Genomic DNA, 93,103 nt, shown 5'->3' with positions numbered 1-93,103 from the left:
TTATCGAATGTTGAATCTAGTACGTTTAAAAGCAAGTCAATTCGTTTCAAAGTAATCTCCCCCTAAATAGTTAAAGTTTCAAAAAAATCCTTATAACTCTATCGAGATTCTATATTTTTAAGTAAACTTCCTGCTTTTTAACTACCCTGCGAATCTTATTCCACAAACTGGCCCAATTCAAAAAGATACGTCTTTTTATATGCACGCCTCGATTTTGATTAAAGATTAATTTCAGTAGCTTTCAAAAATATTTACTATAAAAATCGCGTCTCAACTTTCCGCTCAGCTGAGCATATATTCTCGTGGTTTCACTCTTCTCATGACCAAGTAAGCTTTGTATTACTTCAAGTGGCGCACCGTTGTTAATCATATGTGTAGCATAGCTATGACATAATTGATGAGGATGAATACTTTTTTTAATCCCGGCACGATTCGATATACGTTTGATAATAAATCTTAGGTTATCAATACTCATACGTCTTTTTGGCCTTCTTTCCGTAATAAACAAACAAGGCTCCCCATCATCTCTTTCATCTAGATACCTTTTTAACCAAATGATACAACGAGTATTAAAGTATACTTCCCTTTCTTCATCACCTTTCCCATGTACAATGACAGAATTCGTTGAGAAGTTAATATCGTCACGACTCAGTTTTACGACTTCCCCAATACGGCAGCCAATAGAATACAAAAATTCAAATAATACATTCTCCATTGAGTTATGACATGCTTCCCTAAGGTGTTCAATCTCTAGTTCCGAAAGGAATTTGGGGATTCTTTTGCCTAACTTCGGTTCTTTTAATTTAGCAGCAGGGTTTTTAAGAATAAAGCCTTCATCATGTGTCCATCTAAAAAGTGATTTGATGCAACGAACTCGGTGTCCTAAGCTAGATGGCTTTAAGTGTTCTCCTGCTTCAATTAAGTAACCCTTTACTTTTTCTGTAGTAAATTCACTCATGTTAATGTCACCGAAATAACGTAATAAGAGATTATATTGAAAACAATATGTTTTTAAAGTCAGAGGTGAATATCCCTCAATTTTTTTATCTAATTGATACTGTTCCCAGGCCTCAGATAATAACATTATTCTTCACGCTCCCATTCTATAAATCAATTAATCTAGATTCTATTATGTTCAAGGAGAGTCTCTTTTATACGCTAGTTATTCAACTATCGTATAAAACAAAAAAATTACTTAACCATGAGAACACTTGAAATACAAGAAAAAGACGCTTTCTCTATAAAGGAATAGCGCCCGTTAACGGAATAACGAAAATGCTGAATATGTAAAATAACTTAATAATCTATCAAAAGAATTGATCTCGGCATATGGTTTTATTTCGGTATCATTCTTGATCATATAAGGATTGAACCATATGCCCTTTATATTTGCATTTTGACAACCACCAATATCCTTTTCTATGTCATCTCCAACGAATAATGCTGCTTCCGGTTGAACATTAAGCTTATTCAATGCTAATTCAAATATACGTTTGTCAGGTTTACTAAATCCCACTTCTTCAGAAATAATTATTATATCAAAGCAACTATTTAAATTGGTGTTAATTATTTTAGCCTTTTGTCTCTGAGTTGAGCCATTTGTTATAATTGCAACTTTAACATGCATCTTTATAGTATTTATGATATTTATAGTATTTTGGTTTATAGAAAAACAATGAGGAAAATTATTATTCCAAAAATCTTGAATGTAATTGCGTGGTAATCTATATTTTGGTGGAAATTCATCAAAAAATGATTCCAAAACTTTTACTTTATCACTGTAGCCATAGCTTCTTTTATCATATTCCTTGAATTTCTGCAACATTTCGTTTTTTACTGAATGTTGTTTAACATCCCCATAACACTTCTCTAAAATAATTGAAAACAATTTATCTACTGCCTTATCCCTATCAAGTAAGGTATCATCTAAATCAAATATCATTGCTTTATAACCCCTCAAACAACTTCACAGCCTTTCTCACATTATATAAATAATCCCTAGTTCATTCTTGCCCAGTTACGGAATGTACGTATGGTGGTATTAGACATCACCCTATAAGGTGTCACACTGCGTCCCCCACGGTTATAAAAAAAACATGATTCTTCTGCTTGGCGTAGAAAAATCAGGGGTTTAACTTCCCAAAAACGTCTTAGTTTATAATCGCGTTTTGTCGGCAGTACCCCTATATAACTTATCTACTTAATAGTCTAAATTCCCTATGATTACCAAAAACTCCTCCCTGTTCTTTTGCCACGTTAGCTTAATACATTTTTTCATATTCTTCACGATCAATTAAATATGGTATTCAACAATATGGCCCTTTAATGGAATACCTGTTGGATTAGAATAAAGTTTGATTATTTTTCTATTCCTCTGGTTGAACAAACGCGCCGTTAGAGCGAAAAAGGTCGCTTAATTACAAGCTCCTTTAGACGAATTTACTAACTCAATCAATTCCTTTAAAAGAATAATCTCTTACCACCTTACAAATCTGCACGTTATATTGGCTGTACCACGTTTCTTTTCCATTTTGTTGTGCTACTTGATGAGTCGTATTAGCTTTCCATTTTGAATTGCTTCTAAGGATTCCCAATAAGAAATTGTAATACTATACTCTTCGTATCTCTTACGCTCTCAATCCTAATAAATCCAGGTTGTGTTTTTACTAGTTCTACCAAGTTGTCTGACATACTTTCATATCTTTCTGAATTGTGCTCTGTTCTTTGAGAAGTAAATATAGCTGCATAATAGGTATTCATTGTGTTACCACCTTAAAAGAATTGTGTCTTTATTAAGAATTGAAAACCATGAGTGATTTCAATAGCAGCTGTCTCCATGGGAGGAAAGACTTCAATAACGATGTGGGAAACTAAGACACCAATGTTGTAGTCATTATTTTTAGGAAAAAACAGTCTAGAGTTCCCTTTTTTGTAGGAAGCTCGAGCATTCAACCCACTGATAAAGGGAAACCCAAAGGGCATACTAAGATTATATTTAAATTGGGAGGATATAAATTTGAGTACAATAGAAAATGCATTATCTATCTTCGCCTTAGGCGGCTTGAATGAAATCGGGAAAAATATGTATGCAATCGAATATTCAAACGATATCGTGATTATCGACTGTGGCAATAAGTTTCCAGATGAAAGTTTATTAGGAATTGATTTGATTATCCCTGATATAGCTTACTTAGTAGAAAATAAAGATAAAGTCAGGGCTTTAATTGTCACACATGGACATGAAGATCATATCGGGGGGATCCCGTTCTTCTTAAAAAAATTGAATGTACCCGTTTATGCCACACGCTTCACACTAGGATTAATTGAAATCAAATTAAAAGAACATAAACTTCTAGGAGAAAGTGAACTTATTGAAATCAACTCAAACTCAAACTTGACAATCGGAGAAATAAGTGTAAGTTTTTTCAAAGTGACCCATAGTATTCCTGATTGCTTGGGAATAGTCTTTCACACACCAGAGGGTAAGATTGTACATACGGGGGACTTCAAGTTCGATTTAACCCCTGCGAATAATGAGAATTCGGATATTCATAAAATGGCTGCAATCGGCAAAGAAGGGGTCTTGCTTCTATTATCTGAGAGTACCAATGCAGAGCGTCCTGGTTTGACCCCATCGGAACAAATGGTAGGTGAACATGTGGAAGCAGCTTTCATGAAAGCCGAACGCAAAGTTATTCTTTCTACCTTTGCTTCAAATATTAGTCGCGTTCAGCAAGTCGTGAATGCAGCGCAAAAAACAAATCGAAAACTTGCGTTGCTTGGACGAAGTATGGTTAATGTTATAGCGGTTGCTATGGAACGTGGTTATTTAACAGTTCCAGATGGAATGTTAATTGCCCCACATGAAATCAATGAAATGGCTCCTGAAAGGGTGGCCATTTTATGCACGGGGAGTCAAGGAGAACCATTGGCTGCTCTTGCTCGCCTGTCCACTGGAAACTTTCGTGGTGTCGACATTTTACCTGAAGATACGGTTATCTTTGCAGCAGGTCCAATACCCGGGAATGAACGAAATATCACGAGTATCGTAGACAACTTATTTGCACTTGGAGCCAAAGTGATTTATGGATCAGGAAGTACATCCGGAATGCATGTTTCTGGTCATGGTTATCAAGAAGATTTAAAACTAATGCTTACATTAATGAAACCAAAATATTTTATTCCCATTCACGGTGAATTTAGAATGCTACACCATCACCGTTTGTTAGGTGAATCTGTTGGAGTAGAGCAAGGAAACACGTTTATCATCAATAATGGCGATGTCGTCGATATTGAACATACCATTGCCCGTCAGACCCGGAAAATACCGGTGGGGAATACCTACGTAGACGGGGGGGATGTCGATAATATTGGGGAAATTGTGTTACGAGACCGCAAACAACTTTCGGAGGATGGGATGCTCATGATTGTTTTAACTATGAGCAAAGCGGAAGGAAAACTGATTTCTGAACCCGATACCCTTTCTCGTGGATTTGTTGATAGAGATTTCTCAGAACTCCGAAGAGACGTTAATCGCCTTACTATAAAAACTGTTAACGAGCTACAAGAAGCAAATAGAAACCAATGGAATGTAATGAAAAAACAAATAAAAAAATCAATACGACAATATGTATATACACATACTAAGAAAAAGCCAATGATTGTTCCTATACTTATTGAAATTTAATAGGGGAGAAGTTTTTAAAAAAATGAATTAATTGATCTTCAACAATTGGGCGCTTTAATTGAGCAAGGATAACAAAAATAATCAAACTTTTTTATAAAAGGATGATTCAATAAAATATATTAAGAGCGTGTTTTGATCAATCTTTTTTCAAAACACGCTCTTTCTTTTTGCTTGTTTATCAAGGTTATTAGTATTAATTTGATCAATCCTTATTCTAAAGCTACACATAAAGCCAAATTTTCAAATAGGGTGTTTTTGCACATCCCGCGAAATAGGGGAATAACACTCTAACATGTTTCCCTAAAGCGGTCGCCATCTCTTTCACTGTATATACTTTCATCTAAACCCTCATATTAGACTGAAAATTCAAAAAACAATATATATTCTTATTATAACTAAAGTAATTGTTGCTATGCACTTTTCATGAGGATGTGTTGTTGTTGTAAATGAGGTCATGCAGAGGTCTGTAAAATTAAAAAAGCACACCACTTTCATTAAGTGATGTACCAATACTTATATAATGTGTAACATTATATAAGTTCTTTACTTTTAGTAAGGAAAGAAAACTATTAATCATTCTTTATTTTACAGAGTAGTTTAGGATGTTTTTGTTTTCAGTTTTCTTCTGTCCATTTTTTCAATCGGTGTATTTCTTCGCTGGAACTTATTTTCCGCCCATAACGTACCTGCTCGTAAATAGATATAATTTCATCGCCTCTCTTTATACGAGATAACCATCGTTGAATCGTTTCAAACGGACGCCTCTTCTCATATTGCGGCAACGTCTTCTCCCACTCAATTAAGAAGACTCGTATTTCCTCTTCTGGAAGAATTGTAAATTTTTCTACATTGTCACAACTTTCCTTTTCATTTTCTATACACTTTATATCCTTTTTCATCAAAAGGCTTAAAGTTTTCCTTTTTTTCGTTTTACGACGTACAAAATAGGTAACAACAATACTGCCTAAAGCAAGTCCACCGATTGTACTATACCCGACTGGGCTCTTCTCAAATACCCCTTTCAGACCTCTTATTTTCCCAAAATTCCAATCCGTAGTTATTCCTTTCACTTCTTTTTCGTCCATCTCTTCAATCTCTCTTCCTGGTTCTTTCGTAAAATAAATCGAACTTCTTTCCTCTTCATCATCCATTTTTTTCTTTGGATGAATGAACTTTTCTTGCATAATCACAGCCCCTTGTGATAATACAGCTGCTATGACGAAAAAACTAAGACAAATCATGATACGAACCATATAAATACGATTCTTTTGTAAAAACGACATATGACCTCCTCCCTCACTTCACCACTTGCAGCCATCCAGCTTGTTTTTCAGGTGGATTCCCAATAATAATCGGAATAGCTCCAACTTCTTGCTGACGGAAACCTGTCTGATAGAAATAGGAAGAAGATAGCGGAACATCTCGATCTGTTAAAGATGATAATAATTGTAATGTCTTGTGTAGTTGTTTGCGGTATTTACCAGCCGTTATATGGATAATCCCGTTTTCACACATACTATTCACCCATAGCTCAAATGAACAATCTTGCGCTAATAGTTGCCGACAAACACCCGCTGTTACTTCAATTAAATACTCTATATCTGGACGCAATGTATAACCTGTCGAACCTAATACGTTTAAATATACTGCGTATCGATCACCTTGCGTATATTCGTATTTTTTTGCACTTAATACACCTGTTTTCGCAGTCGCTCCCCAATGTATCGAACGAAACGACTCTTGTTCATATGCTTTGACTCCAATAATTTTCGTTTCATCATAAAGAGGAGATACAGCCGCAGTTCGAAATCCATGCTTCCAGCTGTTTGTTTCTGGAATATTTACTTTGGCAATGCGAGGATATATACGGAAACACGGAATATGTTGTTTACTTATCGGTATGTGAATTGTAATAAACCGAAATGGATCAGACAAAATAATTTCTGCTTCTTGCCAGCTCTGTAATCCTCTTTGCTGTGCTGATACATGCAAATCTATTTCTAACGTTTCCTGTTTTTTCAGATGCAAAGGAATGCGATAAGAATGAACCGATTGTTCTAATTCTCCTTCTGACAATACCCATTTCATATGTTCATCTGAGCGAAAACGAAATGTAACTTCAAAAATTGGCAGTTTTGTTGGATTTATAATACGTACACGACAATGCCCAGTCTCATCAATAAAGAGACGTTCATGTTGTTGTGTTATTTCACAATATATTTGTGAAGCCTTACGAACATACCAATGAGCAAAACTTACCATCAGCAAATAAAAAAAAGCAAGTACAAACAGAAAAAAATTTTGTATAAATAGCCACATTAGTATTGTAATAAGGGTGACTATCCCTGCAATATATGTTTCCACAAGCGGATGTTTAATCGTCAATTTCTCTTTCATACATTCTCCACCGGAACAGCTACTTGTTCCAAAATTTCTTTCATCACATTCGCTTTCGTTGTTTTCATATCTCCTTCAATGCTCAGTGTTAAGCGATGGGCACATACAGGCTCCGCTAATGTATAAAAATCATCAGGTGTACAAAATCCTCTCCCTTTTAATAATGCACGAGCTTGTGCTGCTCTCATGAAAGCTAATGAGCCGCGCGGACTCACCCCAATTTCAACGAGTTCATGTTGACGTGTTTTTTCCACAATATCAAGTAAGTAATCTTCCACTTCTTCATGAATTTCAACCTGTTTCGCTTTTTCTTGCAGAGAAAGAATGTCTACGAGAGAAACTACACTTTGTAAGCTGCGGAGCGGGTCTTGCTGACGGAAACGGCGTAACATCTCCTTTTCATGCCCTCTATTTGGATACCCTTGCCGAATCGTTAATAAAAAGCGATCTAACTGAGCATCTGGAAGCGGAAAGTACCGGCAGACTCCAGTGGATTTTGCGTAGCAAGCACAATAAACGGCTGCGGCAACACATGCGTCTCTCCTGCAATTGTGACAGTACGCTCTTCCATTACTTCTAATAAAGCAGACTGTGTACGCGGAACGGCACGATTAATTTCATCGACCAGCACAATATTAGCGAAAATCGGCCCCATTCTCGTTTTAAAATCGGATTCTTTCATATCAAAATACTCTAAGCCTACTACATCACCCGGTAATGTATCTGATGTAAATTGTACACGTTGAAACTTCCCATCTATACTTTTTGCAAGACTTTTCGCTAATGACGTCTTCCCTGTTCCTGGAACATCTTCTAGTAAGACATGTCCGTTTGCTACCAATGCAATCATAGCTAAATCAATAACCTCTTCTTTTCCTACAATCACTTGCGAGACATTTTCTCGAATTCTTTCTAGAATTGACATACCTTTTTATCCTCCCCTACACTAATTATTTTCTGTTTTTTCTGACATTTATTTGTAGTATATCAGAATTCAAATATTTACCGGTTATTTTTGGAGTTTTTTGTAAAATAAGTTTCCTTTTTACATATGATATATATAAAATACATGTTGCAAACCCCCTAGTCATCTACAGCAATAGTACAAACAAAGAAAAATTCCAAAAAAGGTCACAATTTATATAAAAACAGATTTGCAAAAACAATTTAAATATTGTATATTATGAATCAACATACAAATGTTATAAAAAAGCTACGAAAAGGACACGAGATATTCTTTACGGTTTTACAGAGAAGGAAGAATTGCTGAGATCTTCCTAACGCTGGAGAATGACTTACCACCTTGGAGCTGTATTGGGGAATTATAGTATCCAATGCCGTAGACGCTACGTTACAGCGCATGGAGCCATCGCTACTTTTTATGAAGTACGATGGGAATCTGGGTGGAACCACGGGTATTAACGCACTCGTCCCTGTTTTAGGGATGAGTGCGTTTTTTATTTACTCAATTTCATATAACAATTGGCAATGAAAAGGACATGAGGTATTCTTTACGGTTTTACAGAGAAGGAAGAATTGCTGAGATCTTCCTAACGCTGGAGAATAACTTACCACCTTGGAGCTGTATTGGGGAATTATAGTATCCAATACCGTAGACGCTACGTTACAGCGCATGGAGCCATCGGTGCTTTTTATGAAGTACGATGGGAATCTGGGTGGAACCACGGGTATTAACGCACTCGTCCCTGTTTTAGGGATGAGTGCGTTTTTTTATATTCATAAAATGGAGTGATAATGATGAGTGAAAAAATGATTAAAATTCGTTTTCCAAATGGTCGTGAACAGGAATACGTTAAAGGAATTACGCTAGAAGCAATTGCAGAATCTATTAGCCCTAACTTAAGAAAAAAAGCTATTGTAGGAAAAGTGAATCATCAACTATTTGATTTACGTAGAAACGTACAGGAAGATGCAGAAATTGAAATTTTAACTTTAGAATCAAAAGAAGGATTAGACGTATTACGACACACAGCAGCCCATATATTAGCACAAGCTGTTAAAAGAATGTATGGTCAAATCAATTTAGGAGTTGGTCCTGTTATTGAAAATGGTTTTTATTATGATATGGATCTCCCGAATAGTATTGCAGTTGAAGAGTTAGTTCATATTGAACAAGAAATGCAAAAAATTATTGCTGAAAATTTAGAAATTCAACGAATAGAAGTGAGTCGCGATGAAGCAAAGCAAATATTTGAAGAGCTCGGTGACCATTTAAAACTAGAGCTATTACAAGATATTCCTGCCGATCAAAACATAACTCTTTACAAACAAGGTGAATTTCTCGACTTATGCCGCGGACCACATTTACCGTCTACTGGCTTTATGAAAGCTTTTAAATTAACAAACGTTTCAGGAGCATATTGGCGCGGTGACAGTAATAACCAAGTCCTTCAAAGAATATATGGGGTTGCCTTCCCTTCTAAAAAGGAACTAGATGAGTATGTAATCTTTTTAGAAGAAGCTGCAAAACGTAATCATCGTAAATTGGGCAATGAATTAGAATTGTTTATGTTCTCTGAAGAAGCTCCAGGAATGCCATTTTATTTACCAAAGGGGCAAATCATACGAAATGAAATGGAAGCTTTTTTAAGAGGGATTCAGCAAAAGCGTAATTATCAAGAAGTCCGCACTCCTTTTATCATGAACCAAAAGCTATGGGAAAACTCTGGTCACTGGGACCATTATAAAGAGAATATGTATTTCACAGAAGTTGATCATGGAAAATTTGCCTTAAAGCCGATGAACTGCCCTGGCCATATGCTGATGTTTAGAAATAAACTGCACTCTTATCGTGATTTACCAGTTCGAATAGCTGAATTCGGCCAAGTCCATCGCCATGAATTTAGCGGTGCTCTAAATGGACTTCTCAGAGTTCGTACATTCTGTCAGGATGATGCACATATTTTTGTAACACCTGAACAAATTGAAAATGAAATAAAAGAAGTAATTGATTTAATCGATTACGTATATCGTACATTCGGTTTTGAATATGACGTTGAGCTCTCTACAAGACCTGAAAATTCAATGGGAGATGACGAGCTATGGAACAAGGCGGAAGGCGCTCTGCAAAATGTACTAGAACAACTAAATTTCCGCTATAGAATCAACGAAGGTGACGGCGCATTTTACGGTCCGAAGATTGACTTCCACATTAAAGATGCTTTAAACAGAAGTCACCAATGCGCAACTGTACAGCTTGACTTCCAAATGCCAGAAAAATTTAATTTAAGCTACATTAACGAAAAAAATGAAAAACAACGTCCTGTTGTGATTCACCGTGCTGTCTTCGGTTCACTTGATCGATTCTTCGGAATCTTAATTGAACATTTTGCCGGAGCATTTCCAACATGGCTAGCTCCCGTGCAAGCAAAGATTATTCCTGTATCAGTTGAAGCACATGAACAATACGCAAAAGAAATAGAAGAAAAGCTAAAACATGCTGGCATACGAGTTGAACTCGATCTTCGCAATGAGAAACTCGGTTATAAAATGCGAGAAGCGCAAGTTCAAAAAATCCCATACGTCCTTGTTGTTGGCGATCAAGAAGCTGAGCGCAACGAAGTAAACATTCGAAAATATGGAGAACAACAATCTGCAGCTGCACCATTTGACGAATTCTCTGCAAATATTCAGCACGAAATTCAAAGTAGAAGCTTATAATACAAAAGAAATTACAAGTTAGCCAAAACATGTTTTATCCTACACCATGATGTTGTTGTATCAATGTTTCTACTACAACGCAAAACGAAGAAAAGGATAGATAAAGCAGATGATCCAAATTCAAAAAAACTTAAAATATAAAGGTCCTAACATATTATATATGACTAATATGTTAGGACCTTTTATTTTTGGTAATGAGTTTTGAAACTGAATTTGTTGGCGATCCCCCTCCTATTAAACTAACAAGACAGGCCCTAAGATATTCAACGAAAAAGAATGTTCCTTACTATACAGACGTAGAAGGATATACTATTACTCATTCTTTTGTTAACAAAGTATTGGCACTTACAAAAAAGGAATCGAGTGATTTTACAAGATACCATACTTTATAAATGTATGGTATCTTTTTTGTAGTTACTTAAATTATCCAATTTTTATAGAGATAAATTAGGCAGGTGAAACCATGGGAAAATATTTCGGAGTAATTTCAATAGTAGTATCTTTAATTGTATGTTGTCTTTTGACGAGCATTGATTGGAAACTTGGGATTTTAGGAATTGTAGTTGGGGTTATTCTGACAATGAAAGCACCAATGGGGATATTAAAGTTTGTTTCTTATGTAATTGTAGCGCTTTGTATACTGGTGTTTTTGTATTTATGTGTTATGGGTTTTTTAATGGGGGGCTTAGTTGATTTAGAAGATACTAGGAATTTGTCGTAGTCAATACATATAAATTTTTTCTTTCCTTCCAATAGACATACTTCAAATTAATGTTTAATAGTTTGAATGTCCTCCAGAAAGTATACAAAATGAATACGTTGAAAAGGCGCTATCGTATGAGGTAGCAAAAATTAATTCATTTCGTGCCATCCAATACGATATATATTGTTGAGAACAAAATGCTAAATATATTTCAATCCACTCTATAGGATATGTTACGGAGAATCTAAATTTTTAATCCACATACCATAACTATAATTTTGATAGGTCTATAATGTTTTTAGTCATTATTCAATGTCTTCTTTTTGCCCATGCTCTATCCAAATACCATGTGCAATACTGAAAGACAATAAATAAGGTGCTAATTCATCTAAGAAACTCTTTGCTTCTGGAACTCCTAATTCAGTAAATAAAACCTAACTAATGGAAAAATTACAACTTCTTTTACGTTTCCTAGGTGAGCGTAAAGAATTTAATCTTCCTCAAAACTTATTGATCATCTCTGATACAGGAATGGGCGAATGGTACTGCCTAGATTTTAACCAATGTAATATCGAGGGCGAGCCACTTGTAATTGTATATAACTCTAGTTTTGAACCAGATGAGCAAGAGTGTGAAGTTGTCGCTAATGACTTTGGCGGCTTTCTGTTATCACTAGTCAAAGAAGAATTGGATTATTAAACTACCATGTAAGAACGTAATTCCCTTACTTATTCTGTGGTGAAGCTATGCTTCATAGTTGGCTAACGGGCAGGTTAGATTAATAAACTCTTGGGACGGTGTTTTTTTACTGAATGTATTTATAATTGGTAAATCGCCTGTTGAGTTGACCAGGTAGCACTGCTGAATGCCTGATAATTTGTAACTGCTGCTTGAAAGTCCTTATCACTTATAGTAGCAGTGGCATCATAAACAACAGCTGTTTGGAATCCATTTTCGATTAAGTCTCTCATATGTGATTCCACACAAACGTTTGATAGGACACCTGCCAAAATGACCTTTTCTTTCCTTTGCTGACGCAATTGGTAAACTAAATCATTTGTCTGTGGGCTGGCAATTTTATGGGCGGTCGCAATGATTGTTCGATTATCTAAAATGTAAGGCGTAAGTGATGGAACCCAGTCAGCTCCTACAGTAGGAGAAGTATAAGCATTTTGTTTTTGATATACCTGAAGCTTTAATAGCATTTTTTGTTCAGCTCCAGTAAATTGCCAACTATAATCATGCGGATAAATATAATGGGGGGAAATAAAAAGTTGATATCCTTTACTCATGGCTGTACTCATTAGAAGTTCAAGGTTACCTAGTGTGTTGTACTGCTCAATAATATTTTTTGTTAAATGGTACCCTTTACCTCCAGGGGACAGAAAGTCATTTTGTGGGTCCGTTATGACAATTGCTGTATTAGCAGGATTAGGTTTAAACATTCTTTTTCCTCCAATTTACATAATTATATATCCTGTCTTTCATATTCAACTATTGTTCTTTCATGAATATATATTAATGGAGGCTTGGACACATGCTGTTTTTTTATCGGGAAATCGGCAAGAAAACCCCATCTTCAAAACGCGCAGGGTATAACCTAGTTTAAGGTGGGGATGAATTGCCGTCGCATTCGTAAAAATATGCTTGCATCAATGCGAATATATGTTCTTTTTTAGCGTTTTGTAGTATCATGAAGGAAAGAAGGAGGTGGAAATTATGACGAAAGAAAAAGAGTATGCAACCTATCAAATTTGGATCAAGAAAGGTCATAAGTTATACTCTTACTTCCTAGAAATGTGTCAAAACGCAAAAAATCTCTACAATACAACAAACTTCTATATTCGCCAAGTGTATACGGCCTTACGTGCTGGTAAATCATTACATCCACTTCAACAAGAAGTTCTCCATACATTACAAACACATATTGAAGTCATGAATGAAAATCAATTCCATGCGTACCAAAAACGCGTGCAAAAACAGAAAGAAAAACCTGTTAAAGAGCAAAACGAAATGAAATGTAACTTGTTTACATTCCCGACACAAGAGAAATCGTTCCTATCGTATCATTTCTTAGATTGCTTGTTTAAAACAATGAAACAACAAGATTATATGAATTTGCCAGCGCAAACGAATCAAGCAGTTATGAAGAAGTTGTATCAAAACTGGAAATCATTCTTCGCTTCCATCAAGGCATACAAGAAACATCCTTCCACCTTTACGGGCAGACCTCGCATTCCCAAATATATCAAATCATCTATGAAAGAAATTGTATTCACCAATCAAGTATGCAAGCTCCAAGATAAGTACATTCGCTTTCCAAAAACAAGCATGAAATTAAATATTGGTAAATTGTTTGGGCGTATCGAAAATCTCAAAGAGGTACGTGTTTCTCCTGCTTATGGGAAATTTAAGGTGGAAATTGTGGCAGAACAACCCGAGTCAGCACCTGAACATGTGGACAACAACCGCTATATGAGTATTGATTTAGGAATCGATAACATTGTAACTATCACAACGAATACAGGAGCTATTCCTGTGTTAGTAAAGGGCAATGTGATCAAAAGTATCAATCAATACTACAACAAGCAAAAGGCTTATTTACTAGGGATTCTTCGTCGTGGAAAAGAACCAAAAGAAGGACCACATACATCCAAGCGTTTAGGGAGGCTTCATGAAAAACGATTTCTCAAAATAAAAGACCTCTTCCATAAAATGAGTTACCACATTGTTCAGCTAGCGATTTAACAGGAGATTTCTATGATTGTGATTGGGAAAAATACATCATGGAAACAAAACAGTGATATGGGAAAACAACAGAATCAATCTTTCTACCATATCCCACACAATCTACTCATTGAAATGATCACCTATAAAGCAAAACGAAAAGGTATTATTGTACAAGTCGTGGAAGAATCGTATACAAGCAAGGCATCTTTTCTAGATAATGATGTGATCCCCACTTACGGTGAGGAAAATATTCCTATATTCAGTGGAAAACGTATCAAACGTGGCTTGTATCGCACGAAAGAGAATCTTCTACTAAACGCAGATGTGAATGGTTCCTATAACATCTTAAAAAAAGCAGTTCCAAAGGCGTTTGCCAATGGAATAGAGGGGTTGTGCCATCAGGCAGCTGTGTCAACTCCACTCGTGTTAAGCATCTTTTGAAGATGATACACGAGAAACCCCCACTTCAAGATCCGAAGGAGATAAGTGGCGGGAGTTTTCATGGAGCTTTGGTATTAATACAGTTACCTTCCAAGATCGTTACAGAGTAATAATAAAACAGTAAATCAAAAAAGATGTAATATTCATGAAACAAACTCCTTTTCAAGTTTCTCTCATTGAATTATTACATCGATTGTTTAAGTCGCTATAGTACAAAATTGCACATCTATCTTATTTGATTTTTCAACCCTGTTAAAAGCTATACTACATATTTTTATAAATGATTAAAGAATTATGCCTGAGAAACTTCCTTTTAATACTTCTTTTTCAAGTTGATTCATACATGTAAACGCCGCAGTAATTTTTGTGCGATTTTTTTCATCCAGTTCAAATTGTTCAATAATTACATCACAACGGATCGTATCACCACTAAAAACTGGGCGTAAGAATTCAAAATCCATCTTACGAGCCAATACATTATAATCACCGCCAACTTTCGTAGGGAGTGTTGATGTTAAAAGTCCTTGTACAACAAATCGCCCTTGTTCATCTGGTGTCACATGATGAACACCTTCATCCTTTGATACCTTCGTAAATAATACAACATCTTCTTTTGTAAATGTTCGCTCAAAGGTGATTTTTTCGCCTACTTGTAATCCCATCAATATCCCTCCTCAAAAACATTTCATGATTCACTTAATTTCACTGTTCGAATACACAGTTAACTAATATCAGATTATTCTTACATTTATTATACAGAGACATGATAAAAGAAGATACGAAATGTTAAATTCAAACCACCTTATTCAATATTTGTAGGTCTGAAATAAAGTTTAATCAAAAATATTTTGAGAATTCTTATTTAGCGAGAAACAAAAAGACACTATTTAAAAAATAAGGTATCCGCAAAAAAACTAGAGTGTAGCTTGAATTAGATATTTAAATACTTAAAAGAGGTTTTCCAAGTGAAATTATTCGGAAAACCTCTTTTTTGATTCAACAATTCAATACTTCTTTTAACATTTTAAAATTTTGTTGATAAATCTCTGGCGAACCCCATGTTATTTCACTAAAGCTACTGATTGCGAAGACAAATCATATCCATACTCATTCATAAATTTTTTTCAGTTCCTTTAAAATAAGGTTTTCTCGGTATATCCATCTATTCTGCTCGCATTGATGAACAATTTTTTGATTTTGATTAATTGCATTACTAAGCTTCACCCATGTGTCAGTAATTTAATTTATTCTAATAAAATACAGTTTACTATTCCTTAATATAAAAATACTTTGTTTTTACAAATAATACTCAAACATTTTTGCAACCTTTTCTTTCATTTTTTCTTTTATAGATAATTGATTGACGTCAGAGGATGTTACTCGCTTTGAATTTTGTAAGTCTGCATTAATGACTGGCTTTATTTTCGAAATATAGACAGGGTCATGGATATAACAGTTCATTTCTTCATTTAAATGAAACGAGCGCGAATCAAAATTCACGGTCCCAACCATCAATACTTTTTCATCAATCAAAAATACTTTACCGTGTAACACTCCCTTTTTATAACCATATACTTCTATTCCCTGTTTTAATGCGTTTCGGATATATGGATACGCTGCTTCTTTAACTAACAGTGCATCCGAATGAGGTGAGAACAGAATTTTGACACGGACTCCCCTCTTTCTTGCATCTACTAATGCGTTCCAAATAGTTCTGTCTTTTGGTATAAAATAAGGTGTTAATATAATGATGGACTCTTTTGCTTGTTGAAACAGCATTGCATAATCTTGCCCAAGTTTTTCTCCGCTATAATATGCAGTAAATCGATGCGAGGTTGCTCCCTTTTCCTTTATCGCACTGTGTATCGGAATCGGTTTCTCTGAGTTTTTCTTCCAGTCTAACACAAATTGGTGTTCTAGATCTTGAACTCCTTCTCCTCGTATGTGAAGGTGATAATCTCTCCAGTAACCAAGTTTTTCGTTTTCTCCTAAATACTTCTTGCCAATGTTAAATCCGCCAATGTACCCAATCTTTCCATCAATAACTGAAATACGACGATGATTCCGATGATTCAAAGAAGAAGAAAGATAAGGGAAAGCAGGCTTATTGTAATACGTAAAATGCACTCCTTTTTTAACTAATAATTCTCTTTCCTTTTTCTTTAGTAAAATTCCACCTAGCCTGTCCACTGCATAGTATACTTCTACACCTTCCTGACTTTTTTGCCTCAATAACTCTAGAAACTGATGACTTACTTTATCATCAGCAATAGAGAAAAAGTTAATATGCACGTAATGTTTTGCTTTCTTTATATCTGAGAATAATTGATTGTTGAACTGTTTCCCGTCTGTATACATAGTAATATCACTTTGACGAATAGGGTATTGGCTAGGCTGTTGGCCAAATCTCCCACTTTTTTCGGCTGCTGTTCTGTCAATTTCATCCCAAACAAGCAAAACAAAACATACGCCGATAAATACAAAGAGGAGTACCAGGAAAGTTTTCCCTATCTTTTTCAACATATTTAATCTCCTTTATATATTATCGTTTTCTTTCTGTTAGTTTTTGTTATCGGGACAAAACTATTCCATATCCATCCATGAATCTAATCTTTACCGTAGAATATATAAATAAATTACATTGTTGCATGGTAGATTTTTCTTATGAATATTCTATTCACGTCAAGTTAACATAACACCACTTAACGGTATTCCATGTAGCTATTAGCTAAAAAAATCCTCCTTCGAATAATTAACTGTAAAATTTCTCATTCACATAACCCTAAAATTGGAAATCGTACTATGATAACAAAATAGGCATTCTATATTTTGAAGTACATTTACAAGGAGGAAATACTACATGACAGTAAGCACTAAACTTAAACAAACTATCGCTGGATTAAAGAGTGTTCAAGCATGCCTAGAAGGATTTGTTCTTGATACTGATAACCAGCAAGCAAAACAATTATATAAAGGTGCAGCACAACAAACTCAAGAAATTATTGAATCTTTAAATCCTCGTCTTCAGCAAATTGAACAAGAAGAGCCTCAGTACAAGTAATAACGTAATACCAATACTTTTCACATAGAATATCGTCCACATGGAAGAGTGCTCAGCTTAGATAACGATTATCAAAATGATGATTACAATTAAAGGGTCTCACCACATCACTATCAAAATAAGAAAAGCAAGTATCCCAAAACAAAGAAACGTACATTTTCATCTGGAGATGTACATTTTTTCGTTTTGGGTGTGTTATAAAATTCTTAAGTTGATGGATGTGGATTTAAAAGTAAACGTAAAGTAACTCTAAAACATACAATAAAAGTTGATTTTGGAGTTATTTTTCGTTTACTTCACTTTTTTTCGGTACTCTGCATCTAGACGGTAAATCCGTTGACCACGGCAAGACTTTATCAATGTCCTCTTTATTATTTAAATCGATATTGGGGAGCGTTTCAAACAAATAACGAAGATAATGATAGGAACTTAAATTGTTCTCTTTTGCGGTTTCAACCACACTATATTTTTTCAGCCAGTAATATAGCCGATAAACTGGTAGGTTCTGTTTTTGATACCAGGCAACTTTTGATAATTCACTGTTTTTATAGTCTTGAATATAAGTTTCCCATTCTTTCTTTAATAGGTGTCTTTTCATAAAAAAACCTCCACATGTAGTATATAAGGAGATTATCTCATGGGTTATTTACAAATAGTAGGTAGGGAATATTTGACGCTTACTTTCCTAGTGTATCAAGTTTTGTTTCGATCCTTGTTAGCCCAACTAATAGCTCTTTAAAATCGTCATGTTTAACTTGTTCAGCCATTTGTTCCCCCCCCTTTTTTTATAAAAAGAGAAGTAGTACCCCTTCTTTTAAGATAAATACTGTATTTTTTAAATGGAATTATATAAATTGTATATTTTAATGTATTTTTCCTTTTGCAAACATGGGATCTTTCAATTTCTTATCATAAGTAGTTGTTATGTAAATATACAATAAATGCATTAAAGTAAGATTTTTTCTGTATATCCTACTTGTTCAGATTCATTGATACTCTTGAATCAAGATTATGTTTAAACCGTTTTTTCGAAATATTCGTTTTTTAAGATATAATAATAGAATAAAATACTTTATTTATGGGCCTAAGGGGGAAATCTAGTGAAAAGGTCATTATTAACGACTGGATTATTAATTATGATGTTGGCAGCATGTAGTGAAAAAAATATTGTTCAAAAGGAAACGAATCAAAAAGAGTCGGTGACATCAAAGGGAGAAGAAATAGGTAAAGTTGTAGAAGGGAGAGAATATACGGTTACAGCCATTAAAGAAGACGTATTGTATCTCGAAGATTCTAATCAAAATAAAAAAGAAAACGCTGCAGAAATCAATTATTCTGAAATTAGTGGTACTACATGGAGGAACAATAAAAGAAACGGCATAATTGATGTTAGTGATCACGTATGCTTCGAGAAAACCAGCGATGGAAAGTATAAAGCAATAATCGTTAAGGATGTTGTAGGAAAAATAAAATACGACGGCACAATTCAATATAAAATTATTGAGGTAACTGACAAATCAATAAAATGGTTACCGTTACATGGTGAAAATAATGGGGGATATGTACCACCAGAAATGATAAAAATCACCAACGGCGACAAGATAAAGGTTGGGAATATCGTAACGATTAAGGATGTTCAGCCTCCTGAATCAAACTCGTTTGATGGAATCTATGAATTAACAATTGTAGAATAACCAATACTGTGTATTTTTCGAAAGTTTGTTATTTTAAGTGTTCCTTAATTCATTTTAAATTCCGTTAAATTAGTTATTGTGTAGCAATATATGCCGTATTTCTGTGACATCTGATACAACTGCAATTGGAGTATGTGCAGTAGTTTTGGAAAGGGCCTTTGGATTAACCCAAATGGCGTCCATACCTGTTTCTATGGGCCCGACTATGTCATGGGCCCAAGAATCACCAATAAAAAGAGTCTCCTCCGGCTTTTTACCAAAGTGTTCCAATGCCACCGTATAAATTTCTGGATCTGGTTTTCTATAGCCTAATTGCTCAGCATGGAATATTGTGTCGTTGCTAAATACTTTCGACAATCCTATTTGGAGAATTTTTAATCGCGGATCATATAATCCATTGCTGACTATTCCAAGATCATAATGTGTTTTTAATTCATGTAATAAGCTTATAATTGAATTATTTATACCAATGCAAGCCATACCTGTTTTAATAAAAAGTGTATCAAGCTCATCAATAAGTTCTACATCAGGTAACACGTTAAAATGAGCAAAAGCATGCTTCCACCTAGCCCTTCTAAATTCCGCTGGAGTTAGTTCCCGATTTTTAAAACGCTTCAATAAGGATTTTGGGATATGTAATTTTTTCTCAAGGAATACCGATGCGTCAAGGTTTCTTGTTATAGGATGCATTTCAAGAGTCTTAATTAGTCCGACATTAAACCAAGTGGAATCAAGAAGTGTGTCGTCCAAATCGAATAAGAGTAAACTATATTTATTCAATTCGCTCCCCCCTTATTTCTGTTAATAGAAATATATTTTTCTTGAAAATTAGAAGCAAAGCCTCCTACTTGAACATCTGTAATATTACCAAGGTTAGTAGATACATTTACAACAACCTCTGAAGGTTTATTCATTACATACCCTTGCTCAAAGGTAAAGGTACTATATTTTTCAAATTTTTTATTTTGTTTTATTAAATAACATGCTAGTGCTGCATTTGATGTACCAGTAGCACTTTCTTCTGGAATATCAAATAGAGGTGCAAAGTTTCTGCAATGAGCTGTAGAATTATGTAGTGTTTCCAGTGTAAATACATGATAGCCAGTTACATTATATTTTTTACTTATTTCAGCAATTCTTTTCATATCAGGAGTAATCTCTAGCAGGTCTGAAAGTCCTCTTACAGGTATAATAATATCGCGTAAGCCTGTAGATACAATTTGAATGGGCATATCAGGTATTAGTTTTTCTTCATCTAAATTTAAAGACTTAGTAATCTCTTCACGGGGAATTGTTTTAAGAAAATCAGGAGGATTTTGTTGTAAAGATATCATTTTATTGTTATGCATCTGTACACTTAATATCCCTGCTTTCGTCTTTATTGTGTATATCTTTTTTCTTATTGCTCTAATCTGAGCTAATAGGGAGAAAGCAGCAATTGTAGCATGTCCACATATAGCAACTTCTTCATTGGGGGTAAAGTATCTAATCTCGTAATCTGAAGTTACAGAAGGAAACACAAAGGCGGTTTCAGAGAAATTTAGTTTGTTTGCAATAGCCTGCATAGCTTCTGTTGTAAGACCTTTTGTATCTAAAACAACCCCAGCTGGATTCCCACCTTTTTCACCTTTAGTGAAGGCATTTAACAAATATGTTTTAATCTTCAATCCAGTCCCTCTCTCCCCCATTTTATTATGCTATAAATGTAGAAAATATCTATGACCTAATCTTATTCATTTTTTAAAGGAACAAATAGGGTGCTAATAATCTATTACTCTATATGCGCTTCATACAACTGAACAATCTCAAGAGAGTTATCGAACTCCTGCAGTCTTTTCACTAAACTTTCCAAACCAAATATTTCAGTAAATGTATGACTACCTGCGATAAGATTAATATTTTTAAACTTCGCATATTGCACTGTATATAACGTCTTTTCTCCTGTTATGTATGTATCACAGCCACTGTCCAGTGCTGCTTGAATATGGTCAGTCGAATGCCCTGCTCCTGTTATAATACCAATTCGTTTTACTTCCTTATCATTATTTTTCCAAGCCTTCACCTTTTCACCAAGCTTACTCTCAACTCTTTCGACTAACTGCGAAAATGAAATTGGATTTGTATATTCACCAACGCCAGGTAATTCTTCGTTATCACAAGATGAATACGTTATCATTTCATCAATTTCAATTGCATGAAACAACGACGTACACGTTCCAAATTCAACGAAATCTAACGGTGAGTGTACCCAAAAGTGATTAATATTATATTCTTTCAGTTTACATATACAAGCTTCTTCCATTCCGTATAAAAACTCCCATGCAGCATGATGCGTAATCATCATATCGACATTTTCTTTCCTTGCTTCTTCAATTGTTTCTAATGTTAAGTTTGTTGTGTAACCTATTTTATGAAAATTTTCATTACTTACGTTTGTTATACCAAACTGATCCCCATACTTATGTAAATGTTCTCCAAATATTTCTTCAATGTGTTGGTTAAATTGTTGTATATGCATATTTCCCTCACCCTTATACATTTAATGTATTTTAACCATATAAAGATTCTTCACTATTCTAGAAAACCCTTCCTTTAAATCTTATGTTCTACGCATTTTACTAGAATATTCGAAAAATATTGAAAATAAAATTCCAAAAATGTAGAATAAAATAAAAAAGGAGGTAACAACAGTTTAAAAATAATTCACGTTTTTTAATGAAATCTATATAAATCCGAAACTTGGAATTGCACTATTGTTTTAGCTCTTCACCATAAGTTTTTAGGATATTATATGCAGAGTGTGCTCCATCATTAAAAACAACATTTTTTTATCTTAGAATGATAAAAGTACTATTTCTTTTTGAAGACAAATTTGTCATGTTATAGTTAATTTAAAATTACAGTGATAAACCAAAAATGAACAACAAGAATTGGCTGAGGGCTGAATTGTAATTACAACATCTTTTTCAAATTGAATCTATGGGAAACGCAGAAGAAAGAAATGGAATGAAGAGAATCTAAAAAAATGAATGAAGGTGTCTTGTATGAAGATAACTCGAATTTGTACATTACAAGATGAAAATGATTCTGAATTAGAAAAACTTCATCAGTTAGTGAAAATATTCTGTACTTCTATACGTTATTCATTCAATCGTCTCTTAGAAGGTGAAAAAGCTGGAGAACTCATTAAAAAAGTGAACGTGCTTTTTAACTTAAATAAACGGTATGCAGAAGATGCAGCCATGCAAGCGCAGGCTATTATTTCCAGTCAGAAAGAATTATTACCTATTCGTATTGAGGGTGTAAAAGGTAAAATTCAAAAAACAACACAAAAAATAGAAGACTATCAAACAGGTAAAAAGAAACCTAAAAAGGTTCCATTGCAACTTTGTTTAGAAGGGTTACATGCACGTTTGGTTAAACTACAGGAAAAAGAAACGGTTCTTTTGAAACATCAAGAAAATCAGACAATTCCTACTGTCATTTTCGGAGGAAAAAAACAATTTTATCAACGATTAAAACAGAAGATTTCTAAAGAAGAATGGAGAGATCTTCGTTCGAATACATTGTATTCTCGCGGAGATAAAACGAAAAAAGGGAATTTAAATATTCGTATTGTATTCGACGAGCAAGAACAACAATTTTACTTAGAAGTAGCAAATCCAGTTCTATCTACTGGGAAAAACAGTCCTCGATTACGATTCAAACTTCATATTCCCAATAAATATTTTAATGAAATTGTAGATGTTGTCATGCCTACCATTGTTGGTTTTAATTCTAAAGGAAAACCGATTGAAGAATATAAAGTATATTCCATTGAGTTAAAAAGAAGAAATGGTACTTATTATGTTCATATCACCTATGATAGGGAGACTTATGGTTCTGAATTAGGATGGAATGATAAGATTGACTCTGATATCATTGCAGGAATTGATGTAAATATTGATAAGATAGCTGTTTCTATTTTGACAAAGCAAGGAAATTTACTTAAAAGCAAAACATTTTATTGTCATGAAATGGAATATGTAAAAAGTAATCGTAGAAGCAATGTGGCAGGAGAAGTAGCCAAAGAAATGATTGAATATCTATTGGATTGGAACGTGGGCGCTATTGTATTAGAGAATATCACACTCAAACAAACGCACGATACAAATAGAAAGTTTAATCGACTCACGCATTCTTTCGCGAAAAACAAGCTTCAAAAAGCCATTATTTCAAGAGGATTGAAGTTTGGATTTAAAATTAAGAAAGTAAATCCAGCCTATACTTCTGTCATTGGGCGATTCAAATACAGTAAAATGTATGGTTTATCTGTACATGAAGCAGCCTCTTTGGTGATTGGTAGAAGAGGATTAGATTTAGAGGAAAAACTTCCGAAGAAATTATTAAATCAACTCCGTTCTTTGGTTAAACCACATTTGATTCGTATTCTTGGGTCAATGGAAGAATCCGAGAAACAATCAAATCATGGAAAACAAAGACGAAAATATATAGGTATGATGCTCAAAAATATTGATCATTTTAAAGAAAACCATAGTTGGAAACTGTGGAATGTTATTCATAAAACTTTAATCATAAAGAACCAGAAATTACAATTAAAGGAGGTGTAATCCTGGTACTAAAATCTTTGTGATAAACTGACCGTTGGAAGAAATGGTTTATCGCAATAAGCCGGCTTTAACAGAGCGCCGCAGGTTATCTTGAACAATAGGTTCATGACAAAGGTTAGAATCCTTTCCTGACGGAGTGACGTGAGAATCGTCACGGTATATCCCCTTTTTCTTGGTTCGGGGGCGAATGTTAGAAATAATTAGATTTTAGTAACCAGGATGAACAATGAAAGTAATAAACTTAAATGCGACAAGAGAAACTTATTCTGTTCAGATTAAACATTCGATTTTATTCGAAATGGGACTAGGTATTGCGGCTTGTACGTATTACGATTTTCATCATACTTTTGAAAAACCTATAGAGTATTGGAAGGATATCGAGAAAAAATTACCTAATGTCGTTCGAAAAGAACTACAATACACACACAAACACAATACATGGTTCGCTTTACTACAATTACTTCACTCCCGTTCTTTTGATTCTCTTGAAAGTTTTTTTCATTTTCTTGACGAACTAACTGAAGAGGAATTACGTTGGCGTTGTTTGCCTTATATCGGATTGCAGCATGAAGACAATCGGAGAAAAGCATCCCATAAAGAAAAAACAGCTATAGCTTCCTTCATAAAAGCTTGTCAACATCACAAATTTTTCCCGACATATATTAAACATATTTCATCTATCGATACTTCCGTACTTAAACGACACCTGAAAATCATCTCTGAAGGTTGGTATGAAACAGTGATACAACCTAACTACATAGAGTTTACTAGCATGCTTGAGCGCGATGCCCAGCAAAAACGTGCACTTCAATCAACTTATCACCCAGAAGAACTTGTCAAATATATAACGGGTAGTACATATCAACCTGAACCTTCTATTCATCAAGTCATACTTATTCCGCAATATGTGTACCGGCCCTGGAACGTAGAAACGACTTTACCAGGGATTAAAGTATTTTATTATCCCATTTCAGACGATAATGTGAGTTTAGTAGAGGATCCTTATTCTCCTCCGTCTACATTAGTTCATAGTTATAAAGCACTTGGAGATGAAACACGATTAAAAATTATAAAATTGCTAACAGAAAGAGATCACTCACTTCAAGAGCTAGCCGAGCAGCTCAAAATTCCAAAAACAACGCTTCATCATCATTTGTCTTTACTTCGAGCAGCACGCATCATTAATGGCAAAGGTTCTCGGTATTTTATACAGCTTGATTACTTAACTTCTCTCCAGGAAAAGTTACAGCGTTTTCTAGAAAAGGGGTGAAAAAATGAAGGAAAATCAACATTTGTTTACCAACCGTTCTTTTTTATGTTTATGGATCGGGGAAACCATTTCTGAACTTGGAGGAGCGGTAGGAGCTCTATGTAATTCGTTATTATTGTACGAACTGACTGGTTCAAAATTGGCTATGGGGACGCTATGGTTAACGTATTTTATCCCGTCTTTAATTCTTCAGCTCTTTATCGGCCCTTTCATTGACAAGATAAGTCGTAAATACATTATGTTGTGGTCCCAAGTTTTAAGAGGAATGGTGTTCTTCTTACCCATTCTTCTTATGCTCTTAGGGCAGATTGAGATATGGAGTTTGTTTGTCATTCAAGTGGTACTTGGGATTCTACAGCCTCTTTATGTTCCAGCTGCATCGGCCCTACTTCCTACGATTGTACAACAGGACAGATTAACACAAGCCAACGCCTGGATTGATGGAACAATGCGTACCATGAGTTTCTTAGCTCCTACGTTAGGGGGACTCATAATAGCTTACATCGGAACTGTGTCTACTTACATAGTGGTAGGAATTTTATTTCTTATAAGTGCCGGTAGCCTTTCTTATCTCCATGAGCCTTCGGTTATACACGATAGTAAAAAGGCTACTTGGTTAAAACAAATCATTTCCGGATATCAATACTTTTTCAAACAACGTCCGCTCATATGGCTTGGTTTCTTTACTTCTTTAGTTCAATTTAGCGTCGGGGTAACGATGGTAATCAATGTTCCTTATATAATAGAAGAATTCAAAGGAACATCTTTTTCATACGGCCTTTTTATGGGAAGCTTTCCTTTAGGGTATGTGGTTGGTTCTTTCTTAGTAGGTAAATGGCGAAATAAGTGGTCGCTAAGATATATCATGCTTTCAGGTCTATTCATGGGCGGACTATCCTTTTTCTTACTTGGCTTTGTAACATCCTTTCCTCTTGCTGTTTTATGCGAAATTCTTGGAGGTATTTGTTTTCCGTTTTTCAATATTCACCAAACGAGTCTTCTTCAAAAAATCGTTCCTTCTCATCTAATGGGACAAATATTTTCTGTTCGACTCTTCTTGATCCGAGCTACTATGCCTTTAGGTATTTTATTTGCAGGGCAAATTGTCGAAATATCCGGCATCCGTTTTTTATATATCATGATCGGTAGCTTTATTATTATTCCTGCTTTATTTGGTATGTTACTTCCCTTCTTTTCCTTTTTAGATGAGACGAAAGACGTTGCTTTGAAATAAAGTTTGATTAAAAACATTTAAAGGTAACTTACTTACCTAATTAACATAAGTACCATAAAAAAGAGCCTAATCAAACAGGCTCTTCATTATATATTTTTATTCATATACCATAACCCAATATCTTTCTCCTGGTTCTCCTTCTTCAACAACTTTCTTCCAACCTTTATTTTCATAGAACTTCATTGCTTTTTTATTCTCAGATACGCACTTCAGTCTTAATGGTTTATTCATTTTTTCGATGGAGGCATTAAGCAACTCTCCACCAACACCCTTACCAGAAAAGTCAGGATGAACAAATAAATTATGTATAAAGTTTTCTGGCAAGTATAAAGAAGCAAATCCGAGGATACGATTATTTTCTTCTGCTAAAATAATATACTCTCCTACAGTATGTTTATCAAAATCCTCTAGTGCCATTTCTTTTACATCCACCCAATGGAAACTTTTACGACGTGATTCCAAATATATCATCCTTAAATCCTGGTAATCTAATTCGTTTGCTACTTTAATATTCAAATTTTCACTCCCACTTTCTTTTACATAATGAATTCAACTTTTAATTTTATTCAGTTCTTTTAAAACAAAATTTTCTCGATGTATCCACCAATTGTGTTCACATTGATTAATGACTTTTTCATTTTGATTAATCGCATTGCCAAGCTTCACCCATTGTGGTGTAAACTCTTGTTCAAGCTCGTAGTCATCTAATTTTTGATCCGTCTTCTCGCCACTCACTTCACAAAAATAATAATGTGAAGTCATTTGAAATATAGCATTTTCATCATATTCATCTATATACCTTTCAACAACCACACCCATTTTATTTCTAATTGTACAGTTAAGATAACCTGTCTCTTCGGCCACCTCTCTCATTAATCCCTCTGCATAACTTTCATTCTTTTCAACCCCACCTCCAGGAAATTTATAATCTCCCAAGTTCGAATGAACGAGAAGAATCTTATTGTCTTGAATAATAATAGCTCTGACAGCTTCTCTGTAGTTTATCTTAACTTTGTTTTCATCAATTTCTGAAATTCCTAATAATGCATTCAAAATTAGAATCCCTCCATTCTTTTAAATTAAATACTATCTGTTATACAGATTCTCATAGTAATGAATACTATATCTATATAAAACGCTCGAATATAATAGATTCATTTTTATAAAGTAACTTCAAACCCGTCCACATACACCGCACTTCCCGAAATCTCAACTTCTAAAATATCATTCCATTCTTTTCTCACCATTACTCTTACTCGTCCATCTTTCCCCATTTCGTGCCCCTGCTCTATTAAAAGTTCCTTTTTCTCTTTAAATTCCTTATCAATAAACGTAACGTAATATGCCCCCATAACTCCAGACGCTGTGCCAGTTACTGGGTCTTCTATTGTACCAGCATATGCTGATGAAAAATGACGTGCATGCATGTGAGCATTTGAGTCGTATGTTTCTAAACAGAAAGGGTGAATGGAAGCTCGAGGCATTTCTTTTAAGATAGATGGAAATAACTTGTTGTTGGGCTTCATCTTTTTAAACGACGCAAGCTTTTTCACTGGAACTAATAAAGTCCAATTCCCTGTGCTTCCATTATATATAAACAACGATTGAACATTTCCCTTTATTGTTATTCATCTTTATAATATATATAAACCCTCTCGTTACAGGAATGATATAAACCACAATAGAATAGTTACATGAGACTGTATTCATAAAAAAACATATTTGCAACACGTGACACCATTTTAATGTATAAGCAAAAAATATAAATTATTAATCCATTAATTTTTGAAAGAACACTTTGAGGAGAAATTTACATATGACATATAAACGTAATCGATTCCTATACGCAATGATAACCATCATTGTAATTGTATTAGGACTATACTCAAGAAAAATTGCTCATGTGCTACCACATATTTTGAATACATACTTAGGCGATGCACTGTGGGCTTTAATGATTTTTGTTGGTTTTGGATTTATTTTTAAAAGAGCTCATACAAAAACCGTTGCGTTACTCGCTATATCATTTTGTTATATTATTGAATTTAGCCAACTATACCATGCTAGTTGGATCGATCATATTCGAGAAACAACTTTAGGCGGATTGATATTAGGTTATGGCTTTTTATGGAGCGACTTATTAGCTTATGCGATAGGCATTGGAGTAGGTGTTGTAAGTGAACTGTTATTTGTAATGATTCGCAAACCTAGTAATCTTACATAAACTAGCCTCTTATTGTTCTACCTTAATTTTCGGTTTTATCTTTTTATCATCAGCAGTCCTTCTTCATTAATCAACCATGCAGGAAGTTGCCAATTCATAACGAAATAAATGATTAAAGGAGGCAGTATATATGTACATTTACCATAACGGACTCATTATTCGCGAAGGAACGAAAGGAATACCAGCTTCCGCTGTGAAGTGTTTGTTTCAGGATGCTGGTTGGATTGGAAATCATACTCCTACATGGCAAGATGAACGCTTCACTTTAATATTCGAAAACTCTACTTGGGCTTTTACAGTATGGGATCATGAGGAAATGATTGCGATGATACGAGTTATATCAGACCAAATTATGGCTGCTATGATTATGGACGTAGTCGTAAAAAGTGACTATAGAGGACAAGGAATCGGTAAAAAGCTTGTAGAGTTATGTTTACAAAAACTCCCCCATGGTGATTGGTTTACGAATACCTCAGCAAATAACTTTGATTTTTATAAAAAATGCGGATTTGAAGTAAAAGATCTTTCTCAAAATGGTGCTTGTGCATACTATGGATTTACAGAAGCAAGAAGACAAGGACACAGATGAAATGAGAGGAATCAAAATGTTACATACCGTACACTTTTGATTCCTCTCATTCTCTACTTATCTCTTACTTACAATTCCCAAAATAACTTTAAATTCATTACGGTTCTTTTTCATTTTCTTAAACCCTTCTTTTGTATCTATAATGAAACAAATTTTCCCTACCCAGCACCTCATATACGCTGATTCAAAATGAATTGGTTTCACAATGCCACGCTGCTCCGTTTCAGTTCCATCCTCATATTCTATTTCCGTCCTTACAAGCCACTTATTTCCGATCCCAAACTCAATATACTTCAATTGCACTTCTCCCTGTTAAAATGTTTATAAATTTATAGATTAACATAATTATATTATGTTAACTTTTAGTTTCTTATATTCTCTCTTAAACATACTACTTGTTCTATGGATGAAATGTGGAATCCTTCTTTTATTACTCATTCACAAACCATAACAGTTCTATTTAGAAAACAAACTAGCTCTGCTTCTATGTAAAGTATAAATTACAATTTCAATTAAAGAAGCCTATACACCCCATCACAATTAGTACCTGACCAAGTTATAGCATAAATACAAGTGTTAGTTAATGTCTTTCCATCTGCCGATAAATCTTCATTCTTTAGTATTCCTTCTAACTCAAATCCTAATTTTTCAGGGATAGAGCGACTTTTAAGGTTTGTGGATTCACACCTAATTTCAATTCTTTTAAATTGAATTTGGTTTAACCCAAAGTTGGTTAATTCTTTTACTGCTTCTACCATATATCCATTTCCACTAAACGGTGTGTTAATCCAGTATCCAATTTCACATTTAGGAATGTCCCAGTCTATTCCTTGAATGCTTGCTGTTCCAATAAAATCATTAGTATCTTTATGAAAAATAAGAAAACGAAAACTCTCCCTTTTTAAAAACTTAATATGCGCTTCTCTCAAGTTGATTTCTGTTTCTTCAACAGCAGGAATGTTCTGTGCAAAAGGTAACCAAGCTTTTAATTCATTAAAGGAATTTTTTATTGCTGCATTTACAATACTTCCGTCCCCAGATTGTAAGGGCGCTCGTAGTATTAGTCTTGCTGTTTCTATTTGAGATGGAACGTCTAATAATATTGGATTCATTACAATACCCTCTCCTTTTATAAACTGACTCCCTAATTTTGATTAAAATTTAAACAATAAAAAACTCCCACCCCCAAGATTATGAATCTTGAGGACGAGAGTTGTGCTCATCGTGGTACCACCTCAGTTTATCGATATGTCACCATATCAACCTCTTCGGGTACGGCAAATTGCGTATACCCTATCTCTATAACGGAAGAACCCGTCGCATTATCCCTAATCATCTTAGTTCCGTACGAAGCTCCAAGTCTTTTTTCATTAAGAACGCTATCTCTCCTTCTCAGCTACTGGAGTTCTCTGTCACATAGCATTTCTTAATTACTCTTCTCTTCATCGCTATTACTATTTCCTATTATTAATTGCATTAATGATAATCAGAAAATTGATTATTGTCAAATATTTATGGTTGTTAGTAGTAACAAGTTTCATCAAATGTTACTTTAACAATTAAAGAAAATAAAACTACACGTGTAGAAACCTTAATCAAAGTTAAATAGTAAGATATATACATCAATTAAAAAACCGACATAAAACCCCTCTTTTTAGGTGGGAGAGAGCATCTGGCCATGCATAGAAGCGATTAGGGGCCTTTTTATGCCACATGTGAAGTAAAAACAGAAAGAGCAAACGAGTGTAGGTTACTTTTTATTCTGCATAGCAGGGATTTAGATGTCGAAAAATTAAAATGGATTTATATAGGTACAACAATGTACGAAATCCTCCTCTTATACTAGAGGAGGATTTCATCAAAAATATAAAGTGAAACTTTAATCAGTGGGGGTTCTTCATCCCCCACTAATTATTAGTTGAACCAATCGGGCTTTTACGGGCAGGTTATCTCCCGCCTAACTTCTCTGCTTTCGCCGAATTTTGAGGTGGGAGTATTACTGCCCGTTAATGCGGGATAAAGGTGACATTACTCCGAACAAGTATGTAATGTTTTCATAATCTTATCTGCCGTATTCTTTCCATTCCCTATGCAAGCTCCAATGCCTACACCATAATATGAAGCACCAGCTAAGTAAACATTTGGAAAAGCAGCTGACAATTTCTCATTCAAAGATTGAACTGCCTGATTATGTTCTAAATGATAATTTGGCATTAAGTCTTTCCAGTTTGTAACTTCAACAATCTGCGGCTCACCCTGAATTCCAAGACTTTTTTTAATATCAGATAAAGCAACTTGAATGAATTCTTCTTTACTATTATTTTTAATCTTTTCATACGCTGGATTTGAACTTTTATAAAACATTCTTACTAATAAGTTTTGTTTATTTGATGTATGCTTCCATTTCCTACTTGTCCATGTACAAGCATCACAATATAAATTACCATTTTCTGAAACAATAAAGCCTGTCCCATCTGCCGGTAATTGATTATCAGGTATTTCAAATCCTAAATAAATACTAATAAGAGATGAATTTTTGAATTTATTGAAATCACTGTTTAATTCGGCAGAATTTAGTACTGCTTGTGCAATATCGTGAGGAGCAGCTAAAACAATGTAATCCGCCTTTAGTTTCTCTTGATTCGAAAAAGAAACTTCATACCCATTACCGTATCTACTTACATTTGTCGTTGTTACTCCTTTTCGTATTTCCGTCTCAGTCAACACCTCTTCTAACCGATTAACAATCGTAGAGAGTCCTCCTTTGAACGATAAAAACTTTTTATTTCCAGCTGCCTGGAATTGTTTTTTGTTCACTTCAAACCCTTTAATAATACTGCCGTATTTATTTTTATAGTCAAGTAAATATGGTAATGTAGATGCCATTGTAAGTTCATTTAATTTACCGGAATATACCCCTGAAAGGACAGGAGAAATTTGCTTCTCAACTAATTCTTTTCCTAAAAAGCTTTCTAAAAATAAAGCAAGCGATGTATCTTTCGTAAAGCCTTTGTTTTTAGTAATAAAATCTTTCAGTGCAATAATTTTCCCTTTCGTTGAGACTAACGTACTGCTAAACAACGACTCTACACTTGTAGGGATTCCAAATACTGTATCAGCGGGAATAGGATGTAACGTATTCTCTGAATAAATGTAAGAAATACCAGTTTCGTTATATACCATATCATCTTCTAGATTCAGTTCTTTTACAAGGGGCATCACATTTTCATTTCGAGCAACAATTGAATCTGCTCCTGTTTCCATAATAAAATCATTTTCTTTTACACTGTGAATTTTCCCGCCTAAATATTCCTCTTTTTCTACAAGGATCAATTTTAAATCTATATTGTAATCCTTTTTTAATCTTTCTAAGTAAAAAATAGTAGAGAGTCCCGTAATACCTCCACCTACGACAACAACTGTTTTCATACCTACTGAGCTCCTAACCGATACTATAAATTGATAAATTTCTTTATTATTATACCCAAAAGTTAGCTTTCTCGACTAGCAGCTTACACAGTCTGTAAAAAATTAGACAATATATACGAACACATTTCAGGTTGATTATGATGTACTGGGTGATTAGGCAAAAGGAATAACCGCAATATGACAACTCTTAACTTATAAAACTTCTAAAGCATCTCTTATATTACTCACACAATTATTGAGTGAATATTCTTTATCATCTTATACAAAATTTAGTAAATCATTAAAACAAGTGATAAGTCCAGTTATGTATAAAACATAACCGGACTTATCACTTAAAATAGGTAACTCCTTTAATCATTTTTTACTAGGGCAGCACTCCTCAACTCTCTTTTTAATACCTTTCCTAAAGCATTTTTTGGTAATTCCTCAACGAATATTACTTCTGGTATTTTATAGCTCGCTAATTTTAACTTACAGTGCTGAATAATATTTTCTTCTGTTAGTGATGTGTGGATGTCTTTCACGATATAAGCTCTTGGAATTTCTCCCCAAAAATCATCTGGAATTCCAACTACTGCAACTTCTAACACACCACTTATTTCATGAATTACTTCTTCTACTTGATCTGGATATACATTATCGCCACCATGTACAATGACATCTTTGTATCTTCCCATTATATATAAGCATCCGTCTTCATCCAGCATCCCGGCATCACCCATGTAAAACCAATTATTCTTTACTACTTTTCTTGTTGCCTGTTCGTTATTCCAATAACCTTTAAACATATATGGACTTTTTACAATAATCTCTCCCACTTCATTCGCAGGTAATTCCTCTCCTGTCTCTGGATGAATAATCTTTACCCCTACATGTTTAATAGGTTTTCCTACAGAAGAAATTTTTTCTTTCGCCATATCTGGTCTCCATGAACTTACGATCCAACCTTCTGTACTTCCATATCCTTGTACCATAAAGATTCCTTTCTCCGCATACTTTTGTATAAGAGTTTCAGGTACTTTTGTTCCACCACTTTGTGCTACTTTGAAAGAAGGAATATTACGTTCTTTTTTATTTAATTCATCAAGCATATAACTGTACACAGCTGGAAACGCAAGCATAGTTGTAATCTTCTCTTTTTCAATCGTATCCCAAATGAGACTAGGATTTGAATCAGATAGAAAAATCATCGTGATACCGTAATAAATACAATTTAATATAGAAAGTACACCACTCATATGAAAAAGTGGATGTACAGAAAGAAAACGTCCGCCTACTGGAACCTCCCTTTGGCCTGCAATTTCCGTAAAATAATAATATAAATTTTTATGGCCAATGACACATGCTTTCGCATTTCCGGTTGTTCCAGAAGTAAATAAGAAAATCGCATCGTCATCTTCATGAACTTCTACCATTGGTTCCGTCTTCGGCTGGTCTTGTAATCGTAATTCAAATGAATTTGATACTTCCATATTTTTTTCAGTTTCTAGTACATGTTGAATTTCTTTTACTGCTTCAACTTTAGATAAAACTTCGTTAAATTCAGCATCATAAAATAATACCTTTAGCTTCGCTTCTTTTACAATCGTTTCTAATTCATAAACAGTAAGTTGATGATTAAAAGGTATGAGTACGGCACCGATTTTTAAGCTTGCCATCATAATCGTTGGAAACGGATGATTATTTTTACATAAAACACCGATACGATCTCCTTTTTGCACACCGCTGTTTAACAAGTAATGCGCAAGCTGATTTACTCGTTCGTTATATTCTTTAAATGAATATCTTGCCCCTCCACCAACAAGTGCTTCAATACTTGGTGATTGTGTTGCTCGTTTTTGTAATAATTGTTGCATTGTACGCAAGAAAAAACACCCCTTTTTATTTTCAGGACTTTATTTTACTATATTAATTATTAATTTACTAAAGATTAAATTTAGTGAATTTAATTTAATCAAAAAAATATCCCTTTACCTAGTAGATATATTGACAACGTTATATCATAATGCCCCTTCGTTTTTAGGAACAATAATTTCTTAAGTTGATGGATGCAGGGTCCCGCCCTATCCCCATCAAGCTGACAAATAAAAATACCCCAAAACAAAAAGAACTCACTATGTAAATATATACATAGTGAGTTCTTTTTTATTATTCTTCCATTTTTTCGGCAATCGCCAAATTACGTAAATAATCCAATAAAGGTTGCACTTCCTGCGGAGCTGTTACATCGGTAAATGAAAAGGATTTTGGCTCTTTTCCATCTTCTATCCTTAGCTGATAAGAAAAAGCATCCGCTCCATTGATTGTAACAACCTCTAATTCACTTGGTTTAAGATTTAAAATATTAGCTTGCTTGATTAAATCAAGTAATTCCTTAGCTATTTCCTTTGGTAACTCGACCGTATTTGTCTGAAAGGTTAAATGGAGATTAGCGATTCCCCCGATACAGCTAAATTGGATATGCATATGAATATTAAGCCTCCAACTTCATGATAAAGAATATGTCTAAGAAGGTATTCCCACCGTTTTAAAAGCAGATTCTACTGTTTTTGCAGCCGTTTTAGGAACTTCTCTACTATCAACAAGTTTTTGCGCTGCTTTAATTACGATTTGTGCAAATTGATTGAAGTTTGTAGTTGTAAATAAATTTTGTATTGCATTATACCATATCAAAGCTGCCTTATCTGTTCCAATCTCCATAGATACAAGATAAAACACCTTGTTTGGTATGCCACTATTGATATGAACACCATGGTGATCAAGATCTCCTTGATAATAGTTTTTCATATGATCAGGTTGCATATCCTTACCCATTAGTTGGTTATCAAATGCAGTACCAGGTGCTTTCATTGAACGAAGGGCTTGTCCTTTTAGTGTTGGTCCCATTATATCAGCACCAATTAGCCAATCCGCATCTCGCGCTGTTTCCTTTAAATAAGATTGCTTAATTGCTATTCCGAACACGTCCGAAATATGTTCATTCAAAGCTCCGGGTTGTCCTTCATACTCTAATCCGTTAGTAAATTGAGTAATACCATGTGTAAGTTCGTGCCCAATAACATCGAGTGAATTTGAAAAACTTGTGAAAATAATTCCATCTCCATCACCAAACACCATTTCATCACCGTCCCAATAGGCATTTTGAAAGTTGTGCCCATAGTGAACATTCAGAATGATATCTAGTCCATTGTCATCAATAGAATTACGGTGAAACACATTCTTAAAATAGTCACGCACAATTCCAGCATAATCGTACGCATGGTTAACCACAGTATCCCCACTTGACCTGTCTCCTTCTTTTCTAACCTCATTCACTCTAAGTTTTGTCCTCCCTTTGCAATCGTATACATGGCGAGATGACTCACCTCGCGTTCCTGTTCCAACATCAGTTAAGGCGACAACACCATCAATATCATATTCTTTCAAAATTCTACGCTTTCGAACTTTTAGACTTTTCTCTAAAGTAATTCGTGCTGCTTCTACTTCATTTTGTGCTAAATTCTCCAAAATATAGTTAGGTACAATAAAACATTTGCAATTATTATGCGTACACCGTTTTGTATGCAAGTTTTACACCCCTTCCTAATAGTAGTAAAAACAACTCGATTAGCTTTCTCTTATTACATTAAGTTGAAACACTTTTTAGTAGAGCTTTTCTAATATCCTAATCTTGCTCGTATATAATTCTTCTACTATTTATATAGTGATTCCTTGTTTCTTTCCTACTTTATATAAACATCGTGACTTTATTTCAAACCCATAAAACCGAAATCTGTATTCCCACGAGCAACTATGGAGAGATGAAATTTTCATTTTGGGAAACAGGAAATTTCTTAACTTGATAGCGATAGGGTCCCGCCCACATTTTAATGAAAATATATGCTAAGTAAATTTCGATATGAAAACTCCCGCCACGTACCTCTTTGAGATTTTCGATAGATCCGAACAATTTACCGACATTTAATCTTATGCTTGTTTTTGGAAAACGAATGTACTTATCTTGGAGTTTACACACTTGATTCGTGAATACAATTTCTTTCATAGATGATTTGATATATCTTGGAATGCGAGGTCTACCCGTAAAAGTGGAAGGATGTTTCATATATGCCTTGATGGATGCAAAAAATGATTTCCAGTTTTGATATAACTTCTTCATAACCGCTTGATTCGTTTGCGCTGGCAAGTTCATATAATCTTGTTGTTTCATTGTTTTAAACAAACAATCTAGATAGTTATACGATAGGAATGATCTCTCTTTTGTAGGGAATGCAAACAAATTACACTTGATTTCGTTCCGTTCTTCTACAGGTTTTTCTTTCTGTTTTTGCACACGTTTTTGGTACGCACGAAGTTGATTTTCATTCATGGTTTCGATGTACATTTGTAATGTATGGAGGACTTCTTGTTGAAGTGGCTGTAATGGTTTACCAGCATGTAAGGCCGTATATACTTGGCGAATATAGAAATTCGTTGTATTGTAGAGATTTTTTGCATTTTGACACATTTCCATGAAGTAGGCGTACAATTTGTGACCTTGCTTAATCCAAATTTGATAGGTTGCATATTCTTTTTCTTTCGTCATGATTTTCACCTCCCTCTCCTCTTTCCTTCATGATACTACAAAACGCCAAAAAAGAACATACATTCGTATCAATACCAAAAATTTTTTATGAATGTAATGGCAATTCATCCCCACCTTAAACCGGGCTATGCCCTGCGCGTTTTGAAGGTGGGGTTTTCTTGCTCATTTTCCGATAAAACGAGCTGATTTTTTACTCTAAGAAAGTTTATAGGCTCCCATCCCAGTAGTGAAATATGTTTTAGCAATTCCTCATTGAAATCATACTTACTCAAATAAACGATATTCCATAAAGGCTTGATGGCAATGGAGCGGGACCCAAATTAAAGTTTTTTAAACCTAATTGGACTTACCATTAAGAGAGCAAGGATTAAGGTAATCCATGCATTACTATATGAAAACAAACTCATACCGGCCAATGGTAATCCAGCAGCTGGGATAGGTAATCCCTTAAAATATCCAATGGTTGGTTTAACACTAAATTTAGCTAATCTTAAAGCACCCATCATTGGAAAAAGGATAAATGCCAAAGAAGTTAAAATAGATGGTGCTGCTATCGAATGAAATAGAAGTGCAGGAGCAACCCCAAAACTAACAATATCAGCTAAGGAATCCAATTCTACGCCAAGTTCACTATTCACTTTTAATTTTCTCGCAATCCTTCCATCAAGAAAATCTAAAACAGCCGAAAAGAAAATAAAAATGGAGGCTACTTCCAAAAAGCCACTCATATTCAAGGTAATTGAAAAAACACCGCACAATAAATTTCCAAGCGTAAATAAATTAGGTACAGCTTTTACTATCCGATTGAACAAGGTTGTCCCCCCTAAGTTGATCAAACTTCCTATTTATGTAGCATTTTCTATATATTCTTCCGTTATTCTTAATAAATACATGACCACTTTACGCTAAGCAAATTTCGACAAGAAAAAAGCCGATTTTCCTGTACGTTAAGGAAAATCGGCTTTTCATTATTCTAAAGGAAGATCGTACTTATTTCATTTTTTATCGTATTTTCATCATTAATAAAAATCATCTTACCCTACTCACTGCTTTCCTTACAAACATATATTTAATTTTGTTTATAAACATCTGCCGCCAACTCTTCCAGTAAAGGCTCGTCTATTACTTCAAAATAACTTCCCTTCTTTTCTAACGCTCCTTTATCACAAAGAGTATTTAATGTTCGCAGTAAATGTCGATAACTCGTCCCTAATAGCTCCGATACTTCAGTTAAATTCCCTTGAAATATCATTGTTTTTTCTCTATCCTCAACCTTTTCACTTGTCGCAAGAATGTAACTCGCTAATCGGCTCTCAAGTGGATAAAGTAAATTAATAGAGCTATTTTGAGCAAGTCTAGCTAGTTTATGGGCTAAAGAATCACAAATAAAGCTTAAAAAAGTTGCGTCATGAAGTAAACGTACTCTAATTTTTTCTAGTGGGATTCCAATGCAATATGAGTCCTCTATCAGTTGAACATTTGAAAAAGTTTTTTGAGAACGGACCAATTCTACATCTCCGATTACTTCAAATCGATTATAAAAAGTTAATAATAAAGATTTACCGTTACTTAAAGTCGTATATACCTTCGCTTTTCCTTCTACAAAGAAGTAAAGGTAAGAAAGCGTTTCATTTTCTCTACATATGTATTCATTCTTTTTAAATAACAACAATTCCATAACAGATTTTATATCGCTACTGAAAAATCCCTCAATATTATTCTTTTGAATATACTCATCTAACTTATGCGGATCATATATTTTTTTCATAAATCCTCCAAATCCCCTCTTTACTATGACATATGTCATAATACCCCTTAATCCAATCATGATAAATTATGATTAAAATTGCAAGGAGGAAACGCTATGTACAAATTACTTTCCGCACTTATTGGTGCTTTTATCGCACTTATGCTTCCATTAAACGGCATCTTAGCAGAAGTTATAGGAAACTATAACGCCAGCGTTCTTATTCATATTGTTGGATTAATTGCGGTTATTATCATTTTACTAGTTGGTAAATTTAAAATTAAGATTCACAAAGGAATCCCGCTCTACTTATATAGCGCAGGAGCTATTGGAGTGTTCACCGTACTATTTAACAATATTAGCTTTTCGGAGCTTGGTGTATCCTTAACAATCGCTTTAGGCTTACTCGGTCAATCGATTACTTCTATTATCATCGATCATTTCGGATTATTAGGAATGAAAGTTGTGAAGTTTGAAAAAAAGAAAATGGTCGGCCTACTACTTATTGCTTCTGGAATTTTTGTCATGAATATTTTTTAACGGAGGGTAAATGATGTTATATATATGTATTGCCATTTTAGCTGGATGTTCCATTGTAATCGCAAGAGTAATTAATGCAAACTTAGCAACTCAAATTGGAATTTTCCAAGGTACTTTTTTCAACTATATCACTGGTCTAGCTTTTTCTTTTCTATTTTTAGTTTTTAGTAATGAATCTTTTAATATGTCCTACACGACATTGCAATCCATACCGTTTTTCGCTTATTTAGGAGGATTAGTAGGTGTTATCGTAATTGGATTATCAAACTATATTATCCCTAAAATATCTTCCTTCTATTTGACATTACTCATTTTTATTGGTCAATTAAGTATGGGAATTATCATTGATTTTTTCAATTCACATGAACTATCGGTTGGTAAGATCGTTGGAGGTTTATTAGTATTAATGGGACTCACATATAATTTAATCATTGATCGAACAGATATATCTGTTCAAAATAAGAAACAAGCCTACTGAGGCTTGTTTTTTATTTTCATATTTACTCTGTCTTATTTAATAACTTCTTTTCCACCCATGTATGAGCGCAATACTTCCGGAATCATAACTGACCCATCTTCTTGTTGGTAATTCTCTAAAATCGTTGCTACTGTGTGCCCTACCGTAATCCAGAACCATTTCATGTATGCGCAAATTCTGGTTTTGCTCCTTGTGTACGACCAAAACGAATACCTGCACGGCAAGCTTGGAAATCTTCACAGTTTGAACAAGAAGAAATTTCTCGATATGTTCCATAGCTCAGTAACCATACTTCAATATCATATGTTTTTGCAGATGGGAATGCCATATTGGCTGTACATAATGTAATTACTCGATAAGGTAATTGCAGCAATTGTAATACTTTTTCCGCATTAGCTGTTAATTTTTCTAATTCGTCGTATGATTCTTTTGGTTTTGTATATTTGACCATTTCAACTTTTCTTCAATTAAAGCGCCCGATTGTTGAAGATCATTGCTTATTCAATATGAGCACCCGTTAATTCTACAAGGGGTTTTGGCAGAAAATCGCAGTTTTTCTGCCAAGGCCCCTACAATAAATTAATTTAAATTTATCGATTTATATTCTTTGTCATACCAATGGTAAATTTCTTAAATCCAAAAGTTTCATAATATGTTTCCAAACTTTCTACACACATAAGTTGAGGAATTACTCGATTTTGCTCACAATGTTGAATAATTCGATTCACCATTTCTTTTCCGATTCCCTCAGACTGATAGCTTGGTAGCACACACACTCCACATACAATTCCAGTAATTACACCATCCGAAATAACACGTCCCATACCTACTAATTGTTGCTTATCAAAAGCATATATTGCATACCAACTTTGATTACACATTTGTTCCAATTCATTAACTGTTAATTTAAGTGAATTCCATCCTAAAGATTCATATAGGGTCAGTAATTGCTCAAAGTTATCAGGGGGCTCAATCGTATAATGTATAGATTTTTCCATATAATCACCTCCTGGATTTTGTATATTACATTTTAACATCAACACATGAATTTATATTTTCACATAGCTTCTTCCATTAACTTGTCCCCGTTACTTGAAGAAGAAACCGCATTATCATTGTTCCAGTAACGCATCCGATTGTTAAACCATCCAACATTGTTTGCGAACTACGAAGTAAAGGCTAAGTTTATTTGCTTTTATTTTTACCAAATTTCTCATTACCACGTTTAAAGTTACCCGTAATTTTAGCTAACAATAACTGTACTTCAGTTATATTATCTTCAACTTCTTTGATTCTTGCTATAAGACGCTCTGCCTCTCTATCCTTTACAATTTTAATTTGTTTACCTCCGTAATAGATTACTACCGTTCCTTTTTTCGTTATTTGATAAGCAAAAGGTTCTTTACTTAATCTGTTTCGTTTATCTATTTCGCTCACTGCACCGTCTCCCTACTTATTTTAGTTTCGAACATTACATTCAAAAAAATCAGTTTGTTCACTTGTTTTCTTTTAATATTTTATTCACAGTTTGTGTTAACTACGACATAAAGAGAGATGGATTTTCATTTCTCTTCTTACATTAAATGGCCCTTTAATGGAATAACATAACTTGCGGTTTTAGAGATTGTTTTATCAATCACATTAGTAGGTGAAGATTGTTTCCACGATGTAATAGTTTTATAAGTACTAACCATTAAACATTAATTTTCAAATACCTAGAATTAAAAGGCATAGTATGCATAGCAGCATAAGAAATAAAAGGGGTAAAGAAAACTTTAGTATGGAGGGAATACCCCATGCCCATCAAGTTAAGAAAATAGATTACCCCAAAACGATAAAAATGATGTGTAGAGATAATAAAGTTATTTAATTTACAAAAAAATCGTTTAAAAAATATGTTAAGTGACAATAAAGTTGTTTAAAAAATACCAATCATTGTATTCAACAATCGAGCGTTTTTTCTTGATGTATCGGGTCAGATTGTTGAGTAACTTATTTTCAAAATAAATTGATTATTTATGTTTAAATTTATAGAGGAGATTGTGAATAAATGTACTTAAACTAAAGGGGCAGGATAGTTCAATAAAGCCCGTCCTGTTTCGCTTCCCTGGCCTATAACTTGAATTGGTACTCATTTATATTAACCAAAATGAATATCTATTGTTGAAACTATATTAACTAGGGAGGAATCTTCATGGGATACTTTGTTACCGTAGAGTCAGGTGTGAATTTATATGTAGAAGATATTAACCCCGGGGGAAATAAGACCATCGTATTTTTACATGGCTGGCCGTTAAGCCATAAACAGTTTGAATATCAGTTTAATGTTCTTCCTGCTATGGGCTATCGCTGTATTGGTATAGACTGGAGGGGATTTGGCAATTCGGATAAACCAATGAGCGGCTATACTTTTAACAGACTTGCAGATGATATCCGCACAGTAGTTGGTACACTTCAAATAAACAATTTTACTCTTGTGGGTCACTCTACCGGTGGGTCTATCGCAATTCGATATATGTCTCGTCACAATGGTTTTAGGGTATCAAAGCTTGTTCTTATTGATGCGGCCGCTCCAATTGGATTTACCGCAGAAACTGCTAATAACTACCTTAAAGAAACCTTAAATGATCGGCCTAAAATGATGCAGGACGTAACAGATGGCTTTTTCTTTCAGTATATAACTAAACCATTTTCGGACTGGTTTTTGCAAATGGGGCTACAAGCAGCAAGTTGGTCGACAGCTGCTATTATAACTACATTAAGAGATGAGAAGCTACATGCGGATCTTCCAAAAATTAATGTTCCTACTTTAATCGTTCACGGCATTCATGACAAAGTTATTCCATTTGCACAAGCTCAGGAACTAAATGAAAAGATAAGAAATTCACAGCTTGTTCCGTTTCAATATAGTGGTCATGGCCTTTTCTGGGAAGAACGCGAGAAATTTAACCAACTATTGGCACAATTTATTTAGTTAAAAATTTGACCTAAATTCAAATAAACAGAGGACGATAGCGTAATAATCGAGTACGCTTTACGGACAGTAAAATATTTGCTGTAATTATTAGACTCAATACAGTGTTGAACAAAAAGATATGTTAGTTCAACCAGCTAATGGGCTGCAATTATAATCATTATCTTAATCTTCCGCAAAAGAGTGCGATTGTTAATTAAAACTTAGATTTCAAACGACTTTATTGTTATATTTTTTAGTGTAGTGAAGTATCTCGCATCGAGATTAAACAACTATATTTTTAACCCCGTCCCAAATTTAGAACGGGGTTATGCTTGTTTGAGCTTTTAAAATTAAATAACTTTATTGTCATTTTACAAATGAACTTCTTTGCTATAAAAGACAACAAATTTTCGTTTTGGGGGCATTATAAAATTTTAACTTGATGGCGATGGGGAATACCCCTATATTAATAGAAATAAGTATGGTTATAATTCCCAAATCATTTAACATTTAAAAGGAGGTAAAAACATGAGTGAACAGATACTGAAAGTAAATAAAGTAGATATATGTACAGAAAGTTTTGGAAATCCTAAGGATCCTGCTATGCTTTTAATCATGGGAGCGATGTCTTCATTAGACTGGTGGGATGAGGACTTCTGCCTCCGCCTTGCAGATCAGGGGAGATTTGTCATTCGGTACGATCATCGTGATTTGGGACGATCCGTCACTTATGAACCTGGGACTTCTAACTATACAATAACGGACATGGCTGACGATGCGGTTGGAGTCCTGGATGCTTATTCCATAGAGCGGGCCCATATCGTTGGAATGTCCCTGGGCGGTTTGATTGGTCAGATTCTTGCCCTGAGATATCCAGAACGCATATTTACGCTTACCCTAATTGCATCAAGTGTATTCGGAACTGAGATGGAAAAACTGCCTCCAATGGATAAAAGCATACTGGATTACCATGCGAAAAGTTCTTCCATAGATTGGTCAAATCGTGAGGCGGTCATTTCCTATCTGGCGGGTGGATGGAAAACTTTATGTGGTTCCAAACCGTACGAGGAGGTAAGAATATATAAACTGGCGGAAAGAGAGGCTGCCCGAGCTAAACAGCTGCCGAGCAGATTCAATCATGCCATGCTGCAAGGCGGAGGCGAGTATTACGATAGAATGGGTGAGATCGGCGTACCTGTCCTCATTATTCATGGCACAGCAGATCCAGCTCTCCCATACGAGCATGGACTTGCTCTTGCGAAAGCTATTCCCCATGCTGAATTAGTAACTCTTGATGGATCAGGTCATGAGATTCATAGTGAAGACTGGGACCAAATTATAGACTCAGTTGTAAGTCTTAGTTCGCGATAAAAAATTAGTGATTTCACTTTTTATATTAAAAGATACCTTATTAAATTTTATACCTGTTGTATACTAGCCAATCTATATGAAGTGCGCAAAAACACCAATCCCTTATGGTTCAAGGGATTGGTGTTTATTCATATTTTATCGTTTATACAGTTTTATACATTGTAGATGAATCGAAGTTTTTGGTTTTTTCAGAATCCTGTTAGCATGAAAAAATCAAGTTTCATGTAATCTCTTATTCAATATTATGGCCCTTTAATGGAACAACTCTATTATCACTCAACAGTTTCTTAATTAACCATGAAAACGGTTTAACTTTTATAAACAGTTCATCTTTTTCAAAACGGTTCAACTTTATTTCAAGGATACAATAGCAGCATGATTATTCCGATTTTAAAGTACGTAATGGTAGTTTAATAAACTAATATATTAACGAATTCTAGCCTTACGGAAGCCATCAAATACACTGATTGCTGTAAATAAAATAAAGATGAAAATTCCACCGCCAACTATCCATGTTTCAAATTGATTAGCTGTTATGGTAAATAAATTAGTCATATACGTAATAAAATCTTGGGTTATCACGTTCGGATTTGTTACTATAACAATGAATACAATGGTTGCGATAAGCTGGAGTGCAGCATTACAAATTGCAATTCCTTTTGTCCATTGCCCCTTTAATAATTTATAAAGAGCTAATGCTATTTCGAGACCAATTACAACAAGAACGATTGGCCAATATCCAAGTAAAACTTCCTGATTAAAAGTTGGGGTCACGAATTCAAGTACGTCTCTACTGCGTTCATATACACCTACAAGATGATTTGCATAAAAATAAAAAGTTGACCAAATCGCAGTCCACATTAAACTTACAAATACTTCGCCCTTTGAAATCGCTTTTTTCTTAGGAATATTATGGATATTTTTCAAATCATCAGGTGTCCATTTTTTAAAGCTTGCTGTTAATGGCTCCTCATCTCTTCCTTTATCTGCTCTTTCCAAAATAGCAAACACAAGTGTTAGCCAAAAGAATACGTGGATCCCTACTTCAATGATGCTCCCTATTCCTTTGCCTATAAGACTAAAAACAATACTTATAACCGCTTGTTCTCCACTATATCCAATAAAATGTTCGGCAATCACCGAGATTAACGAAATGACAGCGGCAATCGGTAAAATCATTTTTAGTAGCGTCACATATCCATCAAAATAGCGGGGACCAATTAAGTGCGTTGGCCAGTCTCGATAACCATTAGCCATTGTGACTGGGCTCCCTAATTTTTCAAGAACCGCCTTTACATCTTCTTCACTGTAATCATCAGGCAGCATATCCTCTATGGTTGACCGTAACTCTAGAGCAATATCCTCACGATTTTTTTCAGGTAGCCTCCGAGTAACTTCTTTTATATAAATCTCAATCAGATTCATCGTCTTCCTCCTTTTTTAATAAGCTATAGAGCTCTTTCGAATTCTTAAGCCATTCCTTTTTTAACTGTAAAAAGATCTCCAATCCATATTCACTTAAAACATAAAACTTACGGGGTCTACTCTCAGATGTATCCCAACTACTCGTCACTAATTCCTGTTTTTCTAATCGGCGAAGCAATGGATATAAGGTACTTTGTTCAATGGTAATGCCTGATTCCTCCAATAATTGAACAAGTGAATATCCATACTGGGGTGTTCGTAATTGACTTAAAACGGCTAATGTCAACGTTCCTCTCCTAAGCTCTGTCATCAATGAATTCAATAACGTACTCATTCACCCACCTCATTTTTTATATACTATATGTCATACAGTGTATACTTTATGCTATGCATCATACAGTATTGTTGTTACAACATTATTTGAAATTAAATGCCCTTTTAAGAAATAACAAGAAAAATTGTAAGAAAGGTACATAAAAAAACAACATTTGCATTCAAACGCTGTTTTCTCTATCATTTCATTATTTTGGTTTACTTTATCGAAAAATTGGCAAGAAAACTCCATCTTCAAAACGTGCAGGGCATAGCCCAGTTTAAGGTGGAGATGAATTGCCATCGCATTTGTAAAAATATTTTCGCTGTATTACGAATATATGTTCTTTTCGGCTGTTTTGTAGTATCATGAAGAAAAGTAGGAGGTGAACATGATGACAAAAAAAGAATATGCAACCTATCAAATTTGAATCAAGAAAGGTCATAAATTGTACGCCTACTTCATGGAAATGTGTCAAAATGCAAAAAACCTCTACAACACAACAAACTTCTACATTCGCCAAGTGTATACGGCTTTACGTACAGAGAAAACGTTACAGCCCCTTCAACAAGAAGTTCTCCATACATTACAAACACATATTGAAACCATGAATGAAAATCAACTTCATGCATACCAAAAACGCCTGCAAAAACAAAAAGAAAAACCTGTTAGCGAACAGAAAGAAATGAAATGTAATCTGTTCACATTACCAACAAAAGAGAAATCATTTCTATCCTATAACTTTCTAGATTGTTTGTTTAAAACAATGAAGCAACAAGACTATATAAACCTACCATCACAAGTGAATCAAGCCGTTATGAGAAAGCTTTACCAAAACTGGGATTCATTTTTTGATTCCATGAAAAAATACAAAAAACATCCTTTCACTTTTACTGGCAGACCTCGCATTCCCAACTATATCAAATCATCTATGAGAGAAGTTGTATTCACGAATCAAGTATGTAAACTCCAAGATAAGTATATTCAGTTTCCAAAAACAAGCATAAAATTAAATATCGGTAAATTGTTCGGACATATCGAAAATCTGAAAGAGGTACGTGTTTCTCCTGCTTATGGAAAGTTTAAAGTGGAAATTGTAACAGAACAATCCGATTCAGTACTTAAGTATGTAGACAATAATCGCTATATGAGTATTGATTTAGGAATCAATAACATTGCAACTATCATAACGAATACAGGGGCTACTCCTGTGTTAGTAAAGGGCAATGTCATCAAAAGCATGAATCAATACTACAACAAGCAAAAGGCTTATTTAACGGGTATTCTTCGTCATGGAAAAGAACCAAAAGAAGGGCCACACACATCCAAGCGTTTAGAGAGGTTGCATGAGAAACGGTTTCTCAAAATAAAAGATTTCTTTCACAAAATCAGTTACCACATTGTTCATTTTGCAGTTCAACATGAGATTTCTATGATTGTGATCGGGAAAAATACATCATGGAAACAAAACAGTGATATGGGAAACCGACAGAATCAATCCTTTTGCCATATCCCGCATAATCTACTCATTGAAATGATCACCTATAAAGCAAAACGAAAAGGTATTACTGTACAAATAGTGGAAGAATCGTATACAAGCAAGGCATCCTTTCTAGATAATGATGCGATCCCTACTTACGGTGAGGAAGACATTCCTGTATTCAGTGGGAAACGGATTAAACGCGGCTTGTATCGTACAAAGGAGAACAAACTACTGAACGCAGATGTGAATGGTTCCTATAATATCTTAAAAAAAGCAGTTCCAAAGGCATTTGCCGATGGGATAGAGGGGTTGTGCCATCAGGCAGCTGTGTCAACTCCACTCGTGTTAAGCATCTCTTGAAGGTGATACACGAGAAACCCCCACTTCAAGATCCGAAGGAGATAAGTGGCGGGAGTTTTCATCAGAAGGCTATATTACTTTTTTCTTTGTTCCATTTAAACAAAGAAGTCACCTCATTCATTCGCTTTTAGATAAATGAAAAAAGCATAAACAAATAAATCCTCATCATATTTTCAAAAAGTATGATGAGGATTTGAATGTAGTCTATACCTTTTTCTTGTTTAGTCTATGACTTTATTGTAATTACACAATAATCACGCTTGCATAACCAGACCATTTGGACGAAGGCGACTCATCATAATTTCATCAATAAATTTACCGTTTGCTTTTAAACTCCCCTTCTTTGTTCCTTCTTCTATAAAACCAAATTTTTCATACAACGCTTGTGCACCAGGATTTGTTTCGAGAACGCCAAGTTCTATCCTTTCAAGCATTAGCCAATTGTCCGTAAGATCGAGAATTTTTGTGAGTAATGCTTTCCCAATTCCTTTTTTATGATATTCACTATCTACACCGATAAATATATCTCCCGAATGCGATCTTCGTCCTTGTCCTTGCGTTAAACCTACAAATCCAACAACATTACCATCAAACTCCGCAACAAATTCAAATTGATTATGTCCTAAGTTACAAATTCTATTTTCCATAGCATCTACTCTCATACTCGGCATGAAAACCATATATGGCAAAACTGCATCTTGTATACAAATACGATGAATTGCGCTAGCATCCTGTATCTGAACGGGACGAATAGTTACTTCCATTACAACATCTCCTTCAACTAAAAAATAAGATTGTTTTGGGATATTCTATACACAATGTAAAGATTCCTATCTAGGGCTATGGAAAAGATTCATGAATCACTATTATTGAATTTCTTTCACAGACTTTTAAAATGCATAAAAAACTATTAGTGTAGCTTTGAAATAAAGTCATGATGTTTATAAAAAAGTTACGATGTTTAAAACAAAGTCGCGACGTTTATAAAAAAGTTGCGATGCAATACGTTATCACACACTTTTTATCAAACTTAATTCAAAAGCTACAGAGGGCATTAAAAAAGTCTATTTCACAATAAAAAGAAGCTGATTACCTACTATATGTAGATGATCAGCTTCTTTTTATTTTCTATATATTTACGCATTTTTGATCAAACTTTTTTATAAAACGAAAAGTTCATCCAAAAAGAAAAGAATCCATTTTGATTAATCTTTTTTCAAAATGGATTCTTTTCGGTTCTCACTAAATAAGGGTTTGCAAAACATTTCTGATCAAACTTTATTCCAAACCAACATCCGGATCAATGGAAGCAAGTTGATTTGCCCATTTAGCAATATTTGCTGCAGGATTGCTTCCGTCGGCAGGATAGTCCGTAATATGATACCAGCTAATCGTACGTTTTTCGCCAGCTTTCATGCTAGCATCAAATGATGCTCCGAAGATATATCCAAAAGCACTTAATCCGGAGGGCTGATCCTTCGTCCAAGCAATTCCATGAGCAGGGGTGGAGATGGCAGTTTTCGGTCCGTCATAAATATAGTTTCCAGTCCATCCTGAAGTCATGAAGCCGGGATTTGTTTTCGTAATCCCTGGAACAAACGCTGTGTCATCTGCACTGTCTGGATCAAGCAGGTATTGGAAATAACCATTGAAATCCTTCTCACCCGTATTCTCCAATTCGAGCGTAAACTTTACCACCGGTGCATTTGGAAGTGCCCGATACGTAACAGAAGCTTTAATAGAAGGATCTATTTGTGCCTGTCCGGATGCCTGGATGGTATCGCCAACCGTTTCGATATTCGATAATGACAGCCACTCTCCATCACGGTTCCAAGGACGCTTTGGATCGTTCATTGTCGGTGAAAGGATCCATTCACTCCAATCGAGCGTTTCCAGTGCGTTGTCATCAAGCAAGGCAATGTCCCCAAGCCAGCCTGGCTGAAATGTACCTGCCAGGTTATTAGCGCCAATTTGTGAGGAAATCGTCGCTTGGATGCGATTATTCATGATATAGTGATAGGTTTGTCCCGTCATGGCATCGAGCCGCGGGCTTCCAGCATTAAAATCCGGCGCTTCCAGGGACATTCCTGCCACAGGTGCTGTGATTTCACTTATTTTAAATGCAACTGTTTTCACTTCCCCGCTGGCAACTTCTACGGAAACTGGCGCACCGCTTTGATAGCCCCTACGTTTAGCTGTAAGAGAATATTTGCCAGGCTGCAGTCCGATAAGGTATTGTCCGTCAGCATTTGTTGTAGAAACCTGGCTGTTTCCTTGGCTGTCTGTCGCAACAATCGTTGCCCCTCCAATCGGTTCTCCTGTTACACTGTCCGTTACCTGTCCAGATAGTCTCGGCCAGCGTTGTGCAGCCTTTCCTCCTGGAGTAAAGGCGTACAGGTTCCCGTCTAATGCTCCCACAACTAACGTATTTCCGGAAATAGCCGGGGAAGAAGCTACCCATGCTCCTATTTCGTGCTCCCATAAAGGTTGTCCGGTTAATTTGTCAAATGCATGAAGTTTTCCATCGTTCGAGCCGATAAATACAGTTTCACCACTAACCGCCGCAGAAGAAATAATCCCACCCTTCGTGCGATAGCTCCACTTCTTTGTACCAGTGGCTGCATCGAACGCAGCTACGTTTCCATCCGGGAATCCCATATACACCACTCCATCCGCTACTGCAGGAGAGGATCCAGTTGTATCGCCAGCAATATAGGATGAATCCGGGCTCTTGTAACGCCATAGCTCTTTGCCCGTAGCTGCATCAAGAGTAACCAGCAAACCGCCGCCGTACCCCATATATATCCGTCCATCCGAGATAGAAGGCATAGAGTGCATCCAGCCGCCAGCAGGTTTTTTCCTCCATAATTCTTTACCGGTTGAAGCGTCAAGTGAGATCAGCCAGCCGCCATCTCCTCCAACATAAATTTTCCCGTCCTGAACGACAGGAGTGGATTCTACAATCCAGCCGCCAGCTAAAGGAACATTCCATATTTCTGCACCTGTGCGGGCATCAAGAGCCATCATTTTACCGCCGCTGCCTGTGCTGTATGCCTGGTAGACTACTCCATCTACTACCGTTGGAGAATAGTACATCCAAGCGCGCTGTACTTCATCCTTCCCAACAGTCTTTTCCCAAATTACCTCTCCGGTTTCTGCATTCATGGCATAAAGTGTACCGCGAATCGACGAAGCATATACAATTCCGTCTGCAACAGCAGGCGAAGCTTGTACCTGTGCGTCTGCTTTTACTTCCCACCGCTTTTTTCCTGTCTCAAGGTCAACTGCATGGATAGCGTGATGCTCATTACCGCTTTCATCACGTGTACCAATATAAACCACACCATTTGAAATGGCAGGTGACGAAGTAAGGATTGTTCCAGGTGTACGGTATGTCCAATCAAGGCTCAGACCAGCTGCAAGTGTATCTTTTGCCTCCCCGGTATGCTGGGCATTGCCGTGGAACATCGACCAGTCTGTTCCCTTCTTCGGTTTAATCCGAGTTTCATTATCAACAATGCTAAACGTATTATTTTTAACCCAAGTCTTGCCCCCATCATCTGTTACTCTAACTTCAATGGCATGCTGACCTTTGTCTGCTTTTCCAGCATCCCATTGATCATACCAGGCCATACCGCTGCTTTGCTTTAGCTTTCTCCACGAACCGCCATCAATACGGTATTCAACCTTAGTGACGTTACTTGTTGTGTTATAGGCATTTACCAAAATGTCCATTTTTCCTTGTGGAACTTCGCTGCCTGCTGCAGGATGAACAATCGCCGCGCTTTGCTTCACGTCATACATTTTATATTGCTCTTCCTGCTTGTCTCCCTGGAAGGTAACCATGCGGAATCCGTTCGGCATCTGGTCAATCGTATAGGCACTAGAAACGGTTGTCACATGGTTAGCGCCTGGAATTGTGTCCTGGGCTACATCATTGACGTGAGTATGTCCTACCATCACCAAGCGCGTATGATATTGGCTAAGAAGATCAATAAATTGCTTCGTATTTTCTGGCGTCGGGGTTTCTGGAGTATTCATCGGTTTGTGAACAAATACAACAACTTCTTTGTCTTTTGCATTCAGTTCAAGATCCTGTTTTAACCACTCGAATTGATCAGTTTCTTTGAAACCCAATACATTTTCTAATGTTACAAAGTGTCTATTGCCATAATCGAATGAATACCACTCCGGTCCAAGATAAGTACGGTAACGGTTAATTCTCGTTTGATAATCCGTTCCCGGCCCAAAATCATGGTTCCCAACTGCCGGATAAACCGGGAGAGAAGATGTTGCCGTACTCGCAGTATAATCCTGGAATTCTGTTGGGTCTGCCCGGTTGGTCAAATCCCCGCTTACGGCGATGAATGCCGGATTTCCGGTTGATTCATTGATTTGTGCTAACTGATCTGTGAAGCGTTCACGATTATTTGCAGTACCTGCCTGGACGTGAACATCGGCAATGTTGACAAAGCTGAAATTAGGATTGCTGCTTTCCGGCGTATGTAGGAGACCAAAGTTTTGCTCCTTTGTTTCCCCAGGCTGCACATTGCCAAGCTGTCTGTAAAACTGAGGTGTCTTGTTTTTGTCAGTCGGTACGCTGTATCCACTTGGGGTTGTTACAAAAACAATATCGTCCTGACGTCTATCTGTATCAATCGTTAACGTATAGTTTCCTTGATCATCTGTAACCGTTATATTTTTACCGTCAGATACGGAAACATGCGGAATGCCCTCCTCGTTCCCATCACGGCTCCCATTTCCGTTTTTGTCAGCGAAGACTGTACCCTTTATAGTTGCTGTAGGATTTTCCGCTACAACTGGTTTAACTACAGCAGCAAAAGCGAGGCCGCACATTACAACTGCAGCAACAGGTTTAAGTTTTTGTTTTATATTTTTCCCTTTGGCTTCTATTGGCTTCATGATTTCTCCTCCTGATTTTTATATAAATTCCCCCGATAATTTGAACCTCAATAAGTAATGTTCGTACCACCACCTTAAAAGCTTAGTTATTTTATCAAGCGAAGAAACGCTCGAAATACCAAATCAGCCCGATTCCAAAAATACCAGCCGTCGCTGCTACCTGTACGACAGTGGACCATTGAAACCTGCGGATATACACAAGTAAAGGAAATAAAATCAGAATAATTAAGGCTTGTCCTGCTTCTACACCAACGTTGAATGACAAAATCGATAACAGTGATCTCCAGGTCACGTCGTTAGCAAGCTGTAAAGCACTAGCAAAGCCAATCCCGTGGATAAGTCCAAACCCAAATACAACTGCAAATCGATATTTTGATGAAAAGCCAAAATAATTTTCTACTGCTACAAATGCAATACTTAGAGCAATGAGCGGTTCGACAATGGCTGCAGGGAAGTGAATCAATTTTAACGCTGTTAAGCCAAGAGTAATACTGTGGGCTAAGGTAAATACAGAAATTACTTTTAGAACGTCCGTTATTCGGCGGGCTCCAAATACGAGTGCTATAACAAAAAGGATATGATCATAGCCGATCATGATATGGTGGAAACCGAGTTGAACAAAGCGAAAAAACTGTCCTGCTGCGCTATCCTTTCCGACGTTGAGTTCCCTGTCTTCTGTATTGAAAATAAATTGGCCTTTTTTATTTTCTAAGTCGTATGAAGCGATATTTCGATGCATCGTATCATTGTCATCGAAGAAAACACTATAATGTATTTGAATGGAAGATTTGGCTGAAGGAGCTGGAAATTCAAGCCCAATTTTGGCATACTCCCGTCCCACCCTGCGTTCAATCTTTGTTGAATTAACGGAGCCTTTTGCTTTCGCTCCATCGGTGAATACCTCAACATGGGAATCAAGGTATTCAGCTACAGCATCACGATGTTTTTCTAATGCTGTATTCAGCATCTCTTCCCGATCCCCTGGACTAACACCAAAATCAATCAGCCTCCCCAGTTCGAAAAAATCAAGCTGCAATTCTACATGAAGCTTATCCCTATCCATCGTAATTTTCGAATACCCTTCACTGTTATCAGTGTGGGCAGATGCATTAATAGGCAAAAACATTAATGTGATAAAGGAAAATAACGCAGCGAACCCAACTACTATTTTTTTCAAAGTCTCTCACACCTTTAATCTAGAAATTTAACAATCAAAAAGTATTTGTTAATTAAAAGCGTAAGATATTTTTGTAAAGTAAATATAAAGTAAATGTTTAAATATTATTAATATTTCGTATCTTAAAAAGGATAAATAGACTAGAGATTCGAATCCTGTAATCTCTAGTCATTAATATTGCACCAAATAGGGGGTGAGGTAGCATCTAACGATTCCACCGCCATCTGTCCAATAAATGGAAATCACATTCGGGATATTGTGGCTTTAAAATAAAGTTACGACGTTTATAAAAAAGACGCGATGTTTTGAATAAAGTCACGATTTTTGTAAAAAATTTGCTATACTTTTCCTCTTCCAATTAAAGAATTCTAAGTGATTTTCAATCAAACTTTTTTATAAAAACTTATATCCAACTGAAATAAAAAACGCTCATTTTGATCAATCTTTTTTCAAAATGAGCGTTTTTTTGTTATTAAATCAACGTTTGTAGCTACGTTTTAATCAAACTTTATTTCAAAGCAACAATTAGTACCTAAAAGTAGATTGAGTTTATTTCATTTTTTATCATTCTTAAAGGATTTTAATCAATCTTAATAGATACTTAAACAATAAAGAAGCTGAATCAAATATTGTTGAAAAACGACTTCTCGAGTCAGCTTTTCTTTTTAAATTGTTCATCAAAATTCTAGAAAACTTGAGAAATAAATTATTTGAATTTTCAGTATTCTAATAATAGAAACTTAATGCTACCATTAAGCTACTCTCTTTTTAAAAATTTTTGTTAGGGGGAAAAAATGATGAAGAAAAAGAGTCTAGCACTTGTGTTAGCAGCTGGAATGGCAGTGGCAACATTTGGAGGGACAAGCTCTGCGTTTGCAGATTCAAAGAACGTACTTTCCACAAAGAAATATAATGAGACGGTACAGTCTCCAGAGTTTGTATCGGGCAATCTAACAAGTGCATCAGGAAAGAAGGCAGAATCTGTTGTATTTGATTATTTAAACACTGCTAAAAAAGATTATAAACTAGGCGAAAAAAGTGCAGAAGAATCCTTTAAAGTACAAAAGATTATAAAAGACCCTGTTGGAGAAGCAACAGTTATCCGTTTACAGCAAATATATGAAGGTGTACCAGTATGGGGATCTACTCAAGTAGCTCATGTTGGGAAAGATGGTGTATTAAAGGTTGTATCAGGAACAGTTGCACCTGATTTAGATAAGAAAGAGAAATTGAAGAACAAAAATAAAATTGAAGGAAAAAAAGCGATTGCAATCGCACAAAAAGATTTAGGATTTACCCCAAAATATGAAGTAGAGCCGTCTGCGGACTTATATGTATATCAAAATGGTGAGGAAACAACATATGCATATGTTGTAAAATTGAATTTCTTAGATCCAGAGCCAGGAAACTATTATTATTTCATTGAAGCTGATAGCGGTAAAGTTTTAAACAAATATAATACAATCCACAATGCAACAAATGACAATACGGCTCCAAGTAAACCTGTAACAGGTACAAGTACAGTAGGAACCGGTAAAGGGGTATTAGGCGATACAAAGTCTATTAATACAACACTCTCTGGATCTAGTTATTATTTACAAGATAATACACACGGTGCAACAATTTACACATACAATGGGAACAACCGGACAAGATTGCCGGGAACGTTATGGGCAGATACAGATAACGTCTTTAATGCTAAATCCGATGCAGCGGCAGTGGATGCACATTATTATGCAGGTGTAACATATAATTATTACAAAAACACCTTTAACCGCAATTCTTATAACGATGCTGGTGCACCGTTAAAATCTACGGTTCACTATGGCAAAAATTATAACAATGCCTTCTGGAATGGATCGCAAATGGTCTATGGTGATGGAGATGGATCTACATTTATTGCATTTTCCGGTGGTATCGATGTTGTCGGACATGAGTTAACACATGCCGTGACAGAATATAGTTCAAACCTCATTTATCAAAATGAGTCTGGTGCGTTAAATGAAGCATTCTCTGACATCTTTGGAACATTAATAGAATACTATGATAACCGTAATCCAGATTGGGAAGTTGGTGAAGATATTTATACGCCTGGTCAAGCTGGGGATGCGCTTCGTTCTATGAGCGATCCAACAAAATATGGTGACCCAGATCATTACTCTAAACGTTATACTGGAACGAGCGATAATGGCGGCGTTCATACAAATAGCGGTATTATCAATAAAGCTGCTTACTTATTAGCAAATGGCGGTACACATTATGGTGTAACAGTGAATGGCGTTGGTAAAGATAAAGTAGGTGCAATTTACTATCGTGCAAATACAGTATACTTAACTGAATCTGCAACTTTTAGTCAAGCGCGTGCTGCCTTAGTACAAGCAGCAGCTGATTTATACGGCGCAAACTCTGCAGAAGTGGCAGCTGTGAAGCAATCATATGATGCAGTTGGTGTAAAATAGGTTCCACTCCCCTTTATATAATGAAAGAGGCTNNAGCCTCTTTCATTATATAAATAAAAAAGAAGTGCTTTTTTCTGATATAATCAAGTCACCACAACCAAACCAATCAAAAGGAACGATTCTCTTATGTTTATAACAAAATCCCTATGTATGCTACTCTTTTATCAATAATAGAATTCAACGAAACCTTTTCTCGATTTTATTTGATACCTTCAAATGCATAGAAAGCTAATGTTTTGTTGATATCGGAATTTATTTTTAACCTCTCATATAAGGATGGCATTAATTCATTTACCCTTTCACTATTTGCCCACCTTACTTCAACAATATCATTATCAGGGTCATTGATGTTTATTTCACCATCAATGATTTTTGCATGAAAAGTAATGATTAAAGCATGATGACCTCTTTCTTCGAAGAACATTTCTCTAACGGAACTCAACCCGGTAACAACAACTTTAAATCCCGTTTCTTCTTTTACTTCACGGATTATAGCCTGTTCTAAAGTTTCTTCTCCTTCAACTGCTCCGCCCGGAAGACTCCAATAAAAAGAATCACCCTTTATGTTTTTTACTATTAATATATTCTCATTATCATCATAAATTAAAGCTGAAACCACGTTAACTCTTTCCAAAACCAACTCCCCCTTTTGAAATTATTTCCTACTGATAACTATATCAATTATACTAAAATCAAAGTAAAGAATACATTAATAGACTCGATTAATTCTTTAAAAAGGAGGACTTAAAAGGAGCAAGCGCATGTTACAAGATATAAAACTAGTACTCTTTGACTTGGATAATACCCTATTTTCGTTTGTCATCTATTATACGCAAGCCACCAAATATTCATTTAATGCTCATAAAGGATACCAAAACGAATAAAAAATTGTGAGTTTCAAATAAATAGCAATAATCAAAATGCAAATCCCAATAAGAATAGCCATATAATCAAGAGGCTGCATTTTCGTCCTATAGTACCATGTTCGCTTCTCCTTTTTTCCAAAACCGCGTAAATCCATAGCATTCGAAACCGTATCAATTCGATCCAATGAATGTATCACAAGCGGCCAAAAAATCGTCATTCGATTTTTAATGCGTTGAAAAAGAGTTGCTTCTCCTTTATGAAATGGAATTCCCCTTGCTTCCTGTGCATGTTTAATGAGTTCGTATTCCGTTTGTATATTCGGAATGTAGCGCAGTGCAATATTAACTGCATAAGCAATTTTATAAGGCAGTCCAATTTTGTTTAAGCTGCTTGCAAATTGACTCGGGTGTGTTGTGTAAATAAAAATAAGTGTAAACGGTAATAAAGTAAAATATTTTAATGATAGTGTCATTGCATAAAAAAGAGTTTCTAGTGTAATAGTTGCATAGCCAATATGGAGAAGTGGCGTATATGTACCAGTTACCTCCGATCCATGTGTTGGGGTAATGAGTAAAATCATGATGGAATTCAAAATACTAAATGTGAAAATAACACTAAAAATAATGAACATGCTGCGCGTTGGAATTTTGGCGATGCCTAGTAGTATGCATCCGATTAGAAATAAGCATAATAAAATACGAAAATCAAAGAATAGGAATGTGAGAATCATCCATATAATAAATAGGATTAGTTTTACAGCACCATCCATACGATGGAAATATGATTTTTCTTCTATATATAGTGTCCCCATCTTACTCATGAATGATCCCCCCTCCTTGCTTCCATATAAGATTGAACAAATAGCTGCGGAATTGGCATATTCCCATGTTTCGCTAAGCCAGTAAGTGAGCTCTCACGGAGGTTTGCCTGCTTTAAAATACGCTCGTTTGCCAACACGGTAGTTACTGCATCATCTGCAATGATTTCTCCGTTATGTAGTACAATCGCCCGATTTGCGTATTCTAGCGCTAAATTCATGTCATGTGTAATGAATAAAAAAGCTATTCCACGTTTCGCTAATTTTTGTATAAACATCATAAACTCTTTGTAGTGAAAATAATCTTGTCCTGCAGTTGGTTCGTCTAAAATAATAAGTTTGGGATTTGTAACAAGAATCGAGGCTATCGTTAAACGCTTTTTTTGTCCATAACTTAATGCTTGTACCGGCCAATTTCGAAATGGATATAAACCACAAATTTGTAATACATTTTCTACTATTTTCTGCATTTCTTCTGAAGCATTCTTCAGTTTTAAAGCAAATGCAGCTTCTTCCCAAACAGTTGCTTGTGTAATCATGTGATTAGGATTTTGCATCACATAAGCGATGGCCTCTCCCCGCTTCCGGATTGACCATGTTGTAATATCAGTTCCTTCTAAAAGAATTTTACCTTGATGTTTTTTTTTCATTCCCGTCATAATATGAGCAAATGTTGATTTTCCAGCACCGTTGTTTCCTAAAAGAGCGAGTACTTCACCTTTGTATATAGACATAGATACATCCTTCAATGCAAAATTACTGTTTGGATATGTAAACGCTACATTTTCTATTTTACATATACATTCTTTTTCGGACATTGCTGTATGTATTGGGTTTTGTAACATCCATTTTGATAACGTTTCATGTAATATATGAGAATTAATATTTTCTATTGGATAAACTTCTTCATTCAAGAATGGATATTCCAATGTTTTTAATGCTTCTATGTATACAGGCTCCCTTAGCCCTACTTTTTGTAAAACATTTGTCTGTAATATATCAGTCGGTGCTTCGATTGCTACGATGCGGCCATTTTCCAAAAGAATGATTTTATCTAAGTCGAGATCGAGCATTTCTTCAATGCGATGCTCAATAATGATGATTGTTTTATTCGTTTGTCTATGAATCTTTTTCATAAGCTGGATTGCTTTTTGACTGCTTACAGAATCTAAATTCGCTAAAGGTTCATCAAATAGCAAAATCTCAGCGTTTGTAGCTAGTATGCCCGCTAGAGAAACTGACTGTTTTTGTCCCCCTGATAAATCGTGAGGACTATGTGAATGAAACTTAATCATGTCTACTTCTTTAAGCGAACGTTCTACAACTTGTTTTATTTCCCCTTGCTCCGCACAATCATTTTCCATTGCAAACGCAACGTCTTCTTCAACTGTTAATCCGATAAATTGGGAATCTTGGTCTTGTAGAATCGTTCCTACGCGTTGACTTAACTCGAATATACTCGTATGTCTAGGGTCAATACCACATACAGAAAGATTTCCTGTACTTGTCCCTTCATAAGAAAAAGGAATGAGCCCATTGATACAATGAGCTAATGTAGATTTTCCTGATCCGCTTCGCCCAGCGATTAATACTTTTTCGCCAGGATAAATATGAAAGGTAATATCCTGTATCGTCGGCTCAACTACGTTTTTATATTGGAATGTGAAATCTTCAAAAGAAATAATCGGTTTCATATGTATATTCCTACTTCTCAATCTTTAATTGAGTATTCTTTTTATTGGCTTTCGCAAGTCCTAACACAATTGGTAAACCGAGGATGAAAAACACGAGAACATCTGCGATAATCGCACCGCCTACTTGGATAGCAATCTTATCGAACGGCTCGCCCATAATGAGAATGTCAAATACACCTGCAAAGATGATTCCTAAAAGAATACCAATTACACCTGTAATAGAAAGGTGGATAATATCCCCTTTACTGTACCTTCCATTTTTCACACTAAATGTAGAGCGCTTTTGAACAAATCCCATAAATAAACCAATGATTCCTGAGCTTAACACCCAGCCCCACCAAATGCCCCAGCCAGCAATGGCATCTGTGATTGTATGACCGATTAGTCCAATTAATAAAGCTGCAATTGGTCCAAAAATAGCACCGAAAATCGTTAATAAAGCAAGCGCTGGTTTAATGAAAGTATTCGGTGCAATCGAAAATCCCCATAATCCTAATACACCGTATATTGCTGAACCGATTCCAATTGCAACAACTAATTTTGTAGAAAGCGTTTTATTCATTTATACTCCCCCTCTCGTTATATAAATTTACTTGGAATAACTTCTATGATTTTCATAGACGCTATCAAATTTATATGATGCAGCAGCGTAAATTATACTCACCATATGTACCGTTTGAAAAAATGAGAATCAATTCAAAATTCATATGTTCCATTTTGAAAAAAAGATTTATATTAAGATTAAATAAGTAAAACTGTTGATAATAAAAGGACCACACATATTAGACATATCTAAAATGTGTGGTCTTTTTTAATGTCTTATTGAACTAACGCACCCGTTACTTTAAGTACATTTTTTCACAATATCATTATTCACCTTCAAAAAATAATAAAAGGTAGCAACTCGCTACCTTAAAAAATCAGTGTAGAGAAGCGAAGCTTCAAGTCTCTTAGGCCTCCCTGAAAGGCACTTTTGTTTCATAATTAAAAAGTATAACAGACATTAATATCGCCCTTCAGTTACTGCCCCCTTATATGTCCTAGTGACAGGGTTTTTACAATATACCGCAAAGCACCATAATGTCAATGATTCTCCTAATTCGCATTCTCTTCTTTTATGATTTAAATGTAAAGAATTATAGTATTTCTATATACCCTTCTGTTCCATTCACCCTGATCATTTGTCCATCCTTGATCATCTTCGTAGCATTTTCCACACCGACAACTGCTGGTAATCCATATTCACGTGCGATAACTGCTCCATGGGTCATCAGTCCACCAACTTCGGTGACTAGACCTTTTATGGATACAAACAATGGTGTCCAGCTAGGGTCAGTAAAGGAAGTGACTAATATATCTTCATCTTCTAAATCAGCATCTTCCATGTTTAAGATGACACGAGCGCGTCCCTCTATAACTCCGGAAGAAACAGGTAGCCCTACAATAGCTTCGGCTGGGAGATTTTCTCGTTTGTATTCACCTACAATGATTTCACCATCAGACGTGATAACACGTGGGGGAGTTAGTTTTTCATATCGTTTGTACTCGTCTTTTCGTTTGCTAATGATCTGGTAATCCAGTTTATTTGTGCGTACGACTTCGCAAAGTTCTTCAAAAGTGAGATAGTATATATCTTCTTTTTCAAGAATAACGCCCGCTTGTACGAGTTGTTCGGCTTCTTTCAGTAAAGCCAGCTTATAAACGAAGTAGCGATTAATCATGCCGTATTTTGGATATTCACGATATCCGATGAAATTCCGGATTAAATCGATCATTTGTTTTGTCTCTTTGGCCTTTTGTTCACCATCCGGTAATTGCTTCAATCGATCTAATAACTCTTGTTCTTTTTTTAAAGCTTCCTGTCGCCCTCGCTCAAATTTCTGATTGCCGGCATTCGGCTCAAAGTTTTTGATGTTACTGAGAATCAAGGGGATAAGTGTAGTTGGTTTTTCGCTCCAACGAGTTTTCGTAATATCGATTTCTCCGGCACATCGCATTCCATATTTGTTGAGATAAGCATAGATAGCGTCTTGGGCTTCCTGTCCACCATCAAACTTAACCAGCTCATCCAAATAGTTATCATCTTTTACATGTTGTAAATACTCAATTACTTCAGGATAGGGACGAATTACATCTGCGACATCCAATAGCGCCAGACCCATTTCCGAAGTAATATTGTTTGGTACAGATTGAGAAAGTGTGTCTGCAGCGTTTTTTTCACCTAACCACTTATTCATTTTTTCATTGATCCATGATGAAGCATCCATAGCAGCCATAAATACACCTGAACTTCGTGGGTCAAATAAAATCTTCTTTAATTGCTGGATATCTTCTAGAATAAAATCACATAAATCTGATCCTGATTTCGTTTGGATGTTTTGTTTTAACTCTTCTATCGATGCTTGACTGCGCTTGATCAAATCAGTAACGATCGTCGGGTCGTTTTCGATTTGTGCTTGAGAATCCGCAAACGGAGCACCATTATTACTTTTACCGGGACTCAGTTCTTTTTTATCATTAGGCAGCGATTTTATGAAATCTCCCCGCTCTATGATGGTTATGAGTGCGTCTTTCATGAGCGGATCGTGTTGTCCCATGGTATCTAATAACATTTTTCTGCTGTCAGGTGAAGCCAGACGACGTGTGCAATCAACAAATAACCTTCCACCAGCTTTAAACCTGGGTCCAAAAGATATTAACTGGAATAAAGATAATCCCAATGGTTTCATGGGGTCGGTCATCATTTGTTGGTGACCGACAGATACATAAACGTGATTTTCCTGATCATTTGCTTCAGGGATGGGGTATAAAGTAGTGATTGGACGACTCTGGACAATATAAAATGTATCATCAACCAGACACCATTCGATATCTTGCGGACAGCCAAAATGCGCTTCCAGCTTTCTACCGATTCTTTCAAGCTCTAACACTTGCTCATCTGAAAGTGTAGATAGATTCTGCTGACCCGGCTCAATTTCCTGTTTCTCCGTTCCACCTTCTTTTCGTACATATATAGCCAACTTTTTGGTAGAAATCGTCTTCTCCACAATACTACCTTCCCGCACTTTATAATTGTCCGCAGACACTAAGCCAGAGACAAGCGCCTCACCCAGTCCAAAGCTAGCATCGATCGACAGCATCTTTCGGTTTGAGGTAACTGGATCAGCTGTAAATAGTATTCCGGAAGCTTGTGAGAAAATCATCCTTTGAATAACAACAGACAGATAAACCTTTCGATGGTCAAATCCGTTTTGCATGCGATAAATCACTGCACGATCAGTAAATAGTGAAGCCCAGCACTTACTAATATGTTGTAAAATTGCATCTTTTCCTTTGATGTTTAGATAGGTATCCTGTTGACCAGCAAAGGAGGCGTGTGGTAAATCTTCAGCAGTTGCACTGGAACGAACTGCATAAGCATGTTCATTGCCAAACTGGGAGAGATAATGAGCAACATCCTTCACAACATCGGAAGAAATTTCTACTTCCAAAATGATTTTCCGAATCTCCCTGCTGATTTCACCAATTTGATCTCGATCCTCTACTTTTAGCAGTGTTAGTTGGTCCACCAATGCGTGGAAGGCTTCATTTTTTTCGAGGGATTTTCTATAAGCTTTTGTCGTAACACAAAATCCTTCTGGCACTTGTATTCCATGAATCTTCGATAGTTCCCCTAAATGAGCCCCTTTTCCTCCGACCACCATTTGTCTCGTTTTATCAATCTCCCGAAACTCTAGAACATATGATTTCATTTTTTCCCCTCCCATTTTTCGCTCAATACCAAGACGAATCGTCTGACAAAAATTGTTCATCTGATCAACAAATTACATTTAAATGTATCGTCGAAAAAGAAACTTAGCTTGATTAATACTAACAATTTAATAAATAAAAAACAGACTAAAAATGGTTAGTTAATAATGGTATAATTAAATTAGGGAAAAGGACAGAGAGTGCTTTTCGTTAAGAAACGTAACTAATCTTATCAACTTTGTACTTTGTGGTCCAAATAAGCTGGACAACCTATGTTCTTCGCTGAAAAAATTATGATAGAAAACAAAATTCCTTCCAAAGTGTCCCCTGTTTTCAATTTCTCCAACTCTTATCTTTTTATCAATAAACTCTCTATGTATAGCTATGGTTTGTTACGTGTTCAATCTTTAAATGCGATGAACTTCACTTTCTGGTATACACCGTCTTCCGATACACTTATAACTTTCACTTCTTAAATAATTTTAATAGCTATTTTTAATTCACTAAAAATCAACAAATACAAAAAGAATGAAAAAACCAATTCGCATCAATTTTTTCATTCAAAATAAAGCATAATAATTTACCCGATACTAGTAACGGGTACTTTTGTCCCTTTCCAAATCCTCTCCCCTACAACCCAGCCGACCTCTGTAACCTTCTCACAATTTCAAAGAAATCTTCCTGTGATATCCCTGGGGCAAATTCTTCTGGCAATTCATCTAAGTCTGGAATTGGCGCACCTTGCGGGGGGCCATCGATAACTTGAAGCGGCTGCCCATCTTCCGGGTGCTTTCCTTTCCAAATTTTATTTAAGTCTGTGTAATCATTATCACTAAAACGGTACAGTTTTAAGTGGGCACCTTGATCTTCAAAGCGTCTTGCCACATCGAATACTTTGTTAGATAAGTTTGGAATTGGGAGCATTTTTGTCACATCAACACCTGTTGCTACTTCTAACGCTTTGGCGTATGCCAAAACATGAACGCCACCGCGGACAAGTAAATATCCAATTGCTTCTTTCGCTGTTGGATGATCTGTCATTTCATAAACACGCATTTTGTTTGTCCGTGCTCCGCATTCTAGGAAAAAGTTATGCAATAAGTCTAGTATTAAATTTCCGCTATTAAATACATAATCTCCGCTCCATGCTTTTCCCATTGAATCACCGACAAGAGTAGTTTGTGCGGTTGAAATAAAGTGCTGCGTATTACGTTTATCTTTCGCAGCTTTCATTGTTCCAATATCAGGATCTCCTGCATGCGTTGTTCCAGTTAAGCAAAGATTAATTGCATTTGAAATCAATTCAACATGTGCAAATTCTTCTGCTGTTATATTGGCAATTAAATCATAAAATGGTTTTAATTTTTTCTTACCGCGAAAGTTAAAAGATTGAAACATATAGGTATTTAGTGTCGACATCTCACCAAAACGGCCACCTAACAATTCTTGCACCGCAGCCGCTGCGTTTGCATCAGCATATTTCGGGTCGGGGAGTGGGATAATCAACTTGTCAATTCGTTTAATCATCAGTATGAAGCCCCCTTATCTTCATCGTTACCATCATTACTGATGTATGAAAGATAAAGGTTGTTTCATGTGTATTATCATTCCGGCATTACCCAAACAATTTGCTGCATGCGAATAAAGAAAGGTGTATTCTTTTCTTCAATTACAATATGATCTGGTTTGACAGCTTTTAATACGCCATGCACGCTACCACGCATTGTATCCACGACAACATTTTTCCCAACAATCATTTGTAACGTTTGCACAACATACGGATCAACACTAGAAACCACTTCTCCGCTCAACTGATAACCATTTCGAAAGTCTCCATGCACATCTTCGTGTGAATAATCCATGATTATTACCTCCTCTTTCTACAATTCGCTTGTATTGTATGAGAGGGATTAGATAAATGTGCCTATCTAACAAAAAACGAGATGCCATAATTGCAGCATCTCGTTTTGTATCATAAGCTAGAAAATTTACTTTTTCTAGCTTATGATTCCCATTTATACGTCCAAAATTGTTCACCTTGTAACCATTTTAATGTCGCTGGGTCTTGTTTTTTTAGCTTTGCTTCCATCTCTTCTAACATCGCTTCTGTTTGCGAACGATGTGCACGAAGCGCTGCTAGCTTTTGCTCTAATACGTCACTTATATTGTTAATTACATCTGGCTTTCCTAATACTTCCTCACGATTTTTCGTAATCGCCACTGCATGAATAACTGGACGTTCTTCTTTTGGCATACGTTCTACCGCACGAACAACTGCGCGTCCAAATGCGTTATGATCTGGATGTACACCGTGCTCTGGATAGAATGTGATGATTAAGGAAGGATTCACATCACGAATCACTTCTTCAATTTTATCTGCTACAAAGTCAACATCTTCAAATTCTAATGTTTTATCATGGAAGCCAAGTAAACGTAAGTCTTCAATGCCCATTGCCTGGCAAGCTTCTTCTAATTCCTGCTTTCGAATGCTTGGAATCGTTTCGCGATTTGCAAATACATTTTTCCCCATATTACGTCCCATTTGCCCAAGTGTTCCGCAAGCATACGTAACAGGTATTCCATTATTTCGATATTGACGAATTGTTCCTCCCGCTGCAAATGATTCATCATCTGGATGCGGAAATACTACAAGTACGTGTCTTTCCATAATCTCACTCCTTATGCAAATGGCGTTAAACTTAATTGCAGTGCAACTGCTAGACGCCCTTTTTCATCATGACCTGCTAATAACAGACGATTTTTCTCATCTATTTCCCAATGTGTCACACCTTCTGCATATACCCAGCCGTGCTCCATTTTTAAACCAATACGGTATGGATTCGTTCCCGTAATTTTACCGCGTTCAAAGCGAATTACTGCATTACGCACAAATGCCCCAACTGTCATCGTTTTTTCATTTACATGCGAAGCATATGCACCGTTCGTTGTTTCTAAATGAAGGTATACATCATTATTTAGAAAACGTTCAATTTCGTTTTGTACGACAGAAGTATCTGTAATTATTTCCATCGGATTTCACCTCTTTTAATCAGTTTACGAAAAAATAATGTAAATTGCTATCTCTTATAATAGAGGACAATGATTACTTTGCCTATTTTTTTGCTTTTTATTTTTTATATTTAATACGGTATGTGAAATTACATATCTTTTTTTGTGTGTTCTGTATTTTCATTTCTTTCTGTATGCGAATTTGCTACAATGAAATTTATGCAGAGGAATGTATTTCGACAATTTTATACACAACTATGTATAGGATATTAAAAAAGAAGGTGAACACATTGGAACATTCAGCACATGAAGTTGCAAACTGGCAATATTGCTTTGCCATTGCTGTATTTTTAGTAACATACGGCTTTATTATCTCAGAAAAAATTAACCGTGCTGTCATTGCTTTGCTTGGGGCTGCAATTATGGTTATTATGGGAATTGTAGATTTACATACTGCCTTTACTACACATATTCAATGGGAAACCATTACTCTATTAATTGGGATGATGATTCTCGTACATATTACAAGTCAATCTGGTGTCTTTGAATATGTGGCTATTAAAGCTGCAAAAGCAGCCGGCGGAAAACCAATTCGAATTTTACTGCTCCTATCCCTTTTAACCGCAGTTGGTTCTGCCTTTTTAGATAATGTAACAACCGTTTTATTAGTCGTACCAGTTACATTATCGATTACACGTATTTTAAAGGTAGCTCCTATTCCATATTTAATTTCAGAAGTATTATTCTCTAACATTGGCGGAACAGCGACACTTATTGGTGATCCGCCAAACATTATGATTGGATCTGCTAATAAGCATCTTGATTTTAATGCGTTTTTACTGAATTTAGCACCGATTGTTGCCATTATTGCTGCCGTTACATTACTTATTTTATATGTTATGTATCGCAACAAATTAAAAACAACCGACGAACAAATTCAGAAACTGATGTCTTTAAATGAAAAAGACTACATTCGTGATCGCAGCTTACTCGTTAAGTCCTTATCGATTTTAGGATTAACAATACTTGGATTCATTCTTCATTCTATTATTCATGTTGATGCTGCTGTAATTGCGATGACTGGTGCTGTCCTTTTAATGCTAATCGGTGTAAAAGAACACGAGATAGAAAATGTATTTGCTCATATTGAATGGGTAACAATTTTCTTCTTTGCAGGTTTATTCGTTCTTGTCGGTGCACTTGTTGATATTGGACTTATTTCCTCACTTGCACAGAAAGTATTGGATGTAACAAACGGAGATATTGGCTATGCATCCATCTTAATTTTATGGGTATCTGGTGCTGCTTCTGCCACAATTGATAACATTCCGTTTGTAGCAACAATGATTCCGCTTATTCAAAACTTAGCAAGCGGACTTGGACTTTCACCGGATTCTCCGCAAATTGAAGTACTATGGTGGGCATTATCTCTTGGAGCTTGCTTAGGAGGAAACGGTACGCTAATTGGTGCCTCTGCCAATGTCGTTGTAGCAGGAATTGCAAAACGGGAAGGATACGGTTTCTCTTACATGGAATTCTTAAAAATCGGGTTACCATTAACCATTGTTGCCCTACTTTTATCACACGTGTATATTTATTTACGTTATTTAATGTAGAAAAGGTTTGCAGCATGAGCTGCAAACCTTTCTTCTTCACCAAAAGATACCTATAACTGCAAGAGCACCTAAAATTAAACCTCCAACTTGCCCAATCATTGCTGGCGTCCATTCAATTCCCTTTTTCATTTGTACAACTGGTCTTTCATGCCGCAGTTGCTGCACTTCTGCTTGCAGTTGATGGATGGAACCGTGCAATTCTTTCACAAGCTCTTTCAGTTCTGCTATTTCTTCTTCACCTGACTTCTTTTTTTCTAAATTCATTTTCAATACCCCTTTTAGATCAATAAATTGAATAATGTTGGATTGTGATTGATTTCCATATAACGTACGCCCTGTTCTTCCATTCGTCTAATAAGAGGCTCATAATCTTCTTTTTGCTGAAGTTCAATTCCAACTAAAGCCGGACCATTATCTTTATTGTTCTTCTTCGTGTACTCAAAACGGGTGATATCATCATTAGGCCCAAGAACGTTATCTAAAAACTCACGCAAAGCACGGGGACGCTGCGGAAAATTAATAATAAAATAATGCTTCAGTCCCTCATAAATTAACGATCTCTCTTTCGTTTCCTGCATCCGATCAATATCGTTATTGCCGCCGCTGACGATACAAACAACCGTCTTTCCACGAATTTCATCTTTATATAAATCAAGCGCTGCAATTGGCAGGGCACCAGACGGCTCTGCAACAATTGCATTTTTATTATAAAGTTCAAGTAATGTCGTACACACTTTCCCCTCTGGTACAGCGACAATGTCATCTAGTACACGTTTACAAACTTCATATGTAAGATAACCAACTTGTTTGACCGCCGTTCCGTCCACAAACGAATCAATATGCGGAAGCTTAACAACCTCTCCTTGCGCAAACGCCTCTTTCATAGAAGCAGCACCTTCTGGTTCAACTCCAACAATTTTTGTTAAAGGACTAATTCCTTTTACGTATGTTCCAACTCCAGCTGCTAAGCCTCCTCCGCCAATTCCCATAAACATGTAATCAATCGTACAATCCGTATCATGTAGAATTTCTACACCAATCGTCCCTTGTCCTGCAATCACATGTGGATCATCAAACGGATGAATAAATGTTAATCCCTGCTCTTCACAATATTTTACTGCTTCCCCATAAGAACTATCAAATGTATCTCCTTGCAGCATCACCTCTACGTAATCTCCTCCAAAAAAGCGCACTTGTAATACTTTTTGACTTGGTGTTGTATTTGGCATAAAAATCTTTGCTGGAATTTGTAATTTATGACATGTATAAGCTACACCTTGTGCATGGTTACCCGCACTAGCACATACAACTCCTTTTTTCAACTCTTCCATCGGTAAATTGCTAATACAGTTATAGGCACCGCGTATTTTAAAGGAACGAACAACTTGTAAGTCCTCTCGTTTTAAATATACGTTACATTGATATTTCTCTGATAGAATAGGATCTCGCTCTAAAGATGTATTTCGAATCACATCTTTTAACGTATTATACGCAACGAGAATATCTTCAATTTTGATCATTTCTTTCACATTCTTCATATCTTTGACCGCCTCACTGTAGGATTTAAAAAGTTTTGTTTTACATTATACAGAATAATCTAAAAATTTCAAATGAAGTTTAAATAAAAAATGAACCAACACAGTGCATGTGTTGATTCATCCTTTCATGATGGCGTTTCCACTTTAAATATTTGGCCTTTGACGTGTACCAAATTTATTATTTTAATTTTATAAAAAAACATTAATCAACCTCTTGTCCAGAAACAGCTTTCCATCCGGTAGCTGTAACGCCTGCTTCTAAACTAAGACCATTCACTACTTTTTCAATAAAAGCTGTTTTCTTAGCATCACAATGTAAAACTGCTCGAATCATTATTTTTTTACCTTCTTCAACCTCTTCACTATATAGTTCTCTTAACTGAATTCCTTCTGTATTTAGCATTTGCATTAGCAACAATCTAATATGCACTTCATCTTTATTAGAGCACGTTACAGATAACACATAATTCATTTTCTCTGGCATTTTATCAGTTGATTTTTTATTCATAAATAATGCAACTGGACGAAGGAAAATATTAGCTAATAAAACTCCAAACGCCCCTAGTATAGCTACTGTTAGAAAACCTGCTCCGACAAGAGTCCCAACAGCTGCAGAACACCATAATGTTGCAGCAGTATTCAAACCACGAATACTAAAGCCGTCTCGAATAATGACGCCCCCGCCTAAAAAACCAATTCCACTAACAACTTGAGCTGCAATCCGGGTTGGACTAGATTCCCCTGTCACAATAACTGACAATAAAACAAACAAGCATGCTCCTAATGAAACCAAAGCATTCGTTCTTAATCCTGCCATACGATGAAGCCACTGGCGTTCTGTTCCAATAAGTGCTCCTGCCAATATAGCTACAAATATACGAAGTGCCATCTCTTGCAGCATCATCTTTTTTCACCTCTATCTATGTTTGAACTACCCCCACTCAACACCCTTACGGGTTGCTTGAAGTGGGAGATTCCTATGAACACCAAAGTATCCTTTGGTTATTTTAGTAGGCTAGCCCCGTAGTTCCTACGGTTAGAAGTCTTATGGCTTCGTTTTTAAGATTTTGTCCTGCGTTAATATCTCTATTGTGATGTATACCACAAGAAGGGCACTCCCACTCACGAAGGTTCAGATTTTTAACGTCTTTGTTTTTATAGCCACAACACGAACACAGTTGAGAACTAGCAAATGTTTTAGATACAGTAACTACTTCTTTTCCATACCANNCATTGTTCTGAATTGTGACCAAGATACTTCACTAATTGCTTTTGCTAACTTGTGATTTTTTAGCATGTTCGATACTTGCAAATCTTCAATACCAATGATGTCGTGGTTTTTGACAATTTCAGTAGAGATTTTTTGCAAGTAGTCTGTTCTTGCGCTAGTAATTCGTTCGTGAATACGAGCGACTTTGATACGTTGCTTATTCCAATTCGAAGAACCATTCACACGATTGGAAAGGATACGCTGTGCTTTCGCTAATTTTTCTTCAAGCTTACGAAACCATTTTGGGTTAGAGAATACTTCTCCTGTACTCAAAATAGCAAAGTCTTTTAATCCAACATCAACACCAACAGACGAACCTGTTTTTTCTAATGGTTGCACCTCTGTTTCAACAAGAATTGAAACAAAGTATTTCCCACTTGGATTACGTCTAACGGTAGCATTTAAAATACGCCCTTCTACTTCTCTTGATTTTGCAAAACGAACAAAGCCAAGTTTCGGTAATTTTATTTTGTTTCCTGCAATTGCAATATTTCCGTTTGTGTGTTTTGTTGTATAGGATTGAACCTTATTCTTTTTAGACTTAAAGCGAGGTGCATCAGTTTGTTTTTTGAAAAAACGAGTGAACGCATCAGCAAGGTTCTTAAGTGTAGATTGCAAGGAAATGCTATCTACTTCTTTTAGCCATACGAATTCCTTTTTTATTTGTGTTAGTTCCGCTGAACAAGAATTGTATGTCAATCCTTTTCCAGTTTCTTGGTATGTGCCATTCCAACGCGCCAAAAAGCGATTGAATACGAAGCGAGAACAACCAATAGTCTTAGCGATTAAGATTTCTTGTTCTTTGTTTGGGTATATTCGGAATTTGTATGCCTTATTTATTATCATCTGATTTCACCCCCCTTTTTTTGATATACCAAGTATATTATTCTGGGAGAGGGAATTTCAATGGAAAAGGTATCTGTTGTGCTACTCGTTCCAAAAGGATTATTGGAACGAGTAGACAAATGTAAAGAAGAAAAGGGTTTGGGTACTCGTACCCAAACTATTTTTCATTTATTACAAGTAGCACCCGAAAAGTCAGATAGTTAACGAGGCTTATGCCACGCCCTACCTGAAGCCAATTCATCTCCCACCTACTATGCTTCACGTTCCTTGAGGTGGGAGATGAATTGGCTAAAACGATAAAATCCTTCTTCTTCTTATATTTTACCTTAATTCTCATTAAAATAAATTTCATAAAACTAGCTACTTCTATAAGTTTCCTGCACATTTGGTCTTACACGTACAACCAAACTAAAAAGTTCCCAATGTTGTGTATGAAATTTTTAATGATTGTTTCTTCTCGTTAAAATGATAAAGCTAAGCATTGCACCGATATGACAACAAACAATTGTAATTCCCATCGGTACAGCTGTCTGTTCTCCTTGAATACCAACTAAAGGTGCTACTACAGCGCCAGATATAAAAGGTAAAAGTCCTAATAAAGCTGCGGCGCTTCCTGCTGCTTTCTGCTGATTCTGCATCGCTAACGTAAATCCAGTCGTCCCAACAATCCCTACGCTAGAAACAATAATAAAGAAGCAGATTAACACTCCTATTAAAGAAGGTGCCAGCAAAATAATAAGAAGAAGAGTGATGCCTCCTAGCAATGCAAAGAGAAGTCCAGCTACTAATAAAGTACGTTCTTTAATCCGCCCTGCCAAGCGCCCTGTAACTTGAGACGCAATAATAATACCAAAACCATTAATCGCAAAAAATAAGCTATATAATTGCGGCGAAGCACCAAAAATATTCTGAATAACAAATGGTGATCCTGAAATATAAGCAAACATGGCTGCTGTGATAAACCCTTGAGAAAGTGCATATCCCATAAATACGCGATCTTGTAATAAACGTTTATAATGAGATAAACTCTCTCCCCATCCACCTGCTGTTCTTTTCTCTTCATGTAACGTTTCTGGCAAAATAAAAATAACACTTAATAACATAAGTCCACTTAATACACCTAACACAATAAACACCCAGTGCCAAGAAGCAAAGTTTAAAATTTGTCCTCCCATAATAGGCGCAAAAATCGGAGCTGCTCCATTTACTAGCATTAAAGCAGAAAAGAATTTTGTAAGCTCAGATCCCGTGTACAAATCCCTCACAATAGCACGAGAAAGTACAATTCCTGCTGAACCGGCTGCACCTTGAATAAAGCGTAATACAATGAGCAACCATACAGACGGTGTCAACGCACATAAGAAGGAAGCAGCTGCATAAATAACAAGACCAATTACAATCGGTTTTTTCCTCCCTTGACGGTCACTCCATGCACCAACCCACAATTGACCTAACGCAATTCCTAACAAACATGCAGTTAAACTTAACTGCGTAAGTGCGCTTGTCGCATGCAAATCGTTTGTTAAAGCTGGAAAAGCCGGAAGGTACATATCAATAGAAAGCGGACCAATCGCAGATAAGCTTCCAAGAATAATCGCTAGGATGATTCGCTTATCTTTTGCGACTTGTACTTTCATTTGTAATTCTGTTTGCAATCATATAACCCCCTTTTTTATCTTCCCACTAACACGCGGGATAAAGTGAAACTTCCATCAGTGGAGGTTTTTTCATCCCCCACTGATAGTTAGTTGAACCAATCGGGCTTTTACGGGCAGTAGTGATCCCCCACCTATCTTCCTCACTTCTCTCTCAACCTTGAGGTGGGGTCTTACTGCCCGTTAATGCAGGATAAAGAAAAAACCCTATTATATAGAAGTTTCACTTTATGTTTCAAATTCCTTATACCTTGTTCAATTACTTCAATAAATAAGAGTATAGAATAACAGACAAGATGTAACTATATTAGTTACACAATTAGTTTTTGTCAACACATTTATCCGATATTTTTCCAATTCAACAATATCAAAAAGGATATCAACAAATGTCGATATCCTTTTATTTTCTAGAATTCCATTCAATTTCCCTCTACATTTGTCAGCGGCTTCTCATACGTATCACTATGACAAGTATACATTGTTGTCTTATCTTCTATTACAATGCGCTCTTTGTTAACAATAAAATTCTGCTTCACTGAAAACAACATGACCTACTTAGACAAAACACTCCTGACAATTCCTAATTCGTACTGATGCCCCGCGCTGTCCAAATACGATCAATTTCCGCGCCGTGCTGTCCTCCGTAAAGAAGAGCATCCGCTTGTTTAATCGCTCTCGCACCGTCACGGAACGTAGCGTTAGGAGTAAGGGACCAATGCGATTGCAAAATGATTTTTGTCGCAATATCGCGGCCAAAAGCTTGCGCCATATCATACTCACCTTGCGACCAAATTTCGCCGTCCGCATGAACTTCATTTACAATGTCTTTTGGATACACTTTATTATCGTCCAATCTGCGAAGACAAGTTGGGTTCGTATTTGAATAAGAAGTCGAATCCCATTCTCCGATACACGCTTTTCCATAATTTGTACTTGATACGGCATCTTCATAAGTAGCTCCCAAGAAATCCCCAAAGCCTTCTCCCATGGCTCCGCCTTCTGAAGAATTCCCAAACCCAGGAACTTGATTATCTTGAATGGAATGACCATATTCATGAGCAATAACCCCTGCATCTTCCGCATCATCAACTCCGCCGGAACCGAATGTCAGCGCCTTAGTCGAAGGGGAATAAAAAGAATTATCGGCTTTATATGTATTCACATTCGCTTTAATAGAACGATTGTTAATATTATTAAAGCCTAGCTGTTGTATATACCGTTGCAAAGTATCAATGTGATAATATGCCATAACATCTTCAAATCTATCATTTGAACGTGTGTAATTATATTGAAGAGAGGCAGAATACGTTTTTACTTTCGACGTAATCGTCACATAGTCTCCAATCAAATATCCTGATCCATTAAGTCCTTTTAAAGTGACCGTTTTTAGTTGATTATTCAATGCAGTAGAGTCTGCATCATTATTGTCAGTCAGCCCAACCAAACTTCCACTCGTTGCTACAGGATTTGGCAGGAACACTTTCCCTTGCCCTTCTGCTTTTCGGTTTAAGTCTTTTTTCTTAAGCAGCTTTCCGTTTTCCGCATCAATAAATGTTTCCCACGCACCAAACGGCTTATGAGAGTGGATAACAATCCGGTACACCGGAATTGCTACACCTTCTTCGACCATATATCCGAATTCACGCGTAGTCGGAGCCCATAGACTTGGATCGTCAGCTTCAATATACTGACTAGATTTGCCTTCTGCTTCCTTTTCACTCAATTTCTGCTTAATTTGCTTGACGCTCTGTACAGGAAGATAATCTGAAACTGCTAGTATACCTTGTCCTCCTTTATTGAGCGTAACGGTTACTTGCCTAGAAAACACAGGAGATTCATTTACTGTTTGTTGAAATCTAACATAAGATGCCACCTGTGTATCTGTCGTAGAAACATATTGCAAATCTGATAAATCCGCCTTTAAAGAATACTGAGCAGCGTTCGCTTTTAAATATTCAGTTGCCTGTACTTGAGGCGAAACTGCCTGTACCTTTACTTGTGTTTCCTCTATTGCAGAAGCAGTGGACATAATACCAAAAACCAACGGAATTGCCGTTGCAACCGCGACAACTTTTTTCAACAAAACGATCACTCTCCTCTTCTAGAGTTATTTCGAATGTACGAATAATTCTAGAAGAGATAATATTTTACCTTTCTAATTTCTATAAATCTAATGAAAGTAAGATTTTCTCAATAATTTTATATAAAACAGGGAATATTTTAAAATCTGCTATTCATAATAATAAATTGAAACAATAGTACCTATAATCATTTTTTGATAACGTTAATAATGAGCAATAAGGCATTACTTACAATGCTTGCTATACCTATCCAAAATAGCCAATTTGTTGCGGTTAGCCAAGAAGCAGCGATGATGAGTAGCGCAATAGCAATTGATACACAATTGCCAACCCAGTTTAGTTTCTTATTGCGGTGAAATTTATGCTTGGCCTGAGAAATAGATTGCCGGACTGTATTCTTAACATAATAGGTTTTTTCTTTAATCTTATTCTCAGTATCTTTTGCTTTCTGATGAAGCATATTACTAATATAGGATTCACTCACAATTCGCACCCCCATATCGACGTTTTGAAAACTCCGCCAAAACTTTTTCCTGATAACTATCTGAGTTTAACTGTGCCTGCTCTTCAACTTCAAGATTTGCATTTTCTTCAAAACCGTCTTGTTCTTCGCCGTCGAAGCGATAGAGCTTTTGTAATAATCTCCAAAATGTTTTAATTTCGTCAGTTGTGAAATCGTGAAACATATCCGCTAAAAAATAGGTAGACTTTTCCGAACAAGCAATTAACGCTTTTTTTCCTTCAGGGGTAATCTCGATATTGATAGAACGTTTATCCATTTTACTCGGCATAGTTTTAACATAACCTTTTTTCACAAGGCTTGTAGTCAACTTGTTAGCGGTTTGCTTTGTTGTACCTAGCTTTTTAGCGATATTAATAAGTGTAGTGCTTTCACTTGGTAAATGTGCAATAGCAATCAGAGCCATGTGTTGTCGGGCAGTTAATATCTCCATGTATTCGTCCCCTCGAGTTTGAACCTTATTGACAACCGAAAACAAAGTTGCGTAACTTTGCTGCATAAAATGTAGTTCTTTCATTAAAAAGTTGATATCCATATTTAGCTCCCCTCTACATTAGTCACCATGTTGACAAATGTAGAATACCATGTTTTCTAAAAACATGTCAACATGGTGACTAATAAGGGCTACTTTAAATAATAATTTTCATTAATTGGGTAAAGGTTTTAATAAATAGCAGGAGGTAATTTTTTATATTTAAATTGTGAAGAATTTCACTTGAACTAACAGATGCTTTTCTTGAATAAGCAACGATTTTTTATTCATTTTCCTAAGTCCATTAAAATGCCAAAAATCCCCACTGTTTGTTTCGAAAGTAGGGATTTCTTTTGTTTAAAGACTTTTCTTTTTTCTCAAGGTAATACACTATTTTTTGAATTTTTTATCAAAAATTGCACTAAAAACTTAACGAATGTAGTGTAGTGTTATCCTAAGGGGGAAGTAAAAAACCCTCTTGATAATAGTACTATTTTTATACCGTAAACAGTTGTTTTTTATCTCTTAAAACACTTACAGAAAATTAGTTTTTTAAGTCTTAATGCAGCATTGAAATAAAGTTGAACCGTTTATAACAAAGTTAAACCGTTTTGAAAAAATTGAAGTCTTAATATTTAAAATTTAATTAAGACCATAGCTGTATTGGAAAATACTCCCTGAGGCTATGTTAGCAACTGAAGTTTTTATATAAACTTAAATTAATAACCGAGAAGTAAGGGATTGAAAATGTCCTTAGTGATCTGCCTTCATTGTTGATTATCGTAAAGGAATTATAGTAAAAGCAAAAAGGTTGGTAACAATCTTGAAAAATAAAATGAGGTGATTCATTAATGATTAATTTCAATGGAGAAGAAGTTACCAAGGTGGACAGTAAAACCAAGGTTGTTCAATCGAATATTAAAGCGTGGTTTGCAATTGGAGCAAGTTCTATCACACTATTCGCAATTATATTGAAATCTTTTTTACCTGAAGCACCGGATTACACAATGGGATTTGCTCCAGTAGGAATTACGGTATTTGCTTCAATCTTAGGAATGATTGCACTAGCACTATCTATTAACTGGCAGCGTGAAAGTTTAACGCCACGTTTTCTTTTGCTAATTAGCACATGGGGAGCTTGTTTTATGTTAGTCTGGTCATCAGGCGGTATTGTGTTTGACATATTACGAACAGCTGCTGTACTTGGAATCCCCGGTTTGCCCCCTGTTGTGGATTGGCCAGGATTTGCAACCAGAACCATTAGCCTCATAGCTGCCATACTGCTTGCTGCAGCAACTCTCTCTTTTCAACGTATATCCCGAGGGGCATGCACTGTATGTGGTCAAGGGCCTTCAGTGAAAACCCAACCTGACCGTATTTGGTTCGGCTATGCTGCGTTTGTACTATCTTTTCCATATCCATTATTGAAACTTTATTGGTCCTTCGGTGGCACCCTAGGAGGTGGCCAAAATTTCAGTCAACATTCTGCTTATGGAGAAATGCTAGTATTTGGCGCTTGTGCATTGCTTTGTCTTGCTCTTGTACAAAAATGGGGGCGTATTTTTCCTAAGTGGGTACCGTTTGTTGCTGGGAAAAAAGTTCCTCGATTCATTCTAATCACCGGAGGTTGGGTTGCTGCATCTATGACAGTTTCAATGGGATTTTTGGCAATATTGGGATCTCTTTTGGAGGTATTAGGTCTTTCGAATGGACCAATGTCTTTCGATGACGAAGGTTTGTTGGTATCTATAGTATATGGAGGATGGTTGTTGCTGGGTATCGCGATCACTGGAGCTACCTGGAATTATCAGAAGCAAACCAGAGGTAAATGTGTAAAATGTGGGAAATTTTAAATAATGATTTATAGATATTATAAAGGGATCTTCAAATGAAGATCCTTTTTCATTGCTAATAACATCGCTTATGTTGACTACATACCCATTTGAGGCCTTCTTTAACTAAACCAGCTAATAGCAACAAGTCGTTATTTAATTAAAGGGCGATTTAATGGAGGAAAGATCATAGAAATGATCAAACTTTTTTATAAAAGAATCATTTAATTGAAAATATAAAGAGCGTGCTTTAATCAATCTTTTTTCAAAAACACGCTCTTTCTTTTTGTTCGTTTATCAAGGCTATTAATTTCAATTTGATCAAACTTTATTCCAAGGCTACACCTCGATGCTTCACATCTGCGGATACGCCTCCCGCTATGGGCTATGTCCTCCTCCAAAACCAATTAACCCCTTATATAATTCCTCGGTTTTATACCCTTTCGCGTATAGTATGTAGTCTTTTCTTTTTAACTAATTTATTCTGAAAAGACTACGGAAATATAAAAAGGTCCTAAATACATTTATAATAAAAAACCGTTGTATGTAATTCTCCGTTTGCCGATTCAGCATAGCGAGGAATCTTCCCCGCTTCAACAAAGCCTAATGATGTATATAGTTTATTAGAAGGGTCTCCTTCTCTTGTATCTAATACTAACAAAGATCTATTTTCTTGATTCGCTCTTTCTTCTGCTTTTTGCATCAGTGCACGTCCAATTCCATTACGCCTAAACTTAGGATGAGTCATTAATTTTCCAATTTCAGCCCGATGACTTCCGTTTTGCTTCGTACTTAAATGCAATTGTACGCTGCCTGCTACCTCCTTGTTTATCCTTGCAACAAATAGTATAACTTCAGGGCTTAACACGGTTTCCCAGTACTTTATCGCCTCTTCTTGTTTCATTGGCGGTAAAAAACCTATTGATGCCCCGTCATCTACTACTACTCTCAAAAGCTCTGAAAGCCCCTCAATATCTTCGTCAATTCTTTTCACTTCTTCTATTTCCATCTGATGAACCAATTCATAATTCCCCTTTTCATATATAACGTAACTTATTTGTTTTAACCAAAAATATTTTTAGCTACCCAGCCGACTACACCATCTTTTTTTATCAAGTTATATCCTGTACAGCTATCATCGACTACAGACACAATATCCCCTTTACTTACGCTTATTTGCGCGCAAGACACATCTGTTTTTGCAGTAAAATGCCCCGTTTCATTTTGATGAAGATATTCATTTTTAACGTAAAGCAGCTGTTTTGTTTCTAGTTGTTTACACAAAGTGAAGTGTTCACCTTTTTCAACTGGAACAACATCATATCGTGGATAAGTAATAGAACCAACCATCATAGGCTCTGCACGAAAGTCTTCTAACACTTTGCATTTTGGAAAATGATCTATATATGTATACGAAAATATATCTTTACTAGATGATTTGTGAATAATAAATGCATTTAATTGACCAGTTTCTTTGATGGCATTTCCACCGTCGATTGCAATTATTTTTTTGGTTTGATCTATAATCGGATTATCAACTGGCATATCTGAAGAATAATTAACTACTGGCCAATGTCCCACTATTACATATTTGTTCGCACGATGTGACTTATGTAAAAATGCTGGCAGTGTAATAGCAACATCTCGATCTGTATCTTTCCAATTCTCTATGTCCTCTAGTCCTGCGTGAACAAAAATATAGTTTTCTATTTCAATAGCAGTTGGTAATTCTGTAAGCCACTTCATTTCTTTTGAAAAATGACTTGTTAATATTTCCTTTACCTCTCGGATGTTTGTATCTTCGCTCACAGAATATCCTAAGTACTCAAACCATTCATTCAATATAGAATGTCGCTTCGTACATAAATAGTTTATTAACTGGGGATTTTCATTTAAAAGCTCCTCAACTAAAGTATCACAATTTCCTTCTATAACATGAACCTTTGGATTATTAGCTGAAAGTTCCATTACATAGCTTACAACACCTTTACTGTTACTGCCTTTCTCACAAAGATCACCATTTATGATCAAGTAATCCTCTATGCTAAATTTAACTTTTTCTAATAACGCTTTGAAAAGTTCTAATTCTCCATGAATATCTGAAATAACAATGACTCTTACGTTATTTGGAATTGATAATTTTTTTATTTTGTCCAATGTAAATACTCCTTTTTTAGCTACAATGTCTACTGTAATACGTATTAACTTTTTTCAATTCATTATTTTACGAAAACTCATTCGACAAAATACCTTATTATTCCTCTTTTTGTAACTAATCTGCTCTTTAACACATAAAGTGAAACTTCCATCAGTGGGGGGTTTTTTATCCCCCACCTACCCTCCTCGTTTCTCTCTGAATCTTAAGGTGGGGGGCTTACTGCCCGTTAATACGGGATAAAAAAGACGCTACTTCTCTAGGAATTCGCGCCTTACTAAATTTCTTTTATATCACGTTAATCAAATACAAAAGATTACCACATATAGAATTAACCGGACAGATATAAAGATGAATCTTTATACTTAAAATAAAAAAGATAAGGTAGAAACCTTATCTCATAGTATATTTACTATTTTTTAGGATTATGAGAGTCCATATAATAGGAGCTTTTTTGTAATGATCTGACCCTTTACATATTCCCTTTCCAACCGTGTCCTTTTATTTAGAATCTGGAAGAGAATAGCCTTAATTCCCAATCACTTACTTGCCTAATATATTTATCCCATTCTGATCTTTTAATTTTAATAAATTCCTCCCAAATTGATCTTCCAATAGTTTCAGCCAAGATCGTGTCTTCTGCTAAATGGCCTACTGCTTGATTTAAGTTTCTCGGTCCCCAGGAAATTCCTCTTTCTTTTAATTCAAGATCATCTAACTTACTTATATCCACATCCATCGGTTCACCTGGATCCATTCTGTTTTGAATCCCATGTAGGCCTGAAGCTACTAAACAGGCTGCAAGTAAATATGGATTGCACGTTCCATCAGCACCTCGAAATTCAAATCTTCTTGCCCTTGCTTTGTCAGGGATTCTTACTAATACCGAGCGATTTCTGGCTCCATAACAGATGTGGGCTGGTGCCCAAGATCCTGACTGCATCCGTTTATACGAATTAATACTAGGGGCTCCGATTGCAATTAAAGATGCTCCATGTTTTAGAAGCCCCCCTATAAAATGGTACGCTTTTTCAGACATATCTAACCCTCTTGAATCTGTGGCATCCTGAAAGATGTTCTCACCAATTTTATCAAATATACTAATATGAACATGCAGTCCATTGCCCGGTAAGTGTTGAAACGGTTTAGGCATTAATGTGCCGACCATCCCCTTGTCCCTAGCAATCTGTTTAAATAAATGCATAAATGTTACTTGATCATCTGCCGCTTTCAAAGCAGGAGCGTATTTCAAATTTATCTCTAATTGCCCAGGGCCATACTCACTAGAAATTTGTTCTGTTTGAACACCCATCTTTTCCAAGGAACAAACAACATCTTGAACAAAGTCTTCTTGAATATCTATGCCTTCTGTAGAAAAGCAATGGCTCTTATCTGCCGGCTCAAGCTTCCCATCTATTTCTTTCAGTAAATAAGCTTCCTGTTCAAATGCCATATACATGTTTCCGCCCAAGAGTGTTTCCGCTTCCGAAAGCAGACGCTTCAATGCGCTTCTTGGACATCCCTCCCATGGCTCTCCGTTTTCGTCAACTAAATCACAAAGCATTCTTGCTGTATTTTTCCGATAAGGAAGGATAGCGAAGGTACTTGGATCAGGTACCGCAAAGAAATCTCCATCGTTTGCTCCATACGTAGGGTTGGGAATATATTCATCAAAACAATCGAAACTCATAATTGCTGTACTAAAGTTAATTCCTTTTTCCATTGCGCTGTTAAGTTGAGAGGTACGGATCGTTCTTCCTCTCGTCATACCGGCATAGTCTAAAAATTCCACTCGAATAAATTCAATATTTTCTTGTTCGACGATTTTTAAAACGTTTTCTTTTGTTAACATGTTGATTGTCCCCCTTTTAGTAATCTTCTTAGTACACTATAAGTAAAGACCTTAACGCCAACTGCAATAATCTGATCATCAAATTGAAACTCAGGATGATGTAAATCATAACAAGGCTGATCCGTTTGTCTAATACCTAATCGGAAATAGGTACTCGGAACCTTTACAGCAAATGCGCCAAAGTCATCTGCACCCATTGAGGGATCTTTCAGTACATAAACTGCATTCGCACCTAATAATTCCTTTATTCCTTCTTCAATACTATGAGTTAATGATTCGTCATTTATCACCGGCGGATGGCTATATGTATATGTAACATTGGCTTTGGCTCCATACGAATTCACTATACCTTCAACCAGTTGAATAATTTGTGATTTTATCTTCTGTCTCGTTTCCATAGTTATGGTTCTTGTTGTGCCTTCTAGTACTACCTGATCAGCAACTACATTACTTGCCGTCCCGCCTTGAATTTTCCCGACATGAACCACTACCGGCTCAATAGGATTATGACTTTTCGTGACAAGAAGAGAAAGGGCCTGAAGAACATTAGCGCTAATGGCTATAGCGTCAATACCTTGGTGCGGACGTGCACTATGTCCCCCTTTTCCCACTATTTCAATCATGAAATTATCACAAGAGGCCGTAATTGCACCGTATTTGATACCAACTGTTCCGAATGGTAAATGAGGCCATAAATGAAGGGCAATCATTTCATCGATCAAAGGATTTTCCATCACTCCTTTTTGTATCATTTCTTCTGCGGCGCCATCCGCTTCTTCACCCGGTTGAAAAATACAACGGACTCGTCCACTAAATCTATGTTTGAATTGAAATAACTGATAGACTGTTCCTAATAAAATAGCGGTGTGACCATCATGCCCGCAAGCATGCATGACTCCATGATTTTGAGAAGAAAAAGAAAGACCCGTTTTTTCTTCAATCGGCAACGCATCGATGTCTGCCCGCACCCCAATATGCAATCCCTCTCCCATTTCTCCGATAATATCAACGACAATTCCTGTTTCTCCGACTTTTTCGTACGGAATCTTCCATTCTTGTAAGCACGAAATGATATACTCGCACGTAGCGTATTCCTGAAAAGAAAGTTCTGGATATTGGTGAATATGCCTTCGAATACGAGTCAACTGTTCTGTCATTTCCTTACTCAATTCTATGTCTTGTTTTTCAATGGTTTTCAATGTGTTCAGCCCCCCCTTTTTCAATTTCTATCTTCCCTGCTTTCACTTTTTGAAGCACAAACATATATATAGCCCCTATAAGAAGCCAAACAGATCCGATTTCAATCGCAAGCCGATCCATTCCATACACTACATAACTGATAATAATTAACCCAAAAAGAGGAAATACAAGGTGTTGAATAAATTTTTTTGATTTTTGACGAATGATATAATGATTAATTACTGAAATATGCAATATAAGAAAACCAATCAACGCTCCAAAATTAACAATATTCGTTAACATCCCAATGTTATTTTCAAACGCCATTCCTACAGAAAAAGAAACAATAGCCACTAGGAAAGTACTAATATATGGTGTTTGAAATCTCGGATGAACTTTTGCGAATATAGAAGGCAATTTACGATCCCGCCCCATGGAATAAAGAAGTCGGGAGATGGCTGCCTGAGATGCAAGTGCACTGGCGATTCCCCAAGAAAATACTGTCGCAATGAGTGTCAAATTCTTTAACCAAATACCCCCAGCCAATTCAGCAGCTTGATAGAAAGCTGTATCTAAATTTTCAACTTTCAATCCACGGATAAGATCACTTGCGACCCAAGTTTGAGATATAAACAATACGCCTGCAATCAACAAAGTAAGAACTGTAGCTCTACCTACAATTTTGTTACCCCCTTTTACTTCTTCGGAAAGTGTAGAAATGGCATCAAAACCTAAAAAAGATAACACCGCTATTGAAACTGCTCCCATAACCATGTGTAGATTAAATTTGCTAGAATCATATATAGGTTTAATTGTAAAGCTAGTACCGCCTACTCCTTTATATAAAGCAACCAGCCCGAATATAAGAAAAATAGCTAAAACCATAAATTGTAAAACCAAAATAATTTTATTTGCTTTTGCGGTAAATTCTACCCCGCGAATATTAATGAAGGTATTAAAGGAAATAAAGAGAACCAACCAAAACCAAACCGGCACTTCTGGTACCATTCCCGCTAATGAAACTGCGCTGACAACGTAAGTTAAAGCAGGTACAAGAATGTAATCTAGCAAGATTCCCCAACCGGCAAGAAAACCAACATACTCATTAATCCCTCTTTGTGCATAAGTGTAAACGGAACCTGCCATCGGAAAAGCTTGGGACATTTTAGCGTAGCTCAGGGCCGTAAAAATCATTCCGATCATACCAATGATATAAGTTAGGGCGACCATACCCTTCGAAGTGTCAGAGATATAGCCAAACACACCAAATGGAGCGATAGGAACCAAAAAAATCAGCCCATAAAATACAAGATCCCAAAATGTTAATGTCCTTTTTAATTCCTGTTTATAACCGAATTGTTCGATTGACATCTCTAGCTCCTCCTTCTATCAAAGATTAAATTGCAGGTTCTTTTTGTAAACCTTTTCAAAATTCCTAAACAAAACCATTTCGCCAATCCATTGGGCTGTTTCCACATTCATATAATCAGAGTCAACCCAATTATTTAAAACTTTCTCAAAACATTCCTTAAATAAATGCACTCCTAACCAATTCATTTCAGGCACAGTAAAAGCATCTGACCCATACATAACTTTATCGAAAGGAGCAAATTCAAACACTTGAGAAAGAATTCGTTGAACTCCATGACCCGCGAAAGGATTTTGCAACGAAATATCCATATAAACATTTGGGAGAATACTTACAATAAAAGCCGCTTCCTCAACCCAAGGATATCCCCCATGAACAAGGTGAACCTTAGTATCGATGTATTTTTTATCCCTAAGCATGTTTATTAAAAAACTCGGACTCGCTTTCGGCAAAACAACTTCCCCATCTCCAATACCAGTATGGATATGCATAACTTTATCTGCAGCTGTACATTCTTCCATCGCAATATGAAGGCAATAGTCACGAAAAGCTTTCACCTCTGCTCGGTCGTTCGTTTGAAATTCTCCATATTGATCCTGAGCCATTTGTTCACTCATCTCTGAGATTTCCAGTCCACTTCTATAAGCAATAATCGATTTTAAACCGATAACATCAGACTTCTGTAAAGCTTGTCTTAAATCTATACGATATCTTTCAATAAATTCCTCAAAACGGTCACATTCTTTGCATAAATGAACCATAACAGGTTCAATTCTATGAATTTCCCATATTTTTGATCCACACAGATCTGCAAACTCATCTTTACTTAACATCGGCATTGGATATCCAAAATCAGTTACAACTCCAGTAATCTTAGCGTCCTGAAGCAAATTCCTTGTATATCCCCTAAAATCACCAGCATATTTATTTCTGTTATTTACTACATCCATCAAGTTAGGCTCACATGAAAAATATTTTGCAAGTCGTTGAATCAAAATCTGAACCCACATATTAATTCCCGGAAAAGGTTGATTCTTATTTTGCATATAGTTGTTTGTCGCGCGGGTAGGTATAACAGATAAAGATAGTTTCCTAACAAACTCCTCTACTGTGTAAGGTTCTTGATTACCAACAAAAGGATGAGCATGTACATCAATAGCATGAATATGTTGTAATGATACTTTATTCATAAATAACCTCCTCTGATCTTTTCAATTATTCTCTATGCAACATTCATGCCAAATAAAAATACCAATTATATTAAGGGTTTCTTCGAATTTTATAAAATATAAATATGAAAAATATTCTCCAAACGAAAAAAATTCATAGAAAAATATTTTTCTATGACCGTCAGCAAAAAATTTATACGAACCGTTTTAATCAGATCATCACCTTGGTATAATTGAAAATATTCTGATTATTTATATTTTCTCTGTTTTATTGAATATTTATAAAGGTGGTGAATGCAATGATTGATTTTTCCTTTCTTCCCCTACATAAGGTTTGGAATTCCAGTTTTGATTGTATGATTCTCACTGATGAACAAGGAGAAATTCATTCTTTAAATCGATCTGCTGCACGTTTATTTTCGTCAAGTCCAAGTAACTTAATCGGAACTTCTATCCATGAAATTTTCCCTTCAGAAGAATTTAAAAAAAGCTTTCAATTTAAAAAAGATAAAACAGGCATCTCACTTTCTATTGGTACCCGACAATTAATTGTAAATACTTCAGTTATCCAAATCGATCCTGAAACTGTCTACTATCTTCTTAATCTCAAAGACAATACCCAGCTTCAACAATTGCAATATCAACTTCAACAAATGAATGAAACCAGGCATTTATACGAAGTAATATTAGATCAACTTGAAGAAGGCATCACGGCAATCGATCAACAAGGAAAAATTATATTTTACAATCGAAAAATGGGAGAAATTGATACCGTTGAACCTGCATCAGTACGAAATAAAAGAATTGTGGATACCTGGCCAATAGAAGAAAATTCCAGCACTCTTCTTACGGCATTGAACACAGGGAAGACACTCAGCCAACGAGAAAATCATTTTACTACCAATGGAAAATCGGTCACAACTCTTTCAAAAACTGTTCCTTTATTTCTAGGAAATAAAAAAGTGGGAGCTTTAGAGATTGCAACAGATATTACAAAACAAAAACAGCTAACTGAAACCATTTTTCAATTACAAAAACAAACAAAAAGAAGTTCTGCTCCTTCCAATTCTATGTTAGCTCGAAAAAACAATACAAGATTCCAATTTGATAATATTATATTTTCAAGCAAACAATTGAGGCAGACGGCTGAACAAGCCCGAAGAGCTGCACGGTCTAATTCAAACGTCTTAATCTTCGGTGAGACTGGTACGGGAAAAGAATTATTCGCTCAAAGCATCCATAATGAAAGCCCACGAAAAAACAAGCCCTTTATAGCTCAAAATTGTGCAGCATTACCTGAGTCATTGCTTGAAGGACTGTTATTTGGAACCAGTGTAGGGAGTTTTACCGGAGCGACAGATAGAGCAGGATTATTTGAAGAAGCGCATGGAGGAACTTTATTGCTTGATGAGATTAATTCTATGGGAACAAACCTTCAAGCAAAATTACTTCGTGTTTTACAGGAAAGAAAACTTCAACGCTTAGGTTCATCTAAAGTTTTAGATATTGATGTACGAGTTATTACTACGATTAATGAAGATCCTCTTGAGGCTATAACAAATGGAAAACTGCGAGAAGATCTTTATTATCGGTTAGGGGTAGTAAATATTGTAATCCCCCCCTTACGAAATAGAAAAGAAGATATCCCTACTTTAATAGAGTATTTCATTAACAAACATTCTACTGCCTTGGGTGTTAACGTCACAGGAGTTGATGAAGATGTTTATCAATTTTTCATGAACTATCAATGGCCAGGTAATGTTAGACAATTGGAGCATTCGTTGGAAGGAGCGTTGAACTTGATTTACGATGAAAGTGCCATTTCATTTGAACATCTTTCTCCTACTTTTAAAAACAAAATGATTCAGCAAGCCAATCAATCATCTATTCAAGAACATACTATTTTTTCCAAAAGTCTACCGGAACAAATCGAGAATCTTGAACGGATTATGATTGAACAAGCAATATATGATTCCCAAGGAAATATTACAAAAGCAAGTGAACAATTAGGAATTCCAAGACAAAATCTAAATTACAAAATCAAAAAATATAAGATTACCTATCTCAAAGGATCATTTCAATAAATAGAAACTGTTTGCTTTCTATAAGAAATAAAGCAATAAAAAGGAAACTAGTGTCCTTAAAAATTCATAATATAAATAACAATATTTTTGTGTTAATATTATGAATATTATTTACAAAAAGGGGTATGAAAATGAATGTTTCATTAGTAAAACCTACACTTACATTACAAAACGAATACTTAGATTTCTATCAAGAATGGAAAGATAGCGGTGAAGATATGGTGCCATGGGTAATTTGTAAAGACCCATCAGACTTTCACGGAATGATTCAGTTTCTAATAAATTCAGAGAAAGGTGAAAATCTCCCTGAAGGTTGGGTACCTGATTCTACTTATTGGTTGGTTTCAGAAAATAAAAAAATTGTTGGTGCAGTGAATATACGCCACCAATTAACAGAAAAATTATTGAATTGTGGTGGACATATTGGTTATGGCATTCGCCCTTCCGAAAGACAAAAAGGATACGCTACTACTCTGTTAGCTTTAGCATTAGAAAAAACGAAAGAATTAGGCGTTCGAAAAGCTCTTGTTGTCTGTGACGAAAGTAATGTCGGTTCTGAAAAAACCATTATCAAAAATGGCGGCATACCTGATTCAAACTATATTGAGGAAGATGGCAATGTTGTAAAAAGATTTTGGATTGAGCTATAACACGCAAAGTAATAATACATTCCTTGTCTTACTAACTTGAAAAACGGAGGAACTAACTTGTCTAAATTAGTATCTCAATTAGAAAGTATGATTTACGCTACATCAGAAAAAGTGCTCTCTCTTGTAAATATAGAACATAAACCTAATCCATCAAAATGGTCTAAAAAAGAAATATTAGGTCATCTGTGTGATTCTGCAAGTGTGAACCATAAACGTTTTGTTGATATTCTCATTTCTAAAGAACCTATAACAATCCATGGCTATAATCAAGATTTATGGATGAAAATACATAATTATCAGCATACATTTTCAGCCGAAGAAATACTAAATATATGGACTTCTTTAAACAAACGCATAGTCAATCTTCTCACCAATGTTACAGAAAAACAATGGAAGCTCCCATGTAAAACAGAAGATCAAAACATAGTAACATTGGAGTGGCTAGTTACGGATTATATTGACCATATGAACCATCATTTCAAACAAATATTTGATGAATAACCCGAATAAAAAGATGAGTACGAACAGAAAAAGATTTCAGCTTAGCACTGAAGTCTTTTTTTCTTGCTTTATAAAATGTGTACAACTCATTTTCTACTTCAAACTGTACAGAAATCCTACTCGGATCAATGACTATAAACCCACCATCTACTGCTGTTAATTTATAATTTTTCACTACATCACATAGTACAACATAACTCAAATTAAATCGCCTTAACTAGAACTTATGTTCGATTATATAATTAAATTAATTCACTTGATAAAGGAGGGATGATATGAAAAGTTGGACAGAACAAATTATAATTCACACACCTATTAACCATGTATTTTCGTATTTAAATGGTTCATTAACTCAAATGCAAAAATTAATGCCCCATGTCATAGAAAATACACCTGTAAAAGAAACAGCGGCAATTGTCGGAAGTATTTATCGTCAGAAATATAAAGAAGGCGACGAAATTCAAGAGTATGATATTGAGACGCTTGACTATGTAAATACACCCGAACACAAAAAATTAAAAATCGGATTTACTCTTGCTAATATGTTCGATATTACCGCTACATATGAATTAGAAAAAACAGAAAAAGATCAAACAGTATTTAAATATACCGCAACAAATCAAGCATTAACTGAACAAGCTGAGTTATTTATGCAATCTGCAACAAATCAAGTTGCTATTGACTTTGTCAACCGTGTAAAAAAGATTGCTGAGTCTGAATACAACAAGTAAAAATAACTAATAAAAAAATTAAAGGAGCGTTACAAATGAAACAACAAGCCACTCCATACCTTACATTCAACGGCAATGCAAGAGAAGCATTAGAATACTATAAAGAAGTTTTTGAGGGAGAGATCGAAGGAATACAAACGTTTGGCGATGCTGATTTTCCGACTCCACCAGAAGTTGATAACAGAATTATGCACGCTCGCTTTAGAAAAGACGGTTTATTCTTCATGGTTTCAGATGCATTTTTAGGTCAAACTATTGAAGCAGGAAACCATATTTCACTTGCTCTTGAATTAGATAACGAAGATGAAATTCAAAAGATTTACAATGCACTAATCAGAAAAGGGACTGTACTAATGGAACTACAAGATACATTCTGGGGAGCAAAATTCGCAAAAGTAAAAGATTGCTTCGGTGTAATTTGGGATTTAAACTATACAAAACCTCAATGAATTTCATAACAAAAAGGTGCTTACATAAGAAGCACCTTTTTTGTTATTCATTACAATCCGCTATTGTTCTCTTTTCAAATTCCCTCGACTCACACTTTTTTAAAGGAATGCTGTACTACATTTATCTAACAGAGCGTACCTCTGCAATTAATTTCTGACCTTCTATGTACATTACAAGCTTAACTGGGGTATCATTTGGATTTTCAAATACTAAATCTAAATAAGGATACGCAATCGTTGCATCTCTACCTTTAGGTACATAACCTACTTGTTTGGAATGTGTTGATCTCTCTACCATTGTTAACCCTGCTTGATCTGCAGCGTTAAACAGTGTAGAAGAAGTTTGACATACACCTCCGCCATATCCATCTACTAATTTACCATCTACAATCTCTTTTCCTATTTGGTACCCTTTATCAGGTGTTGTATCACCTATTAAAGCATTGAAGGAAAATCTATCTCCCTTTCCTAATACAACTCCATTGATAGTGCTTGCAGACAAACGAATATTTTCTATTCTACCACCAGTAGAACCTCCTAAATTCGTTTCATATCTTCCTAAAACTGCTCCATTGCCAGATGCATCTTCTGGTGTTGCTACAGGCTTTTTCTCTACAATCGGCAGCTGATAAGAAGAATCCCACAATCCTACATTCATCAATTGATCTATTAACTCTTTTTCCATTAATTCATAAGAGGGTTTCCCTTCTATCCATGTACCATCACTTGTCATACGAGAAGGAACCATCTTTGTATCGATACTCTTTCCAAGTTCGCTAACAACCTTAGTAACTTCCTTTTTAAATTTCTTCTCATCTTCAAAATAACCTAAACTTGCTAAATCTAGTTTTTTTACTTCTTTTCCACTTCTTCCATCTACTAAACTTATACTTTTATTTACTTCTTCCTTCGCTTGTGCAACATTCTCACCTGCACCACTCACTAATGTAACCTCACTAGCCTTCGGACTACATCCGCTAACTACGCCTATACATAGTGCCCCTATCATTAAACCTCGAACCTTTTTTAACAATCTACTCTCTCCTTTTATTCTCTATCTTTTTCTATTTCTAATTCAAACAAGTCTATGTATGATCACATTATTTCACAATATTACTTTTATTACATTATCATTACATTTCCGTCATACTTTAAACTACTCTTTTCTTTCTTAAATGTCTACATATATTTACTAAAAAATCTTTAACTTTGTTAAAAATTTTATCTCACCCTTTTTATCCATTATATACCAACGAGCTCATTAGAAACAATTTTTATCGATCAATATTTTACTATGTTTATAATACGTATATTTATAATAAATAATGACTCATTTTAAGGTTAACTGTTTAATAGCCATACAAAAAGAAGAGGTGACCTATCATAATAGGTGTCCTCCGTGTCAGCCATCCACTCCCGCACATACAGTATGATAAATTTAATCAATTTATAGAATGGGGGTTGTCTATGTATCCTTACAATCCATATAATCCTTATATCCCGCAACAATACGATATACAACCACAATATGAACAATATATAGAACCTATGCAGCAATATGATCCATACGACCCAAATCGTCAATTTCCAATTCCTATCTCATTTCCAGGCAGTGGCAGCCGTGAGCTAGAACGTCGTGTAAATGAGATAGAGAAAAGAGTAAACCAACTTCAACAAGTTGTAGAACGTCAATCACGCCGCTTAAATAGACTAAATCAACGTCTACGCGTTGTTGAAAACAAATTAAACCTTCCATTTACACCATACGAAGATGGATTTTAATATGTAAAACAAAAAAATATGAAAGGAAGGGCTTCCCCTTCCTTTCTTAAATTGACGAATGTTTTCTCCATCTCTATACTGAAAAGAGTTAATGAAATGAAACAAGGTGATAATCATGGATTTTGAAATCAATTTTCTTTCCTTTTACGTCGTACAAGTAGACGGACAAGGTGAACAAGCAGATAAACGTTATAAACATTTTCAAACGTTAGATGCACAAGAATATGAGGACAGTTCACTAAAAGACTTTCTAGACGGCGAATTATTAAAAATCTCAAAACGAAAAGTAGACCGTCATCCCAAAAGTGAACAAGTCCCAACAAAAATAGGCTGCTTTATCGTTGAAGTTGGGCACGAATTAGATTCGAATCCGAACTACAACCTATTTAACCGCATTCGCTTTGCAGAAACGAAAGAAACATTCAAGGATGTAAATGAACCGCTCGTTTATACATATATTGATACAAGCGCTGTACGCGGCGGTGTATTTCTCGTTGCCCAAGCAAAGCTTCGCAAATACTTCGACGATCCGTTCGTCTTTGTAATGAAATGTGACTTCGAACCAAAAGTCGCTTCTATTTCTGATGAAGCAACACTAATCCGAAACGTCGAAATGGCAATCACAACGAAAAACATGAAGTCGATTCAATA

80 protein-coding genes, 9 pseudogenes and 3 other annotated features are annotated in these 93,103 nt (G+C 35.7%); of the genes and pseudogenes, 28 read left to right on the top strand and 61 right to left on the bottom strand.

Annotation, left to right across the window (positions count from 1 at the left end; all coding sequences use genetic code 11):
- Window positions 1–241: 241 nt before the first annotated feature.
- The 3 genes and pseudogenes from CN326_RS17440 to CN326_RS25175 form a co-directional block, all read right to left on the bottom strand.
- The gene (locus CN326_RS17440; RefSeq protein ID WP_098310240.1) at window positions 242–1,084 is read right to left on the bottom strand and encodes a tyrosine-type recombinase/integrase; all 843 of its coding nucleotides are present in this window, start codon (window positions 1,082–1,084) and stop codon (window positions 242–244) included.
- A gap of 174 nt (window positions 1,085–1,258) precedes the next feature.
- Window positions 1,259–1,942, bottom strand: coding sequence for an HAD family hydrolase (locus CN326_RS17435; protein ID WP_090914663.1), 684 nt, complete (start codon window positions 1,940–1,942; stop codon window positions 1,259–1,261).
- Window positions 1,943–2,447: 505 nt separating this feature from the next.
- Window positions 2,448–2,760, bottom strand: a pseudogene (locus CN326_RS25175) (antibiotic biosynthesis monooxygenase family protein).
- A gap of 256 nt (window positions 2,761–3,016) precedes the next feature.
- Here CN326_RS25175 and CN326_RS17425 point away from each other — a divergent pair.
- Window positions 3,017–4,687: a ribonuclease J gene (locus CN326_RS17425; RefSeq protein WP_098310239.1), complete on the top strand. Its 1,671-nt coding sequence runs from the start codon at window positions 3,017–3,019 to the stop codon at window positions 4,685–4,687.
- Window positions 4,688–5,301: 614 nt separating this feature from the next.
- Here the strand turns inward: CN326_RS17425 and CN326_RS17420 are convergent.
- The 3 genes and pseudogenes from CN326_RS17420 to CN326_RS17410 all read right to left on the bottom strand — a co-directional run bounded on the left by CN326_RS17420 (window position 5,302) and on the right by CN326_RS17410 (window position 8,009).
- Entirely contained in the window at window positions 5,302–5,970 is a 669-nt protein-coding gene (locus CN326_RS17420) for a hypothetical protein (protein WP_098310238.1), read from the bottom strand.
- A gap of 13 nt (window positions 5,971–5,983) precedes the next feature.
- Complete coding sequence (locus CN326_RS17415; protein ID WP_098310237.1) at window positions 5,984–7,084, bottom strand: DUF58 domain-containing protein; 1,101 nt, start codon at window positions 7,082–7,084, stop codon at window positions 5,984–5,986.
- Window positions 7,081–8,009: pseudogene (locus tag CN326_RS17410) on the bottom strand (AAA family ATPase). The gene CN326_RS17415 and the pseudogene CN326_RS17410 overlap by 4 nt, the downstream one beginning before the upstream one ends.
- 281 nt (window positions 8,010–8,290) lie before the next feature.
- Window positions 8,291–8,522: a binding site (T-box leader), on the top strand.
- Window positions 8,523–8,563: 41 nt separating this feature from the next.
- Window positions 8,564–8,795: a binding site (T-box leader), on the top strand.
- 47 nt (window positions 8,796–8,842) lie between these two features.
- Here CN326_RS17410 and thrS point away from each other — a divergent pair.
- The 3 genes from thrS (at window position 8,843) to CN326_RS17385 (ending at window position 12,167) form a co-directional block, all read left to right on the top strand.
- Window positions 8,843–10,765: a threonine--tRNA ligase gene (gene thrS, locus CN326_RS17400; RefSeq protein WP_098310235.1), complete on the top strand. Its 1,923-nt coding sequence runs from the start codon at window positions 8,843–8,845 to the stop codon at window positions 10,763–10,765.
- Window positions 10,766–11,228: 463 nt separating this feature from the next.
- Entirely contained in the window at window positions 11,229–11,486 is a 258-nt protein-coding gene (locus CN326_RS17395) for a hypothetical protein (protein WP_098310234.1), read from the top strand.
- A 423-nt stretch (window positions 11,487–11,909) separates the two neighbouring features.
- A complete protein-coding gene (locus CN326_RS17385) occupies window positions 11,910–12,167 on the top strand; it encodes an SMI1/KNR4 family protein (protein ID WP_098310233.1) in 258 nt (85 codons plus the stop codon).
- 119 nt (window positions 12,168–12,286) lie between these two features.
- Here CN326_RS17385 and CN326_RS17380 read toward each other — a convergent pair whose 3' ends face one another.
- Window positions 12,287–12,913 carry a cysteine hydrolase family protein gene (locus CN326_RS17380; RefSeq protein ID WP_098310232.1) on the bottom strand — a complete coding sequence of 209 codons (627 nt, stop codon included), beginning with the start codon at window positions 12,911–12,913 and terminating at the stop codon, window positions 12,287–12,289.
- A 274-nt stretch (window positions 12,914–13,187) separates the two neighbouring features.
- Here CN326_RS17380 and CN326_RS17375 point away from each other — a divergent pair.
- Window positions 13,188–14,639, top strand: a pseudogene (locus CN326_RS17375) (RNA-guided endonuclease InsQ/TnpB family protein).
- A 284-nt stretch (window positions 14,640–14,923) separates the two neighbouring features.
- On the opposite strand, the gene CN326_RS17370 reads toward CN326_RS17375, so the two are convergent.
- Window positions 14,924–15,301 carry a hotdog family protein gene (locus CN326_RS17370; protein WP_098310231.1) on the bottom strand — a complete coding sequence of 126 codons (378 nt, stop codon included), beginning with the start codon at window positions 15,299–15,301 and terminating at the stop codon, window positions 14,924–14,926.
- 634 nt (window positions 15,302–15,935) lie between these two features.
- Window positions 15,936–17,162, bottom strand: coding sequence for a phospholipase D-like domain-containing protein (locus CN326_RS17365; RefSeq protein ID WP_098310230.1), 1,227 nt, complete (start codon window positions 17,160–17,162; stop codon window positions 15,936–15,938).
- 337 nt (window positions 17,163–17,499) lie between these two features.
- Here CN326_RS17365 and CN326_RS17360 point away from each other — a divergent pair, with 337 nt between their 5' ends.
- The gene (locus tag CN326_RS17360) at window positions 17,500–17,700 is read left to right on the top strand and encodes a DUF1657 domain-containing protein (RefSeq protein WP_098310229.1); all 201 of its coding nucleotides are present in this window, start codon (window positions 17,500–17,502) and stop codon (window positions 17,698–17,700) included.
- A 280-nt stretch (window positions 17,701–17,980) separates the two neighbouring features.
- On the opposite strand, the gene tnpA is transcribed toward CN326_RS17360, so the two are convergent.
- On the bottom strand, window positions 17,981–18,298 hold the full coding sequence (gene tnpA / locus CN326_RS25170) for an IS66 family insertion sequence element accessory protein TnpA (RefSeq protein WP_098310228.1): 318 nt from the start codon (window positions 18,296–18,298) through the stop codon (window positions 17,981–17,983).
- Between the two features lie 85 nt (window positions 18,299–18,383).
- Window positions 18,384–18,467: pseudogene (locus tag CN326_RS24300) on the bottom strand (hemolysin XhlA family protein); the annotation flags it as partial.
- A gap of 333 nt (window positions 18,468–18,800) precedes the next feature.
- On the opposite strand from CN326_RS24300, the gene CN326_RS17350 reads away from it, so the two are divergent.
- Window positions 18,801–19,394 (top strand): hypothetical protein, encoded by a 594-nt coding sequence (locus CN326_RS17350; RefSeq protein ID WP_255258149.1) that lies wholly within the window; start codon window positions 18,801–18,803, stop codon window positions 19,392–19,394.
- Window positions 19,395–19,463: 69 nt separating this feature from the next.
- On the opposite strand, the gene CN326_RS17345 is transcribed toward CN326_RS17350, so the two are convergent.
- From CN326_RS17345 to CN326_RS17335, 3 genes are all read right to left on the bottom strand, one after another.
- Complete coding sequence (locus CN326_RS17345; protein ID WP_098310227.1) at window positions 19,464–20,174, bottom strand: HAD family hydrolase; 711 nt, start codon at window positions 20,172–20,174, stop codon at window positions 19,464–19,466.
- Window positions 20,171–21,061 carry a PhzF family phenazine biosynthesis protein gene (locus CN326_RS17340; protein ID WP_098310226.1) on the bottom strand — a complete coding sequence of 297 codons (891 nt, stop codon included), beginning with the start codon at window positions 21,059–21,061 and terminating at the stop codon, window positions 20,171–20,173. Before CN326_RS17340 ends, CN326_RS17345 begins: the two co-directional genes overlap by 4 nt.
- Window positions 21,062–21,165: 104 nt before the next feature.
- Window positions 21,166–21,912: a Nif3-like dinuclear metal center hexameric protein gene (locus tag CN326_RS17335; protein WP_098310225.1), complete on the bottom strand. Its 747-nt coding sequence runs from the start codon at window positions 21,910–21,912 to the stop codon at window positions 21,166–21,168.
- A 526-nt stretch (window positions 21,913–22,438) separates the two neighbouring features.
- Here CN326_RS17335 and CN326_RS17330 point away from each other — a divergent pair.
- The 3 genes from CN326_RS17330 (at window position 22,439) to CN326_RS17320 (ending at window position 26,508) form a co-directional block, all read left to right on the top strand.
- Window positions 22,439–24,004 carry an IS200/IS605 family accessory protein TnpB-related protein gene (locus CN326_RS17330; RefSeq protein WP_098310224.1) on the top strand — a complete coding sequence of 522 codons (1,566 nt, stop codon included), beginning with the start codon at window positions 22,439–22,441 and terminating at the stop codon, window positions 24,002–24,004.
- A 226-nt stretch (window positions 24,005–24,230) separates the two neighbouring features.
- Window positions 24,231–25,274: an ArsR/SmtB family transcription factor gene (locus CN326_RS17325; RefSeq protein ID WP_098310223.1), complete on the top strand. Its 1,044-nt coding sequence runs from the start codon at window positions 24,231–24,233 to the stop codon at window positions 25,272–25,274.
- Window positions 25,275–25,278: 4 nt separating this feature from the next.
- Window positions 25,279–26,508 carry an MFS transporter gene (locus tag CN326_RS17320; protein ID WP_098310222.1) on the top strand — a complete coding sequence of 410 codons (1,230 nt, stop codon included), beginning with the start codon at window positions 25,279–25,281 and terminating at the stop codon, window positions 26,506–26,508.
- A gap of 96 nt (window positions 26,509–26,604) precedes the next feature.
- On the opposite strand, the gene CN326_RS17315 is transcribed toward CN326_RS17320, so the two are convergent.
- The 3 genes and pseudogenes from CN326_RS17315 to CN326_RS17305 form a co-directional block, all read right to left on the bottom strand.
- Window positions 26,605–27,024, bottom strand: a complete 420-nt coding sequence (locus tag CN326_RS17315; RefSeq protein ID WP_098310221.1) for a GNAT family N-acetyltransferase — start codon at window positions 27,022–27,024, stop codon at window positions 26,605–26,607.
- Between the two features lie 33 nt (window positions 27,025–27,057).
- Window positions 27,058–27,561: an NUDIX hydrolase gene (locus tag CN326_RS17310; protein WP_098310220.1), complete on the bottom strand. Its 504-nt coding sequence runs from the start codon at window positions 27,559–27,561 to the stop codon at window positions 27,058–27,060.
- A 107-nt stretch (window positions 27,562–27,668) separates the two neighbouring features.
- A pseudogene (locus tag CN326_RS17305) lies at window positions 27,669–28,112 on the bottom strand (PhzF family phenazine biosynthesis isomerase); the annotation flags it as partial.
- A 212-nt stretch (window positions 28,113–28,324) separates the two neighbouring features.
- Between CN326_RS17305 and CN326_RS17300 the strand changes: the two are divergent.
- Window positions 28,325–28,732 carry a ribosomal maturation YjgA family protein gene (locus CN326_RS17300; RefSeq protein WP_098310219.1) on the top strand — a complete coding sequence of 136 codons (408 nt, stop codon included), beginning with the start codon at window positions 28,325–28,327 and terminating at the stop codon, window positions 28,730–28,732.
- Between the two features lie 130 nt (window positions 28,733–28,862).
- Entirely contained in the window at window positions 28,863–29,321 is a 459-nt protein-coding gene (locus CN326_RS17295; protein ID WP_098310218.1) for a GNAT family N-acetyltransferase, read from the top strand.
- Between the two features lie 57 nt (window positions 29,322–29,378).
- Here CN326_RS17295 and CN326_RS17290 read toward each other — a convergent pair whose 3' ends face one another.
- The 9 genes from CN326_RS17290 to yeiL all read right to left on the bottom strand — a co-directional run bounded on the left by CN326_RS17290 (window position 29,379) and on the right by yeiL (window position 39,100).
- Complete coding sequence (locus CN326_RS17290) at window positions 29,379–29,618, bottom strand: DUF3977 family protein (protein ID WP_098310217.1); 240 nt, start codon at window positions 29,616–29,618, stop codon at window positions 29,379–29,381.
- A 215-nt stretch (window positions 29,619–29,833) separates the two neighbouring features.
- On the bottom strand, window positions 29,834–30,433 hold the full coding sequence (locus tag CN326_RS17285) for a GNAT family N-acetyltransferase (RefSeq protein WP_098310216.1): 600 nt from the start codon (window positions 30,431–30,433) through the stop codon (window positions 29,834–29,836).
- Between the two features lie 87 nt (window positions 30,434–30,520).
- Window positions 30,521–30,776 (bottom strand) — a binding site (T-box leader).
- A 573-nt stretch (window positions 30,777–31,349) separates the two neighbouring features.
- On the bottom strand, window positions 31,350–32,750 hold the full coding sequence (locus tag CN326_RS17280) for a protoporphyrinogen oxidase (protein WP_098310215.1): 1,401 nt from the start codon (window positions 32,748–32,750) through the stop codon (window positions 31,350–31,352).
- A 350-nt stretch (window positions 32,751–33,100) separates the two neighbouring features.
- Entirely contained in the window at window positions 33,101–34,615 is a 1,515-nt protein-coding gene (locus tag CN326_RS17275) for a class I adenylate-forming enzyme family protein (protein ID WP_098310214.1), read from the bottom strand.
- 283 nt (window positions 34,616–34,898) lie between these two features.
- The gene (locus CN326_RS17270; protein WP_098310213.1) at window positions 34,899–35,216 is read right to left on the bottom strand and encodes a protealysin inhibitor emfourin; all 318 of its coding nucleotides are present in this window, start codon (window positions 35,214–35,216) and stop codon (window positions 34,899–34,901) included.
- 39 nt (window positions 35,217–35,255) lie between these two features.
- Entirely contained in the window at window positions 35,256–36,317 is a 1,062-nt protein-coding gene (locus CN326_RS17265) for a M4 family metallopeptidase (RefSeq protein WP_098310212.1), read from the bottom strand.
- Between the two features lie 223 nt (window positions 36,318–36,540).
- Window positions 36,541–37,332 (bottom strand): hypothetical protein, encoded by a 792-nt coding sequence (locus CN326_RS17260; protein ID WP_098310211.1) that lies wholly within the window; start codon window positions 37,330–37,332, stop codon window positions 36,541–36,543.
- A gap of 320 nt (window positions 37,333–37,652) precedes the next feature.
- Window positions 37,653–38,144 (bottom strand): CDP-diacylglycerol--serine O-phosphatidyltransferase, encoded by a 492-nt coding sequence (gene pssA / locus CN326_RS17255; protein WP_098310210.1) that lies wholly within the window; start codon window positions 38,142–38,144, stop codon window positions 37,653–37,655.
- A gap of 257 nt (window positions 38,145–38,401) precedes the next feature.
- A complete protein-coding gene (gene yeiL / locus CN326_RS17250) occupies window positions 38,402–39,100 on the bottom strand; it encodes a transcriptional regulator YeiL (RefSeq protein ID WP_098310209.1) in 699 nt (232 codons plus the stop codon).
- Between the two features lie 96 nt (window positions 39,101–39,196).
- Between yeiL and CN326_RS17245 the strand changes: the two genes are divergently transcribed.
- Together CN326_RS17245 and CN326_RS17240 are read left to right on the top strand one after the other, a co-directional pair.
- Window positions 39,197–39,619 carry a DMT family transporter gene (locus tag CN326_RS17245; RefSeq protein ID WP_098310208.1) on the top strand — a complete coding sequence of 141 codons (423 nt, stop codon included), beginning with the start codon at window positions 39,197–39,199 and terminating at the stop codon, window positions 39,617–39,619.
- Between the two features lie 13 nt (window positions 39,620–39,632).
- Window positions 39,633–40,097, top strand: a complete 465-nt coding sequence (locus CN326_RS17240) for a DMT family transporter (RefSeq protein WP_098310207.1) — start codon at window positions 39,633–39,635, stop codon at window positions 40,095–40,097.
- A 32-nt stretch (window positions 40,098–40,129) separates the two neighbouring features.
- Here CN326_RS17240 and CN326_RS17235 read toward each other — a convergent pair.
- The 3 genes and pseudogenes from CN326_RS17235 to CN326_RS17225 all read right to left on the bottom strand — a co-directional run.
- Window positions 40,130–40,557: pseudogene (locus tag CN326_RS17235) on the bottom strand (aminoacyl--tRNA ligase-related protein); the annotation flags it as partial.
- A gap of 130 nt (window positions 40,558–40,687) precedes the next feature.
- On the bottom strand, window positions 40,688–41,095 hold the full coding sequence (locus CN326_RS17230; RefSeq protein WP_098310206.1) for a GNAT family N-acetyltransferase: 408 nt from the start codon (window positions 41,093–41,095) through the stop codon (window positions 40,688–40,690).
- 187 nt (window positions 41,096–41,282) lie between these two features.
- Window positions 41,283–41,534, bottom strand: a complete 252-nt coding sequence (locus CN326_RS17225) for a hypothetical protein (RefSeq protein WP_098310205.1) — start codon at window positions 41,532–41,534, stop codon at window positions 41,283–41,285.
- 757 nt (window positions 41,535–42,291) lie between these two features.
- On the opposite strand from CN326_RS17225, the gene CN326_RS17220 reads away from it, so the two are divergent.
- Both CN326_RS17220 and mleCBF read left to right on the top strand, forming a co-directional pair.
- Complete coding sequence (locus CN326_RS17220; protein WP_098310204.1) at window positions 42,292–43,071, top strand: alpha/beta fold hydrolase; 780 nt, start codon at window positions 42,292–42,294, stop codon at window positions 43,069–43,071.
- A gap of 510 nt (window positions 43,072–43,581) precedes the next feature.
- Window positions 43,582–44,424 carry a CBF family alpha/beta fold macrolide esterase gene (mleCBF, locus tag CN326_RS17215; RefSeq protein ID WP_098310203.1) on the top strand — a complete coding sequence of 281 codons (843 nt, stop codon included), beginning with the start codon at window positions 43,582–43,584 and terminating at the stop codon, window positions 44,422–44,424.
- Between the two features lie 426 nt (window positions 44,425–44,850).
- Here the strand turns inward: mleCBF and CN326_RS17210 are convergent, their stop codons facing one another.
- Together CN326_RS17210 and CN326_RS17205 are read right to left on the bottom strand one after the other, a co-directional pair.
- Window positions 44,851–45,849 (bottom strand): HAAS signaling domain-containing protein, encoded by a 999-nt coding sequence (locus CN326_RS17210; protein WP_098310202.1) that lies wholly within the window; start codon window positions 45,847–45,849, stop codon window positions 44,851–44,853.
- The gene (locus CN326_RS17205) at window positions 45,836–46,183 is read right to left on the bottom strand and encodes a PadR family transcriptional regulator (RefSeq protein WP_098310201.1); all 348 of its coding nucleotides are present in this window, start codon (window positions 46,181–46,183) and stop codon (window positions 45,836–45,838) included. The genes CN326_RS17210 and CN326_RS17205 overlap by 14 nt, the downstream gene beginning before the upstream one ends.
- 409 nt (window positions 46,184–46,592) lie before the next feature.
- Here CN326_RS17205 and CN326_RS17200 point away from each other — a divergent pair, with 409 nt between their 5' ends.
- Complete coding sequence (locus CN326_RS17200) at window positions 46,593–48,005, top strand: RNA-guided endonuclease InsQ/TnpB family protein (protein ID WP_255258151.1); 1,413 nt, start codon at window positions 46,593–46,595, stop codon at window positions 48,003–48,005.
- 254 nt (window positions 48,006–48,259) lie between these two features.
- On the opposite strand, the gene CN326_RS17195 is transcribed toward CN326_RS17200, so the two are convergent.
- The 4 genes and pseudogenes from CN326_RS17195 to CN326_RS17185 all read right to left on the bottom strand — a co-directional run bounded on the left by CN326_RS17195 (window position 48,260) and on the right by CN326_RS17185 (window position 54,105).
- Window positions 48,260–48,769 carry a GNAT family N-acetyltransferase gene (locus tag CN326_RS17195; protein ID WP_098310200.1) on the bottom strand — a complete coding sequence of 170 codons (510 nt, stop codon included), beginning with the start codon at window positions 48,767–48,769 and terminating at the stop codon, window positions 48,260–48,262.
- Window positions 48,770–49,283: 514 nt separating this feature from the next.
- Window positions 49,284–51,851: an outer membrane protein assembly factor BamB family protein gene (locus CN326_RS17190; RefSeq protein WP_255258148.1), complete on the bottom strand. Its 2,568-nt coding sequence runs from the start codon at window positions 51,849–51,851 to the stop codon at window positions 49,284–49,286.
- A gap of 105 nt (window positions 51,852–51,956) precedes the next feature.
- A pseudogene (locus CN326_RS25440) lies at window positions 51,957–52,862 on the bottom strand (metallophosphoesterase N-terminal domain-containing protein); the annotation flags it as partial.
- A 160-nt stretch (window positions 52,863–53,022) separates the two neighbouring features.
- The gene (locus tag CN326_RS17185; RefSeq protein WP_098310198.1) at window positions 53,023–54,105 is read right to left on the bottom strand and encodes a HupE/UreJ family protein; all 1,083 of its coding nucleotides are present in this window, start codon (window positions 54,103–54,105) and stop codon (window positions 53,023–53,025) included.
- 797 nt (window positions 54,106–54,902) lie between these two features.
- On the opposite strand from CN326_RS17185, the gene CN326_RS17180 reads away from it, so the two are divergent.
- Window positions 54,903–56,564: a M4 family metallopeptidase gene (locus CN326_RS17180; protein WP_098310197.1), complete on the top strand. Its 1,662-nt coding sequence runs from the start codon at window positions 54,903–54,905 to the stop codon at window positions 56,562–56,564.
- A 199-nt stretch (window positions 56,565–56,763) separates the two neighbouring features.
- On the opposite strand, the gene CN326_RS17175 is transcribed toward CN326_RS17180, so the two are convergent.
- The 10 genes and pseudogenes from CN326_RS17175 to CN326_RS17130 all read right to left on the bottom strand — a co-directional run bounded on the left by CN326_RS17175 (window position 56,764) and on the right by CN326_RS17130 (window position 66,722).
- Window positions 56,764–57,198: an NUDIX hydrolase gene (locus tag CN326_RS17175; protein ID WP_098310196.1), complete on the bottom strand. Its 435-nt coding sequence runs from the start codon at window positions 57,196–57,198 to the stop codon at window positions 56,764–56,766.
- A 225-nt stretch (window positions 57,199–57,423) separates the two neighbouring features.
- Window positions 57,424–58,242, bottom strand: a complete 819-nt coding sequence (locus tag CN326_RS17170) for an energy-coupling factor transporter transmembrane component T family protein (protein ID WP_141525069.1) — start codon at window positions 58,240–58,242, stop codon at window positions 57,424–57,426.
- Between the two features lie 5 nt (window positions 58,243–58,247).
- Window positions 58,248–59,942, bottom strand: a complete 1,695-nt coding sequence (locus CN326_RS17165; protein ID WP_098310194.1) for an energy-coupling factor transporter ATPase — start codon at window positions 59,940–59,942, stop codon at window positions 58,248–58,250.
- A gap of 10 nt (window positions 59,943–59,952) precedes the next feature.
- Entirely contained in the window at window positions 59,953–60,504 is a 552-nt protein-coding gene (locus tag CN326_RS17160; protein WP_098310193.1) for an ECF-type riboflavin transporter substrate-binding protein, read from the bottom strand.
- Between the two features lie 574 nt (window positions 60,505–61,078).
- A complete protein-coding gene (gene ppsA / locus CN326_RS17155) occupies window positions 61,079–63,694 on the bottom strand; it encodes a phosphoenolpyruvate synthase (protein ID WP_098310192.1) in 2,616 nt (871 codons plus the stop codon).
- 174 nt (window positions 63,695–63,868) lie between these two features.
- Window positions 63,869–64,075: pseudogene (locus CN326_RS25590) on the bottom strand (hypothetical protein); the annotation flags it as partial.
- 247 nt (window positions 64,076–64,322) lie between these two features.
- Window positions 64,323–65,219, bottom strand: coding sequence for a manganese catalase family protein (locus CN326_RS17145; protein WP_098310191.1), 897 nt, complete (start codon window positions 65,217–65,219; stop codon window positions 64,323–64,325).
- A 77-nt stretch (window positions 65,220–65,296) separates the two neighbouring features.
- On the bottom strand, window positions 65,297–65,554 hold the full coding sequence (locus CN326_RS17140) for a YuzF family protein (RefSeq protein ID WP_098310190.1): 258 nt from the start codon (window positions 65,552–65,554) through the stop codon (window positions 65,297–65,299).
- A 140-nt stretch (window positions 65,555–65,694) separates the two neighbouring features.
- Complete coding sequence (gene bshB2, locus CN326_RS17135) at window positions 65,695–66,360, bottom strand: bacillithiol biosynthesis deacetylase BshB2 (RefSeq protein WP_098310189.1); 666 nt, start codon at window positions 66,358–66,360, stop codon at window positions 65,695–65,697.
- Between the two features lie 11 nt (window positions 66,361–66,371).
- Window positions 66,372–66,722 (bottom strand): YojF family protein, encoded by a 351-nt coding sequence (locus CN326_RS17130; protein WP_098310188.1) that lies wholly within the window; start codon window positions 66,720–66,722, stop codon window positions 66,372–66,374.
- A gap of 173 nt (window positions 66,723–66,895) precedes the next feature.
- Between CN326_RS17130 and CN326_RS17125 the strand changes: the two genes are divergently transcribed.
- Complete coding sequence (locus CN326_RS17125; protein WP_255258147.1) at window positions 66,896–68,317, top strand: ArsB/NhaD family transporter; 1,422 nt, start codon at window positions 66,896–66,898, stop codon at window positions 68,315–68,317.
- Between the two features lie 36 nt (window positions 68,318–68,353).
- On the opposite strand, the gene CN326_RS17120 is transcribed toward CN326_RS17125, so the two are convergent.
- From CN326_RS17120 to tnpB, 4 genes and pseudogenes are all read right to left on the bottom strand, one after another.
- Entirely contained in the window at window positions 68,354–68,581 is a 228-nt protein-coding gene (locus tag CN326_RS17120) for a hypothetical protein (protein ID WP_098310186.1), read from the bottom strand.
- Between the two features lie 14 nt (window positions 68,582–68,595).
- Entirely contained in the window at window positions 68,596–69,855 is a 1,260-nt protein-coding gene (gene ilvA / locus CN326_RS17115) for a threonine ammonia-lyase IlvA (RefSeq protein WP_098310185.1), read from the bottom strand.
- A 202-nt stretch (window positions 69,856–70,057) separates the two neighbouring features.
- On the bottom strand, window positions 70,058–70,759 hold the full coding sequence (locus CN326_RS17110) for an MgtC/SapB family protein (RefSeq protein WP_098310184.1): 702 nt from the start codon (window positions 70,757–70,759) through the stop codon (window positions 70,058–70,060).
- A 103-nt stretch (window positions 70,760–70,862) separates the two neighbouring features.
- Window positions 70,863–71,971 (bottom strand): annotated as a pseudogene (gene tnpB, locus CN326_RS17105) (IS200/IS605 family element RNA-guided endonuclease TnpB).
- A 60-nt stretch (window positions 71,972–72,031) separates the two neighbouring features.
- On the opposite strand from tnpB, the gene CN326_RS24695 reads away from it, so the two are divergent.
- Window positions 72,032–72,175 carry a hypothetical protein gene (locus CN326_RS24695; protein WP_176524666.1) on the top strand — a complete coding sequence of 48 codons (144 nt, stop codon included), beginning with the start codon at window positions 72,032–72,034 and terminating at the stop codon, window positions 72,173–72,175.
- 236 nt (window positions 72,176–72,411) lie between these two features.
- Here the strand turns inward: CN326_RS24695 and CN326_RS17100 are convergent, their stop codons facing one another.
- The 4 genes from CN326_RS17100 to CN326_RS17085 form a co-directional block, all read right to left on the bottom strand.
- The gene (locus CN326_RS17100) at window positions 72,412–73,608 is read right to left on the bottom strand and encodes a multidrug effflux MFS transporter (RefSeq protein ID WP_098310246.1); all 1,197 of its coding nucleotides are present in this window, start codon (window positions 73,606–73,608) and stop codon (window positions 72,412–72,414) included.
- A gap of 598 nt (window positions 73,609–74,206) precedes the next feature.
- Complete coding sequence (locus tag CN326_RS17095; protein WP_098310245.1) at window positions 74,207–75,655, bottom strand: M36 family metallopeptidase; 1,449 nt, start codon at window positions 75,653–75,655, stop codon at window positions 74,207–74,209.
- Between the two features lie 239 nt (window positions 75,656–75,894).
- A complete protein-coding gene (locus CN326_RS17090) occupies window positions 75,895–76,191 on the bottom strand; it encodes a hypothetical protein (RefSeq protein WP_483295652.1) in 297 nt (98 codons plus the stop codon).
- Complete coding sequence (locus CN326_RS17085; RefSeq protein ID WP_098310183.1) at window positions 76,184–76,762, bottom strand: MarR family winged helix-turn-helix transcriptional regulator; 579 nt, start codon at window positions 76,760–76,762, stop codon at window positions 76,184–76,186. The genes CN326_RS17090 and CN326_RS17085 overlap by 8 nt, the downstream gene beginning before the upstream one ends.
- A 788-nt stretch (window positions 76,763–77,550) precedes the next feature.
- Between CN326_RS17085 and CN326_RS25160 the strand changes: the two genes are divergently transcribed.
- A complete protein-coding gene (locus CN326_RS25160) occupies window positions 77,551–78,552 on the top strand; it encodes a hypothetical protein (protein ID WP_255258146.1) in 1,002 nt (333 codons plus the stop codon).
- A gap of 493 nt (window positions 78,553–79,045) precedes the next feature.
- Here CN326_RS25160 and CN326_RS17075 read toward each other — a convergent pair whose 3' ends face one another.
- The 6 genes from CN326_RS17075 to CN326_RS17050 all read right to left on the bottom strand — a co-directional run bounded on the left by CN326_RS17075 (window position 79,046) and on the right by CN326_RS17050 (window position 86,276).
- Complete coding sequence (locus tag CN326_RS17075) at window positions 79,046–79,540, bottom strand: GNAT family N-acetyltransferase (protein WP_098310242.1); 495 nt, start codon at window positions 79,538–79,540, stop codon at window positions 79,046–79,048.
- 53 nt (window positions 79,541–79,593) lie between these two features.
- Complete coding sequence (locus CN326_RS17070) at window positions 79,594–80,688, bottom strand: metallophosphoesterase (RefSeq protein WP_098310182.1); 1,095 nt, start codon at window positions 80,686–80,688, stop codon at window positions 79,594–79,596.
- A 503-nt stretch (window positions 80,689–81,191) separates the two neighbouring features.
- The gene (locus CN326_RS17065; protein WP_098310181.1) at window positions 81,192–82,538 is read right to left on the bottom strand and encodes a glutamine synthetase family protein; all 1,347 of its coding nucleotides are present in this window, start codon (window positions 82,536–82,538) and stop codon (window positions 81,192–81,194) included.
- Window positions 82,532–83,737, bottom strand: coding sequence for a M20 metallopeptidase family protein (locus CN326_RS17060; RefSeq protein ID WP_255258145.1), 1,206 nt, complete (start codon window positions 83,735–83,737; stop codon window positions 82,532–82,534). The genes CN326_RS17065 and CN326_RS17060 overlap by 7 nt, the downstream gene beginning before the upstream one ends.
- Window positions 83,724–85,088, bottom strand: coding sequence for an APC family permease (locus CN326_RS17055; protein ID WP_098310180.1), 1,365 nt, complete (start codon window positions 85,086–85,088; stop codon window positions 83,724–83,726). Before CN326_RS17055 ends, CN326_RS17060 begins: the two co-directional genes overlap by 14 nt.
- An 18-nt stretch (window positions 85,089–85,106) precedes the next feature.
- On the bottom strand, window positions 85,107–86,276 hold the full coding sequence (locus CN326_RS17050; protein ID WP_098310179.1) for an amidohydrolase family protein: 1,170 nt from the start codon (window positions 86,274–86,276) through the stop codon (window positions 85,107–85,109).
- A gap of 278 nt (window positions 86,277–86,554) precedes the next feature.
- Here CN326_RS17050 and CN326_RS25340 point away from each other — a divergent pair, with 278 nt between their 5' ends.
- From CN326_RS25340 to CN326_RS17035, 3 genes are all read left to right on the top strand, one after another.
- Window positions 86,555–88,339 (top strand): sigma 54-interacting transcriptional regulator, encoded by a 1,785-nt coding sequence (locus CN326_RS25340; RefSeq protein WP_098310178.1) that lies wholly within the window; start codon window positions 86,555–86,557, stop codon window positions 88,337–88,339.
- 131 nt (window positions 88,340–88,470) lie between these two features.
- A complete protein-coding gene (locus tag CN326_RS17040; protein ID WP_098310177.1) occupies window positions 88,471–88,989 on the top strand; it encodes a GNAT family N-acetyltransferase in 519 nt (172 codons plus the stop codon).
- 57 nt (window positions 88,990–89,046) lie between these two features.
- A complete protein-coding gene (locus CN326_RS17035; protein ID WP_098310176.1) occupies window positions 89,047–89,490 on the top strand; it encodes a DinB family protein in 444 nt (147 codons plus the stop codon).
- Here the strand turns inward: CN326_RS17035 and CN326_RS17030 are convergent.
- Window positions 89,468–89,692, bottom strand: coding sequence for a hypothetical protein (locus tag CN326_RS17030; protein WP_098310175.1), 225 nt, complete (start codon window positions 89,690–89,692; stop codon window positions 89,468–89,470). The two genes, CN326_RS17035 and CN326_RS17030, sit on opposite strands and share 23 nt — an antisense overlap.
- 73 nt (window positions 89,693–89,765) lie before the next feature.
- On the opposite strand from CN326_RS17030, the gene CN326_RS17025 reads away from it, so the two are divergent.
- Both CN326_RS17025 and CN326_RS17020 read left to right on the top strand, forming a co-directional pair.
- Window positions 89,766–90,221 carry a hypothetical protein gene (locus tag CN326_RS17025; RefSeq protein WP_098310174.1) on the top strand — a complete coding sequence of 152 codons (456 nt, stop codon included), beginning with the start codon at window positions 89,766–89,768 and terminating at the stop codon, window positions 90,219–90,221.
- A gap of 35 nt (window positions 90,222–90,256) precedes the next feature.
- Window positions 90,257–90,670 (top strand): VOC family protein, encoded by a 414-nt coding sequence (locus tag CN326_RS17020; RefSeq protein WP_098310173.1) that lies wholly within the window; start codon window positions 90,257–90,259, stop codon window positions 90,668–90,670.
- A 121-nt stretch (window positions 90,671–90,791) separates the two neighbouring features.
- Here the strand turns inward: CN326_RS17020 and CN326_RS17015 are convergent, their stop codons facing one another.
- Window positions 90,792–91,703: a VanW family protein gene (locus tag CN326_RS17015; RefSeq protein WP_098310172.1), complete on the bottom strand. Its 912-nt coding sequence runs from the start codon at window positions 91,701–91,703 to the stop codon at window positions 90,792–90,794.
- A 434-nt stretch (window positions 91,704–92,137) separates the two neighbouring features.
- On the opposite strand from CN326_RS17015, the gene CN326_RS17010 reads away from it, so the two are divergent.
- Together CN326_RS17010 and CN326_RS17005 are read left to right on the top strand one after the other, a co-directional pair.
- On the top strand, window positions 92,138–92,452 hold the full coding sequence (locus tag CN326_RS17010; protein WP_098310171.1) for a coiled-coil domain-containing protein: 315 nt from the start codon (window positions 92,138–92,140) through the stop codon (window positions 92,450–92,452).
- 115 nt (window positions 92,453–92,567) lie between these two features.
- The coding region (locus CN326_RS17005; RefSeq protein WP_141525068.1) for a DUF3900 domain-containing protein at window positions 92,568–93,103 on the top strand (536 nt) is incomplete at its 3' end.

This window comes from Bacillus sp. AFS018417 (genome assembly GCF_002560985.1).
GTDB lineage: Bacteria > Bacillota > Bacilli > Bacillales > Bacillaceae_G > Bacillus_A > Bacillus_A rhizoplanae.
This window is presented reverse-complemented; position numbering and strand designations above follow the sequence as displayed.

Excerpts from the sequence above, each read along its gene's own strand:
- CN326_RS17095 (WP_098310245.1), bottom strand. The coding sequence starts at position 75,655 with ATGTCCACTGCTTCTGCAATAGAGGAAACACAAGTAAAGGTACAGGCA.
- CN326_RS24695 (WP_176524666.1), top strand. The coding sequence starts at position 72,032 with ATGGAAAAGGTATCTGTTGTGCTACTCGTTCCAAAAGGATTATTGGAA.
- CN326_RS17160 (WP_098310193.1), bottom strand. The coding sequence starts at position 60,504 with ATGAATAAAACGCTTTCTACAAAATTAGTTGTTGCAATTGGAATCGGT.
- CN326_RS17065 (WP_098310181.1), bottom strand. The coding sequence starts at position 82,538 with ATGTTAACAAAAGAAAACGTTTTAAAAATCGTCGAACAAGAAAATATT.
- CN326_RS17165 (WP_098310194.1), bottom strand. The coding sequence starts at position 59,942 with ATGAAACCGATTATTTCTTTTGAAGATTTCACATTCCAATATAAAAAC.
- CN326_RS17210 (WP_098310202.1), bottom strand. The coding sequence starts at position 45,849 with ATGAATCTGATTGAGATTTATATAAAAGAAGTTACTCGGAGGCTACCT.
- tnpA (WP_098310228.1), bottom strand. The coding sequence starts at position 18,298 with ATGAAAAGACACCTATTAAAGAAAGAATGGGAAACTTATATTCAAGAC.
- CN326_RS17415 (WP_098310237.1), bottom strand. The coding sequence starts at position 7,084 with ATGAAAGAGAAATTGACGATTAAACATCCGCTTGTGGAAACATATATT.
- CN326_RS17195 (WP_098310200.1), bottom strand. The coding sequence starts at position 48,769 with ATGGAAGTAACTATTCGTCCCGTTCAGATACAGGATGCTAGCGCAATT.
- CN326_RS17435 (WP_090914663.1), bottom strand. The coding sequence starts at position 1,942 with ATGATATTTGATTTAGATGATACCTTACTTGATAGGGATAAGGCAGTA.
- CN326_RS17325 (WP_098310223.1), top strand. The coding sequence starts at position 24,231 with ATGAAAGTAATAAACTTAAATGCGACAAGAGAAACTTATTCTGTTCAG.
- CN326_RS17055 (WP_098310180.1), bottom strand. The coding sequence starts at position 85,088 with ATGTCAATCGAACAATTCGGTTATAAACAGGAATTAAAAAGGACATTA.
- ppsA (WP_098310192.1), bottom strand. The coding sequence starts at position 63,694 with ATGAAATCATATGTTCTAGAGTTTCGGGAGATTGATAAAACGAGACAA.
- ilvA (WP_098310185.1), bottom strand. The coding sequence starts at position 69,855 with ATGAAGAATGTGAAAGAAATGATCAAAATTGAAGATATTCTCGTTGCG.
- CN326_RS17395 (WP_098310234.1), top strand. The coding sequence starts at position 11,229 with ATGGGAAAATATTTCGGAGTAATTTCAATAGTAGTATCTTTAATTGTA.
- CN326_RS17420 (WP_098310238.1), bottom strand. The coding sequence starts at position 5,970 with ATGTCGTTTTTACAAAAGAATCGTATTTATATGGTTCGTATCATGATT.
- CN326_RS17120 (WP_098310186.1), bottom strand. The coding sequence starts at position 68,581 with ATGAATTTAGAAAAAAAGAAGTCAGGTGAAGAAGAAATAGCAGAACTG.
- CN326_RS17370 (WP_098310231.1), bottom strand. The coding sequence starts at position 15,301 with ATGGGATTACAAGTAGGCGAAAAAATCACCTTTGAGCGAACATTTACA.
- CN326_RS17270 (WP_098310213.1), bottom strand. The coding sequence starts at position 35,216 with ATGCATATCCAATTTAGCTGTATCGGGGGAATCGCTAATCTCCATTTA.
- CN326_RS17010 (WP_098310171.1), top strand. The coding sequence starts at position 92,138 with ATGTATCCTTACAATCCATATAATCCTTATATCCCGCAACAATACGAT.
- CN326_RS17100 (WP_098310246.1), bottom strand. The coding sequence starts at position 73,608 with ATGAAAGTACAAGTCGCAAAAGATAAGCGAATCATCCTAGCGATTATT.
- CN326_RS25160 (WP_255258146.1), top strand. The coding sequence starts at position 77,551 with ATGATTAATTTCAATGGAGAAGAAGTTACCAAGGTGGACAGTAAAACC.
- CN326_RS17050 (WP_098310179.1), bottom strand. The coding sequence starts at position 86,276 with ATGAATAAAGTATCATTACAACATATTCATGCTATTGATGTACATGCT.
- CN326_RS17125 (WP_255258147.1), top strand. The coding sequence starts at position 66,896 with ATGCGAATTTGCTACAATGAAATTTATGCAGAGGAATGTATTTCGACA.
- CN326_RS17230 (WP_098310206.1), bottom strand. The coding sequence starts at position 41,095 with ATGGAAAAATCTATACATTATACGATTGAGCCCCCTGATAACTTTGAG.
- thrS (WP_098310235.1), top strand. The coding sequence starts at position 8,843 with ATGAGTGAAAAAATGATTAAAATTCGTTTTCCAAATGGTCGTGAACAG.
- yeiL (WP_098310209.1), bottom strand. The coding sequence starts at position 39,100 with ATGAAAAAAATATATGATCCGCATAAGTTAGATGAGTATATTCAAAAG.
- CN326_RS17085 (WP_098310183.1), bottom strand. The coding sequence starts at position 76,762 with ATGGATATCAACTTTTTAATGAAAGAACTACATTTTATGCAGCAAAGT.
- CN326_RS17240 (WP_098310207.1), top strand. The coding sequence starts at position 39,633 with ATGTTATATATATGTATTGCCATTTTAGCTGGATGTTCCATTGTAATC.
- bshB2 (WP_098310189.1), bottom strand. The coding sequence starts at position 66,360 with ATGGAAAGACACGTACTTGTAGTATTTCCGCATCCAGATGATGAATCA.
- CN326_RS25340 (WP_098310178.1), top strand. The coding sequence starts at position 86,555 with ATGATTGATTTTTCCTTTCTTCCCCTACATAAGGTTTGGAATTCCAGT.
- CN326_RS17330 (WP_098310224.1), top strand. The coding sequence starts at position 22,439 with ATGAAGATAACTCGAATTTGTACATTACAAGATGAAAATGATTCTGAA.
- CN326_RS17205 (WP_098310201.1), bottom strand. The coding sequence starts at position 46,183 with ATGAGTACGTTATTGAATTCATTGATGACAGAGCTTAGGAGAGGAACG.
- CN326_RS17300 (WP_098310219.1), top strand. The coding sequence starts at position 28,325 with ATGACATATAAACGTAATCGATTCCTATACGCAATGATAACCATCATT.
- mleCBF (WP_098310203.1), top strand. The coding sequence starts at position 43,582 with ATGAGTGAACAGATACTGAAAGTAAATAAAGTAGATATATGTACAGAA.
- CN326_RS17380 (WP_098310232.1), bottom strand. The coding sequence starts at position 12,913 with ATGTTTAAACCTAATCCTGCTAATACAGCAATTGTCATAACGGACCCA.
- CN326_RS17170 (WP_141525069.1), bottom strand. The coding sequence starts at position 58,242 with ATGGGGACACTATATATAGAAGAAAAATCATATTTCCATCGTATGGAT.
- CN326_RS17180 (WP_098310197.1), top strand. The coding sequence starts at position 54,903 with ATGAAGAAAAAGAGTCTAGCACTTGTGTTAGCAGCTGGAATGGCAGTG.
- CN326_RS17280 (WP_098310215.1), bottom strand. The coding sequence starts at position 32,750 with ATGAAAACAGTTGTTGTCGTAGGTGGAGGTATTACGGGACTCTCTACT.
- CN326_RS17260 (WP_098310211.1), bottom strand. The coding sequence starts at position 37,332 with ATGACGAAAGAAAAAGAATATGCAACCTATCAAATTTGGATTAAGCAA.
- CN326_RS17440 (WP_098310240.1), bottom strand. The coding sequence starts at position 1,084 with ATGTTATTATCTGAGGCCTGGGAACAGTATCAATTAGATAAAAAAATT.
- CN326_RS17075 (WP_098310242.1), bottom strand. The coding sequence starts at position 79,540 with ATGGAAATAGAAGAAGTGAAAAGAATTGACGAAGATATTGAGGGGCTT.
- CN326_RS17220 (WP_098310204.1), top strand. The coding sequence starts at position 42,292 with ATGGGATACTTTGTTACCGTAGAGTCAGGTGTGAATTTATATGTAGAA.
- CN326_RS17140 (WP_098310190.1), bottom strand. The coding sequence starts at position 65,554 with ATGGATTATTCACACGAAGATGTGCATGGAGACTTTCGAAATGGTTAT.
- CN326_RS17190 (WP_255258148.1), bottom strand. The coding sequence starts at position 51,851 with ATGGTTACCTTCCAGGGAGACAAGCAGGAAGAGCAATATAAAATGTAT.
- CN326_RS17145 (WP_098310191.1), bottom strand. The coding sequence starts at position 65,219 with ATGATTAAACGAATTGACAAGTTGATTATCCCACTCCCCGACCCGAAA.
- CN326_RS17110 (WP_098310184.1), bottom strand. The coding sequence starts at position 70,759 with ATGATGCTGCAAGAGATGGCACTTCGTATATTTGTAGCTATATTGGCA.
- CN326_RS17320 (WP_098310222.1), top strand. The coding sequence starts at position 25,279 with ATGAAGGAAAATCAACATTTGTTTACCAACCGTTCTTTTTTATGTTTA.
- CN326_RS17130 (WP_098310188.1), bottom strand. The coding sequence starts at position 66,722 with ATGGAAATAATTACAGATACTTCTGTCGTACAAAACGAAATTGAACGT.
- CN326_RS17385 (WP_098310233.1), top strand. The coding sequence starts at position 11,910 with ATGGAAAAATTACAACTTCTTTTACGTTTCCTAGGTGAGCGTAAAGAA.
- CN326_RS17295 (WP_098310218.1), top strand. The coding sequence starts at position 28,863 with ATGTACATTTACCATAACGGACTCATTATTCGCGAAGGAACGAAAGGA.
- CN326_RS17335 (WP_098310225.1), bottom strand. The coding sequence starts at position 21,912 with ATGCATATACAACAATTTAACCAACACATTGAAGAAATATTTGGAGAA.
- CN326_RS17360 (WP_098310229.1), top strand. The coding sequence starts at position 17,500 with ATGACAGTAAGCACTAAACTTAAACAAACTATCGCTGGATTAAAGAGT.
- CN326_RS17365 (WP_098310230.1), bottom strand. The coding sequence starts at position 17,162 with ATGTTGAAAAAGATAGGGAAAACTTTCCTGGTACTCCTCTTTGTATTT.
- CN326_RS17245 (WP_098310208.1), top strand. The coding sequence starts at position 39,197 with ATGTACAAATTACTTTCCGCACTTATTGGTGCTTTTATCGCACTTATG.
- CN326_RS17020 (WP_098310173.1), top strand. The coding sequence starts at position 90,257 with ATGAAACAACAAGCCACTCCATACCTTACATTCAACGGCAATGCAAGA.
- CN326_RS17040 (WP_098310177.1), top strand. The coding sequence starts at position 88,471 with ATGAATGTTTCATTAGTAAAACCTACACTTACATTACAAAACGAATAC.
- CN326_RS17025 (WP_098310174.1), top strand. The coding sequence starts at position 89,766 with ATGAAAAGTTGGACAGAACAAATTATAATTCACACACCTATTAACCAT.
- CN326_RS17285 (WP_098310216.1), bottom strand. The coding sequence starts at position 30,433 with ATGAATCCAATATTATTAGACGTTCCATCTCAAATAGAAACAGCAAGA.